This window comes from Ruegeria sp. CE6 (assembly GCF_056537485.1).
This window is the reverse complement of sequence record NZ_JBQFRR010000006.1, coordinates 1-115343: the sequence shown is the minus strand read 5'-3', so window position 1 is coordinate 115343 and position 115343 is coordinate 1. Positions and strand designations below refer to the sequence as shown.

General features: G+C 56.8%; 103 protein-coding genes and 2 tRNA genes. 60 read left to right on the top strand and 45 right to left on the bottom strand.

All coding sequences use genetic code 11. From position 1 onward, the window contains the following. Positions 1-124 precede the first annotated feature (124 nt). The 7 genes from hemJ (at position 125) to ACR0DK_RS19690 (ending at position 7501) form a co-directional block, all read left to right on the top strand. The gene (hemJ, locus tag ACR0DK_RS19720) at positions 125-574 is read left to right on the top strand and encodes a protoporphyrinogen oxidase HemJ (protein ID WP_170408805.1); all 450 of its coding nucleotides are present in this window, start codon (positions 125-127) and stop codon (positions 572-574) included. A 126-nt stretch (positions 575-700) separates the two neighbouring features. Further along, the gene (gene rho / locus ACR0DK_RS19715; protein WP_170399438.1) at positions 701-1972 is read left to right on the top strand and encodes a transcription termination factor Rho; all 1272 of its coding nucleotides are present in this window, start codon (positions 701-703) and stop codon (positions 1970-1972) included. Between the two features lie 31 nt (positions 1973-2003). Further along, entirely contained in the window at positions 2004-3290 is a 1287-nt protein-coding gene (gene mnmE / locus ACR0DK_RS19710; protein WP_223117312.1) for a tRNA uridine-5-carboxymethylaminomethyl(34) synthesis GTPase MnmE, read from the top strand. Positions 3291-3302: 12 nt separating this feature from the next. After that, positions 3303-5171, top strand: a complete 1869-nt coding sequence (gene mnmG / locus ACR0DK_RS19705) for a tRNA uridine-5-carboxymethylaminomethyl(34) synthesis enzyme MnmG (RefSeq protein WP_480737747.1) — start codon at positions 3303-3305, stop codon at positions 5169-5171. Then, positions 5168-5791 (top strand): 16S rRNA (guanine(527)-N(7))-methyltransferase RsmG, encoded by a 624-nt coding sequence (rsmG, locus tag ACR0DK_RS19700; RefSeq protein WP_480737745.1) that lies wholly within the window; start codon positions 5168-5170, stop codon positions 5789-5791. The genes mnmG and rsmG overlap by 4 nt, the downstream gene beginning before the upstream one ends. Continuing rightward, positions 5784-6587 carry an AAA family ATPase gene (locus ACR0DK_RS19695; protein ID WP_170408801.1) on the top strand — a complete coding sequence of 268 codons (804 nt, stop codon included), beginning with the start codon at positions 5784-5786 and terminating at the stop codon, positions 6585-6587. The genes rsmG and ACR0DK_RS19695 overlap by 8 nt, the downstream gene beginning before the upstream one ends. A 20-nt stretch (positions 6588-6607) precedes the next feature. Further along, positions 6608-7501 carry a ParB/RepB/Spo0J family partition protein gene (locus tag ACR0DK_RS19690; protein WP_170613556.1) on the top strand — a complete coding sequence of 298 codons (894 nt, stop codon included), beginning with the start codon at positions 6608-6610 and terminating at the stop codon, positions 7499-7501. Here ACR0DK_RS19690 and ACR0DK_RS19685 read toward each other — a convergent pair. Genes ACR0DK_RS19685 through rph form a run of 4 tightly spaced genes read right to left on the bottom strand, consistent with a single transcriptional unit; the run spans position 7491 to position 10316 of the window. Then, entirely contained in the window at positions 7491-7844 is a 354-nt protein-coding gene (locus ACR0DK_RS19685; RefSeq protein WP_170399420.1) for a YbaN family protein, read from the bottom strand. The two genes, ACR0DK_RS19690 and ACR0DK_RS19685, sit on opposite strands and share 11 nt — an antisense overlap. 3 nt (positions 7845-7847) lie before the next feature. Beyond that, on the bottom strand, positions 7848-9002 hold the full coding sequence (gene hemW / locus ACR0DK_RS19680; protein WP_480737740.1) for a radical SAM family heme chaperone HemW: 1155 nt from the start codon (positions 9000-9002) through the stop codon (positions 7848-7850). Further along, entirely contained in the window at positions 8992-9606 is a 615-nt protein-coding gene (gene rdgB, locus ACR0DK_RS19675; RefSeq protein WP_170515499.1) for an RdgB/HAM1 family non-canonical purine NTP pyrophosphatase, read from the bottom strand. The genes hemW and rdgB overlap by 11 nt, the downstream gene beginning before the upstream one ends. Next, positions 9603-10316 (bottom strand): ribonuclease PH, encoded by a 714-nt coding sequence (rph, locus tag ACR0DK_RS19670; RefSeq protein WP_170399411.1) that lies wholly within the window; start codon positions 10314-10316, stop codon positions 9603-9605. The genes rdgB and rph overlap by 4 nt, the downstream gene beginning before the upstream one ends. A 112-nt stretch (positions 10317-10428) precedes the next feature. Between rph and hrcA the strand changes: the two genes are divergently transcribed. Continuing rightward, the gene (gene hrcA, locus ACR0DK_RS19665) at positions 10429-11493 is read left to right on the top strand and encodes a heat-inducible transcriptional repressor HrcA (protein WP_170399408.1); all 1065 of its coding nucleotides are present in this window, start codon (positions 10429-10431) and stop codon (positions 11491-11493) included. Positions 11494-11503: 10 nt separating this feature from the next. After that, a complete protein-coding gene (locus ACR0DK_RS19660) occupies positions 11504-12067 on the top strand; it encodes a nucleotide exchange factor GrpE (protein WP_170399405.1) in 564 nt (187 codons plus the stop codon). A 31-nt stretch (positions 12068-12098) separates the two neighbouring features. Here ACR0DK_RS19660 and mutS read toward each other — a convergent pair whose 3' ends face one another. Continuing rightward, positions 12099-14711 (bottom strand): DNA mismatch repair protein MutS, encoded by a 2613-nt coding sequence (mutS, locus tag ACR0DK_RS19655; protein WP_480737774.1) that lies wholly within the window; start codon positions 14709-14711, stop codon positions 12099-12101. A gap of 161 nt (positions 14712-14872) precedes the next feature. Here mutS and ACR0DK_RS19650 point away from each other — a divergent pair, with 161 nt between their 5' ends. After that, positions 14873-17128, top strand: coding sequence for an NADP-dependent malic enzyme (locus ACR0DK_RS19650; RefSeq protein ID WP_480437672.1), 2256 nt, complete (start codon positions 14873-14875; stop codon positions 17126-17128). Positions 17129-17131: 3 nt separating this feature from the next. Further along, positions 17132-18004, top strand: a complete 873-nt coding sequence (locus ACR0DK_RS19645; protein WP_170598499.1) for a ribokinase — start codon at positions 17132-17134, stop codon at positions 18002-18004. Here ACR0DK_RS19645 and msrA (ACR0DK_RS19640) read toward each other — a convergent pair. The 3 genes from msrA (ACR0DK_RS19640) to ACR0DK_RS19630 form a co-directional block, all read right to left on the bottom strand. Then, the gene (gene msrA, locus ACR0DK_RS19640; protein ID WP_170399396.1) at positions 18001-18672 is read right to left on the bottom strand and encodes a peptide-methionine (S)-S-oxide reductase MsrA; all 672 of its coding nucleotides are present in this window, start codon (positions 18670-18672) and stop codon (positions 18001-18003) included. The two genes, ACR0DK_RS19645 and msrA (ACR0DK_RS19640), sit on opposite strands and share 4 nt — an antisense overlap. A 91-nt stretch (positions 18673-18763) precedes the next feature. Then, positions 18764-19045: an SCP2 sterol-binding domain-containing protein gene (locus ACR0DK_RS19635; RefSeq protein ID WP_480737772.1), complete on the bottom strand. Its 282-nt coding sequence runs from the start codon at positions 19043-19045 to the stop codon at positions 18764-18766. Between the two features lie 135 nt (positions 19046-19180). Continuing rightward, complete coding sequence (locus tag ACR0DK_RS19630; protein WP_170684764.1) at positions 19181-20407, bottom strand: argininosuccinate synthase; 1227 nt, start codon at positions 20405-20407, stop codon at positions 19181-19183. Positions 20408-20547: 140 nt separating this feature from the next. Here ACR0DK_RS19630 and ACR0DK_RS19625 point away from each other — a divergent pair, with 140 nt between their 5' ends. Together ACR0DK_RS19625 and ilvA are read left to right on the top strand one after the other, a co-directional pair. Further along, positions 20548-21315 carry a hypothetical protein gene (locus ACR0DK_RS19625; RefSeq protein ID WP_170760800.1) on the top strand — a complete coding sequence of 256 codons (768 nt, stop codon included), beginning with the start codon at positions 20548-20550 and terminating at the stop codon, positions 21313-21315. A 58-nt stretch (positions 21316-21373) separates the two neighbouring features. Continuing rightward, positions 21374-22600, top strand: coding sequence for a threonine ammonia-lyase IlvA (ilvA, locus tag ACR0DK_RS19620; RefSeq protein WP_480737735.1), 1227 nt, complete (start codon positions 21374-21376; stop codon positions 22598-22600). Here the strand turns inward: ilvA and ACR0DK_RS19615 are convergent. Then, positions 22597-22947, bottom strand: a complete 351-nt coding sequence (locus ACR0DK_RS19615; protein ID WP_255611989.1) for an Hpt domain-containing protein — start codon at positions 22945-22947, stop codon at positions 22597-22599. The two genes, ilvA and ACR0DK_RS19615, sit on opposite strands and share 4 nt — an antisense overlap. 121 nt (positions 22948-23068) lie before the next feature. Between ACR0DK_RS19615 and ACR0DK_RS19610 the strand changes: the two genes are divergently transcribed. Continuing rightward, positions 23069-24343, top strand: coding sequence for a SpoIIE family protein phosphatase (locus ACR0DK_RS19610; protein WP_170466766.1), 1275 nt, complete (start codon positions 23069-23071; stop codon positions 24341-24343). Here ACR0DK_RS19610 and ACR0DK_RS19605 read toward each other — a convergent pair. Further along, on the bottom strand, positions 24340-24783 hold the full coding sequence (locus ACR0DK_RS19605; RefSeq protein WP_170399359.1) for an NUDIX hydrolase: 444 nt from the start codon (positions 24781-24783) through the stop codon (positions 24340-24342). The genes ACR0DK_RS19610 and ACR0DK_RS19605 overlap by 4 nt on opposite strands. 76 nt (positions 24784-24859) lie before the next feature. Between ACR0DK_RS19605 and hslO the strand changes: the two genes are divergently transcribed. From hslO to ACR0DK_RS19565, 8 genes are all read left to right on the top strand, one after another. Then, positions 24860-25846, top strand: coding sequence for an Hsp33 family molecular chaperone HslO (gene hslO / locus ACR0DK_RS19600; RefSeq protein ID WP_170399357.1), 987 nt, complete (start codon positions 24860-24862; stop codon positions 25844-25846). Further along, entirely contained in the window at positions 25836-26435 is a 600-nt protein-coding gene (locus ACR0DK_RS19595; RefSeq protein ID WP_170399354.1) for a CoA pyrophosphatase, read from the top strand. The genes hslO and ACR0DK_RS19595 overlap by 11 nt, the downstream gene beginning before the upstream one ends. Next, positions 26432-27586, top strand: coding sequence for a CCA tRNA nucleotidyltransferase (locus ACR0DK_RS19590; RefSeq protein ID WP_480737731.1), 1155 nt, complete (start codon positions 26432-26434; stop codon positions 27584-27586). The genes ACR0DK_RS19595 and ACR0DK_RS19590 overlap by 4 nt, the downstream gene beginning before the upstream one ends. A gap of 194 nt (positions 27587-27780) precedes the next feature. Beyond that, positions 27781-29619, top strand: coding sequence for an ABC transporter ATP-binding protein (locus tag ACR0DK_RS19585; RefSeq protein WP_480737727.1), 1839 nt, complete (start codon positions 27781-27783; stop codon positions 29617-29619). Next, positions 29616-31448, top strand: coding sequence for an ABC transporter ATP-binding protein (locus tag ACR0DK_RS19580; protein ID WP_480737725.1), 1833 nt, complete (start codon positions 29616-29618; stop codon positions 31446-31448). The genes ACR0DK_RS19585 and ACR0DK_RS19580 overlap by 4 nt, the downstream gene beginning before the upstream one ends. Positions 31449-31487: 39 nt before the next feature. After that, positions 31488-32711, top strand: coding sequence for a class I SAM-dependent RNA methyltransferase (locus tag ACR0DK_RS19575; protein WP_480737722.1), 1224 nt, complete (start codon positions 31488-31490; stop codon positions 32709-32711). Between the two features lie 22 nt (positions 32712-32733). Then, entirely contained in the window at positions 32734-33519 is a 786-nt protein-coding gene (locus tag ACR0DK_RS19570) for an ion transporter (protein ID WP_170515151.1), read from the top strand. Between the two features lie 62 nt (positions 33520-33581). Next, positions 33582-34100, top strand: a complete 519-nt coding sequence (locus ACR0DK_RS19565; protein WP_170399336.1) for a L,D-transpeptidase family protein — start codon at positions 33582-33584, stop codon at positions 34098-34100. A 7-nt stretch (positions 34101-34107) separates the two neighbouring features. On the opposite strand, the gene ACR0DK_RS19560 is transcribed toward ACR0DK_RS19565, so the two are convergent. The 7 genes from ACR0DK_RS19560 to cysQ all read right to left on the bottom strand — a co-directional run bounded on the left by ACR0DK_RS19560 (position 34108) and on the right by cysQ (position 41998). Continuing rightward, complete coding sequence (locus ACR0DK_RS19560; protein WP_480737719.1) at positions 34108-35541, bottom strand: nodulation protein NodH; 1434 nt, start codon at positions 35539-35541, stop codon at positions 34108-34110. A gap of 6 nt (positions 35542-35547) precedes the next feature. Continuing rightward, the gene (locus ACR0DK_RS19555) at positions 35548-37248 is read right to left on the bottom strand and encodes a DUF5927 domain-containing protein (protein WP_480737717.1); all 1701 of its coding nucleotides are present in this window, start codon (positions 37246-37248) and stop codon (positions 35548-35550) included. Further along, positions 37245-38231 carry a glycosyltransferase family 2 protein gene (locus tag ACR0DK_RS19550; RefSeq protein ID WP_170399507.1) on the bottom strand — a complete coding sequence of 329 codons (987 nt, stop codon included), beginning with the start codon at positions 38229-38231 and terminating at the stop codon, positions 37245-37247. Before ACR0DK_RS19550 ends, ACR0DK_RS19555 begins: the two co-directional genes overlap by 4 nt. A 146-nt stretch (positions 38232-38377) precedes the next feature. Then, positions 38378-39424 carry a glycosyltransferase family 2 protein gene (locus ACR0DK_RS19545; RefSeq protein WP_480737713.1) on the bottom strand — a complete coding sequence of 349 codons (1047 nt, stop codon included), beginning with the start codon at positions 39422-39424 and terminating at the stop codon, positions 38378-38380. Further along, positions 39421-40404: a UDP-glucose 4-epimerase GalE gene (gene galE, locus ACR0DK_RS19540; protein WP_480737711.1), complete on the bottom strand. Its 984-nt coding sequence runs from the start codon at positions 40402-40404 to the stop codon at positions 39421-39423. Before galE ends, ACR0DK_RS19545 begins: the two co-directional genes overlap by 4 nt. Beyond that, positions 40401-41201, bottom strand: coding sequence for a 3-deoxy-manno-octulosonate cytidylyltransferase family protein (locus ACR0DK_RS19535; protein ID WP_223117293.1), 801 nt, complete (start codon positions 41199-41201; stop codon positions 40401-40403). Before ACR0DK_RS19535 ends, galE begins: the two co-directional genes overlap by 4 nt. Beyond that, complete coding sequence (cysQ, locus tag ACR0DK_RS19530; RefSeq protein WP_223117292.1) at positions 41201-41998, bottom strand: 3'(2'),5'-bisphosphate nucleotidase CysQ; 798 nt, start codon at positions 41996-41998, stop codon at positions 41201-41203. The genes ACR0DK_RS19535 and cysQ overlap by 1 nt, the downstream gene beginning before the upstream one ends. Positions 41999-42120: 122 nt before the next feature. Between cysQ and ACR0DK_RS19525 the strand changes: the two genes are divergently transcribed. Beyond that, entirely contained in the window at positions 42121-42948 is an 828-nt protein-coding gene (locus ACR0DK_RS19525) for an ABC transporter permease (protein ID WP_170567266.1), read from the top strand. Positions 42949-43003: 55 nt separating this feature from the next. Here ACR0DK_RS19525 and ACR0DK_RS19520 read toward each other — a convergent pair whose 3' ends face one another. Then, positions 43004-43606, bottom strand: coding sequence for an alpha-ketoglutarate-dependent dioxygenase AlkB family protein (locus tag ACR0DK_RS19520; RefSeq protein ID WP_223117291.1), 603 nt, complete (start codon positions 43604-43606; stop codon positions 43004-43006). 213 nt (positions 43607-43819) lie between these two features. Here ACR0DK_RS19520 and dnaK point away from each other — a divergent pair, with 213 nt between their 5' ends. The 3 genes from dnaK (at position 43820) to radC (ending at position 47868) form a co-directional block, all read left to right on the top strand. Next, positions 43820-45727 carry a molecular chaperone DnaK gene (dnaK, locus tag ACR0DK_RS19515; RefSeq protein ID WP_170399312.1) on the top strand — a complete coding sequence of 636 codons (1908 nt, stop codon included), beginning with the start codon at positions 43820-43822 and terminating at the stop codon, positions 45725-45727. A 74-nt stretch (positions 45728-45801) separates the two neighbouring features. After that, complete coding sequence (gene dnaJ / locus ACR0DK_RS19510) at positions 45802-46953, top strand: molecular chaperone DnaJ (RefSeq protein ID WP_170399308.1); 1152 nt, start codon at positions 45802-45804, stop codon at positions 46951-46953. A 159-nt stretch (positions 46954-47112) separates the two neighbouring features. Next, positions 47113-47868: a RadC family protein gene (gene radC, locus ACR0DK_RS19505; RefSeq protein ID WP_170426295.1), complete on the top strand. Its 756-nt coding sequence runs from the start codon at positions 47113-47115 to the stop codon at positions 47866-47868. A gap of 3 nt (positions 47869-47871) precedes the next feature. Here radC and ACR0DK_RS19500 read toward each other — a convergent pair whose 3' ends face one another. The 3 genes from ACR0DK_RS19500 to secA all read right to left on the bottom strand — a co-directional run bounded on the left by ACR0DK_RS19500 (position 47872) and on the right by secA (position 53189). Next, positions 47872-49428 carry a phosphate ABC transporter substrate-binding/OmpA family protein gene (locus ACR0DK_RS19500; RefSeq protein ID WP_480737705.1) on the bottom strand — a complete coding sequence of 519 codons (1557 nt, stop codon included), beginning with the start codon at positions 49426-49428 and terminating at the stop codon, positions 47872-47874. Positions 49429-49453: 25 nt separating this feature from the next. Beyond that, positions 49454-50371, bottom strand: coding sequence for a hypothetical protein (locus ACR0DK_RS19495; protein ID WP_480503936.1), 918 nt, complete (start codon positions 50369-50371; stop codon positions 49454-49456). Positions 50372-50471: 100 nt separating this feature from the next. Further along, on the bottom strand, positions 50472-53189 hold the full coding sequence (gene secA / locus ACR0DK_RS19490) for a preprotein translocase subunit SecA (protein WP_170636726.1): 2718 nt from the start codon (positions 53187-53189) through the stop codon (positions 50472-50474). A 176-nt stretch (positions 53190-53365) separates the two neighbouring features. On the opposite strand from secA, the gene ACR0DK_RS19485 reads away from it, so the two are divergent. The 3 genes from ACR0DK_RS19485 to mutT are packed head-to-tail and all read left to right on the top strand — an operon-like array spanning position 53366 to position 55840. Continuing rightward, a complete protein-coding gene (locus ACR0DK_RS19485) occupies positions 53366-54214 on the top strand; it encodes a peptidylprolyl isomerase (RefSeq protein ID WP_170399297.1) in 849 nt (282 codons plus the stop codon). 4 nt (positions 54215-54218) lie between these two features. Continuing rightward, positions 54219-55445 carry a bifunctional glutamate N-acetyltransferase/amino-acid acetyltransferase ArgJ gene (gene argJ / locus ACR0DK_RS19480; protein ID WP_480571683.1) on the top strand — a complete coding sequence of 409 codons (1227 nt, stop codon included), beginning with the start codon at positions 54219-54221 and terminating at the stop codon, positions 55443-55445. Next, positions 55442-55840, top strand: a complete 399-nt coding sequence (gene mutT / locus ACR0DK_RS19475; protein WP_170334201.1) for an 8-oxo-dGTP diphosphatase MutT — start codon at positions 55442-55444, stop codon at positions 55838-55840. Before argJ ends, mutT begins: the two co-directional genes overlap by 4 nt. 16 nt (positions 55841-55856) lie before the next feature. Here mutT and ACR0DK_RS19470 read toward each other — a convergent pair whose 3' ends face one another. Next, the gene (locus ACR0DK_RS19470; RefSeq protein WP_480737701.1) at positions 55857-56366 is read right to left on the bottom strand and encodes an LCCL domain-containing protein; all 510 of its coding nucleotides are present in this window, start codon (positions 56364-56366) and stop codon (positions 55857-55859) included. A 189-nt stretch (positions 56367-56555) separates the two neighbouring features. On the opposite strand from ACR0DK_RS19470, the gene ACR0DK_RS19465 reads away from it, so the two are divergent. The 10 genes from ACR0DK_RS19465 (at position 56556) to ACR0DK_RS19420 (ending at position 67450) form a co-directional block, all read left to right on the top strand. Beyond that, positions 56556-58499, top strand: a complete 1944-nt coding sequence (locus tag ACR0DK_RS19465) for an AMP-binding protein (RefSeq protein WP_480737770.1) — start codon at positions 56556-56558, stop codon at positions 58497-58499. A 75-nt stretch (positions 58500-58574) separates the two neighbouring features. Next, entirely contained in the window at positions 58575-59393 is an 819-nt protein-coding gene (locus ACR0DK_RS19460) for an ABC transporter ATP-binding protein (RefSeq protein WP_170426283.1), read from the top strand. 29 nt (positions 59394-59422) lie between these two features. Then, the gene (locus ACR0DK_RS19455; protein ID WP_223117284.1) at positions 59423-60409 is read left to right on the top strand and encodes a branched-chain amino acid ABC transporter permease; all 987 of its coding nucleotides are present in this window, start codon (positions 59423-59425) and stop codon (positions 60407-60409) included. 3 nt (positions 60410-60412) lie between these two features. Further along, positions 60413-60670, top strand: coding sequence for a hypothetical protein (locus ACR0DK_RS19450; protein WP_170408766.1), 258 nt, complete (start codon positions 60413-60415; stop codon positions 60668-60670). Between the two features lie 3 nt (positions 60671-60673). Continuing rightward, positions 60674-61750 carry a branched-chain amino acid ABC transporter permease gene (locus ACR0DK_RS19445; protein ID WP_170399276.1) on the top strand — a complete coding sequence of 359 codons (1077 nt, stop codon included), beginning with the start codon at positions 60674-60676 and terminating at the stop codon, positions 61748-61750. Positions 61751-61823: 73 nt separating this feature from the next. Continuing rightward, positions 61824-63107 carry an ABC transporter substrate-binding protein gene (locus ACR0DK_RS19440; RefSeq protein ID WP_170408764.1) on the top strand — a complete coding sequence of 428 codons (1284 nt, stop codon included), beginning with the start codon at positions 61824-61826 and terminating at the stop codon, positions 63105-63107. 72 nt (positions 63108-63179) lie between these two features. After that, positions 63180-64013, top strand: a complete 834-nt coding sequence (locus ACR0DK_RS19435; protein ID WP_170399269.1) for an ABC transporter ATP-binding protein — start codon at positions 63180-63182, stop codon at positions 64011-64013. Positions 64014-64032: 19 nt separating this feature from the next. Beyond that, positions 64033-65250, top strand: coding sequence for an acyl-CoA synthetase family protein (locus tag ACR0DK_RS19430; protein ID WP_170426281.1), 1218 nt, complete (start codon positions 64033-64035; stop codon positions 65248-65250). A gap of 106 nt (positions 65251-65356) precedes the next feature. Further along, a complete protein-coding gene (locus tag ACR0DK_RS19425; protein ID WP_480737698.1) occupies positions 65357-67021 on the top strand; it encodes an ABC transporter permease in 1665 nt (554 codons plus the stop codon). Positions 67022-67099: 78 nt separating this feature from the next. Next, complete coding sequence (locus ACR0DK_RS19420; protein ID WP_170399260.1) at positions 67100-67450, top strand: DUF2794 domain-containing protein; 351 nt, start codon at positions 67100-67102, stop codon at positions 67448-67450. On the opposite strand, the gene ACR0DK_RS19415 is transcribed toward ACR0DK_RS19420, so the two are convergent. The 4 genes from ACR0DK_RS19415 to ACR0DK_RS19400 all read right to left on the bottom strand — a co-directional run bounded on the left by ACR0DK_RS19415 (position 67447) and on the right by ACR0DK_RS19400 (position 70233). Further along, the gene (locus ACR0DK_RS19415) at positions 67447-68184 is read right to left on the bottom strand and encodes an NlpC/P60 family protein (RefSeq protein ID WP_170627008.1); all 738 of its coding nucleotides are present in this window, start codon (positions 68182-68184) and stop codon (positions 67447-67449) included. The genes ACR0DK_RS19420 and ACR0DK_RS19415 overlap by 4 nt on opposite strands. Beyond that, positions 68181-69563 (bottom strand): leucyl aminopeptidase family protein, encoded by a 1383-nt coding sequence (locus ACR0DK_RS19410; RefSeq protein WP_480737695.1) that lies wholly within the window; start codon positions 69561-69563, stop codon positions 68181-68183. The genes ACR0DK_RS19415 and ACR0DK_RS19410 overlap by 4 nt, the downstream gene beginning before the upstream one ends. A gap of 64 nt (positions 69564-69627) precedes the next feature. After that, complete coding sequence (locus ACR0DK_RS19405; protein WP_170399254.1) at positions 69628-70017, bottom strand: hypothetical protein; 390 nt, start codon at positions 70015-70017, stop codon at positions 69628-69630. Between the two features lie 27 nt (positions 70018-70044). Continuing rightward, complete coding sequence (locus ACR0DK_RS19400) at positions 70045-70233, bottom strand: hypothetical protein (RefSeq protein ID WP_170627010.1); 189 nt, start codon at positions 70231-70233, stop codon at positions 70045-70047. Between ACR0DK_RS19400 and ACR0DK_RS19395 the strand changes: the two genes are divergently transcribed. From ACR0DK_RS19395 to ACR0DK_RS19385, 3 genes are all read left to right on the top strand, one after another. Continuing rightward, positions 70232-70711 carry a phosphoribosyl-AMP cyclohydrolase gene (locus ACR0DK_RS19395; protein WP_170399250.1) on the top strand — a complete coding sequence of 160 codons (480 nt, stop codon included), beginning with the start codon at positions 70232-70234 and terminating at the stop codon, positions 70709-70711. The two genes, ACR0DK_RS19400 and ACR0DK_RS19395, sit on opposite strands and share 2 nt — an antisense overlap. 86 nt (positions 70712-70797) lie before the next feature. Continuing rightward, positions 70798-71334, top strand: coding sequence for an SRPBCC family protein (locus ACR0DK_RS19390; protein ID WP_170408759.1), 537 nt, complete (start codon positions 70798-70800; stop codon positions 71332-71334). 401 nt (positions 71335-71735) lie between these two features. Beyond that, positions 71736-72428: a M48 family metalloprotease gene (locus ACR0DK_RS19385; RefSeq protein ID WP_480737768.1), complete on the top strand. Its 693-nt coding sequence runs from the start codon at positions 71736-71738 to the stop codon at positions 72426-72428. Positions 72429-72571: 143 nt separating this feature from the next. Here ACR0DK_RS19385 and ACR0DK_RS19380 read toward each other — a convergent pair whose 3' ends face one another. From ACR0DK_RS19380 to ACR0DK_RS19370, 3 genes are all read right to left on the bottom strand, one after another. Continuing rightward, positions 72572-73594 carry an aspartate-semialdehyde dehydrogenase gene (locus tag ACR0DK_RS19380; RefSeq protein ID WP_170408757.1) on the bottom strand — a complete coding sequence of 341 codons (1023 nt, stop codon included), beginning with the start codon at positions 73592-73594 and terminating at the stop codon, positions 72572-72574. A 113-nt stretch (positions 73595-73707) separates the two neighbouring features. Beyond that, positions 73708-74742 carry a glycosyltransferase family 4 protein gene (locus ACR0DK_RS19375; protein WP_480707525.1) on the bottom strand — a complete coding sequence of 345 codons (1035 nt, stop codon included), beginning with the start codon at positions 74740-74742 and terminating at the stop codon, positions 73708-73710. A 15-nt stretch (positions 74743-74757) separates the two neighbouring features. After that, positions 74758-75930 (bottom strand): MFS transporter, encoded by a 1173-nt coding sequence (locus tag ACR0DK_RS19370; protein WP_170648975.1) that lies wholly within the window; start codon positions 75928-75930, stop codon positions 74758-74760. Positions 75931-76075: 145 nt separating this feature from the next. Between ACR0DK_RS19370 and ACR0DK_RS19365 the strand changes: the two genes are divergently transcribed. After that, positions 76076-77218 (top strand): DUF3095 domain-containing protein, encoded by a 1143-nt coding sequence (locus tag ACR0DK_RS19365; protein ID WP_480737690.1) that lies wholly within the window; start codon positions 76076-76078, stop codon positions 77216-77218. Here ACR0DK_RS19365 and ACR0DK_RS19360 read toward each other — a convergent pair. Continuing rightward, the gene (locus ACR0DK_RS19360) at positions 77215-78624 is read right to left on the bottom strand and encodes a pyridoxal-dependent decarboxylase (RefSeq protein WP_170636736.1); all 1410 of its coding nucleotides are present in this window, start codon (positions 78622-78624) and stop codon (positions 77215-77217) included. The two genes, ACR0DK_RS19365 and ACR0DK_RS19360, sit on opposite strands and share 4 nt — an antisense overlap. Before the next feature lie 127 nt (positions 78625-78751). Here ACR0DK_RS19360 and hpaR point away from each other — a divergent pair, with 127 nt between their 5' ends. Continuing rightward, positions 78752-79186 carry a homoprotocatechuate degradation operon regulator HpaR gene (gene hpaR, locus ACR0DK_RS19355; protein WP_170515396.1) on the top strand — a complete coding sequence of 145 codons (435 nt, stop codon included), beginning with the start codon at positions 78752-78754 and terminating at the stop codon, positions 79184-79186. A gap of 112 nt (positions 79187-79298) precedes the next feature. Next, positions 79299-80264: a helix-turn-helix transcriptional regulator gene (locus ACR0DK_RS19350; RefSeq protein WP_480737688.1), complete on the top strand. Its 966-nt coding sequence runs from the start codon at positions 79299-79301 to the stop codon at positions 80262-80264. Here the strand turns inward: ACR0DK_RS19350 and ACR0DK_RS19345 are convergent. Both ACR0DK_RS19345 and ACR0DK_RS19340 read right to left on the bottom strand, forming a co-directional pair. Further along, positions 80257-81471 carry a winged helix-turn-helix domain-containing protein gene (locus ACR0DK_RS19345; protein WP_480737686.1) on the bottom strand — a complete coding sequence of 405 codons (1215 nt, stop codon included), beginning with the start codon at positions 81469-81471 and terminating at the stop codon, positions 80257-80259. The two genes, ACR0DK_RS19350 and ACR0DK_RS19345, sit on opposite strands and share 8 nt — an antisense overlap. A gap of 6 nt (positions 81472-81477) precedes the next feature. Continuing rightward, positions 81478-82503, bottom strand: a complete 1026-nt coding sequence (locus ACR0DK_RS19340; RefSeq protein ID WP_223117273.1) for a LacI family DNA-binding transcriptional regulator — start codon at positions 82501-82503, stop codon at positions 81478-81480. Between the two features lie 114 nt (positions 82504-82617). Between ACR0DK_RS19340 and ACR0DK_RS19335 the strand changes: the two genes are divergently transcribed. Further along, positions 82618-82694, top strand: a tRNA-Arg gene (locus ACR0DK_RS19335). 88 nt (positions 82695-82782) lie between these two features. Here the strand turns inward: ACR0DK_RS19335 and hmgA are convergent. Continuing rightward, on the bottom strand, positions 82783-84144 hold the full coding sequence (gene hmgA, locus ACR0DK_RS19330) for a homogentisate 1,2-dioxygenase (protein ID WP_370644329.1): 1362 nt from the start codon (positions 84142-84144) through the stop codon (positions 82783-82785). A 310-nt stretch (positions 84145-84454) separates the two neighbouring features. Continuing rightward, a tRNA-Leu gene (locus ACR0DK_RS19325) sits at positions 84455-84541 on the bottom strand. Between the two features lie 198 nt (positions 84542-84739). Here ACR0DK_RS19325 and ACR0DK_RS19320 point away from each other — a divergent pair. After that, the gene (locus ACR0DK_RS19320; protein ID WP_170737308.1) at positions 84740-85723 is read left to right on the top strand and encodes a complex I NDUFA9 subunit family protein; all 984 of its coding nucleotides are present in this window, start codon (positions 84740-84742) and stop codon (positions 85721-85723) included. On the opposite strand, the gene ACR0DK_RS19315 is transcribed toward ACR0DK_RS19320, so the two are convergent. Continuing rightward, a complete protein-coding gene (locus ACR0DK_RS19315; protein ID WP_480737682.1) occupies positions 85724-86527 on the bottom strand; it encodes an undecaprenyl-diphosphate phosphatase in 804 nt (267 codons plus the stop codon). A 228-nt stretch (positions 86528-86755) separates the two neighbouring features. Between ACR0DK_RS19315 and ACR0DK_RS19310 the strand changes: the two genes are divergently transcribed. The 7 genes from ACR0DK_RS19310 to ACR0DK_RS19280 all read left to right on the top strand — a co-directional run bounded on the left by ACR0DK_RS19310 (position 86756) and on the right by ACR0DK_RS19280 (position 98652). After that, positions 86756-88189 (top strand): NAD(P)-dependent oxidoreductase, encoded by a 1434-nt coding sequence (locus ACR0DK_RS19310; RefSeq protein WP_170466699.1) that lies wholly within the window; start codon positions 86756-86758, stop codon positions 88187-88189. A 109-nt stretch (positions 88190-88298) separates the two neighbouring features. Next, complete coding sequence (gene gltB, locus ACR0DK_RS19305) at positions 88299-92831, top strand: glutamate synthase large subunit (protein WP_480737680.1); 4533 nt, start codon at positions 88299-88301, stop codon at positions 92829-92831. A gap of 167 nt (positions 92832-92998) precedes the next feature. Further along, positions 92999-93967 carry a Hint domain-containing protein gene (locus tag ACR0DK_RS19300; RefSeq protein ID WP_255611981.1) on the top strand — a complete coding sequence of 323 codons (969 nt, stop codon included), beginning with the start codon at positions 92999-93001 and terminating at the stop codon, positions 93965-93967. 38 nt (positions 93968-94005) lie between these two features. Then, a complete protein-coding gene (gene mtgA, locus ACR0DK_RS19295; RefSeq protein ID WP_170598598.1) occupies positions 94006-94746 on the top strand; it encodes a monofunctional biosynthetic peptidoglycan transglycosylase in 741 nt (246 codons plus the stop codon). Positions 94747-94806: 60 nt separating this feature from the next. Continuing rightward, entirely contained in the window at positions 94807-95472 is a 666-nt protein-coding gene (gene fzlA, locus ACR0DK_RS19290; RefSeq protein ID WP_170399162.1) for an FtsZ-binding protein FzlA, read from the top strand. Between the two features lie 76 nt (positions 95473-95548). Further along, positions 95549-96586, top strand: coding sequence for a tRNA epoxyqueuosine(34) reductase QueG (queG, locus tag ACR0DK_RS19285; protein WP_170515246.1), 1038 nt, complete (start codon positions 95549-95551; stop codon positions 96584-96586). Positions 96587-96648: 62 nt separating this feature from the next. Continuing rightward, the gene (locus ACR0DK_RS19280) at positions 96649-98652 is read left to right on the top strand and encodes a hydantoinase/oxoprolinase family protein (RefSeq protein ID WP_480737677.1); all 2004 of its coding nucleotides are present in this window, start codon (positions 96649-96651) and stop codon (positions 98650-98652) included. Positions 98653-98678: 26 nt separating this feature from the next. Here the strand turns inward: ACR0DK_RS19280 and msrA (ACR0DK_RS19275) are convergent, their stop codons facing one another. Both msrA (ACR0DK_RS19275) and msrB read right to left on the bottom strand, forming a co-directional pair. Further along, on the bottom strand, positions 98679-99191 hold the full coding sequence (gene msrA / locus ACR0DK_RS19275; protein WP_480737675.1) for a peptide-methionine (S)-S-oxide reductase MsrA: 513 nt from the start codon (positions 99189-99191) through the stop codon (positions 98679-98681). Continuing rightward, positions 99191-99637 (bottom strand): peptide-methionine (R)-S-oxide reductase MsrB, encoded by a 447-nt coding sequence (msrB, locus tag ACR0DK_RS19270; RefSeq protein WP_170399151.1) that lies wholly within the window; start codon positions 99635-99637, stop codon positions 99191-99193. Before msrB ends, msrA (ACR0DK_RS19275) begins: the two co-directional genes overlap by 1 nt. 143 nt (positions 99638-99780) lie before the next feature. Between msrB and ACR0DK_RS19265 the strand changes: the two genes are divergently transcribed. After that, positions 99781-100302, top strand: a complete 522-nt coding sequence (locus ACR0DK_RS19265) for a glutathione peroxidase (RefSeq protein ID WP_480737672.1) — start codon at positions 99781-99783, stop codon at positions 100300-100302. Here ACR0DK_RS19265 and ACR0DK_RS19260 read toward each other — a convergent pair. From ACR0DK_RS19260 to ACR0DK_RS19230, 7 genes are all read right to left on the bottom strand, one after another. Next, positions 100278-101165, bottom strand: coding sequence for a DMT family transporter (locus tag ACR0DK_RS19260; protein ID WP_170399146.1), 888 nt, complete (start codon positions 101163-101165; stop codon positions 100278-100280). The two genes, ACR0DK_RS19265 and ACR0DK_RS19260, sit on opposite strands and share 25 nt — an antisense overlap. A 181-nt stretch (positions 101166-101346) precedes the next feature. Further along, positions 101347-101604, bottom strand: a complete 258-nt coding sequence (locus tag ACR0DK_RS19255; protein ID WP_480737671.1) for a hypothetical protein — start codon at positions 101602-101604, stop codon at positions 101347-101349. Next, positions 101564-102895, bottom strand: coding sequence for a hypothetical protein (locus ACR0DK_RS19250; RefSeq protein WP_480737669.1), 1332 nt, complete (start codon positions 102893-102895; stop codon positions 101564-101566). Before ACR0DK_RS19250 ends, ACR0DK_RS19255 begins: the two co-directional genes overlap by 41 nt. 174 nt (positions 102896-103069) lie before the next feature. Beyond that, positions 103070-103357 carry an HU family DNA-binding protein gene (locus tag ACR0DK_RS19245; protein WP_010442901.1) on the bottom strand — a complete coding sequence of 96 codons (288 nt, stop codon included), beginning with the start codon at positions 103355-103357 and terminating at the stop codon, positions 103070-103072. Between the two features lie 130 nt (positions 103358-103487). Continuing rightward, the gene (locus tag ACR0DK_RS19240) at positions 103488-104951 is read right to left on the bottom strand and encodes an AMP nucleosidase (protein WP_170399140.1); all 1464 of its coding nucleotides are present in this window, start codon (positions 104949-104951) and stop codon (positions 103488-103490) included. Next, complete coding sequence (ade, locus tag ACR0DK_RS19235) at positions 104948-106750, bottom strand: adenine deaminase (protein WP_480737667.1); 1803 nt, start codon at positions 106748-106750, stop codon at positions 104948-104950. Before ade ends, ACR0DK_RS19240 begins: the two co-directional genes overlap by 4 nt. 157 nt (positions 106751-106907) lie before the next feature. Further along, complete coding sequence (locus ACR0DK_RS19230; protein WP_170734101.1) at positions 106908-107783, bottom strand: LysR substrate-binding domain-containing protein; 876 nt, start codon at positions 107781-107783, stop codon at positions 106908-106910. A 117-nt stretch (positions 107784-107900) separates the two neighbouring features. Between ACR0DK_RS19230 and ACR0DK_RS19225 the strand changes: the two genes are divergently transcribed. Together ACR0DK_RS19225 and ACR0DK_RS19220 are read left to right on the top strand one after the other, a co-directional pair. Next, entirely contained in the window at positions 107901-108656 is a 756-nt protein-coding gene (locus tag ACR0DK_RS19225) for a class II aldolase and adducin N-terminal domain-containing protein (protein ID WP_170426232.1), read from the top strand. Positions 108657-108680: 24 nt separating this feature from the next. Continuing rightward, entirely contained in the window at positions 108681-109667 is a 987-nt protein-coding gene (locus ACR0DK_RS19220) for a sterol desaturase family protein (RefSeq protein ID WP_170426230.1), read from the top strand. Positions 109668-109733: 66 nt separating this feature from the next. Here the strand turns inward: ACR0DK_RS19220 and ACR0DK_RS19215 are convergent, their stop codons facing one another. Beyond that, positions 109734-110366 carry a class I SAM-dependent DNA methyltransferase gene (locus tag ACR0DK_RS19215; RefSeq protein WP_170408735.1) on the bottom strand — a complete coding sequence of 211 codons (633 nt, stop codon included), beginning with the start codon at positions 110364-110366 and terminating at the stop codon, positions 109734-109736. Positions 110367-110454: 88 nt separating this feature from the next. Here ACR0DK_RS19215 and ACR0DK_RS19210 point away from each other — a divergent pair, with 88 nt between their 5' ends. From ACR0DK_RS19210 to katG, 3 genes are all read left to right on the top strand, one after another. Beyond that, positions 110455-111312: an SDR family oxidoreductase gene (locus tag ACR0DK_RS19210; RefSeq protein ID WP_170408734.1), complete on the top strand. Its 858-nt coding sequence runs from the start codon at positions 110455-110457 to the stop codon at positions 111310-111312. 46 nt (positions 111313-111358) lie between these two features. Further along, complete coding sequence (locus tag ACR0DK_RS19205) at positions 111359-112342, top strand: glycosyltransferase (protein ID WP_170567193.1); 984 nt, start codon at positions 111359-111361, stop codon at positions 112340-112342. 423 nt (positions 112343-112765) lie between these two features. Then, the gene (katG, locus tag ACR0DK_RS19200) at positions 112766-114967 is read left to right on the top strand and encodes a catalase/peroxidase HPI (protein ID WP_170613452.1); all 2202 of its coding nucleotides are present in this window, start codon (positions 112766-112768) and stop codon (positions 114965-114967) included. Positions 114968-115343 lie beyond the last annotated feature (376 nt).

The following is a 115343-nucleotide window of genomic DNA, read 5'->3' as shown; positions in this document are numbered from 1 at the left end:
CCACCTGGGGAAAAAGGCAGGACAAAAAAGTAATCCACCGAATTTGACCTCCCTACAAAACCATCATCCTTTTTCTTTCTTATTTTTTTTATTAGGAGGGTTTCAGGTAAGCCCGGAATACCCAATGACCGATATTCTTTTCGCAATATACCCTTGGGTGAAATCGCTGCACATCATGGCCGTGATTTCATGGATGGCTGGTTTATTCTATCTGCCCAGATTGTTCGTGTATCACGTTGAAAAGGCGCAAGCCGTAGAGGGTGCGCAACAGATTTTCTTTGAAATGGAAGAAAAGCTGCTGCGTGTGATCATGCGCCCCGCAATGGTCGTGGCCTGGATTTGCGGGCTGATCATGGTTTTCACGCCTGGTATTGTCGGATGGGACTGGAGCTGGCCCTGGGTCAAAGGCGCAGCAGTGATCGGCATGACATGGTTTCACCATTGGCTTATGGCTCGGCGCAAGGACTTTGCTGAGGGGCGAAATAAGCTGACTGGGCGGCAGTACCGCATGATGAATGAGGTTCCGACCGTTTTAATGGTTGTTATCGTTTTAGCGGTCGTTGTGAAGTTCTGAGGGCTTGTTTGACTCTTCTTAGGTAAGCGCTTATCTAACGCGTAACGCGCCCGTCCGGGCGAGGTATCTTCCGTTCTGAAATTCCACTCTGGTGCCGCGATCCAAGCGGCCGAGGTCCGTATCATCATGACAACTGAATCCCTGAATCTGGCCGATCTGAAGGCCAAAAGCCCCAAAGACCTTCTGGCCATGGCCGAGGAGCTTGAGGTCGAAAACGCCTCAACCATGCGCAAGGGCGAGATGATGTTTCAGATTCTGCGCGAACGTGCAGATGAGGGCTGGACCATCGGTGGCGACGGCGTGCTGGAGGTTCTACAAGACGGGTTCGGGTTTCTGCGCTCGCCCGAGGCGAACTATCTACCCGGACCGGATGACATCTATGTTTCGCCTGACATGATCCGCAAGCATTCGCTGCGCACCGGAGATACGGTTGAAGGTGAGATCAAAGCGCCCGATGAAAACGAGCGTTACTTTGCGCTGACCAACGTCACCAAGATCAACTTTGAAAATCCGGACAAGGCCAAACACAAGATTCTGTTCGACAACCTGACGCCTCTGTATCCGGATGAGCGTCTAAAGATGGAAATCGAAGATCCGACCATCAAGGACAAGTCTGCTCGCGTGATCGATTTGGTTTCGCCGATTGGTAAAGGTCAGCGATCGCTGATCGTGGCGCCTCCGCGGACTGGTAAGACGGTGATCCTGCAGAACATCGCGCATTCCATCGAACAGAACCACCCGGAGTGTTATCTGATCGTCCTGCTGATCGACGAACGCCCGGAAGAGGTGACTGACATGCAACGCTCGGTGAAGGGTGAAGTTGTGTCTTCAACCTTCGATGAGCCCGCGACCCGCCACGTGGCCGTATCCGAGATGGTGATCGAAAAAGCCAAGCGTTTGGTTGAGCATAAACGAGATGTTGTTATTCTTCTCGACTCAATCACAAGACTTGGTAGGGCGTTTAACACGGTGGTGCCATCCTCGGGTAAAGTTCTGACCGGTGGTGTGGATGCAAATGCCCTGCAACGGCCCAAGCGCTTCTTTGGTGCTGCGCGGAACATCGAAGAAGGTGGTTCGCTGACCATCATCGCCACCGCCCTGATCGATACCGGCAGCCGCATGGACGAAGTGATCTTCGAAGAATTCAAAGGCACCGGTAACTCGGAAATCGTTCTGGATCGTAAGATCGCAGACAAACGCGTGTTCCCGGCAATCGACATCCTCAAATCCGGCACCCGGAAAGAGGATCTGCTGGTCGACAAGGGCGATCTGGCCAAGACATTCGTTCTGCGCCGCATCCTCAATCCGATGGGCACAACAGATGCAATCGAGTTCCTGTTGTCGAAATTGAAACAAACCAAGACGAACGGCGAGTTCTTCGATTCAATGAACACCTGACAAGGTTCTGGCACTGACGCGGGGGCTATCAATGGATACGATATTCGCCCTGGCCAGCGCCCAGGGCAAAGCAGGCGTGGCTGTGATCAGGCTTTCTGGTCCGCAGGCATATGCCTCCGCCAATGAGTTGTCTGGCGGTGGCCTGCCAAGGCGTGGAATGAGAGTTCGAACACTCAGCGCGTCGGATGGATCGCGGTTGGATGAGGGCTTGGTTCTGACGTTTCAGGCCCCGTCCAGCTTTACCGGCGAAGACGTGGCCGAGCTTCAGATTCACGGAAGTATGGCGTCAGTCAACGCAGTGCTGACCTCTCTTTCGGATATGGACGATCTTCGGCTGGCCGAACCTGGTGAGTTCACGCGTCGTGCACTGGAAAACGGCAAGATGGATCTGGCGCAGGTCGAAGGTCTTGCTGATCTGATTGATGCAGAAACCGAAGCACAACGGAAACAAGCACAGACGATTTTGGCTGGTGCTTTGGGCACATTGGCAGAAAGTTGGCGGCGTGATCTGATCCGCGCGGCTTCCCTGTTGGAAGCCGTGATTGATTTTGCTGATGAAGAGGTGCCGATCGACGTAACCCCGGAGGTTCGAACGTTAATCTCTGGTGTTATGGAGGAGCTGAGGCAAGAAGCGAAAGGCGTTCGGATCGCAGAACGCATTCGCACCGGCTTTGAGGTCGCCATTGTTGGCCTTCCGAACGCAGGGAAATCGACCTTGCTGAACGCGTTGGCAGGTCGGGAAGCCGCTATTACCTCGGAATATGCCGGGACAACCCGTGATGTGATTGAAGTTCGTATGGACTTGGACGGATTGCCTGTCACGCTGCTAGACACGGCCGGTTTGAGGCAAACCGATGATCACGTTGAAAACCTGGGAATTGAACTGGCGCGCAAACGGGCAGAGGCGGCCGATCTACGAGTATTTCTGTCGGATGAGCCTGATCAGCTAGGTGTACCGATGCAGGCAGATGACATTCATGTTCTGCCAAAATCTGACCTGCGTGAGCCCTTTTCCGGTGGTATATCGGGGAAAACCGGGCACGGGATTGACCAGTTGATAGACAACATATCGCGTGTACTGACTGTTCGAACAGCTAGCCATGGTATTGCAACGCGGGAACGTCACCGTATTGCGATGACTAAAGCATCGGACGCACTTGCGGCTGCGCGAGATGTTCTGGAATCAGGTCCGGACATGTATGATATAGCTGCTGAAGAGTTGAGAACGGCAATTCGGTCGCTTGAATCTTTGGTTGGCAGGATTGATGTCGAAACCCTTTTGGATGAAATCTTCGCAAGTTTCTGTCTGGGAAAATAGGGAGTGTTTCACGTGAAACATTCGAGATTTGATGTTGTAGTCATTGGCGCTGGACATGCCGGTACCGAAGCTGCCCATGCGGCAGCACGGATGGGTGCGAACACGGCGCTGGTTACTTTGTCCGAAAAGGACATTGGTGTCATGTCCTGCAATCCTGCGATCGGAGGGCTAGGGAAAGGTCATCTGGTCCGTGAAATCGATGCAATGGACGGGGTCATGGGTCGTGTGGCGGATCGTGCCGGCATTCAGTTTCGTCTATTGAACCGACGTAAAGGACCAGCTGTTCAAGGCCCAAGGGCGCAAGCGGACCGTGCGCTTTATCGGACCGCGATGAAGGAAGAAACGAAAAAACAAGACAATTTGTCGGTGATCACTGGGGAAGTGGTCGATTTCCTAATGGATGGTGACTACGTAATCGGTGTCAAACTAGCCGACGGTTCCGAGGTCCCAGCTCAGACAGTTGTTCTGACGTCGGGTACATTTCTGCGCGGTGTAATTCACATAGGAGACGTTACAAGGCCAGGTGGACGCATGGGGGATCGTCCATCGGTTAGGTTGGCTGAGCGCCTTGACGCTTTTGAATTACCGACGGCACGGCTGAAAACAGGTACGCCACCGAGGTTGGACGGACGAACCATAAATTGGGATATACTTGAACGACAGGATGGCGATGCAGAGCCAACACTGTTTTCATTCATGTCCCAAGCGGTGACGGCGCCGCAAATCGCCTGTGGAATAACTCATACCAATGCTCAGACGCACGGAATAATCGAGAAAAATCTATCGCGATCAGCAATGTATGGAGGTCATATTGATGGTGTTGGTCCCAGATATTGCCCTTCAATCGAAGACAAAATCGTCCGATTTGCGGAAAAAGAGTCACACCAGATATTTCTGGAACCAGAAGGCGTGCGGGATCATACGGTGTACCCAAACGGGATTTCAACGTCTTTGCCCGAAGATGTACAAGTCGAATATGTCCAATCCATCGTAGGATTGGAAAACGCGGTAATCCTACAACCCGGATACGCGATTGAATACGACTACGTTGACCCGCGCGTTCTATCTGCGTCTTTGTCTGTGCCCGATGTTCCTGGTCTATATCTTGCAGGACAGATCAATGGGACCACAGGATATGAGGAAGCGGCCGCGCAAGGCCTCGTTGCAGGTTTGAATGCAGCTCTGGAAACACAGGGGCGTGCGCCAATACATTTTACACGCTCAGACAGTTATATTGGCGTAATGATTGACGATTTGACAACACGAGGCGTTGCCGAGCCTTATCGGATGTTCACATCCCGTGCAGAGTTTCGCCTATCACTTCGTGCTGACAACGCAGATCAAAGACTGACTCCGATTGGCGAGCAGCTGGGCTGTGTGGGTGAACTCCGCCGCAAGGTTTTTGCTGAGAAATCAGAAAAGCTTGAAAAAGCAAAGAATAAACTGACAGAGACCACATATACGCCAAAGCAAATTCGCGAAGCTGGTATCAGCATAAATCAAGACGGAAACCGGCGTGATGGAATGGCGGTTCTTGCTTTTCCAGAAGTATCGTTTGAAGACATGGTTTTGCTCGAACCCGATCTACAGAATACAGACGATGAAATTCGCCGTCAGGTCGAGCGCGATGCGTTGTATGCAAACTATATTGCGCGCCAACAACGGGATGTCGAAGCAATGAAGCGCGATGAGGCGCATGAAATTCCTCGGGATTTCAATTATTTTGCGCTTGATGGTCTGTCGAATGAAATGAAGCAAAAGCTATCGCAGGCGAAGCCTGCGAATATTGCGCAGGCGAGTCGGGTAGAAGGTGTCACGCCTGCGGCTTTAACTCTCGTCCTGGCGAAGCTCAGGCGCGATGTGAAAGCCAGAAAAGCATGATTTATCAGAACGTCGCTTCTGCGGAGGCTCTGGATGTTTCACGTGAAACATTCGAACGCCTGGTGATCTATGTATCTCTGCTTGAAAAATGGAACCCAAAAATCAATCTGGTTTCAAGAAATAGTCTTGAAGAGATTTGGATTCGCCATATCAAAGACTCCATTCAAGTTTTTCAGAACGCAGATCGGGTAGATCATTGGGTGGATTTAGGCAGCGGAGGCGGCTTTCCTGGCATGGTCTGCGCCATCATGGCAATTGAATCTGCGCCTGAAACGCGTTTCACATTAGTCGAAAGCGACCAACGTAAATCCGCATTTCTTCGAAGTGTGACCAGAGAGAGTGGCGCCAATTGTTCCGTGATCTCTCGTCGAATTGAAGCCATTGATCCCTTGCATGCGGACGTGCTTTCAGCTCGGGCTCTGGCTGATCTGACCACTCTAATGTCATTTTGTGACAGGCATTTAAGTAAAAACGGTACAGCGTTGTTGCCAAAAGGCGCAACCTGGAAAAAAGAGCTGGAAGATGCGCGCAAAGAATGGAAATTCGAGGCTGAACCCATTAAGAGTTCAACAGAACCCCAAGCCGTTATCCTGAAAATCAAAGGAGTTGTACGTGGTTGATCTGTCTCGTCCTGCTGGGCCTCGGATTATCGCGGTTGCTAATCAAAAGGGCGGGGTCGGGAAAACCACTACAGCGATCAATCTGGCAGCCGGATTGGCCGAGGCCGGATGCAAGGTTCTTGTGGTCGATCTCGATCCTCAGGGAAATGCCTCTACGGGTCTAGGGGTCGAAGATCGCGACTGGACGACATATGATCTTCTTCTCGACGATGCACCCTTGGAAGCTGTGGTGCAGGAGACCGAGATCGGTAATCTTTTTGTGGTTCCGGCGACCGTAGATCTCAGCTCGGCAGATATTGAGCTGATCTCGAATGAAAAGCGCAGTTATTTGCTGCATGACGCGCTTCGACAGACTGCAATTGATGCTTTCGATCTGGACTTTGTGCTGATCGATTGTCCGCCGTCCTTGAACCTGCTCACCGTAAACGCAATGGTAGCAGCGCATTCCGTCCTTGTACCATTGCAAAGTGAGTTCTTTGCGCTGGAAGGCCTGTCACAATTGATGTTGACCATTCGCGAGGTTCGTCAGACCGCCAATCCTGACCTCAGAATCGAAGGTGTTGTGTTAACGATGTATGACAACCGCAACAACTTGTCCCGTCAGGTCGAAAAGGATGCGCGTGACAATCTGGGTGAGATGGTATTTAAAACCAAGATACCCAGAAATGTGCGGGTCAGCGAAGCACCATCTTACGCGCTTCCTGTGCTGCAATATGATTCGGGTTCGCTCGGGGCGATGGCGTACCGGTATCTCGCCCGAGAGGTTATGCACAAGAACAACAAGGTAGCCATTTAAGTGGCCGTGAGGAGGGCAACATGAATGCCAGGAAAGGAAAACCCCGAGGATTAGGTCGCGGGCTATCTGCGTTGATGGCTGATGTCGCACCAGAAGCTGACGGTCGGATTGTATCTGAACCCCGCCGTCCGGATCTCACGGTACCGATCGAAAAACTGCAGGCGAACCCAGATCAGCCGCGCCGCCGTTTCGCGCAAGAGCAATTGGATGAGCTTGCGGCCTCGGTCAAGGAAAAGGGTATTATCCAGCCGCTGATTGTCCGCAGCATCGATGGTGGCCAATACGAAATCGTTGCGGGTGAACGGCGCTGGCGTGCTGCGCAGATGGCGCAACTGCATGATATCCCAGTTATTGTTCGCGAATTTGATGACACCGAAGTGCTTGAGGTCGCGATTATCGAGAACATTCAGCGCGCAGATCTGAACGCGGTGGAAGAGGCGGCAGGCTTTAAGCAATTGATGGATCGCTTTGGTCACACGCAAGAAAAGCTGGCCGAAGCGCTTGGTAAAAGCAGAAGCCATATCGCTAATCTGCTGCGTCTTTTGTCACTCCCATTGGATGTACAAACCCTTGTAATAGAAGGAAAATTATCCGCCGGTCATGCAAGGGCATTGATCACGGCAGAAAACCCATCGGAGCTGGCGAAACAGGTGGTTCGTGAGGGCCTTTCGGTGCGTGCGACCGAGGCATTAGTGAAAAAGCAGCAAGGTGGAGCGGATAAGCCGGCTCCGAAATCCAGAAACCTGAATGCTGGGAAGGACGCAGACACCCGAGCGCTTGAAAAGGATTTGTCTGCGATTCTGGCGATGAAGGTGACGATCAACCATAAGGCCGGATCTGAATCCGGGCAGGTTGTGTTGGCTTATGAGAACCTGGATCAGTTGGATGATCTGTGCGCGAAGCTCAGCCGTTAGGTCGGGTCCAGATAAAGAGCATCACAGCGCTGAGCACAATGGCCTGAATGATCAGGACGTGAGAAGGAACCGACAGCAGAACCGATAAGCCAAATACGGCGGCAACCGAAAGGGTGGCCGCTTTTTTTGCACCGGGTCTGATCGCGCCAGAGCTTTGCCAATCGATGATCATAGGACCAAAGGTTCGATGGCTCAGCAACCAGTTATGTAGCCGTGACGATGAGCGGGCAAAAAAGAACGCGGCCAACAGAAGAAATGGCACCGTCGGCAGCAGCGGCAGAGCGACTCCGATCATGGCAAGCGCAACGCATAACAACCCCAATCCGGCCCAGAGAAATTGCATCTGTTACTCCAACAGCTCTCGGATTACCGCGTTGAGCACGGCGCGCCCGTTTGAAGTGGCGCGCAATTGATTGCGATCAAGGGTTAGCATGCCCAGATCGATCAGTGAATCAAGTTTGTCATGCGAAAGTTCTTCACCTGCAAGCTGAGTATATCTGTCTATATCTAGGCCCTCGACCAAACGCAGACACATCATAAGGTATTCTGAGGCTTGTTCACGTTGGCTAAGCTCGAATCGATTGCTTTCGCCGTGCCCATTGGAGGCAGCCGTCAGCCATTTGTTTGGTGAAAGATGAGTTTCCGTCGCGAATTTCCGGCGATCCAGGGTGATCCGACCGTGTGCGCCGGGTCCAATACCGATGTAGTCACCATAGCGCCAATAGATGAGGTTATGCCGTGATTCCGCTCCGGGCCGGGCGTGGTTTGAGATCTCATAGGCAGGCAGCCCATGCGCTTCGCAGATTTCCTGCGTCGCCAGATACATATCCGCAGCGTTGTCATCCTCGGGCAAACCGCGCAGCTTGCCCAGGGCATAGCGATCACCAAAGGCTGTGCCTTCCTCAATGGTCAGTTGGTATAGCGACAGGTGATCAACTGCCATCGATAGGGCTTCGGTCAGCTCAGCACGCCAGGCGTCCAGAGTTTGATGCTGGCGGGCATAGATCAGATCAAAGCTCACACGGTCAAAGCAAGAGCGCGCGATATCGAAGGCAGCGCGAGCCTCGGCAACCGTGTGAATGCGCCCCAGACGACGCAGGTCATCGTTGTTCAAGGCCTGAACACCCATCGAGATGCGGTTCACGCCCGCATCATGATAGGCCGCGAACCGCCCGGCCTCGACCGAGCCTGGATTGGCCTCAAGCGTGATTTCCATATCGTTGGCCGATCGCCAAAGGGCGCGGGCCTTGTCGATGATGGTGGCGACCGTCTCGGGGGCCATCAGTGATGGAGTTCCGCCGCCAAAGAAGATTGTGTTCAAAACCCGATCAGGAGTTTCGATGGCCGAGCGGCTCAGTTCACTGAGATAACACTCAAGCCATTGTTTTTGATTAATATTCTTGGAAACGTGGCTGTTGAAATCGCAATAGGGGCACTTGGCCTCGCAAAAGGGCCAATGCACATAAAGGCCAAAGCCCCCGTTTCGCCAATCATCCGCCAAAGCAGCCTTTCACGAACATCTCCACCGCGCGCCCGCGATGGCTGATCTTGTTCTTTTCCCAGCGATCCATTTCGGCAAAGGTAATGTCGTGCCCCTCAGGGACAAACATCGGGTCATAGCCGAACCCGTCCTTGCCACGGATCGGCCAAGTCAGGTGACCGGGCGCGATGCCCTCGAACACTTCGTCATGCCCGTCGGGCCAGGCCAGAACCAGTGTGCAGCGAAACTGGGCCATACGCGGGTGGGGGGCGTCTTTCGCCTCTAGCTCATTATGGGCGCGAGTCATCGCCATCAGGAAATCGCGGCCACTGCCGGTTTCGGCCCAATCGGCGGTGTAAACACCGGGTGCTCCATCCAATGCATCGATGGTGATCCCGGAATCGTCCGACAAGGCAGGTAGGCCGGTCGCCTTTGCAGCTGCGTGGGCTTTGATCCGGGCGTTACCGACGAAAGTGTCCTCGGTCTCTTCCGGCTCTGGCAGGTTCATTTCGCCCGCGCCGACAACCGTTACGCCAAAGGGCTCAAGCAGATGCGCCATCTCCTCGAGCTTGCCTTTGTTGTGGGTGGCGACCAGCAGTCGATCACCTTCGAACCTGCGAGTCATGCGGTTGCAGCTTTCTGGGCAGCAGCAAGTTCACCCACGCCTTTCTCGGCCAGATCCATCAGTTGATCCATTTGCGCGCGGCTGAAAACGGATCCTTCGGCGCTCATCTGCACTTCGATCAGCTTGCCCGAGCCGGTCATGATGAAATTGCCGTCAACGCCAGCTTCGCTATCTTCGGGATAGTCCAGATCTAGCACGGGCTGACCGGCATAAATTCCGCATGAAACGGCGGCAACAGGGTCTAATAAAGGGTCAGAGATCACATCGCCTGTTTTCATCAGCTTGTTCACGGCCAGACGCAGCGCCACCCAACCGCCAGTGATCGAGGCACAGCGGGTGCCGCCGTCGGCTTGAATGACATCGCAGTCAACAGTGATCTGCCGTTCTCCCAAGGCAACCCGGTCCACACCGGCGCGCAAGGCGCGGCCGATAAGGCGCTGGATTTCCACGGTGCGTCCGCCTTGCTTGCCGCTGGCAGCCTCGCGCCGCATCCGCGTATTGGTCGCACGGGGCAGCATGCCATATTCAGCGGTGACCCAACCCAGGCCCGAGCCTTTGATGAACGGTGGCACGCGATCCTCGATTGTGGCGGTGCATAGCACATGGGTGTCGCCCATCTTGATCAGGCAAGAGCCTTCGGCATGTTTGGTGAACCCCGTTTCAATTGAAACGGCGCGCATTTCGTTTAGATCACGTCCTGAGGGTCGCATGAGAAATCCTTTATCTGCTGGGTTGGGGATACCGTCCTGCGGCGTTACGATGCAAGCCCGATTGACCTTTCATTTGCCTGCGATTTAATGACGATCCAGCAGAGGGCCGCCGATGAGCGAAGCAAGCAAAATTCTGGACGAGATGAATGACCGGTCGCGTGAGGTGTTCCGGTTGATTGTCGAAAGCTATCTGGAAAGCGGTGAACCCGTGGGCAGCCGGACTCTGACGCGCACATTGTCCGAGAAAGTCAGTGCTGCGACCGTACGCAATGTGATGCAGGATCTTGAATTTCTGGGTTTGCTCGACAGTCCGCATGTCAGCGCTGGTCGAATTCCAACACAGCAGGGGCTGCGCATGTTCGTGGACGGATTGCTAGAAATGGGCGATCTGGGTGCGGATGATCGGCAGAAGCTGGACGAAACACTAGGCTCTAACGCAGGCGATGTGGGTGGTATGCTCGATCGCGTCGGCGCGGCGCTATCACACGTGACACAAGGGGCTTCGCTGGTTCTGACGCCAAAGCATGAGGCCGAGATCAAGCATATCGAGTTCGTCTCGCTTGGGCATGACCGGGCCTTGGTGGTTTTGGTGTTTTCGGACGGGCAGGTAGAAAACCGGCTGTTTACACCTCCGCCTGGCCAAACACCCAGTTCGATGCGCGAGGCAGCCAATTTCCTGAATGCGCTGATCGAAGGACGTACGCTTGGCGAAGTGCGCCGTCAGATGCTGTCACAGATCGACGCGCGGAAACAGGAAATCGATGTTCTGGCGCGTGAGATGGTCGAGAGCGGCATTGCCGCTTGGGACGGGGACGGCGGCGACTCGGCCCGGCTGATCGTGCGCGGGCGTGCGAATCTGTTAAATGAGCCGGGTCAGGCAGAAGAGCTTGATCGAATCCGCACCCTGTTTGACGACCTTGAACGCAAACGCGATATCGCCGAATTCCTTGAATTGACCGAAGAAGGCGAAGGTGTGCGCATTTTTATTGGCTCTGAGAACAAACTTTTCTCACTTTCGGGTTCCTCTTTGGTGGTGTCTCCATATATGAACGCTGATCGTAAGATAATCGGTGCGGTTGGGGTCATTGGACCCACACGTCTGAATTACGGGCGAATCGTACCAATCGTGGATTATACGGCGCAACTGGTCGGCAAGCTGATTTCCGACCGGAGCTAGAGGGTAAGAGATGGCAGAGCCCAAGAACGAAGATTTTCTGGACGACATCATGTCCGCCGAGGCGGAAGAGTTTGCCGAAGATTTTGCTGAGATCAGCGATGAGGCGCTTGAGGTCGATCAACTGCGTGCTGAGCGCGATGATTACAAAGACAAGTTCATGCGTGCGCTGGCCGATGCCGAAAATGCGCGCAAGCGTGGCGACAAGGCGCGTCGGGATGCGGAACAGTATGGCGGGTCGAAACTGGCCCGCGACATGCTTCCGGTTTACGACAACATGAAACGCGCGCTTGAGGCCGCAACCGATGAGCAGAAAGAGGTTGCCGCCGGCTTGCTGGAAGGTGTCGAGTTGACCATGCGCGCGCTGAAGGATGTGTTCCAGAAGCATGGGATTGAGGTGATTACGCCTCAGGTCGGGGACAGGTTCGACCCGAATGTGCATGAGGCGATGTTCGAGGCCCCTGTGCCCGGAACCAAGGCCGGCGACATCATTCAGGTGTCGGCAGAAGGCTTCATGCTGCACGACAGGTTGTTGAGACCGGCGCAGGTTGGGGTGTCGTCAACGCCCGCAAGCTGAACAGTTCCTGGGTCAACCGGGTTCGAGGCGGTCAGGATCTGGCCGCCTCTTTCAGTTTGTAGATCAAGTCCAAGGCTTCGCGGGGGCTGAGTTCATCTGGAAGGATGGTTTCCAGCATATCAGCAACGGGCGAGGTTTTTGGCGCCGGGGGAGGCGGCGGCGCAGCTGAAAACAGGGGCAGATCGTCGATCAGTGCTTTCTGCTTACCGCCTTCACGTTCGGTTTTTTCTAATTGATCCAACACGATACGGGCGCGGTCCACGACCGAGGTGGGCAAGCCAGCCAATTGTGCAACCTGGACACCGTAAGACCGATCGGCAGCGCCTTTATGTACCTCATGCAGAAAGATGACTTCACCCTCCCATTCTTTGACTGCAACGGTCGCGTTTTCTACACCGTTCAGACTTCCAGCGAGTGCAGTTAATTCGTGGTAGTGGGTGGCGAACAATGCGCGGCATTGGTTTGCCGCGTGTAGGTGTTCCAGTGTGGCCCAGGCAATGGAAAGGCCGTCGTAGGTCGCGGTGCCTCGGCCGATCTCATCAAGGATTACGAGCGCGCGGTCGTCGGCCTGATTTAGAATAGCTGCGGTTTCGACCATTTCGACCATAAAGGTCGAGCGGCCCCGCGCCAGATCGTCTGACGCTCCGACGCGGCTGAACAATTGACTGACTAATCCGATTTGCGCCCGTTCCGCCGGAACATAGCTGCCCATCTGCGCCAGTAGGGCGATCAGCGCATTCTGGCGCAGGAAGGTTGATTTACCGGCCATGTTGGGACCGGTGAGCAACCAAATTGCAGCGCCTGCATCGGCACTCAGATCGCAGTCGTTGGCGATGAAAGCATCGCCGCTTTGCTGCCTCAGGGCATGCTCGACCACCGGGTGACGGCCTCCTTTGATGTCGAATGCGCGTGACCCGTCGACCTTTGGACGGCACCAGCTTTCGCCGCGAGCCAGATCGGCGAGTGCAGTGGTCAAATCCAACTCAGCCAGTCCGCGCGCGGCCTGATTCAATCGGGCGGCAAGATCCAGAACAGCCCCAGAAAGCCTTTGATAGAGCCGCTTTTCGATCTCTAGCGCGAGATTTCCGGCATTCAGAATCCTTGTTTCTATCTCGGACAGCTCCACCGTGGTGAAGCGCACCTGATTGGCGGTGGTTTGGCGGTGGATATAAGTCTCGCTAAATGGCGGGCTCAACATTTTCTCGGCATGGGTTGCCGTGGTCTCGATGAAGTAGCCAAGCACATTGTTGTGTTTGATCTTCAGTGACGTGATGCCGGTATGCTCGGCGTATTTCTGTTGGAAACCTGCGATGACCGAACGGCCTTCGTCACGCAAGGTACGCGCTTCATCCAATTCGGCATCAAACCCGGGGGCGATAAAGCCGCCATCGCGGGCCAGCAAGGGTGGATCAGCAACCAATGCTTCGTCCAGCAAAGCCAACAGATCGTCAAATCCGACAAGGTTCTGGACGGCAGTGGCCAGCAGAACAGGCAGATCCTGTGAGGCACAGGTTTCGGCGATTGTTGCGGCTTGTTCCAATCCATTGCGGATAGCGGCCAGATCACGCGGGCCGCCCCGGTCCAGCGAAAGCCGGGACAGGGCACGATCCAGATCAGGTGTTTTTCGCAAAGCTTCGCGCAGGTCCGAGGCGATCAGGCTGTCTTCGACTGCGAAAGATACCGCGTCCAGCCGGGCGTGGATCACGTCCAGATTGCGTGATGGGCTTGATAGACGCTGTTCTAGCAGCCGCGCGCCACCCGGCGTAACGGTGCGATCGACCACCGACAGCAACGACCCGGCGCGCCCGCCCGAGAGCGACCGGGTCAGTTCCAGATTGCGCCGCGTGGCAGCGTCGATCTGAACCACGCGATCCTCGGATTCCTTCAGGGGAGTTTGCAGCAGGGGCAGTTTGCCCTTTTGCGTGATCTCCAGATAATCGATCAGCGCGCCCATGGCCGAAACCTCGGCGCGCCCGAAGTTCCCGAATGCATCCAGAGCGCCCACGTGAAACAACCCGCAGATGCGTTTCTCGGCTGCAGCGCTGTCAAAACTGGCGCGTCCGACAGGCGTAAGCGATATGCCAAGGTCCATGACGGTTTCATGCAGCTTTTCCTCGGACCCATCGGCTACGATCAGCTCAGATGGGGCCAGCCGAGCGAGTTCAGGGCTCAACCGGATTGACGTCAGCGGCATCACGTGAAACGCACCGGTTGAGATATCGGCCCAGGCCAGCGCAGCTTCGTCCCGAACCTCGGCATAGGCGGCCAGAAAGTTGTGCCGCCGCGCCTCTAGCAGGGCATCTTCGGTCAGTGTGCCGGGCGTCACCAGACGCACAACACCGCGCTTTACCACCGATTTAGAGCCTCTTTTCTTGGCTTCCGCCGGGCTTTCCATCTGCTCGCAGACCGCGACGCGGAATCCTTTGCGGATCAAGGTCAGCAAGTAGCCCTCGGCAGAATGCACCGGCACGCCGCACATCGGGATATCGTCGCCATTGTGTTTGCCGCGCTTGGTCAGCGCGATATCCAACGCCTCAGCCGCGTTCACCGCATCCCCGAAGAACATCTCGTAGAAGTCACCCATGCGATAAAACAGCAGGGCATCTGCATGAGCCTCTTTGATCTCAAGGTACTGCGCCATCATCGGCGTGACTGTGGACAAATTCGGCCCCCTTCTGGCGTGTTCCGGGCGCGACCTTACAAATCCCGCATCTTCAGTAAAAGGTGAAAACTCATTCTCGTTGAGGCGCGGCCCCGCCTGCGTTATGAGGCAAAAGCCCCAAAGTCATGGAAACGACCTGTAAGATGCCCAAAGCGAAGATCACCAAAGAAGAGGCGCTGGCCTTTCACCTCGACCCGACCCCCGGCAAGTGGGAGGTGCAGGCCACCGTACCCATGACCACGCAGCGCGATCTTTCGCTAGCTTACAGCCCTGGCGTTGCGGTTCCCTGTGAAGCCATCGCTGAAGCACCAGAGACGGCGTATGACTATACAAACAAAGGCAATCTGGTTGCCGTGATCTCGAACGGTACCGCCGTTCTGGGCCTTGGAAATCTGGGTGCGCTGGGCTCAAAACCGGTGATGGAAGGCAAATCGGTCCTGTTCAAGCGGTTCGCTGATGTGAACTCGATCGATATCGAGCTGGATACCGAAGACCCGGACGAGTTCTGTCGCGCTGTGCGCCTGATGGGCCCGACCTTTGGCGGAATTAACCTTGAGGACATCAAAGCGCCCGAGTGTTTCATCATCGAACAACGCCTGAAGGAAGAGATGGATATCCCGGTCTTCCACGATGACCAGCATGGCACAGCAGTGATTTGTGCGGCGGGCCTGCTTAACGCATTGCACATCTCGGGCAAAAAGATCGAAGATGTAAAAATCGTCCTGAACGGGGCAGGCGCTGCAGGAATTGCCTGTATCGAACTGCTCAAGGCCATGGGTGCACGGCATGAGAATTGCATCGTCTGCGACACCAAAGGCGTGATTTATCAGGGCCGGACCGAGGGCATGAACCAGTGGAAGTCGGCCCATGCCATCACGACTGATCTTCGCACTTTGGAAGAGGCCATGAAGGATGCGGATGTATTTCTGGGCGTGTCGGTCAAAGGGGCGGTGACACAAGACATGGTCGCCAGCATGGCTGACAATCCGGTGATTTTCGCCATGGCGAACCCTGACCCGGAAATCACCCCGGAGGAGGCGCACGAGGTGCGCGTTGATGCGATCGTCGCGACGGGCCGTAGCGATTATCCGAATCAGGTGAATAACGTTCTGGGTTTTCCTTACCTGTTCCGCGGTGCGCTGGATATTCATGCCCGTGCGATCAATGACGAGATGAAAATCGCCTGCGCCCATGCTCTGGCGCGATTGGCGCGTGAAGATGTTCCGGATGAGGTCGCAATGGCGTATGGCAAGTCGCTGACTTTTGGGCGCGATTACATCATTCCAACGCCTTTTGATCCGCGCCTGATCCACCGTATCCCGCCTGCGGTTGCCAAGGCTGGTATGGATACCGGCGCGGCGCGACGTCCGATCATCGATATGGACGCTTATGAGCTGAGCCTGAAATCCCGCATGGACCCGACGGCCAGTATCCTGCGCGGCTTGAACGCGCGGGCGCGTCAGGCGCAAAGCCGGATGATCTTTGCCGAGGGTGACGATCCGCGCGTATTGCGCGCGGCCGTTATGTACCAACGCTCGGGCTTTGGTAAGGCTCTGGTTGTGGGCCGGTCAGACGACGTAAAGGAAAAGCTCGAAGCCGCTGGTCTTGGGGACGCGGTGCGTGAAATTGATGTGGTGAACGCCGCCAATACCGCGCATCTCGAGGCCTATAAGGATTTTCTGTATCAGCGCCTGCAGCGTAAGGGCTTTGATCACAAAGATATTCACCGCCTCGCTGCACGGGATCGGCATGTGTTTTCGTCTCTGATGCTGGCGCATGGTCATGCGGATGGTCTGGTGACCGGGGCCACACGCAAGTCGGCGCACGTGCTGGACCGTATCAACCATGTGTTTGACGCCGATGCCGCCCATGGCGCGGCTGGGGTTACCGCGTTGCTGCACAAAGGACGGATTGTCTTGATTGGTGATACGCTGGTGCATGAATGGCCGGACGAGAACGATCTGGCCAATATCGCTGAACGCGCCGCAGCCGTGGCGCGCCACATGGGGCTAGAGCCCCGGGCGGCCTTTGTCAGTTTCTCGACCTTCGGTTACCCGGTGTCTGAACGTGCTGAGAAGATGCACCGTGCCCCGGCAGTGCTGGACGAGCGCGGCGTCGATTTCGAGTACGAGGGCGAGATGACGGTTGATGTCGCCCTGAATGTTGATCAGCAGGAAGCCTATCCGTTCCAACGACTGACCGGACCAGCCAATATCCTGATTGTTCCTGCACGACACTCGGCCTCGATTTCGACCAAACTGATGCAGGAAATGGGCGGCGCCACCGTGATCGGCCCGATCCTGTCCGGCGTCGACAAGCCAATCCAGATCTGTTCGACGGTCTCGACCGCAAATGACATTCTGAACATGGCCATCCTGGCCTCCTGCGATATCGGGTAAATCATGACAATCTGGAACCTTGGCTCAATCAACGCGGATATGGTCTATGCCCTGCCGCATTTGCCCGAAGCGGGTGAGACTCTGGCGGCCAGCGGGCTACAGAGGTTTCTGGGTGGCAAGGGCGCCAACATGTCTGTGGCGTCTGCACGAGCCGGATCGCGGGTATCCCATATCGGCGCGGTGGGCTCGGATGGCCTTTGGGCACGGGACCGGCTGACCGAATATGGCGTGGACACGCGGCATATTGCCGAGGTGGATGTGCCGACCGGTCACGCCATCATCGCAGTAGATGCGCAGGGTGAAAACCTGATCGTTCTGTATCAAGGCGCTAACCATGCCATCTCGAACGACCAACTTGGGCAGGCGTTGTCCTCGGCTGTTTCAGGTGATCTGCTGGTGATGCAGAACGAAACCAATGCGCAGATTGAGGCCGCTAAACTAGGTTGTGAAATGGGGCTGACCGTCTGTTACGCCGCCGCCCCATTTCAGGCAGACGCAGTTCAAGCGGTTCTACCGTATTTGGATTTTCTGATCCTCAACGAAGTCGAGGCCGAGCAATTGCAGGATGCAACGGGTCTCGCCCCTTCAGACCTGCCGGTCGAACATGTGATCGTCACCTTTGGCTCAAAAGGTGCGCGCTATTATCAGCAAGATCATCAACCCCAAGCGTTTCAGGCCCATAAGGTCAACGCTGTGGATACCACCGGGGCAGGTGACACATTCACCGGCTATGTGTTGGCTGGAATGGACCGGGGTATGCCGATGGCGCAGGCGATTGCCCAAGCAAACCGCGCCGCGGCCCTGATGGTCACGCGGCACGGCACTGCAGATGTCATTCCTGATCTGAAAGAGGTGCGCGAAGCGCAGTTTGACTAGGACCCTGCAAAGGGCGCTTCGTTGCCCCACAATTGTTTGACCCGCGCATCGCGACCGCAGGCTTCGCGGTAGGCCTTATAGGCGTTCTTTTGGCGCTTGGGGCCAAAGCGGGTCAGTACCAGCTTGCTACCCTTGTAATAATCCTGGTGATACGCCTCGGCTGGATAAAACGTTCCGGCTTGCAGGATCGGCGTGACCACAGTCTGCCCCAGCGCGTTTTGTGCGCTGGTCTTGGCTTGCTGTGCCTGCGCCTTTTCCCCTTTGTTAGAGACGAAAATTGCTGTGCGATAGCTGTCGCCGCGATCGCAGAACTGGCCACCCGCATCCGTGGGATCGACTGAGCGGAAGAACATGTTCAGCAAGGTTGCACGGGAAACGCGGGCGGGATCGAAGGTGATCTGGACCGCCTCGTAATGCCCTGTTCCGCCTTTCGAGACCTGATCATAGGTGGGACTATCTGTCTTGCCACCGGTATAGCCCGAGACCGCGCCGATCACGCCGGGCACGGACTCGAAATCGGATTCCACGCACCAGAAACAGCCACCGGCGACTGTTAGCGTTTCAGTGCCAGCGGCCGGAGCAGGTAAGGCGCGCAGCATTGCTGCCAACAAGATCAGCACGAACAGAAGTGAAGGTTTCAGGCAATCAAGGTAAGTGATCCGGGTCATGGCAGGTCTCCTTCCGAAACCAAGCTGCCCGCAGATTTTTGTGCTTGCAATGCGCTGACATGATTTGTCACGCGCTGGTGAGACGAGTTTATCAGCCCAGCAGCTGCCCCAGCTTCATCGCAACACCCATGTTGCCCGAGATTTTCAGCTTGCCCAGCGCAACCCCGGTCATTGGGTTCAGCTTACCGGTCAGCAACTTAGAGAGGTTCTCGCGCGAGATGCGGATGGTGCACTCTGTGTCCCGATCCTGGGTTGAGGCAGTATTCTCCGCCAGAACGATCACGCCCTCGTCGCCACAATCGAACTTAAGCGATCCGTCAAAGTTTTTGCCGTTCAAACCCTTTTGAATTCCGTCGGCGATGTCTTGCAGCATTATTCGTCCTTCCCTGATTGACGTATGCGTAAAGACAATCGCCTGATCCGGGCAAGCCCGACCCGACGGAAACCCGGCAAAGAAAAACCCCGGTGCCTGATCAGACACCGGGGCCAGATCTAAAATTCTGAACGCTTACTTGCTCAGCCGTTTGTCACGCGCGGCCAGAAGCTTCAGGCGCAGTGCGTTCAACTGGATGAAGCCTGCCGCATCTTTCTGGTCATATGCACCAGCGTCTTCCTCAAAGGTCACGTGCGCCTCGGAGTACAGCGAATGATCCGACCAGCGGCCAACGGTTGAGGCCAGACCTTTGTACAGTTTCACACGAACTGTCCCGGTGACATGTTCCTGAGATTTGTCGATGGCCGCCTGCAGCATCTCACGCTCGGGGCTGTACCAGAAGCCGTTATAAATCAGCTCGGCATATTGCGGCATCAGCTGGTCTTTCAGGTGCATCGCGCCACGGTCCATTGTGATGGATTCGATGCCACGATGCGCTTCCAGCAGGATGGTGCCGCCCGGGGTTTCATAGATACCGCGCGATTTCATGCCCACAAAACGGCCCTCGACCAGATCGAGACGGCCAATGCCGTGCTTGCCACCATATTCGTTTAGCTTGGTCAGGATGGTTGCGGGGCTCATCGCCTCGCCATTGATGCTGACCGCGTCGCCTTTTTCAAAGCCGATCTCGATGAACTCGGGCTCATTCGGCGCGTCTTCGGGGTGGACGGTGCGCTGATAGACATAGTCGGGCGCCATATCGGCGGGATCTTCCAGAACCTTACCCTCGGACGAGGTGTGCAGCAGGTTGGCATCGACCGAGAACGGAGCCTCACCGCGCTTGTCCTTGGCAATCGGAATTTGGTTTGCTTCGGCAAACTCCAGCAGCTTGGTGCGGCTGGTCAAATCCCACTCACGCCACGGAGCAATGACCTTGATGTCGGGGTTCAGCGCGTACGCGGCCAGTTCGAACCGCACCTGATCGTTGCCCTTGCCGGTCGCACCATGGGCGACTGCATCCGCGCCGGTCGCTTCGGCAATCTCAACCAGACGTTTCGAGATCAGCGGGCGCGCAATCGACGTACCCAGCAGATACAGGCCTTCGTACTGCGCATTGGCGCGGAACATCGGGAAGACGAAGTCGCGTACAAATTCTTCTCGGATGTCTTCGATATAGATGTTCTCGGGCTTGATCCCCAGCAGTTCAGCCTTCTTGCGGGCTGGCTCAAGCTCTTCGCCCTGACCCAGATCGGCGGTGAAGGTCACGACCTCACAGCCATACTCGGTCTGCAGCCATTTCAGAATGATCGAGGTATCAAGGCCACCGGAATAGGCCAGAACAACTTTCTTGGGCGCGGACATCTGACTTCCCTTTATGCGTAGAACGACTGGCCCCTAACGGGTTTTGGACGCGGGGGCAAGCTGTGTGGATTGACGCAGGCCGGGAATTGAGGTGAAACGGGCGGATAGAGAACAAGGATTGGTTGAGAGGGCAGATTAAAATGTTGGGATGGCAGATATTTGTGCATTCGGTGCGGATGGTGTTTGGAAACCTAAAGCAGGTTCTGCAGATAACAGTTGGCCCTGCGCTGATTGCGACGATCGTCATCGTTGGCCTATTTATGGCCCTCGGTATCCCGCTCGAAGTATTTGATGAGAATGCAGTTGAGCTGCCACCGGGTGTTTCCGCGGGCTCAGTTTTTGTTTTCGTGTTCGTTTTGCTCGCGGTGATATTCATCACGATGTTCTGGATCGCGGTGTCGTGGCATCGCTTCATCCTGCTGGAAGAATATCCCACTGGAATTCTTCCAATATTCCGGTTTGACAGGATCCTCGCCTATTTCGGACGTATTCTTTTGCTGGGGATTTTGATGATGGTCGCGTATATACCCATGCTTTTGGTCTTTGCTGTATTGGGCGAGGGTCTCGCAGGGCTTTCGGTCATCCTGATGATTGTCTACTCGATTTTTCTGGTCATATGCTTCTACCGCCTGTCAATTATCCTTCCAGCGGCGGCGATAGGAAGCCCGATCTCTCTCAGCGATGCTTGGAACAATACGACGGGGGTCGGCGGTGCAATCCTGTTGCTGTTGCTTGTCGCCTTCCTGTTTCAGGTATTGGTGCAACTGGTATTCATGGCGCTGGCATTCATTCCGATTTTAGGAGTTTTGTTGAGTGTGTTTTTCGGCACGCTTGTCCTTCCGATGATCAACGTCAGCATATTCACCACAATGTACGGCGTCTTCATCGAGAAACGCGAACTCTCCTGACCCGCGTACACATATGTATTCCTTGCCCTTTCAGCGATGATGGGGCAGGGACTCCAGCATGACTGATTTCACAACCCGCGCCCGCGCCGCTGAACAGGCGATGCGTTCCGTCTTTCCGGCAACTCCGTTGCAGCGGAATGCTCATCTGTCCGACCGTTACGGCGCGGATATCTGGCTCAAGCGCGAAGACCTCAGTCCGGTGCGGTCGTATAAAATCCGCGGTGCGTTCAATGCGATGCGCAAGCAGCAGGGGCAGGAGCTATTCGTCTGCGCCAGCGCAGGCAACCACGCCCAAGGCGTGGCCTATATGTGTAAGCATCTGGGGGTGAAGGGTGTGATCTTCATGCCAGTGACTACGCCGCAGCAGAAGATTCAGAAAACCCGCATTTTTGGTGGCGATAATATCGAGATTCATCTGACCGGTGACTATTTCGACGACACGCTGGCTGCGGCGCAAAGCTGGTGCGCAGAACAGGGCGGGTATTTCCTGTCTCCGTTCGATGATGCGGATGTGATTGAGGGGCAGGCCTCTTTGGCGGTTGAGATCGAAGAGCAATTGGGCCAAGTGCCCAATCATGTAATTCTGCCGGTTGGCGGCGGCGGTATGTCTTCGGGGGTGGCGACCTGGTTCGGGGACCGGGCGCATTGCCTGTTCGTGGAACCGGCCGGCGGGGCGTGTTTGCGCGCGGCGCTGGCAGCGGGGCACCCGGTGGCGCTGGATCATGTGGATACATTTGTCGATGGCGCAGCAGTAGGCCGGATTGGTGAGAAACCGTTTGAATTGCTGAAATCGCGGCATCTGTCGGATGTGCTGACTTTGTCCGAAGACCGCATCTGTACCACCATGATCGAGATGCTGAATGTCGAGGGCATCGTTCTGGAACCTGCCGGTGCGTTGGCGGTTGAGGCTGTGGGTGACGTGCAAAGCTTTGTGCGTGGCAAGACGGTGGTCTGTGTCACCTCGGGCGGGAACTTCGATTTCGAGCGTTTACCAGAGGTCAAAGAACGTGCGCAGCGCTATTCCGGGGTGAAGAAATATTTCATCCTGCGCCTACCGCAGCGCCCCGGTGCCCTGAAAGAATTCCTCGGCATCCTCGGCCCTGAGGATGATATCGCACGGTTCGAATACATGAAGAAATCGGCGCGCAACTTTGGCTCGGTCCTGATCGGAATCGAAACCCGAAAGCCCGAGAATTTCATGCGCCTGTTTGCGCATCTGGATGAAGCCGGGTTTACTTATACGGATATCACCGAAGACGAGACGCTGGCACAGTTTGTGATCTAGCGCAGGTTTTCGGCCAGACCGGCCTGAAACAGTTTTTTCGACTCGTCGTAGGCCGCGATAATCGCCAGCAAATCAACGGCGGCGCTTTCACCTGCGGCTGCGCGTCGCTCACCGTCCTGGCACAGTTTCGAGAAACTATCAAAGCCAAGACTCAGCGCGCTGCCCTTCAGGAAATGAAGGTTCTGTTCGATCTCGGAGCGGGTAGTGTCATCGCGTAGCTTAGTGATAACTTCCTGAACCTCGTCCAAAAAGATTTCGACAACCTCGGTGAACTCGTCTGCGCCGACTTCATCACGTAATTGTCTGACTCTGGACCACTGAATCATGCCATCCTCTTGCGGTTGCATATTGTTAGACCGTCACGGGTAAAGATGGGGTTAAATCGCGGCCATTTGGTTTTTCATAGGATGTTAAGCTGAGAGGCATAGCGTTGCGACAACTGGAGAGTTGAGCAAGTACAGGGACTTCATGGTGCCGGATGCCAGTCAAGTAGAGGCCCGGGTCGAGCTGGATTTTGGCGCGATCCGCAAGGTTCTTGTTGTGGACGACAGCCGTCTGCAGCGGCGCATTCTGGTGGCCTCGCTAAAAAAGTGGGGATTCGAGGTTCTTGAAGCCGACAGTGGTGAAGCCGCGATAGAGCTTTGCACCTCGGACCCACCTGATCTTGTTCTAAGCGACTGGGTCATGCCAGGTATGGGCGGGCTTGAGTTCTGTCGCGCCTTCCGAGAGCTGGACAGTGAGCAATACAGCTATTTCATTCTTCTGACCTCAAAAAGCGAAAAGCAGGAGGTCGCGCGCGGTCTGGATGCTGGGGCAGACGATTTTCTGATCAAGCCGCTTGAGGCTGATGAGCTGCGTGCTCGCATATCGGCCGGGGCGCGTATTCTTGACATGCAACGCGAATTGTCCCGAAAAAACCAGTTGATCGAAACAGCGCTGAACGAACTGAAGCTTGCCCATGATGCGATCGATAAAGATCTGATGCAGGCCCGAAAGATTCAGGACTCGCTGGTGCCCGAATTGAAGGGAACCTTTGGCAACTCACAGGTCAGCCTGCTTCTGAAACCTTGCGGTCATATCGGCGGTGATCTGGTGGGGATGTTCTCGCCCGGTGTCAATCGGCTGGGGTTTTACAGCATCGATGTCTCCGGCCACGGGATCACCTCTGCGATGATGACGGCACGGCTGGGCGGGTATCTGTCCAGCACGCATTTCGATCAGAACATTGCGATGGAGCGTCGTTTCAATAAATTCTACGCCCTTCTGCCACCCGAAGAGGTCGCGTCGTTGCTCAACTCGCGTCTGATCGCCGATGCCGGGATCGAAGAATATTTCACCATGGTCTATGCCATCATCGATCTGCGCAACGGACATCTGAAAATGGTGCAGGCCGGACACCCGCATCCGCTGTTGCTGCGCCGTGATGGTAATACCGAATTTCTGGGAGAAGGCGGGTTGCCCATTGGTCTGCTGCCTGAGGCGCAGTTTCAGCAGACGGAAACCTATATGCAACCGGGCGACAAGCTGCTCTTGCATTCGGACGGGTTCACCGAATGCCAGCTCGCCGACGGCAGTCTGCTGGATGATGACGGGTTGAAGGCGATGGCTGTTGAATGCGCCGCCGATCACGGTGGACCGGAATTCCTGGATGACATGTTCTGGCGTCTTACACAGGTGATGTCACCGGACAGCGGAATTGCGGATGATGTCTCTGCAGTGTTTTTTGAATATAACGGACCTTAAAGCCCATGCAGGTGGCGCTGGGCGAAATGGGCGTCGCCCTCGTTGCCCAACAGATGAACGGCATCTGCGGTCTCCATCCAAATGGCCTCGTGAAGGTCTTCGGTCGGAGGGCCTAGGCGTCTGACCGGGTGGGCGCGGTAAATCAGGCAGACCTTCTCGGCCCACAGATCGTATTCCGGCATGTAGGTATATCGACGAAATGCACCCACTCTCCGGGGCGCGGCGATCAGCCAGCCGGTTTCTTCGTAAACCTCACGGTGAAGCGCTGTAATGGGTGATTCCCCCGGATCGATGCCGCCGCCCGGCAGCTGCAGATCGGGTCCGGGTTCCAGCTGACAGGTCAGCAGCAATCGGTTGCCTTGTGGCAATAGGGCATAAACGCCGACCCGCCGGGTGTATTTTCGCTCTGCCTCGGGGCTTTCACCGAACCGTCTGATCATGTAAGGCCCCTTTCAACCCAAACTGTTCAACCTATATGGTGGCGGTATGCCAACCTGTGGCGCTTAAGGAAACCCCATGTCTATTGGAACCAAAATCGCGTGGGACGATACCGTCCTGCCCTTTCAACTCGATATACCCGACATGCGAGGCCGCGTGGCCCGGCTGGACGGCGTGTTGGGCGGCATCTTGAAACAGCACGACTACCCCGAGGTGGTCGAGGCGCTGGTGGCCGAGATGGCCCTGCTGACTGCATTGATAGGGCAAACGGTATCGCTGCGCTGGAAGCTGTCTCTGCAGGTGCAATCCAAGGGCGCGGTGCGGATGATCGCAACCGATTATTATGCGCCACAGGTCGAGGGCGAACCCGCGCAGATCCGCGCCTATGCGAGCTTTGACCGCGACCGGCTGACCGATGCAGCCCCTTTCGATCAGGTGGGTGACGGGTACTTCGCCATCATGATCGACCAAGGTGAAGGTACACAGCCTTATCAGGGCATCACCCCACTGGCTGGGGGATCACTGAGCGCGTGTGCTGAAGCCTATTTCGCGCAGTCCGAACAGCTGCCGACCCGGTTTTCGTTGAGCTTCGGCAAATCGACCGAACCCGGTGTCGGTGAACACTGGCGCGCTGGCGGGATCATGCTGCAGCACATGCCCAAAGCCTCGCCCTTTGCCGCTTCCGGGGAGGGCAGCGGAGAGATCCTGTCTGCCTCGGATCTGGTGGATGGTGAAGAGGGCGAGAACTGGGATCGCGTCAACATCCTGCTCGATACCGTGGATGATCTGGAGATGATCGGGCCATCCGTTGCGCCAACCGACCTTCTGGTGCGTCTGTTTCACGAGGAACAGCCTCGCGTCTATGATGCACAGCAGGTAAAATTCGGTTGCACTTGTTCCGAAGATCGCGTGCGCCAAAGCCTGTCGATCTATTCGGCGCAGGATATTGCGACAATGACCACGGACGAAGGCACCGTCACAGCAGACTGCCAATTCTGCGGTGCGCACTATGTGCTGGACCCTGCGACCGTCGGGTTCGAGGCCGAAGGCCCGGATGGCGCGTGATCTGATCACAGACCTGACCGAGGCGCTGAGCCGTGATGGGTCCGGGTCCAGTGACTTTGATCTGAACCCGGAAACGGTGCTGCCGGCGGGGCGCAAACTGCGCCCTGCGGGCGTGTTAGTGCCTGTTTCTGTGACCGGAGACGCACCGCGATTGATCCTGACCAAACGCTCTTCGGCGTTGAAACACCATCCGGGCCAGATCGCCTTTCCGGGTGGAAAACAGGATGAGGGCGACATCGACGTTACTGCGACAGCTTTGCGCGAAGCACAGGAAGAAATTGGTCTTCCGCCAGAACTACCCAGTATTCTGGGTCATCTGCCGACTCATGAAACCGTGACGTCCTTTTCGGTCACGCCGGTTGTTGCGATCCTTGAAGCCAGTTTTGAACCAGTCGCCGAACCGGGCGAGGTGGATGAGATCTTCTTCGTTCCGCTTGCGCATGTCCTGAACCCAGAGAATTATGTCGTCGAGTCGCGCCGTTGGCGTGGCCAAAGACGGTATTACTATGCTGTGCCCTATGGCCCCTATTATATCTGGGGTGCGACGGCACGGATGCTGCGGGGATTGGCAGCGCGGATGAGTGAATGAAGCGGATCACAGAAGATTGGTTAACCGACCAAGCCACGCAGGATGTATGCACCGCCCTGACCAACGGCGGGGCGCAGGCACTATTCGTTGGTGGTTGTGTGCGCAATGCTCTGCTGAAGGCGCCGGTTTCTGACATTGATATCGCCACAGACGCTAGGCCTGAACACGTCGTGGAACTGGCGCAGAAAGCTGGGCTGAAGCCGATACCAACAGGTATAGACCATGGCACCGTGACGATTGTCAGCAAAGGCATCCCGCACGAGGTCACGACGTTTCGCCGTGACGTCGAAACGGATGGTCGGCGTGCTGTCGTCGCCTTTTCCGACAAGGTCGAAGAAGACGCTGCGCGCCGTGATTTCACCATGAACGCGCTTTACGCCCAACCTGACGGCACAATCCTTGACCCGCTGAACGGTTTGCCGGATCTACAGGCGCGTCGCGTACGGTTCATCGGGGAGGCCAGTGATCGCATCCAAGAAGACTACCTAAGGTCGCTCAGATATTTCAGGTTTCATGCTTGGTACGGGGATGCGGACGGTGGCTTTGACCCCGCTGCACTGGATGCAATAGCTGCAAATTTGGACGGGTTAGAGACGCTTTCGCGCGAACGGGTCGGGGCAGAGATTCTTAAACTGCTCGCTGCGCCTGACCCCGCGCCGTCGGTTGCCGCCATGCGCGTCACTGGCGTTTTGGCGCAGCTTTTGCCCGGGGCTGATGACCGGGCGCTGGCGATCCTGATTCAGCTGGAACAAGACGCCCATGCAGCGCCCGAAGCGATTCGTCGTTTGGCCGCGATTGCATCGCCCGAAGTGGCCAAAACCCTGCGTCTTAGCCGCGCGCAACTGCAGCGTCTGGCTCGGATGCGCGACGAAGCGATGGCGACGACCAGTGTCGCAGAATTGGGTTATCGCTATGGGTCGGAAGGCGGATTGCACGAGACACTTTTGCGTCATGCATTTCTTGAACAGCCTTGGTCCGAAGACCTGAACCGAGCTTTGCAAAAAGGGTCCGCGGCCAGTTTCCCGATCAAGGCGACGGATTTGATCCCCGCCTTCTCGGGCCCCGCGCTGGGCGCAAAACTGGCCGAGCTTGAGGCGCGTTGGATCGCGTCGAATTTCGCGCTTAGCCGCGAAGAATTGCTGGCCGACTGATTTGAAGTCTCAAAAAGGGATGACAAACCCGATTTGATTTGGCAGGGTGCGCCTGACTCATATGGAGGGAGGAATGCGAATGTATTACGGGATCTGGTTCGGCTAAAGCCCGGAACACTTTGACCCGTAGGGGTGGTGTTCTGGCGCCATCTTTCTTCGCATGACCTATTTTCTGCTCAATCGGAGCACTCTCCATGTTTCGCTACTTCGAAAATCTCATTGACCCTTTTGTTGCCTATGAACAGGTAGACAAGCCACCGACGCGGCTTTGGCCTTTCATGCTGGGCTACTCGCAGCCTTTCAAACGCGTTTTCGTATTGGCCGCGCTGATGTCCGTGGTCGTTGCTGCGGTCGAGGTCGGGCTGATCTTTTATATGGGTCGCGTTGTGGACCTGTTGGGCAGTTCTCCTGCTGAATTCTGGCAGGCGCACGGGACTGAATTGATCGTGGTTGCGGCCTTGATCCTGTTTGTTCGTCCCATCCTTCAGCTTGTTGACGTCTTGCTACTCAACAACACAATCCTGCCGAACTTTGGCACTCTGATCCGTTGGCGGGCGCATAAACATGTTCTGCGTCAATCGGTTGGCTGGTTCGAGAATGACTTTGCCGGGCGCATCGCAAACCGGGTTGTTCAGACCCCGCCCGCCGCGGGTGAGGTGGTCTTTCAAGTCTTTGACGCGATCTCGTTCTCGATCGCCTACATGATCGGTGCGGCCATTCTGCTGATGGCGGCTGATCCGCGCCTGTTGTTGCCTTTGCTGATCTGGCTGGTGTTTTACGGCGCGCTTGTGCGATGGACCGTAAAACGGGTTGGCCCCGCGTCGCAGGCAGCGTCGGATGCACGCTCGACCGTGACGGGCCGGGTGGTGGACAGCTATACCAACATCCACTCGATCAAGATGTTTGCCCATGACACTCAGGAACAGGACTATGCGCGCGAGGCGATTGCGGAAACCCGCCGCACTTTCCAGATCGAGATGCGGATTTTCACCATCATGGATGCAGCACTAGTTGCGCTGAACGGTGTGCTGATCGTGGGAGTCGTTGGTTGGGCGATCTTGCTTTGGACGCAAGGTAGCGCAACGGTGGGAGTGGTGGCCGCCGCCACGGCGTTGACGTTGCGGCTGAATGCCATGACCGGGTGGATCATGTGGGCGCTGACCAGCTTCTTTCGCGAGTTGGGTATCGTTGCCGAGGGTATGCAGACCATCGCGCAGCCCATCGATCTGTTGGACGAACCTAATGCGAAACCCTTGCGGCTGGGTAATGGCCAGATCGAAATATGCGATCTGTCTCATCACTATGGACGGGAAACCGGTGGTTTGGATCACGTCAACTTGACCATCCGGCCAGGCGAAAAGATCGGCCTGATCGGTCGCTCAGGAGCCGGAAAATCGACCCTAGTAAAGCTGCTTTTGCGGTTTTACGACGTCGAGAAGGGCGCGATCCTGATCGATGGCCAGGATATCTCGAAGGTCACGCAGGACAGTTTGCGCAGCCATATTGGTATGGTTCAGCAGGACAGTGCTCTGTTGCACCGCTCGGTTCGGGCCAACATCCTCTATGGTCGGCCTGATGCGACCGAAGAACAGATGATTGCCGTTGCGAAACAGGCCGAAGCGCATGAGTTCATCCTCGATCTGCAAGACCCGGAGGGCCGCACTGGCTATGATGCGCATGTGGGTGAGCGGGGCGTGAAGCTGTCTGGCGGTCAGCGGCAGCGTGTGACGCTGGCGCGGGTGATCCTGAAAGACGCGCCGATTTTGCTATTGGACGAGGCGACATCTGCCCTAGATTCCGAAGTCGAGGCCTCTATACAGGAAACACTCTACGGCATGATGCAAGGCAAGACCGTGATTGCCATCGCGCACCGGCTCAGCACGATTGCTCAGATGGATCGCATCCTGGTGATGGATGGCGGCCGGATCGTTGAACAAGGCGGTCATTCCGATCTGTTGGCGCAAGGAGGGCTTTACGCTCAGTTCTGGGCGCGGCAATCTGGAGGCTTCCTGAACCCGGAGGCCGCTGAATGAGGATTGCCGACCTCATCCAACCGTTCAAAGACACAGAAACGCCCCCGCCGCAAACGCTGGGGGCGTTCATCCGTTGGAGCTTGTCCGGCGCCTGGCCGATGCTGTTCGTCGCAGCCGCCTTCTCGGCGATCGCGGGTGCGATGGAGGCTGGCACCGCCTGGGTCCTGGGCCGCGTCATTGATCTGACCACCAACAGCAGCCCCGAGGCGTTTCTGACCGGCGGCAATCTCGCGATCATTTTGGGTGCTGTCGCATTCTTCATGCTTATACGCCCCGCACTGTTCGGACTGTCATCGGTGGCAAACAACTACATCGTCATGCCCAACATCACGCCGTTGGTTTTGGCAAAACTGAACCGCTGGACGCTGGGCCAGTCGGTGACCTATTTCGATGACGATTTCGCCGGACGTATCGCCCAAAAACAGATGCAGACATCGAACGCCATGACGCAAGTGGTGTCCGAAACAATCAGCGCTATTGTCTTCGCTATTGCCTCACTTGCAGGCTCATTGCTTTTATTAGGGTCTATTCACCCGCTTGTGATGCTGCCATTTGTTGCCTGGCTTGTTGTCTATTTCCTGCTGGTGCGCTGGTATCTTCCACGCATCCGCGTACGCTCTGCCGCGCGGGCGGGGGCGCGGGCAATGGTGTCGGGGCAGGTGGTCGATACGATCACCAACATCAAGACCGTCAAGCTGTTTGCCCATTCCGAGTTCGAAGATCATACCGCCCGAAATTCCATGGTCGACCTGCGTGAACGGTCGCTGGAATTCGGCAAGCTATCGGCCAGTTTCCGGTTCATCCTAATGACTCTGGCGGGGGTGCTGCCGGTCCTGTTGATCGGCGCGACACTGTGGTTGTGGCAGGTGGGTACCGCGACGGCCGGGGACATCGTGGCGGCCGGGGCCGTGGCGATCCGCATCTCGCAAATGACCGGCTGGGTCAGTTTCACACTGATGGGTCTTTACGCAAATGTCGGTGAGATTGAAAACGGAATGCACACACTGACCAAGCGCGTTCGGGTCGAGGATGCTCCGAACGCATCGACACTTGTGGTCTCAGAGGGCGAGATTGCCTTTGACAGCGTCAGCTTTGCCTATGGCCGCGATATCGGTGGTGTTGCTAATCTTAATTTCACTGCCGCACCGGGTGAAAAGCTGGGCATAGTCGGGGCCTCAGGTGCGGGGAAATCCACTTTGGTTTCACTTTTGCTAAGGCTCTATGACGGGGAACATGGCGTTATTGCCATCGACGGGCAGAATGTCTCTCACGTGACTCAGGACAGCCTGCGGCAACAGATTGGGATGGTCACGCAGGAAACCGCGATGTTCAATCGTTCGGCGCGCGAGAACATCCTCTATGGTCGTCCTGACGCGACTGAAGATGAGCTGATAGAGGCCGCGACCAAAGCCGAGGCGCATGAATTCATACTCGGTCTCGAAGATGCGCAAGGACGCAAGGGCTATGACGCGCATCTGGGCGAACGCGGCGTGAAGCTGAGCGGCGGGCAACGACAGCGGATCGCTCTGGCTCGCGCTATCCTGAAAGACGCACCGATATTGGTTCTGGACGAGGCGACGTCGGCATTGGATTCCGAGGTCGAGGCAGCGATTCAGACGGCACTGCACCGGGTGATGCAGGGCAAGACCGTGCTGGCTATTGCCCACCGCCTGTCCACGCTTAGCGAGATGGATCGGATTATTGTTCTGGACCACGGTCACATCGTTGAAAGCGGGACGCACGAAGCTCTGCTGGAGCGTGGCGGGTTGTACGCCCGGTTCTGGCATCGCCAATCGGGCGGCTTCATTCAGGCCGAGGCTGCAGAATAAAGGGTTTTGTTGCGCTCAAACCCCAGTTATCAGGCCTCCATGACGCAGCAATACACAATAAACCGCCTTGGACATCAGGGCGACGGAATCGCCGATGGTCCGATCTATGCGCCACGCACTCTGCCGGGTGAAGTGGTCAGCGGTACGTTGCTGGGTCAGTTTCTGAACGATATTCGCCTCGAAACACCCTCGGATCAGCGGGTCAAGGCACCCTGCCGTCATTACAAGGCCTGCGGCGGCTGCCAGTTGCAACATGCGACCGATAATTTTGTCGCCGAGTGGAAAGTTGAGGTGGTGCGCAACGCGTTGGCCGCGCAGGGGCTCGATGCCCCGATGCGGCCCATTCACACTTCGCCTGAACGATCCCGCCGTCGGGCCACCATCGCCGTGCGGCGCACCAAGAAGGGTACGCTGGCCGGGTTTCATGGTCGCGCTTCTGACACGATTACCGAAATCCCGGATTGCCATTTGCTGCACCCAACCTTGATTGCTGCCATCCCGGTGGCCGAAGCCTTGGCGTTGTTGGGTGGCAGTCGGAAAGGTGTGTTGGCCGTAACGCTGACCCTGTCCGAAGGCGGTTTGGATGTTGCGGTCAAGGGCGGCAAACCGCTGGATGGACCGTTGGAGCTGGCGCTCGCGCAAGCGACCGAGCATCACGGTCTTGCCCGGCTTAGTTGGGATGATGAGGTTATCGCCATGCGTGAGCCTCCGATCCAACGCTTTGGAACCGCTGGCGTCACTCCACCGCCCGGAGCGTTTTTACAAGCCACAAAAGACGGAGAACAGGCTCTATTACAGGCTGTTTCCGACGCTACGTCGGGGACAAAGCGGATTGTCGATCTGTTCGCCGGATGCGGGACATTCTCGCTGCCGCTGGCACAGACTGCTGAAGTTCATGCAGTCGAAGGTGAGGCCGAGATGACGAAGACCTTGGATCAGGGCTGGCGCAAGGCGCAAGGCTTGAAACAGGTCACAGTCGAGGCCCGAGACCTGTTCCGCCGCCCGCTCATGCCCGATGAACTCAAGAAATTCGACGCCGTTGTGCTTGACCCGCCGCGCGCTGGGGCCGAGGCGCAGGTAGCCGAGCTGGCGCAGGCCATGCGCCCGGTGGTTGCTTATGTCTCGTGCAACCCGATCACCTTTGCCCGTGACGCAAAAACGCTGGTTAACGCCGGATATGCCCTTGAATGGGTACAGGTGGTTGACCAATTTCGATGGTCGTCACACACCGAACTTGCCGCTCGGTTCATTTTGAACAAATAACCCTGAGATAAGGACCGCCCGCATGGTGATCGCCCAACGACTGCTGCCCATCATCGAAGCACCGGCTTTCGGGAAATTCATCACCGGTGTGATCCTGTTCAACGCGGTACTACTGGGGATGGAGACATCGCCCACGCTGATGGACGCAGCGGGTCCACTGATCGTGACGTTGGACAAGCTGTGCCTTACCATATTCGTCATCGAAATCGTCATGAAACTGATCGCCACAGGGCGCCGGTTCTTCACCAGCGGCTGGAATGTGTTTGATTTCGTGATCGTGGGAGTCGCCCTGGTTCCCAGTGCAGGGGCGCTTTCAGTTCTGCGGGCACTGCGTATCCTCCGGGTCCTGCGCGTCATCTCGGTCGCGCCGCGCCTGCGCCGAGTGGTCGAAGGCTTCATCTCAGCCCTGCCGGGCATGGCCAGCGTGTTCCTGTTGATGGCGATCCTGTTTTACATCGGCGCTGTGATCTCAACCAAACTTTTCTCGGGCACGTTCCCCGATTGGTTCGGTGATCTGGGTCTGTCGGCCTATACGCTGTTCCAGATCATGACGCTGGAAAGCTGGTCCATGGGCATTGTCCGCCCTGTGATGGAGGTGTATCCCTACGCCTGGCTTTTCTTTGTTCCCTTCATCATGGTGACCACCTTTGCGGTGGTGAACTTGCTGGTCGGTCTCATCGTGAACTCGATGCAGGATGCCCACCATGCCGAGGATGAGGTCAAGACCGACGCCTATCGTGATGAGGTTCTTGAAAGGCTGGAATCGATCGAACGCCGCCTGACGGAACAGTCGAACAGCAAAAAGTGATTTAAGTTTCGCGAAAATCTGGCATAATAATTGACAAAAAAGAGCATCAGGCAGTGAAAATAATGGATCGTCGAGCATTCGGAATGGGCGCAATGGCAACGCTGAGCCTTTCAGCGTGTGCCTCAGCCAAACCCAGATTTCTTTCTTATCGCGGGCCCGAGGTGACCTCGATGGTCATCAACAAAGGTGCACGCAAGCTGTATTTGCTCCATAACGAGCAGATTTTGCGGGAGTATGATATCGATCTAGGATTTGCGCCCACCGGCACGAAAAACAAAAAAGGCGATGGCCGTACGCCCGAGGGTACCTATCTGATCGACCGTCGCAATCCGCGCAGCAGGTATCATCTATCGTTGGGTATATCGTATCCCAATTCGGAAGACTTGGCTAAAGCCAAGGCCGCAGGTGTTGATCCGGGCGGCGACATCTTCATTCACGGACAACCCAATCTGCGATCCGAGTTCAAGCGGGCGAAGAAGACCCCGGATTGGACGGCAGGTTGTATTGCGGTCAAGAATGATGAGATCGAAGAGATCTACGCCATGGTGAATGAAGGAACCGTGATTACCCTGCGCCCCTAAGCAAGGTTCAAAGCGGTTTCCAGTCACCAAATCCAAATACAGTATAGTCGCGCTGGTACGCTTCCTTCGCCAGCGCTTCAAGCTGTGCGTCGTAAATCTGATCAAGTGCAAACGGCGCGTCCGGCTTGGCCTTGTTTGGGGTTGGTGGGGCTGTATGCCCAATTTTGTAGGCAAGGTCGGGCAAGGCGGTTTCCATCTCATCCTCGCGCAGGATCAGGTCGGGCATGGTGAAACCGGCCATGCCTTCCAGCGTCTGCGCCTGTCCGCACCATTCCCCATCCACACGGATCGGGGTTTGACCCGCCAGAATACTGCGCAGCATGCCCAGAAAGGCCGCGAACGCCTCGGAATGCTGATCGCGGGTATAATTGCTGAGATCACCCTTGGCAGGCAGCGGGACCTTGTACCGTCGGCTCAGCATATTGCGAATGCTGACATATGCGCCGGGGCCTGTGTGCAGAATACGGTCGCAGAACACAGCGTGCGCGCGCGCCAGCGGATGGCGCAGCACCGTGAATTTGAGGTGACCGGGATGATCCTGCATCCATTGACGGGTCTGTTTTTGATTGCGGCCGGTGATCAGGTCGGCTTGTGACACCCCGTCCAGATCGGCAATCCACTGCACCACTTCAGCCTCGGGGCCGCCGCGCACCGGAAGGTACATCAGCGAAGTTTGCGCAGCACCCACATAGCGCGAAACAGCCGGCCCGCGGTGCGGCTCGTAACTTGGGATATGGTGTAGCTTGAAGCGGTCACGTTGCGACAGGGCCAGCTCCATATCATCCGGATTGGTCACTTTCGACAGGGCAGGCGCCGGGTTTTGACGTTTGAGATGCTGGTTCAGCTCCTTAAGACGTGCGCTGACGCCAAGCCACGCGGCAAGGCCGTTCAGAACGTCCAAATCTGTTAGATCGTCATAGTCGATATAGAACGGTGTTTGCCCGGTGGTCTGCAGATGTTTGAGCACTGTTTGTTGAAATGCTTGCCGCTGGTCGAGCTGTTCGGCGAATTCTTCGGCATCGAAGGTGATCTGAGCTTCCCGCCGTTGCTTGATGTTCACTAACCGCCACTGCTTTGTTTCCAAGGCGATTTTCCACGATATGTAGCTATCCAGAGGGTTGCGCATCAGAATGATTTTGGCGCAGCGCGGATCATCCAGCGCCGGTGGCAGCGCCCGCGCATCGTGGTCGCTGAAAAAGCGAAAGCCGTTCATCTCGCCCGGCGCGTTTCGGATGGCGTCGATCAGCGCCATCGGGTCGCGTTCACGATCTTCCAGGGTAAAGCCCAGAACGCTGTCCAGTTTTGGCAGGCCGACGAAATAGGGGTTAAACGCTTCTCCGTGACACGTGACGCCATCCAGCGTGTTCAGCTGTAATTCAAGCAGGTTCGAACCGGTGCGCATATCGGCCAGAACGATGAAATAATCGAAGCGGCGGGTCATTTTAGGTTACTGCACCAAATAGGGCTTCTTGAACGATTTGGACTGTGCGCCAAACACGTCATTCACAGGGAAATCCCCCATCAGATAGGGATGCATCCCTTGGTTCTTGAGGTTTTGCAGGAACTTTCCGAACCCGGTCAGATCCACCATCGTCGGTGCCTCAGTCAGATGGGTGGGTTTGGGCGCGCCCATGTCTTCCAGAACGGTCTGCAGTTGTTCCATGGGGGATTCCAGAAACTCTGCCATCGTCCATATTCGAATGCGCGTCTTTGCGCGGGCGGCATCCAGCAGCTTGAGCTGTTTGCTTTCGATCTGTTGTAGGCGGGCAGCTTCGCACCGGATATCGGCAAAATTCAGGTTCGAACGGAACAATGGAACCGCCCAGGCCCCCGAGATGACCGCAATATGTGCATTCTGGTCTTGCGTCAGGAATTCATTGATTTTCTGAATATCCGTTGGCCCGAATTGAAAGCACTGACGCTCGCCTCGTGTGTTCCAGATGAGGTTCGACAGAAAGGCCGAGGGGTTATAATCGCGTAGCGTTGCGCAATCGCTGAGCGCACCGTTGATGATCGTCTCATCTTCGGCAAATTGCGCCCGTTCGGGACCGAACAGATGCCCATGCACCCGCCCGCCGATGGCGTTTGTCAGCCAAGGTTCGAAATCCTCGAACAACTCGGTAAAGCCTTGAAACACCGAATAGGGAAAGGCTGTCAGGCTGCGTTCCGTAGCCGCGCGAGGGAAGCGGCTTTGCATATAAAGACCATCCCGTCCGCGAACGCGCCGCTCGACCGCTTTGGAAAACACCCGGTCGATCTTTCCGGGGTTGGGCTCGGCCGGGGTCAGTGCGCCTTCGTGGTCGGTCAGGAAGGTCTGATACAACCGGTTCGCGCTGTGCCAGACTTTGCGCGCCACGAAACAGTCGGACCGGCGCAGCAATTGTAGGTGATCGTCGTAGAACATGTGCGGCCGACCTTGATAGTCGAACTTCGACAGGGTCAGCGATCGGCTTTCGATATGGGTGGAATAGAGCCGTGCCAGTGTCTGGAAATAGCTTTCATCGGGAATCCAGACCTGGCGGAAATAACGATCATATTCGGCACGTTTTGGATCCTGAAGAATGGCCGACAAGGTTTGACGGGTCAGACACCACCATTGGCTGCCCATATGTGGCACCAAACCATCGGGAATTGCGCGGCGCAATCCGAGCGCGCGTTGCAACCGCACGTAATTGTCGAACAGTTTTCGTTGCCTGCGCCACGAGAAGGGGAACCGCAGGGTGAAACGTTCCAGATCCAGACCGCCAATCGTCCAGCTGACGTCGCGCGTGGTTGCGCTTTCGATGAAATCGACACGGGGCCGGTCGGCCAGATAGTCGATCAGATCAGCGACCGGACGCAGCGGCAGACACGCGCCTGAAGACAGATATACATGCCGGACATCTGGAAACCTCGCCAACATCAGCGATGCGGCGGATTGTGATGCTGCGACAATACCCCAGCCGCCCCATTCGCAGACATGGCGTTTTGAAAACAGGATCAGCGGTTCATCCGAACAAGCGGCGACAAAATCGGAATAAGCCGGATCGCCGACTTTCTGATCTACATGAATGACCACAGGACAGCCCGAGGCGGCCCAATGGCGTGCCACCTGCTCAACCCGATCCAGCGCGGTGTGCACCAGCATTACGATGCCCAAGCTGCTCATGCCCAGTTCCCCTTGGACATCAGGCCGAGGATCTCAATCTGTCGCCAGTTGATGTATTTCTCGGACCATTTGTTCCAGAAAACCGGATTATCCTCTAACTGTTTGGCATAAGCCTTGTACTCGCCCGATGCAGCATAGTGCTGTCCGCGCAGCAACTCTTCTTTAGCTTTTTCCCCAAGCGTATTGATCAGCTTTGCATGCAGCAGCGCTCCGCTGGTTTTTTCACCGCCCTGCTCTTCATAGACCTGATTGAGCCCGCGCGGCAGCAATGCGTGGGTTGAGCTGACATAGGCGTAGCGCCGGTGCCATTTCACAAGAGGTATCTTGTTCAGGGCCGGGGCCTTCAGGGGATTGTCCTGAAAGAAAACTCGTGCGCGTGCACCGCCTTGAATCCACAGATTCCCATAGGTCGGGTTGCGGGTAATCATGAAGTTGCCTGAGTCGAACCAAGGCGCGACTTCAAAGGGGTTCTGGCCCTCATGATAGGGCGCATCCATGATTCCGGTTTCGGGATACATGTCGATCAGCATGGTGCCGAAACTGCGCACACCAGTATCGTCCAGCCAGTCGGTCAGGGCGCGGATCGGGCGGGTATCGCAAAAAGGATAGATAAAGAATTCATCCGGATCGACCGTCAGAACCCAGTGCTTATGCGCATAGCGGCGCAGCAGGTAGTTGGACCAATCCAGACCAAAGGTCGCATTCTTGTAACCTACATCCGTCCACCACAGCGAAACGTCCGGCTGGCTGCTCAGGTATTCGTGGGTGCCGTCATCGCTGTTGTTGTCCACGCACAGGAAGTGATTGATGCCAAGCTTTCGATAGTAGTCTAAGAAATAGGGAAGGCGGATCTTTTCGTTCCGCATCACGCTCATCAACAAGATGTCGTTTTCTTTGATCTTGTTGGTGTTATCTTGCACCGCTTTCAGATCCCGACGCCGACGTAGGCAACGCAGCAGGCGGCGCTTGCGCCGCAATCTCATGCGATAGGAATCCAAAAGGCTCACGCGGCTGCCCAACCTTTTTTGATACGCGCGTCTGCCCGGGGCCGCCTGAGGCCTGAGTGGTGCCGGACATTAACGTTTTATGACATCTCTGCACCTTGTGAGGCAACGGGTTTAAATCCGGTTTACTTCCCCCCTGTGGCAGGAAATCCGCCCGCGTTCATGAGCCCAAGGTCTTGTAACTGTTGCCAATCACTTAGTTTGACCGAGTCAGAAGTCCAAAGATCAGGCCCGCTGATGATCCCGTCATAATAGGCGCCGAACCGATCGGGGTCGTGAAAATGTTGCCGCCTCTGTTTTTCGATCCGCGATTTGTCGACAACCTCAGGCAGGAATTTCGTGTGTAACAACACGCCCGAGGCGGTCTGCCCACCCGGACCGTCATATTCAAAATTCAAGAACCGGGGCAGCGCGGAATGGCACGAATTCACATAGGCCATATGTCGTGACCACCGGGTTAGAGGGATCTTGTTTAGGGTCGGTGATTTTTGGGGCTGATCTGCAAAAAACGCCCGCTCGCGTACGCCTCCCTGAACCCAAAGGTTGCCCATCGGCCTTTGGCGCTGGGCACGATAGGGGCCGGGGTCAAACCAGTTCAGGCAATCGGTTGGATCGGAATGCGGATCATAACTCTGCTTGCCCAGCCGACCTTTGGGATAGAGGTCCAGCATCATCGCCCCAAACGTGGTTTGACCGCGCGCGTCCAGCCATGCAGTTAAATCGCGCATCGTATGGGTGTTTTGATGGGCGTAGATCAGCAACTCATCGGCGTCGACCATCAACGTCCAGTGGTCGTGCCCAAATTTCCACTGCAGCCAAGTCAGCCAATCCAATCCGAACCGAGACGCGCGATAGCTTGCCGTAGTCCGCCACAGCGACACATCCGGCTGTTTAAGCAAATACGGGACCGAGCCGTCATCGCTGCCATTATCCACCATCAGAAAATGATCAACGCCCAGCGTGCGATAATGGTGAAAGAACCACGGCAGACGGCCGATCTCATTCCGCAGCGTGGTAAAGGCCAGAATGGCGCCGGGTGTGATCTTTTGCGTGTTGTCAGTCAACGACTTCAGTTGATGGCGGCTGCGAAAGGATCGCCACAACAGCCGCTTGCGTTTCAGGCGCAGCCTGTAGCGCTGCACCCAGGTCAGCGGCTGATCCTCAAGGTTCACTTGGTATAGCCGCCATTCTGATGCCAACGCCAGGCATCCGTGATCATCGTCTCTAACGTTGATCTTTTTGGTGTCCAGCCCAGCTCTTCCTTGGCTCGGACCGAGCCTGAAACTAGACGCGTGCAATCCCCGGCTCGGCGCGGGCCGATGCTGTAGGGTACCGCACGGTTGGTGACGGCTTTGGAATGCTCGATGACTTCCATCACCGAAAACCCCGACCCGGTGCCCAGATTGAACACGCGGCTTTCTTTGCCCTGTTCTAGCCACTTCAGCCCCAGTACATGTGCATCGACCAGATCACAGACGTGTACATAATCGCGGATGCAGGTGCCGTCGGGTGTGTCGTAATCGGTGCCGAATACAGTCAAGCCACCCCGCTTGCCATCGATGGCGTCCAGCATCAGCGGCACCAGATGGGTTTCTGGTTGGTGAAACTCTCCAACTTCGGCATCCGGGTCGGCCCCGGCCACGTTGAAATAGCGGAAGATCACGTGCTTCAGGCCATATGCGGCTTGGAAATCACGTAAGATGTCCTCGATCGCTCGTTTCGAGGCACCATAGGCATTCAATGGCTGCTGTTGCGTGCTCTCGTCCAGCACAACGTTGTCATGTTCGCCATAGGTGGCGCAGGTCGACGAGAACACAAAGTTCAAACATCCCGCATCCACAGCCGCTTGTATCAGTGTCAGCGAACCGGCGACATTGTTCGACCAATACGTTCCGGGCTCAGCCATCGCTTCGCCGACCTGACTGAGGGCGGCGAAATGTATCACGGCGGCGGGTTGGTATTTGGCGAACACTTCGTCCAGCCGGGCGCGGTCCAGCAGGCCGCCCTGCTCGAAAGGGCCGAATTTCACCGCGTCCTGCCATCCGATGACAAGATTGTCATAGGTTACGGGCGTATACCCTGCCCTTGTCAGTGCCTTGCAGGCATGAGAGCCGACATAACCTGCGCCACCTGTAACCAGAATATTTGTCATTCAAGCCCCATAGCGGCCATCATTTCTTCGATCTTGGCCACGTCCTGCGGGTTATTCAGTTCCCAGAACTGACGACCTTTGGCTTCGACTTCGACACAAAGAACCTTGCGGCCGTTTTCCATGAAGCGCAGCTGTTCCAACCCTTCCAGTGTCTCCAGCGGACCGCTAGTCCAGCCCGGATAAGCAGTCAGAGCGTCAGGCCGATAGGCATAAACTCCGACGTGGTGGAATACCGGTGTCGGGTCACTGCTGGCATAGGTCTCGGCTGTGAAAGGGATCACTTCTTTCGAGAAGTAAAGCGCGCTGTGGTCATTGCCGAACACCGCTGTAGTGCCCCCGACCCGGCCTTGCTTGCGATCGTTCAGTAATCCGTTCAGTGCGTCCCCGTCACAGCGCAGCACGGGGGTGGCCACACCCGCATCTGGCGCGTTGCGCAGACCCGAGATCAGGTCTTCAACAAACCAATGCGGGGTCAAAGGCGCATCCCCTTGCAGGTTGACGACGATGTCATAACCGCCACCCAGAGCCGAGTGCGCCTCGGCGCAGCGTTCGGTACCGTTGCGGCAGGTTTCTGAAGTCATCACCACCTCGGCACCGAACCCCTCTGAGGCTTCGCGGATACGGTCATCGTCGGTTGCTACAACCACGCGATCTACGCCTGACACGGAAATCGCAGCGCGCCAGGATCGTTCGATCAGAGTCATGCTGGTTCCGTTTGCCCCGGTCAGCGGAACCAGAGGTTTGCCTGGATAGCGGGTCGAAGCGTAGCGCGCGGGAATGGCTATCAATACTGACATCAGGCTTCCTTCAGCTCAACGCCTGGAGCATAGGCGATGAAAAATGGATTGGCATATCCGTCTTTGCCATAGGTCAGCGGCGAATGGTCTTCAAAGCGCACCACATGTCCGCCCGCACCGGCCAGAACCGCGTGGCCCGCAGCGGTGTCCCACTCCATGGTGCGGCCAACACGGGGGTAGAGGTCGGCCTCTCCCGTCGCCACCAGACAGAACTTCAGCGACGACCCGGCACTTTTGCTGTCGCGCACCTGATATTTGTTGATGTAGTCCTCGGTCGCCTGATCCCGATGCGACTTGGATGCAACGATCATCAGCGCCGAATTGTTTGGTTTAGAGACTGACATTGGCGTCAACGCGCCCGGCTGATCTTTGTCCAGATCCCCGATTTCTTCAACCGATTGCCCGTCAGCTTGCGTATAGAACATCCGGCCCCGTGCAGGGGCGTAGACCACGCCACGCGTCGGTACGCCGTTTTCGACCAAAGCGATATTTACGGTAAAATCGCCGCGCCGATTTATGAATTCCTTGGTGCCGTCCAGTGGATCAACAATCAGAAAGGTCTCGCCCTTTTCGGAATGCGAAGCTGCCTGTTCCTCGGTCACCAGCAGGATATCTGGAAAAGCCTCGCGCAATCCGGCCGAGATCAAAGCATCCGCCGCCTCGTCCGCCTCGGTTACCGGGCTTGAGTCTGACTTGACCTTGACGTCGAAATCATCCGCTTCGTAGATCTGCATGATCTTGTCGCCTGCCTGCAAGGCCAGCCGCCGGATGACGGGAATAAGCGCGTCATAAGTCACAAAAAAGCTCCGTTCCTGTGGTTTGTTGATCAGGGCATCTCACGGACTTATGATGCGATGGATACGGAACAGCAAGAATTTCGTGCCAATTTGCGGCTGACATAGCAGGAAAGAGTATTCGAGTGTTTCACTTCAAGAGAAATCAGTCATTGCTGGGCGGGGCTTTCACCACCGCCGAGCTGATATTCCATGCAGTAGTTCGCAATATCCGGTCGCAGCACTCCAACGCGGTGATGGCAATCCTGATCAACATTGTTCAGGTCGTCCTTCTGGTGACGGCGTTTTATATACTTATGACGCTAATTGGTCGAATGACTGGCATGGCCAAAATCCGGGGCGAGATGGTTTTGTTCCTGCTCTCCGGAGTTTTTTTGTTCCTGACGCATATCAAGTCTGTCACTGCAATCGCCGGGGCTGGATCCGGCAATAATCCGATGACTCTGCACTCGCCAATGACAATGATGGTGATGTTGTCAGCATCTGCCTTCGGTATACTTTATACGCAGCTTATCTCGATCCTGGTCATCCTGTTCGTCTACAGCGTAGCCGTCTCGCCTCTTGTGATCCAAGAGCCCGGCGGTGCATTTGGGATGCTTTTGCTGGCCTGGTTCACGGGATGCTCTGTCGGTTTAGTGTTGTTGGCGCTGAAACCCTGGTTTCCCAATACTGTAAGCATCCTAAAAAATGTGTACCGTCGATTGAACATGATATTTTCGGGCAAGATGTTCGTTGGCAACGCGCTAGGTGGGTTCATGCTGACCTTGTTTGCCTGGAACCCACTGTTTCACATCATCGATCAATGTCGTGGTTTTGTGTTCCGAAATTATTTTCCCCGGAACACCAGTTGGGAGTACGCGCTTTGGGTCGGAATAGTTTTAACAATGATCGGCCTGCTGGGTGAGTTCTATACCCGCAGGCAGGTCTCGAAAAGCTGGGATGCGCGACGCTGATCTTTGCTGTGCGTGCTGTATTCTGAAAACCTGTTCCCGGATATTGGATCGCACTTCACGTTGCGACCCTCAATGTCAGGTTGATGCGTCCGCCTTTTGGCAAAAGTTTGGATGACCCGAACCGGATGCGATCCACCCCGTGATAGGTCAAGCGTGCCGGGCCGCCCATGATCACCAAATCGCCCGAGCTCAGCCAGATCGACTCGGTCTTGCCGCCCCGCGTGGTGTTACCGATACGGAACAGCGCGTCATCGCCCAATGAAATCGACAGCACGGGCCACGAAAAATCGGCCTCATCCTTGTCCTGATGCAGGCCCATCTTGGTGCCTTCACCGTAATAGTTGATCAGACAGCAATCGGGCTGGCGATCCGCGCCGGTCAGGTCCTGCCAGATGGTCAAAATCTCATCTGGAATCGCGGGCCATGTCATGCCCTTTGGGTGCGTGTCCTGATACCGATAGCCCGCCCGGTCAGTGACCCATCCCAGCGCCCCGGCCGAGGTCATGCGCACTGACATTTCCTTGCCCGAAGGTGTCACGGGCCGATAAAGCGGTGCCACTTTCAGAATCGGCCTAAGCAGGTCAACTAGATGCGACTGCGCCGCCGCATCCAAATAGCCTTTCCGAATATCAAATCCGCGCAATAACAGCCGCGCCATTCCAGAATCCCCAAACCTTGCCAAAACCTTGCCAAAAAAGGCCACAGATTCCCGAAAACCTGCGTTTCTGAACGCTTGCAGGCCCCTGTTCTCGCCCTTATATACGCCTCGACGCGCGATGGTGTAGTGCTGTCGCGCACATCAATCGGGGGCAGGATGCCGCAACGGGTCCAACCCTCGGGACATCGCCTTGAATGGAAAGGGATTGAAAATATGGGAAAAGTAATCGGGATTGACCTCGGTACCACCAACTCGTGTGTGGCCATCATGGACGGCTCTCAGCCGAAGGTCATCGAAAACGCAGAAGGGGCGCGGACCACGCCCTCGATCGTCGCCTTCACCGAAGATGAGCGACTGGTCGGTCAGCCTGCAAAACGTCAGGCGGTCACCAACCCCGACAACACCATCTTTGGCGTCAAGCGTCTGATCGGTCGTCGTGTGGATGATGCAGAAGTCGAAAAAGATAAGAAAATGGTGCCGTACGCCATCGTCGATGGCGGCAATGGCGACGCGTGGGTTGAAGCCCGCGGTGAGAAATACTCCCCAAGCCAGATCTCGGCCTTCACTCTGGGTAAGATGAAGGAAACCGCCGAGAGCTATCTGGGTGAGGAAGTCACGCAAGCGGTTATCACCGTTCCGGCATACTTCAACGACGCACAGCGTCAGGCTACCAAAGACGCTGGTAAAATCGCCGGTCTGGAAGTGCTGCGGATCATCAACGAGCCGACAGCTGCTGCGCTGGCCTATGGTCTGGACAAGGAAGAAACCCAAACCATCGCGGTTTATGACCTTGGTGGTGGTACCTTCGACGTGACCATTTTGGAAATCGACGACGGCCTGTTCGAGGTGAAGTCGACCAACGGTGACACCTTCCTGGGTGGTGAAGACTTTGACATGCGCATCGTCAACTACTTGGCGGATGAGTTCAAAAAGGAACACGGTGTCGATCTGTCTGCCGACAAGATGGCCCTGCAGCGTCTGAAAGAAGCCGCTGAAAAAGCCAAGATCGAACTGTCCTCGACCTCGCAGACCGAAATCAACCAGCCGTTCATCTCGATGGGTTCGAACGGTCAGCCGCTGCACATGGTCATGAAACTGACCCGTGCCAAGCTGGAATCGCTGGTTGGCGACCTGATCAAGAAGTCGATGAAGCCTTGCCAGGCTGCCCTGAAAGACGCGGGCCTGTCGGCTGGCGACGTGGATGAGGTTGTTCTGGTCGGTGGTATGACTCGCATGCCGAAAGTGATCGAAGAGGTCACCAAGTTCTTCGGTAAGGAGCCGCACAAGGGTGTGAACCCGGACGAAGTTGTTGCTATGGGTGCCGCCATTCAGGCCGGTGTTCTGCAGGGCGACGTCAAAGACGTGGTTCTGCTGGACGTGACCCCGCTGTCGCTGGGCATCGAAACGTTGGGTGGCGTGTTCACCCGCCTGATCGACCGCAACACCACGATTCCGACCAAGAAGTCTCAGGTCTTCTCGACCGCCGAGGACAACCAGAACGCCGTGACCATCCGCTGTTTCCAGGGTGAGCGCGAAATGGCTGCGGACAACAAGATCCTGGGTCAGTTCAATCTGGAAGAGATCCCGCCCGCACCGCGCGGCATGCCTCAGATCGAGGTGACTTTTGACATCGACGCCAACGGCATTGTCTCGGTTTCGGCCAAGGACAAAGGCACTGGCAAAGAGCAGAAGATCACCATTCAGGCCTCGGGCGGTCTGTCGGACGAAGATATCGACAAGATGGTCAAGGATGCCGAGGAAAACGCCGAGGCAGACAAGGCCCGCAAAGAGCTGGTCGAAGCCAAGAACCAGGCCGAAAGCCTTGTCCACGCGACCGAGAAATCGATCGAGGAACATGGCGACAAGGTCGACCCGTCGACCGTCGAAGCGATCGAGCTGGCCGTTGCTGCGCTCAAGGATGAGCTGGAAACGGACAATGCCGACAAGATCAAGTCGGGCATCCAGAACGTGACCGAAGCGGCCATGAAACTGGGTGAGGCGATCTATAAGGCACAGGCGGAAGAGGGCGAAGATGAGCCCGCAGCCGCAGATGCCGCGCCGGGTGACGATGACATTGTCGACGCCGAGTTCGAAGATCTGGACGACGACAAGCGTAACTAACGGGTAACCGGGCCAATTTGGGCCGGTCCGGTTGCCGGGCCGGCCCGATTACGTTGAGGCAGAAGGAAATACTGATGTCCAAACGCGACTATTACGAAGTGCTCGGCGTGTCCAAGGGCGCTTCTGCGGATGAGATCAAAAAAGGCTTTCGCTCGAAAGCCAAACAGCTGCATCCCGATCGCAACAAGGACAACCCCGATGCCGAAGCGCAGTTCAAAGAGGCCAACGAGGCTTACGATGTTCTGCGCGATGCTGACAAGAAAGCCGCTTATGACCGCTTTGGTCACGCCGCGTTTGAAAACGGCATGGGCGGTGGCGGCGGCCGTCCCGGTGGCGGCTTCGGTCAGGGCGATTTCTCCAGCGCGTTCTCTGACGTGTTCGACGACCTGTTCGGCGACTTCATGGGTGGCCAGCGTGGGGCAGGCGGGGGCCGTCGCGCCGCACGCGGTTCAGACCTGCGCTATAACCTGCGGGTCACGTTGGAAGAGGCTTATGCAGGCCTGCAGAAAACCATAAACGTTCCTACGGCTGTGGCCTGTTCCTCTTGCGAGGGAACTGGTGCCGAAGGTGGTGTTGAACCTACCGCATGTCCGACTTGTTCCGGCATGGGCAAGGTTCGCGCGCAACAGGGCTTTTTCACGGTTGAGCGCACCTGCCCGACCTGCTCTGGTTTGGGTCAGATCATTAAGAACCCTTGTAAGTCGTGCCAAGGTGCGGGGCGCGTTGAAAAAGATCGCGCATTGTCCGTGAACATCCCTGCCGGTGTCGAGACCGGCACCCGGATTCGTCTGGCTGGTGAGGGTGAGGCCGGAATGCGTGGTGGTCCTCCCGGTGACCTCTATATTTTTGTCGAAGTTTCCGAGCACAAGCTGTTCGAACGTGACAGCGTGAACCTCTATTGCCGTGTGCCAGTCAGCATGGCCAAGGCAGCACTTGGCGGTTCGATCGAGGTGCCGACCATCGACGGTGGTCGCGGTCGTGTACAGATTCCTGCCGGCAGCCAGTCGGGTCGCCAGATGCGCCTGCGTAGCAAAGGCATGCCCGCCCTGCGTGGCGGAGGCATCGGGGATATGTTCATCGAACTTGCCGTGGAAACTCCGGTCAATCTGACCAGTCGTCAGAAAGAACTTCTGCGTGAGTTTGACGATTTGGGTGAAGATAACCACCCGGAATCTAAAAGCTTTTTCTCTTCTGTAAAGTCCTTCTGGGATGGCATGAAGGGTTAAACGGTTAAGCAGGGGGGCTCTGCCCCCCATCGCCCTTTGGGCGACCCCCCCGAGATATTTATGGCCAGATGAAGCAGGGGATCCGTGTGTTGCCGATCCGGCGGGCAGGGATAAGGCGCGTTAACTTTTCGGAAACCGATTCTGCGTCAGAGTGGTGTTATGACCCAAGACGCCTTTGCCGAAGCCCCCATGCTGTTCGATACGGATGAAGCACCGGCGCAGCCGCTGCCCGTTGGTCGGTTACCCTCCTACATCAAAGACCATCGCAAGCGGCTGCGCGAAAGGTTCATGTCTGGCGGATCAGCAGCGATGCCGGATTATGAACTGCTGGAACTTGCTCTGTTCCGATCCATCCCGCGTCAGGATGTGAAACCGCTGGCGCGCGCGCTGATGGAAGCGTTTGGTGATTTCAATCGTGTGTTGACGGCACCCGAGGAACGGCTGCGTCAGATCAAAGGGGTTGGGGACACGGTGATTACCGATCTGAAAATCCTTGAGGCCTGTGCCCATCGCATGGCGCGTGCCCGGGTGATGCAACGGCATGTGATCTCGGGATGGGATGCGCTTCTGGACTATTGTCACACCACGATGGCGCACCGCGAGATCGAGCAGTTTCGTGTGTTTTATCTAGATCGCAAGAATGTGCTGATTGCGGATGAAGAGCAGGCCAAAGGCACGGTGGATCATGTGCCGGTCTATCCGCGAGAGGTCGCGAAGCGGGCGTTGGAACTCAATGCCTCGGCTCTGATCCTGGTCCACAATCATCCATCCGGTGATCCGACGCCGTCGCAGTCGGATATCGATATGACCAACCGGATTCAGGATGCGTGTTCCGCCCTTGGGCTGACTTTGCATGATCACCTGATCATCGGGAAATCGGCTGAACTGAGTTTCCGCTCGCAAGGCTATTTGTAAGGGTTATCGGATCCAAACTTCGACCCGACGATTCACCTTACGGCCCCATTCGGTGTCGTCGCAGGCCATCGGCATGGCCTCGCCAAAGCCCTCGACACTGATTTCGATGCTGTCGGGGAGGCTGGTTTCGACCGATGCCAGCACTGCGTTTCGGACGGTTTTGGCTCGCTGCAGGGCAATACGTGAATTGGCGACCGCCGCGCCCTCGCCGTCACTAAACCCAACAAAGATCAATTGACGCGCCTCCAACGTTCCGCTTTCCAAAGCTTGCGCAAGGTTCAAGATGTTTGACCGGGACTGAGCATCGGGTCGCGACGACCCCGGTTCGAACCGAAAGGACAAAGATAGCCGCGAAAGTGGACGGAGGGTTTCGATCATGCGCTGCAACTCTTCCAACCCGACCTCAGCTCCACCGGTGCTGATCGCATTGGCCAGCCGATCGCCTTGCAGCCCAACCTGGATTGTTTCAAGGGATTGATCGACAAATCCGGCTTGCCGGATGACCATCTGTGCGGCGCTGCTTTGGGTATAGGCCAAAAACTGTCGCGCGACTTTGGGCAATCGTCTTTGTGGCAAATAGAAAAACATGGGTGAGGTCAGCGGATAATCTTCGGTCTTGACCGATTGCCGTGTTGCCGACAGGGCATGTCCGCACCCACCGGTCAGAGGCAGGGCGCGCACAGTCCCGGCCTCGGCAAGACTGGCGACGCCGAGCGCGAACGGGTCGTTCGAGACCGTGCGCACCAGATTGCTATTTCGATCGTGGCGCGTGACCTGAGCGGTCATATGTGCGTTGGCAGGTGCTAACAGCAAATCCTCGACCGCCTGATCCAGCCCGGAACCGACCTGTGGCAGATGCAGAGAGATCGGCGCATCAGGCCCACCGAGATCGCCCCAATTTGCGACCTCGGCGGTGAAAACCTTCACCAGATCAGCAAGCGATATCTGGCGCACGGGATTGTCGGCCGACACGATTGGCACGATTGCATCCAGAGCCAAGACGCGCGACCGGCGGGTTTGCGTCAGATCTCCGAGCCCAGCGGCTTTGGTCAACTCCAGTTCGTCTGATCGAATTTCCCGCTGCGCCAACACGACATCTGCGGTGTTCTCAACCAGATCGATAAAGCCGTCAGCCGTATCCGTTGCACGAAATATGAACCTCGCCAAAGGCGCCTGCCGATCAGGGTGATTCAGAGCGTAGACCCGCAGGTCTCCGGTGCCCTCGGGCTGTGACAGGGTTAACCCTTCCTCGATGGTAAAGCCCTGTGCAAGCGCGGGCAGCAGTGTCTCGGCGATCACTGATGAGCCAGAGAAACGAACTTCGGCCACAAAATCCGTCAGGTTGGGGCAAGCTGGGCCGTCGCAGGTGACCCCCGATCCATCGACCGTCAGCTCTCCGAATTGCGTATCGACACGGTAGAATTCACCGTCGTAACCAAGAAGGGTGCCGACCACTTCTACCTTGCCGTCATGCGAGGTCAAAGTGATGTCCTGCGCGAATACGCTTTGTGCCAAGGATAAGGCAAAAAGCGCGGCGAACGCCGCACGAAGAATGTTCATTGGAAACCGTAGATCTGCCTGCTGCTTATTTGGCAGCGATTGTCAGGTCTGAGAACAGATTATTCAACACCAGAAAATCGCCAGCTGCCTCACAACCGGGCATATCCAGCGACAGGTCGCGTGAGCGTAGCCGTTCCGCGCGCCATTCCAATGATTGCACGCTTAGGGGCTTGCCGCAATTTGCTTCGGTGACCTCAGTTTCAACCGACAGAGTGATACTTCCGGCCTCGGTTGCGGTCTCAATGGGGTATGAATAAACCTCGATGTTGCGCGCGACGTCCGAACCGCCCTGACCCAGATGGATCACCGAGCCCGCGCCGCCGGTCTGGGACCCGGACCAAACGTGGCCTTCTTCCCCGTAACCTGCGCCGAATTCCAGCGCATGAAGCTGCAGATCGGTTTCGCCCTGCCACTGCAAGGCAACCCGGTTGAAGCTGTTGATCTCGGGCACATGCGTCGTCGCAACGGTGCCTTTCTCATCCGGCAGCGAGATCAGGAAAATAGCGTACTCCGACAGCGCCGGGATGGTCAGGTTCAAGCCGCCAAGCGCATCGGTCTCGGTGCTGAAAACCAGCCCGTTGTGATGAACCTCAATGATCTCATTGGCGTGGCAGGGGGCCTTGACCCGCAGCCGTACGTTGGCGCCGGGCACAGCCATGGCGCGCGCGCTCATATCGCAATTCGAAGGCAAACGGCTGGTTTCTTGCGCCGGGCGCGTGGATTGAGATAGATCCTTGGGACGCGCTTCTGTCGGGGAAGAAGAGGTCAGGACAACGCTTTCCAGTCCGGTCAGGTCCGAGTCCTGTTCCGAGATCGAAGCGACGCGTTCACCGCTCGGCTCAGCATTGGGTTGCTGCGCCGATCCGCTTTGCATCAAATATCCAATGGCCAGCGCGCAGGCAACGGTTCCGCCCGTGGTCACGTAGTTCTTAATGACAAACAAGACACCCTCCCCAGTTGAAGGAGCGAGTCGCAATTTGCTTCCCAATCAAGGCCAATATGTGGCCGTGAGGCGGACTCATTGTGGTGGAAAGCAGGTGACGTTAAGTCAACCTGCCGTGGCAATGTTTGAATTTTTTCCCCGAGCCACAGGGGCAAGGATCATTGCGTGACGGGTTACCCCAAGTCGAAGGATCATCCTCGACAAAACCCGGACGACTGTCACCAGACGCTTCGGCTTCGGCGATCGCCTCAGCATTCCCGGCAGCTTGATCCACAGCATTCTGCGCCTGTGCCTGTTGCGCCGCCATCTGCGCGAGCATTTCCTTCTGTTCTTCTTCGCTCAGCGGGCGCACGCGCGACAATTGCTGAGTGACGGTTTCGCGCAAGGAATCAAGCATCCCTTCGAACAGCTGGAAGCTTTCGTTCTTGTACTCGTTCAGCGGATCGCGCTGTGCATAGCCACGGAAACCCACGACCGAGCGCAGATGCTCCAGCGTCAAAAGATGTTCGCGCCATTTGCCATCGATAGTCTGCAGCAGAACCTGCTTTTCGATGTTGCGCATGTTTTCCGGGCCAAAGGCCACGGCCTTCTGCGCCATCATTTCATCGGCGGCCTTGATCAGACGTTCGCGGATTTGCTCGTCATCCACGCCTTCCTCGGCTGCCCAGTCCTGAACCGGCGCATCGATGGTTAGCTTGTCTTTGACCGCTTCGTGCAGACCTTCTGTATCCCATTGATCTGCATATGATTTTGGCGGCATGAATTCGTCGATCATATCGTCGATCACCTGCTCACGCATATCGGACACGACATCCGACAGATCATCCGCTGACATGATTTCACGCCGCTGGCTGAACACGACTTTCCGCTGATCGTTCATCACGTCGTCGAATTTCAGAACGTTTTTGCGCATGTCAAAGTTGCGACCTTCGACTTTGGATTGCGCCCGTTCCAGCGATTTGTTCACCCAGGGGTGAATGATTGCCTCGCCCTCTTTCATGCCCAGCGTGGTCAGGACCTTGTCCAGACGTTCCGAACCGAAGATGCGCATCAGGTCATCTTCCAGGCTCAGGTAGAACACGGTGCGGCCCGGGTCACCTTGGCGTCCCGAACGCCCGCGCAGCTGGTTGTCGATCCGGCGGCTTTCATGACGTTCGGACGCCATTACGTAAAGACCACCGGCCTGCAGCACCTTTTCCTTTTCTTCCGCGTGCTTGGCTTCTTCTGCCGCACGCAACTCGGCCGGGTCAGCCTCGGGGTTTTCCGCCAGCGCCTGCAGCACCTTCATCTCAACGTTACCGCCCAGCTGGATGTCAGTACCGCGACCCGCCATGTTGGTGGCGATGGTCACCGCACCCAGACGGCCGGCATCTGCCACGATCTGGGCTTCCTGTTCGTGCTGACGGGCGTTCAGAACATTGTGCTCGATACCCTCCTTAGTCAGCATCTGGCTGATTACTTCGGACTTTTCGATCGACGTGGTGCCGACAAGAACCGGCTGACCTTTTTCACCGGCCTTTTTGACCTGTTCAATAATGGCACCGTATTTTTCGGCTGTCGTGCGATAGACCTGGTCGTCTTTGTCCTCACGCGCGATTGGTTTGTTGGTCGGAACCTCGACCACACCCAGACCATAGATTTCCTGAAATTCTTCCGCCTCGGTCAGCGCAGTACCGGTCATGCCGGACAGCTTGTCATAGAGGCGGAAATAGTTCTGGAATGTCACACTGGCCAGAGTCACATTCTCGGGCTGAATCTGTACGCCTTCCTTGGCTTCGATGGCTTGGTGCAGACCTTCCGACAAGCGGCGGCCCGGCATCATCCGACCGGTGAATTCGTCGATTAGCACCACATTGCCATCCCGAACGATATAGTCCTTGTCGCGTTGGAACAGTTTGTGCGCGCGCAGGCCCTGATTGACATGATGCACTACAGTGGTGCTTTCGGGGTCGTACAGCGAATGCCCCTCGGGCAGCAGACCCGCTGAAAGCAGTTGCTGCTCCAAAAACTCGTTGCCTTCATCGGTAAACGTCACGCTGCGGCTTTTTTCATCGAGCGAGTAATGATCGTCCTGCAGCGTCGGGATCACGGTATCGATGGCAGTATAAAGGTCCGATCGGTCTTGTGCCGGCCCCGAGATGATCAGCGGCGTCCGCGCCTCATCAATCAGGATCGAGTCGACTTCGTCGACGATCGCGAAATTGTGGTGCTTCTGATAGACCTGTTCCAGATCGGCCTTCATGTTGTCGCGCAGATAGTCGAAGCCCAACTCATTATTTGTGGCATAGGTGATGTCACACTTGTACGCCGCCATCTTCTCGGCATCCGGTTGGCCCGACCAGATCACACCGGTCGTCATGCCAACGGACGCAAACACCTTGCCCATCCATTCCGAGTCGCGCTTGGCCAGGTATTCGTTCACCGTGACCACATGCACGCCCTTGCCGGTCAGTGCATTCAGATAGGCGGGGAAGGTGGCGACCAGGGTTTTGCCTTCACCCGTTTTCATTTCCGAGATATTGCCCTGGTGCAGGAACAAACCACCCATCAACTGCACATCAAAGGCCCGAAGACCCAGGGCGCGCTTGGCCCCTTCGCGGACATTGGCAAATGCTTCCGGCAGCAAGTCATCCAGTTTTTCACCGTCCAGCGCTCGTTTGCGCAGCTCAGCGGTTTTCTCGATCAGGCCATCGTCGGTCAGGATCTCGAACTCCGGCTCCAGCGCATTGATCTTTTCGACCAGCGGGCGGGCCGCCTTGATCTTGCGGTCGTTCGGTGTTCCGAACACCTTTTTGGCGAGCGTTCCGAGTCCCAGCATGTTCACTCCAGCGGATCTGTTTTTTTCTTGGTTGCGACAGGCTTGCCCACCTTGCGCGCAGCCCCTAGATACGGGGGGTGAAAGGCGGCCCTGTCCAAGGCTTCAAAGCGATGTAAGGGGCAGGTTCCACAGTGTCAACGCTGCGCCCTGTCGCGGCAAAGAAATAGGATAATTCCATGCCCAAAGGCCTCACTTTTCTGCCATCGCTTGCGCTTGCTGCCGTGATGGCGTTGCCGCTGGCCGCCCAGGACGCACCGGATGCCAACACCGTGGTTGCCCGCGTGAACGGCGACGAGATCACATTGGGTCACGTCATCGCCACCGCCTCGGCGCTGCCGGCGCAGTATCAGCAGCTTGAAGATGAGGTGCTATATGATTTCATCCTCGAGCAACTGGTCCAGCAGCACCTGCTGAGCCTTGAACAGGAAGAGCTGAATACACTAAACGCCCTTCGACTGGAAAACGAAACCCGGTCCCTGCGCGCCGTACAAACCGTCGAAGCGCTGACAGCCGCCAGTGTCACTGATGAGGCCATACAGGCCGCCTATGACACGCAATTCGCCGAGTTTCAGGGCGAAGACGAGTTCAATGCCAGCCACATTCTGGTCGAATCCGAGGACGAAGCCAAAGCTGTCAAAGCCCAACTGGAAGAAGGTGCAGATTTCGCTGAGCTAGCGAAAGAAAAATCCACAGGACCCTCTGGCCCCAATGGCGGTGCGCTGGGCTGGTTCGGCAAAGGCCAGATGGTGCCCGAGTTTGAAGGTGCCGTGCTTGGCCTTGAAAAGGGTCAGGTCTCGGATCCGGTGCAAACCCAGTTCGGTTGGCACGTGGTCACGCTGAACGACAAGCGCAAGACCGAGGCCCCCGAATTGGCGGTCGTGCGCGATGAATTGGCTCAGACCATTCGACAAGAAGCAATTCAGGCCAAGATTGACGAGTTGACGCAGCAAGCGCAGATCGAGCGTCCCGCGCTCGAGGGCGCTGGCCCCGAGGTCATGCGCCAGCTGGAGCTGCTGCAGGAGTAACCCCGTGGCCACGATAACCAAGGTTTCACCGCTGGCCCCGGCGGCCTTCCCCGAATTGCCCGCGATCGACGGTGTGCGCTTCGCCACTGTCGAGGCTGGTGTCCGATATCAAGGCCGCACCGATGTGATGCTGGCCGTTCTTGATCCGGGCACCTCGGTGGCCGGAGTGTTCACCCGCTCGGCCACCCGTGCGGCCCCCGTTCTGGATTGTCAGGACAAGATCGGCGGGCCCGGCGACGGGCCTGCAGCGATCCTTGTGAATTCGGGCAACGCCAATGCGTTTACCGGCCATTACGGGCAGACCTCAGTGGCCGAGGTGACGCAAGCCGTCTCCAAAGCTACCGGAGTCGCGGTAGATCGGGTTTTTACCTCGTCGACCGGTGTCATCGGCGAGCCGCTGCCCCATGACCGCATCGTTGCACAGCTTGAGGCGTTGAAGGCGGGCCTCAGCCGTCACGCGATTGAGGACGCGGCGCGCGCGATCATGACCACCGACACCTTCCCGAAGGGGTCGTCGGCGCAGGTCGATATTGGCGGCCAAACAGTCTCTATTGCGGGGATTGCGAAGGGTTCCGGCATGATCGCGCCCGATATGGCGACGATGCTGGTCTATATCTTCACCGATGCTCAGATCGAGCAATCAGCGCTGCAGGCGATGCTGAGCGCGCAGACTGACCGGACCTTCAACTGCATCACCGTGGATAGCGATACCTCGACATCCGACAGCCTCTTGCTTTGCGCCACCGGGGCATCGGGCGTCGATGCCACCGGCAATGCCGCCTTCGCGCAAGCACTGGAAACAGTGATGTTGGACCTTGCGCAGCAAGTGGTCCGCGACGGCGAAGGGGCCACGAAATTCGTAGAAATTCGTGTGACCGGCGCCGCCACGGATGCTGATGCCAAAACCCACGGGCTGGCTATCGCCAACTCCCCGCTGGTCAAAACCGCCATCGCGGGCGAGGACCCGAATTGGGGCCGTATCGTCATGGCCATCGGCAAATCCGGTGCTGCTGCAGACCGCGACCTTTTGAGCATATCGTTCGGAGACATCCTTGTGGCTGAAAAAGGCTGGGTCAGCCCCGACTACCGCGAGGAAGACGCTGCGGCCTATATGAAAGGTCAGGATTTGGTGATCGCAGTCGATCTGGGACTGGGTCAGGGCGCTTCCACCGTCTGGACCTGCGATCTGACCCACGGCTATATCGAGATCAACGCGGATTATCGCTCGTGAAGACAGTATTGGTGTCTGCTGTCGCTCTGATCGACATCGAGGGCCGCGTCCTGCTGGCCCAACGTCCCGAGGGCAAATCCATGGCCGGTCTGTGGGAATTCCCTGGCGGCAAAATCGAACCCGGCGAAACCCCCGAGGCCGCCCTGATCCGCGAATTGCACGAGGAACTGGGCATCGACACCTGGGCCTCGTGCCTCGCGCCGCTGACCTTTGCTAGCCACAGCTATGACGATTTCCACCTGCTGATGCCGCTGTTTGCCTGCCGCAAATGGGAGGGGATACCGCAATCGAAAGAAGGACAGGCGCTGAAATGGGTGCGGGCGAATGATCTGAGGAACTACCCGATGCCTGCGGCAGATGTGCCGTTGATCCCGATTTTGCGGGATTGGCTATAAGCCCTTAAAAAAGACTCTAATCTGACTCAACTGGCAAAACGACAAAGCTTGGCAAATCACTGTGGTGCATGTCATTGCTGAACATATCGTTACGAAGGCAACCGACGTATTCTGCTTGAGGTTCCCTTTGTTCGATCCGGACTGGCCCGCCCTCACGCGTAGCAATTCCCGCATGCACCGCGGCCATACAAATGTTGCTCCACCAAGCGTACACTTTGCATCCCTGTACATTGAACGGCCGTATCCGTTGCGCCTCTTTTGTGCACATGCACTCAATGGGTAAGTCAAGTTCACCAATATGGCCGGGGCAATCCTGTAACTCATCGGCTGAAATCGGTCGACTCCCGCTACCAGCGATCACAAAAATCGCGATGGCCACAAATATGATCTGCTGAGCTCTATGCATTATCAATTCTATCACGAACTCACGCATTGCCCAAAGAAACGCGGAGGTTGTATTCGCTTTTGGCAGCGCTGGTTTATCCAGTTCAACGATTTTTACATCTTGTACAACTCGGAACTTCACTCCTCCGCCCCTGTTACAATTCGTAAGAATTGAGAAAACATCAGGCAAAACTTGACGCTGATCGTTACGACGTCCCTTATCGGGGCATTGGCGTTCGGGCACCATCCCGAACCCGCCATTTTCGGCCCGGGGAGGGGTCGGATGGGGAGGAGAAAAAGATTGGCTCAGACGCAGTCGGGCGCTGAAGGGATGGACTCTCTTCCGGCGCTATTACACCGCAATGTGACCCAGTTCGGGGATGCCCCGGCCTATCGGGAAAAGGAATTCGGGATCTGGCAATGCTGGACCTGGGCGGAAGCCGCCAAAGAAATCCGTGCCATCGCGCTTGGGTTTCTAGAACTTGGCGTTGAAAAGGGTGACCATATTGCTGTGATTGGTCGGAACCGTCCCGCCCATTACTGGTCGATGGTTGCCGCACAGATGGTAGGCGCGGTGCCGGTGCCTCTGTATCAGGATTCGGTCGCCGAAGAGATGGCCTATGTGCTGGAACATTGCGGTGCGAAATATGTCGTCTGCGGTGATCAGGAGCAGGTCGACAAAGTCATCGAGATTCAGGAAAATCTCCATCAGGTCAAACACATACTTTATACCGACAAGCGCGGGATGCGGAAGTATGACCACTCGCAGATGAACGCGCTTGAGGACATCATGGCCGAGGGCAGTGCGGGGCACGCGCGGTTTGATGCGGAACTGGACAAGCGCATTGCGGCGATCACCTATGACGATACCTGCGTGATGCTCTATACCTCGGGCACCACGGGCAAGCCCAAAGGCGTGGTGCTGTCGAACCGGAATGTTATTGAAAGCGCCAAGAATTCCGCAGAGTTCGATCATCTGACCCGAAATGAGGATATCCTGTCCTACCTGCCAATGGCGTGGGTTGGGGATTTCATATTCTCCATCGGTCAGGCCTATTGGTGCGGTTTCTGTGTGAATTGCCCGGAAAGCGCAGACACGATGATGACCGACCTGCGCGAGATCGGGCCGACCTATTTCTTTGCCCCGCCGCGGGTGTTCGAGACCCAGCTGACCAACGTGATGATCCGGATGGAGGATGCGGGCAAGCTGAAGCAGCGCATGTTCCATTATTTCATGGCCCATGCCAAGAAGGTGGGTGGCCTGTTGCTGGACGGCAAGCCGGTGGGCTTTGGCGACAAGCTGAAATACACGCTGGGCAATTTGCTGGTCTATGGCCCGCTGAAAGATACGCTTGGCTATGGCCGGTTCCGTGTGGGCTATACGGCGGGTGAAGCGATCGGGCCGGAAATTTTTGATTTCTACCGCTCTTTGGGCATTAACCTGAAGCAGCTTTACGGTCAGACCGAAGCGACCGTGTTCATCACCGTGCAGCCGGATGGCGAGGTACGGGCGGATACGGTTGGTGTTCCGGCCCCAGATGTCGAGCTGAAGATCGATGATAAGGGCGAGATTCATTACCGCTCACCTGGCGTGTTCGTCGAGTATTACAACAACCCGGATTCGACGGCTTCGACCAAGGATGCCGAAGGTTGGGTGGCGACGGGGGATGCCGGGTTCATCGAGGAGAACTCCGGCCATCTACGGATCATTGACCGTGCCAAAGACGTGGGCAAGATGGCTGATGGTTCGATGTTCGCGCCGAAATATGTCGAGAACAAGCTGAAGTTTTATCCCGATATTCTTGAAGCCGTGCTGTTCGGGAATGGCAAGGATCGATGCGTGGCTTTCATCAATATCGATTTGACAGCGGTTGGAAACTGGGCGGAACGCAACAACGTTGCTTATGCATCTTACCAAGAACTGGCGGGACATCCGCGTGTGTTAGAGACGATTAAGACGCATGTGGAAGAGGTAAACAAGTCGGTTGCCGCCGATGAAATGCTATCGGGTTGTCAGGTGCATCGCTTCGTGGTGTTGCACAAGGAACTGGATGCCGATGATGGCGAGATGACCCGGACCCGCAAGGTGCGGCGTGGGTTTGTCGAGGACAAATTCAGCGACATTATAGCGGCGTTGTACGACGGGTCGTCGAGCGTTTCGACCACGACTGAAGTGACCTATGAAGATGGTCGTAAGGGATCGATTTCTGCGACGTTGGAAATTGTCGATGCGCCAGTGGTTCCGGTCGCGCAGCACAAGGTGGCGGCGGAATGAGTGGGCTGACGCGCGCCGCTCGACCTGCGGTCATCGCCCCGCCCGCCGTCCCGTTTTTGTGTCAGGGAGGTTCTGATGCTGGATAACTCCGAAGGATATGTCACCGAAGACGGCCGCAAGATCGGCGGTGTGGTGATGGAGATGAAGAACATCACCCTGCGCTTTGGCGGCGTGGTGGCCATCAAGGATATCTCGTTCGACATCCGTGAGGGTGAGATCCGGGCAATCATCGGGCCAAACGGGGCGGGTAAGTCCTCGATGCTGAATGTGATCTCGGGCTTTTATGTTCCGCAAGAGGGTGAGGTTTGGTTTCACGGTGCCAAACGCCCTCCGATGCGGCCCTTTGAAGTGGCCCAGCAAGGTATCGCGCGGACGTTTCAAAACATCGCTCTGTTCGAAGGCATGAGCGTGTTGGATAATGTGATGACCGGGCGTTTGGGTTTTATGAAGACCAATATTCTTCAGCAAGCGCTGTGGAAGGGCAAGGCCGAGGCAGAAGAGACCGAGAACCGCGAGGCGGTCGAGAAGATCATTGATTTCCTTGAGATTCAGCACATCCGCAAAACGCCGGTGTCCCGCCTGCCTTACGGGTTGAAGAAACGCGTCGAACTGGCGCGCGCGCTGGCGGCGGAACCGAAACTGCTGCTGCTGGATGAGCCGATGGCCGGGATGAACGTCGAAGAGAAAGAGGACATGAGCCGCTTTATCCTCGACGTGAATGACGAGTTTGGCACCACGATTGCGCTGATCGAGCACGATATGGGCGTGGTAATGGATCTGAGCGACCGTGTGGTTGTGATGGATTACGGCAAAAAGATTGGTGACGGCACCCCGGATGAGGTGCGCAACAACCAAGAAGTCATTGATGCCTATTTGGGGGTCAGCCATGACTGAGGTCCGGGCAAAATTGGGGAGGGGCTGGCATGCCTGAACAATTAATCTTCGCGATGGAGGTCATCCTCAACGGTCTGATGGCTGGGGTGCTGTATGCGCTGGTCGCGCTGGGCTTTGTGTTGATCTACAAGGCGTCGGGGATTTTCAATTATGCCCAAGGGGTTATGGCCCTGTTTGCGGCGATGACGCTGGTCGGAATCATGAACGGGCAGGTGCCTTTTGCGCATCTGATCAACGCGACTTTCGGCACGCATGTCTATAATTTTGGTTGGAATGTGCCCGCTTTGCTGGCGATTGTCCTGACCATGGCCGTGATGGTGTTGCTGGCCTGGTGTGTGCAACGGTTCGTCATGCGCCATCTGGTCGGGCAAGAACCGATCATCCTGTTCATGGCGACCATCGGTCTGGCCTATTTCCTTGAGGGCGTCGCCGACCTGATGTGGGGGTCCGAGATCAAGACGCTGGATGTGGGTTTGCCGCAGGGTATCAACCTGTGGATTGACGAGACGACCTTTAATATCTTCGACTACGGTTTCTTCATCGACAATCTGGACATCGTGGCCACGATCATCGCAGCACTTCTGGTGGCGGCTCTGGTCGCGTTCAGCCAGTACACCAAGCAGGGTCGGGCGATGCGTGCGGTGGCGGATGACCATCAGGCGGCGCTATCGGTCGGGATTTCGCTGAACTTCATCTGGATCATGGTCTGGTCGGTCGCCGGGTTTGTGGCGCTGGTCGCGGGCATCATGTGGGGCACCAAATCGGGCGTTCAGTTCTCGCTGTCGCTGATCGCGCTGAAGGCGCTGCCGGTGCTGATGCTAGGCGGGTTCACCTCGATCCCCGGAGCCATCGTCGGTGGCCTGATCATCGGTGTGGGTGAGAAACTGTTCGAGTTCGCCATCGGCCCAATGGTTGGCGGTGCGACTGAGAACTGGTTTGCCTATGTATTGGCGCTGATATTCCTCGTGTTCCGACCTCAAGGCCTGTTCGGCGAGAAGATCATCGAGAGGGTGTAGGGCGTGACCAAGCTGATTGCCATCATCAACGTGATCGCATGGGCGGGGTTTTGGGCTTTCGGCTACATCGCCCTGACATCGAGCGATCTGACCGAGGGCCAACTTGTGATCGCTGTAATTCTGGCCTTTGCCGGGCTGGTCATGGGCATCCTGGCTTACATGAAACTGGTGCGCGCTTCCGAGGCCACCGGATATGCCAAAGGGTCCAATCAACTGGACGCCGCTGCCCGCAATCGGGCGCAGGAAGAATGGGGAAAGTAAGACATGTTCTATCGTGAGGCTGGGGATTTCAAAACCTCATACATCGCCGACAGCCAGACTTTCCCGATCAAGTTTGACCGGTATCGGTATTATGTCGTGCTGGCGGTGGCGTTCGGGATCATTCCGTTCATCATCAACGACTATTGGGCCAACGCGCTGCTGCTGCCATTCCTGATCTATGCGATTGCGGCGATCGGGCTGAACATTCTGGTGGGCTATTGTGGACAGGTTTCGCTGGGCACCGGCGGGTTCATGGCGGTGGGGGCTTATGCCTGCTACAAACTGATGACAGCGTTTCCAGATGTCAGCATGTTCATTCATGTGCTGCTGGCAGGCGGGATCACGGCCATCGTGGGCGTGTTGTTCGGCTTGCCCTCCTTGCGGATCAAGGGGTTCTATCTGGCGGTGGCGACGCTGGCGGCGCAGTTCTTTCTGGTGTGGCTGTTCAACCGGGTGCCGTGGTTCTACAACTATTCGGCTTCGGGTCAGATCAATGCACCGGAACGCGACGTATTTGGGATCATCATCACCGGCCCGAATGCTCCGGCATGGGCGACTTATCTGTTCTGCCTGATCTTCCTGACCGTCTGCGCGATCATCGCGCGTAACCTGACCCGCGGCACCACTGGTCGTACCTGGATGGCAATCCGCGACATGGACATCGCTGCCGAGATCATCGGGGTGAACCCGCTCAAGGCCAAGCTGACAGCTTTTGCCGTCAGCTCGTTCTTTGTGGGCATCGCCGGGGCGCTGTTCTTTGCAGTCTATCTGGGCGCGGTCGAGGTTGGAGAAGTGTTCGGCATTCAAAAATCGTTCCTGGTGCTGTTCATGGTGATTATCGGCGGATTAGGGTCTATTTTTGGGTCCTTTGCCGGTGCCGCCTTCCTCGTGCTGCTGCCAGTCGTTTTGAAACTGCTTGGCGTCGATCTGCTGGGCTGGCCCACAGATATCGTGGCGCACCTGAACCTCGTAATCGTCGGTGCTCTGATCATCATGTTCCTGATCCTCGAACCGCACGGTCTGGCGCAGCTGTGGCGTGTGGCGAAAGAGAAACTCAGGCTCTGGCCGTTCCCGCACTAAGGACCGGCCCAACGAAAAGACGGGTGTGAAACCCGAAACCCAACATCGGATCAACCAAGGGAGGAGACACCCGATGAAAAAGAAACTGGCAACCCTGGCGCTGGGCGCCGTGATGGCCGCAGGTCCGGTCATGGCCGACCTCGTATTCCCGTCGCTCAGTTACCGGACCGGGCCTTATGCGGCCGGCGGTATCCCATTTGCGGACGGATATGCCGACTACTTCACACTGCTGAACGAACGCGATGGCGGTATCGGCGGTGTTGCGGCCAACGTGATCGAATGCGAGACCGGATATAACACGGAAAAAGGCGTGGAATGTTATGAATCGACCAAGGGCGAAGGTGCTCTGGTCTATCAGCCCCTGTCCACCGGCATCACCTATCAGTTGATCCCTAAAGTGACCGCAGACGGCATTCCGCTGCACACAATGGGTTATGGCCGCACCTCGGCGGCGAACGGTAAGGTGTTCAGCAACGTGTTCAACTATCCTGCCAACTACTGGAACGGGGCGTCGGGCGCGATCAACTATCTGCTGGACGAAAACGGTGGCGACTTGAGCGGTAAGAAGATCGCGCTGGTCTATCACAACTCGGCCTATGGCAAGGAACCGATCCGTACGCTGGAAACACTGGCTGAAAAACATGGCTATGACCTGACCCTGCTGCCGGTCGACCACCCCGGTCAGGAGCAGAAGTCGCAGTGGCTGCAAATCCGCCGGGAAAAGCCCGACTATGTGATCATGTGGGGCTGGGGCGTGATGAACCAGGTCGCAGTGCAAGAAGCCGCCAATATCCGCTTCCCGATGGAGAACTTCATCGGCGTCTGGTGGTCCGGGGCCGAGTTTGATGTTGAGCCTGCGGGTGATAAGGCCACCGGCTACAAAGCGCTGACCTTCACCGGTCTGGGCGACGACTATCCTGTCTATGACGACCTGAAGAAATATGTCGTCGATGCGGGCAAAGCTGCAGGCGCCGGTGATCAACTGGGTACGGTGCAGTACAACCGCGGCCTCTATGCTGCGATGCTGGCCGCAGAAGCAGTGAAGACCGCGCAAGAGATGCACGGCACTGCCGAAATCGATGCATCGATGATGCGCGATGGCATGGAGGCGCTGGAGATCACCAACGCCAAGATGGAAGCGCTGGGTATGGCCGGTTTCGGACCTGAATTCGCGGTCTCATGCGAAAACCACGGCGGCCCAGGCCTTGTCGGCGTTGTTCAGTGGGATGCAGCGGCGGGTACCTGGAACTCGATTCAGGGCTTCGAACCGACTGACGCTGAGGTCATCAACGCACTGATCGACGAAGACTCGGGCGCATATGCTGCTGAGAACAATATTTCTCAGCGCTGCGAATAAGGTGCTCTGAACCAAACGGGGCGGCGGATCGCTGCCGCCCCGAACCCCACTCTCGCACAAGGACACGCGCTGATGTTGGATGCGGCACAAACCACTGACGTGCAGGCGGAAACCCTGCTTGAGGTCAACAATATCGAGGTGATCTACAACCATGTGATCCTTGTTCTGAAAGGCGTCAGCCTGACTGTGCCCAAGGGCGGCATCACAGCCCTACTGGGTGGCAATGGTGCGGGCAAGACAACCACATTGAAGGCCGTGTCGAACTTGCTGCATTCGGAACGGGGCGAGGTCACCAAAGGCTCGATTAAATATCGCGGCGAGGGCGTGCATGAAAGCGACCCGGCTGCCTTGGTGGAGAAGGGCGTCATTCAAGTCATGGAAGGCCGCCACTGTTTCGAACACCTCACAGTCGAAGAAAACCTGCTGACCGGTGCCTATACCCGTAAGGACGGGTCTGCCGCGATCCAGCAGGACCTGGAACTGGTTTACAATTACTTCCCACGCTTGAAGGAACGCCGTCGTAGTCAGGCCGGTTATACTTCGGGTGGTGAGCAGCAGATGGTTGCGATGGGCAGGGCTCTGATGTCACGGCCCGAGACCATCCTTCTTGATGAACCCTCAATGGGTCTAGCCCCGCAACTTGTCGAAGAGATTTTTGGCATCGTAAGGGACCTGAACGAGAAGGAAGGCGTGTCCTTCCTGCTGGCTGAGCAGAACACAAATGTGGCTCTAAGGTTTGCTCATTACGGTTATATTCTGGAATCTGGCCGCGTGGTGATGGACGGCCCCGCCGCTGAATTGCGCGAAAACCCGGACGTAAAGGAATTTTATCTCGGCATGTCTGACGAAGGCCGAAAGAGCTTTCGAGACGTGCGCTCATACCGCCGCCGCAAGAGATGGCTGTAAGCGGGTGGAGGATATTTCAATGACCTATTTTGATAAGCTTGAAACCCGATCCGCTGACGAGCGCACCGCTGATCACGCGCGCGCCTTGCCAGAACAGATTGCCCGCGCTCAAAAAGCGCCCGGATATGCCGGCATCCTGTCCAACGTGGACGCCGGCACAGTGACAGACATGCAGGCGCTGGCACAACTGCCGGTTCTGCGAAAATCCGATCTGACAAAGGCGCAGGGCACCCGGCCTCCGTTTGGAGGGTTCACCGTCAAACCGGCGCGGAATTTCCAGCATGTCTTTCAATCTCCGGGGCCAATCTATGAACCCGGCAGCACTGATCACGACTGGTGGCGCATGGGCCGGTTCCTGAATGCTGCAGGGGTTGGTCCGGGCGATATCGTTCAGAACTGTTTTGGCTATCACCTCACCCCCGCGGGCATGATCTTTGAAAGCGGCGCGCAGGCCGTTGGCGCGTCGGTCCTGCCTGCAGGTACAGGTCAGACCGAGTTGCAGGTGACCGCTGCGCGCGATGTGGGTTGCACCGCATATGCAGGTACGCCCGACTATCTGAAAGTCATACTTGATAAAGCCGAAGCCATGGGCGTCGCGCTGAAATTTTCCAAGGCCGTTGTGGGTGGCGGGGCGCTGTTTCCAAGCCTACGACAGGATTACGCCGATCGGGGCATCGTCTGCCTGCAATGCTACGCGACCGCTGATCTGGGCAACATAGCTTATGAAAGCCCTGCGATGGAGGGTATGATCATCGACGAACACGTGATCGTTGAGATCGTCACCCCCGGCACAGGAACCCCGGTTGCACCTGGTGAAGTAGGTGAGGTGGTTGTGACCACGCTGAACCCCGATTACCCGTTGATCCGTTTTGCCACCGGTGATCTGTCGGCGATCATGCCTGGAGAGTCTCCGTGCGGGCGCACAAATATGCGTATCAAAGGCTGGATGGGTCGCGCCGATCAGACCACCAAGATCAAGGGCATGTTCGTCCGCCCCGAACAGGTGGCTGCGCTGGTCGACAAGCATGATGAAATCGTCAAGGCGCGTGTCATTGCGGCGCGACAGGGCGAGATGGATACCATGACCGTTCAGATCGAAAGCCCCTGCGAGAACGATGGTGCCTATGCAAAATCGGTGGTCGAAGTCCTGAAACTGAAAGGCGCGATTGAAGTTGTGGCGCCGGGCTCTTTGCCCAAAGATGGCTTGGTGATCGAGGATCAGCGCGTTTATGAATAGGGATCTGCGGCAAACATTGCCGCAGTTTTTGTTAGTCGGCCCACTGGTGTTTCTTAGAGTTTTAGTCGATTAAAGGCAGACCCTGTGGGATTCTCAGTCAGACGCCATGGCCGAAGTCGAATATTCAGAACACGGAACGCATAATCGCGGCGCCCTAGGTACACGCTTTGTGGGCGGCATTGCCTATGTCGTGGCGGCCGCTTGTCTGTTGCCAATGGTGGCGGTTGTTCTGGCGGCGGTGACCGGTGGCACCGACACAATTTCCCATTTGTTAGAGACTGTTTTGCCTGGCTATGTGCTGACCACGGTGATCCTGGTGGTGCTGGTCGCAGCAGGGACGTTTTCGATTGGTGTCGGCGCTGCCTGGCTGGTCACGATGACCCGCTTTCCCGGAGTGCGGTGGCTGGAAATCGCTCTGGTCCTGCCGCTGGCCTTTCCGGCTTATGTGCTGGCCTATGCCTATACCTTCATTCTGGATCACCCCGGAATCGTTCAGACCACGCTGCGGGATGTGACCGGCTGGGGCCCGCGCGACTATTGGTTCCCCGAGATTCGCTCGACCGAGGGAGCGGCGGTGATGTTGATCCTGGTGTTGTATCCCTATGTCTATTTGCTGGCGCGCGCGGCATTTCTGCAGCAAAGCGCCACGGCCTTTCTGGCGGCCCGGGCGCTGGGCAATGGCCCCTGGCATGCCTTTTGGCGCGTATCCCTGCCGATGGCACGACCGGCGATTGCGGGGGGCGTCTTGCTGGCGGTTATGGAAACCATCGCCGATTTCGGCACAGTCGCCTATTTCGGAGTGCAGACTTTTGCCACTGGCATCTACACAAGCTGGTTTTCCATGGCTGATCGCGCTGCTGCGGCGCAACTCGCCCTTTGTCTGTTGGGTTTTGCGCTTGTCATGGCCGTGGCCGAGCGGACACAGCGCGGCAAAGCCAAATACTATCAGGCAGGCAAGCGCCACGCAGGTCTGCCAGCGGCGCAACTCAAGGGATGGCAATCACTTGCGGCATTTCTGCTATGCGCAATTCCCGTCCTGTTCGGATTCCTTCTGCCTGTGGTTATCCTGGTGCAGATGGGTTTGGAATCCGAGCAGTACCTGCTGTCGCGCCGATATATCGGGTTCATACAGAACTCGCTGACACTGGCGGGGACTGCGGCGGTTATCACCGTCAGCGCGGCGATTTCGATAGGATTCTTCCAACGCCTGCGCCCCGGACGCGGGGCCGCAATGGCGGCTTATGTGGCGCGGTTGGGCTATGCGGTGCCGGGTGGCGTGATTGCCGTGGGGCTGATCGTCCCCTTTGCGGGATTCGACAACGCACTGGATGCGTGGATGCGCCAAACCTTTGGTATCTCGACCGGACTGTTGGTCACGGGATCTATCTGGTTGTTGATCGCGGCCTATATGGTGCGCTTTTTGGCCGCCGCGCTCAGCGCGTATGAGGGTGGGCAGAGTACCGTTCACGCCAATATGGATGCCGCGGCGCGGTCACTGGGTCAAACCCCGTTAGGAACGCTGCGCCGGGTGCATCTGCCGATCCTTACGCCTTCGCTGCTAACGGCACTGTTGATTGTCTTTGTGGATGTGATGAAAGAGCTGCCCGCGACCCTGATCATGCGGCCTTTTAACTTCGACACTCTAGCAGTGCAGGCCTATCGTCTGGCCTCGGATGAGAGGCTTGAAGGTGCAGCGGTTCCGTCGCTGGTTATTCTGGCTGTCGGGTTGCTGCCGGTGATCCTAATTTGCCGTCAGGTTGGGCGCAGATAGCGGGCGGGCGATCCAAAAATACAACACCTTGATGCCAGTGGGCTTGATTCGACGGCGATTTCCGGCAAGGCTTGTCATATGAACATGCAGCCTCCCAGCCGGTTCGGGTCCGGCTCTGCCCAGATGCCGGTCGCGTTTGACCGGCGCGAGATGTCTCAAATCCTGTCTGTTTATGGCCGAATGGTCGCTGCCGGTGAATGGCGCGACTACGGAATCTCGAACCTGCGGGATATGGCGGTATTTTCGATTTTTCGGCGCACGGCGGAACATCCCATCTACAGGGTCGAGAAGCACCCGCGCCTGCGGCTACGTCAGGGCATGTATTCCGTGGTCGGCATGGATGGGCGTATTTTGAAGCGCGGGCACGATCTGCGCGCGGTTCTGAGGGTTCTGGAACGCAAGCTTATCCGTGCGGTTGACCTGGATTAGAGCCTTTTATGCGCTGTAACCGGCCCGTCGCCCTGGGCGGCGATCCGGGCAATCGCCTGATCCATCGGTTCGAGCGCAACGGCCATGTGATAGGCGTTGGCGTGAAGTAGAAGGTTTTCGGCGGCAACCCAGGCAACATGGCCTTTCCAGAACAGCAAGTCTCCGCGCCGTGCGGGATCGCCCTCGGGCACCGATCCACCAACTTCGCGTTCCTGATCGCCGCTGTCTCCGGGACAAGGAACGCCGCAGGCGAGCAGTGCGAGCTGCACGAGGCCCGAGCAATCCAGCCCGAATCGACTGTTACCACCCCAAAGATAAGGGGTGCCGAGAAAAAGTTCGGCCGCGGTAACGGGATCGGTCAGCAGGGAATAGGCGGGCACGGCATGCACCCCCGGAATGAACCCGATTGGCGTTTCCAGAAACCCGCTCTCCTCAGACAGAGCCCTGATTTTGCTTCCAAAGCTCAGCGAGGTCAGATCGCGGCTTTTAATATCGGGCTTCTCATAGGCATGGGTCGAAGCGGCGACGATCCAGTGAGTCTGTGGCTCAATTGGTCCCAGATGGTCCGTCGCCACCCATCCGGTATAGCCGTCCTTGCTGGCTGAGATCTCGCTCCAGCCGTTTTGGTCGTCCAAAACAGTGACCGTGTCGCCGAACAATAATTGCCGGTCGCGCGGACCGTCAGGGTGGCGCAGCAGGTCTATGACCGGTTGAATGATGCGCGCCTGAGTCATAGGCCAAGGATCTCTGGCAAAGCACCCAGAAGGGCACGCGGGCCTTGGCCCAAACCACCCTTGCTGCGACCGGGTTCCTTACTGCGTTGCCACGAATAGATGTCAAAATGCATATAGCGACTTTCGGCAGCGAACCGGCGCAGGAACAGTGCCGCGGTGATAGAGCCTGCAAATCCACCAGAAGGCGCATTGTCGAGGTTAGCGATGCCGGGTTCGATCATCGCTTCATAGGGGTCATGAAAAGGCATACGCCAGACCGGATCAGCGGCAGCCCGGCCAGCATGCGCCAGCACGTCCGCGGCTTTGTCGTCATCGGTATAAAACGGGGCCAGATCAGCGCCCAATGCAACCCGGGCCGCGCCAGTCAAAGTGGCCATCGAGATGAGCAGGTTTGGTGCCCCTTCATGCGCCAGAGCAAGGGCATCGGCCAGCACCAACCGACCCTCGGCATCAGTGTTGTTTATCTCAACCGTTAGCCCATTGCGCGCCGTCAGGATGTCGCCGGGGCGGAAAGCATTGCCCGCTACTGCGTTTTCGACCGCCGGGATCAGGACCCGTAATTGCACCTTCAGATCCAGCGCCATGATCATACGGGCCAGACCCAGCAAATTGGCCGCTCCGCCCATATCTTTTTTCATCAACCCCATCGAAGCACCGGGTTTCAGATTCAGGCCGCCGGTATCGAAACAGACCCCTTTCCCAACTAATGTTAGTTTTGGCCCGTGGTCACCCCAGTTCATCTCGATCAGACGCGGGGCCTGTTCGGCAGCACGCCCGACCGCGTGGATCATCGGAAAATTCTGTTCCAGCAACGCATCGCCTGTGATGACCGAGATGTCTGCGCCGTGTTCCCGTGCCAGTGCCTCAACCGCGTGTTGTAATTGCACCGGGCCCATGTCCGAAGCGGGTGTGTTGACCAGATCCCGTGTCAATGCCTCGGCATTGGCCATGATTTCGATCCGCCGGGCATCTACGCCCTCGGGCGCGATCAGCGTGGCGTTAGCCGGGCTTTGCGCTGCATAGCGATCAAAGGCATATCCCGTCATCAGCCAGCCCAGGCATTCAGCCTCAAGCACATCTGCGGGAACGCCCGAGGCGATATGATATGTGCCCTTGGGCAGCGATTCTGCGGCAGCGGCTAGCGGAAATCGCTTGCGTACCCGTTTTGCCGCGCTGCCATATCCCGCCATGGCAAACTGCGGATTACCATCTGTGCCGGGCACCAGAAGTGTTTGACCCAGAGCTCCGGAAAACCCATCGGCCGCAACCCAAGCTCGGATATGATCCGGCTGATCGGTCAGCCAGCTTTCAAAATCTGATTGCTCTAACACATGTAGTGGCAACGATGGGTCGGAGGCAGGGGCGAAGGACAGGGTCATGCGTGTCTCGGCTGGTTGGATTTTCGCCCAGACTATCTGTCTGCGGCGCACTCGCAACCCCCTCTCAGACAGATAGATCTTGCTGGTCCCAGACGGCAGTCAGCGATCGCTCACCCACCCGGATTAGGCGGCTCAGAGTCGCCCCTGTCGCCACCGCATCGCCAGCGTCGACAGTACAAGCTACATCGCCTGCCACACGTGCCAGTGCTGTCATGCCGATTTGCTCGGATATGGCCACGAGAGATTTTGCGCATTTGCGCAGCCCGGCCCAATCGCGTTGCCGCCAAAACCGTTCACAATTCGACAGCCGCAACGCCAGTTCTTCAACCGTGCGGCACAGCACGTCCATCGCGTTGGTGTCGCCAAGCTGATTGTACAGGCTGCTCAGGCGGTCCGGGTCCAGACGCACGGGTTCCTTCTGTTCCAGTGTGATAATCTTGTCCACCACATTCACCCCAATTGAAATGCCCCCACGGCACAGTCAGAGATTGGCGGCAAAATACTTTGCAAAACCTTGCACCGGTTCAAAAGAATGGGTCGAATTTTCTGAGAATTCAGGCTTCCACGCGGTTCTGTGGGCAAAACCGGGCGAGAGTCCGGTCACACCTCTTGCGTTGACGCTCACTTGCTGCCAGTACCATAGAAACCGGACAGAGAAGGACAGGATCATGCCGATTACCACTGACGAGCTGGCCGCTGCCCGTACCGCCTGGGGCGATGGGTTGATTGCGATCTCCAAAGCTTTTGAAGACGGTGGGATCGATGCGGCCCGTTCCGTTGCCGAGGGTGTTCTAGATGCGGCATACGGCTATAATCTGGGTCCGGTCCTGTTCAAACCAACTATGGCATCCGGAGATCAAACCTTTCGCCCGACTCGCCACGGTGCACTGGCCTATTTTGTCGGTCACGATGCCGAATTTCCGCTTGATGGCGGTTTCGGAATCAAGGGTTGGCGCGAAATGGCAAGTGAGACATCGGCCAGCTTCGTCGAAGGCGATGTCGCCATGTGGATGGGCAAGGTCATTCTGACGGATAGCCAAGGTAACATAACGCAAGTCGACAAAAGCTTCGGCTACAAAAAAGACGCTGACGGAGTGCTTCGCATCGTGCTGCACCATTCGTCGCTGCCTTACCAGCCACCGGCCTGATCCTGCGGGCCATACGATCGGGCCTCTGAAATTACGTCGATTTTTTGATATGTTTCCGATGATGTTGTCAGAATCGGATCGAGCTCATGAAATTGATTAAACGTATTCTCGTCACCCTACTGGTGATCATTCTGGCGCTTGTCGGAGTATCATATCTTTTGCCTGGTCAGGCCGAGGTGTCCCGCAGCATCACAATCGACGCACCAGCCTCGGCGATCTTTCCCTATGTGAATTCGATGCAGGAGACCGAGAAATGGTCCCCCTGGCTGTCCCGAGACCCCGAAACCAAGCTGAGCTATAGTGGCCCGGAAGCGGGTGTCGGAAACACGCTGAACTGGGCCTCGGACAACCCGCAGGTGGGAACCGGTTCGCAGGAAATCACCGAGAGCACCCCGGATCAGTCCGTGCAAACCGCACTGGATTTTGGCCCGATGGGGACAGCCACCGCCTCGTTCCAGTTGCGGCCAGAAGGATCAGGCACACAGGTTACCTGGGGATTCGTATCCGACCTTGGTATGAACCCCATGTCCCGCTGGATGGGCCTAATGATGGACAATTGGGTCGGCGGAGATTACGAGCGCGGGTTGGAGAATTTGAAGACGCTGGTTGAGGGACAGGGGTGAAGGATCAGGCAGGAGGCATCTCTCTGATGACTGCTTTGAGGCCATACCAGAAACGATTGTTGAACTGTACGTGCGCTCATAGCAGTCCCTTTGCCGCGCAGGAGGCTGGGATCAAGCCATCGTGCAGCGCAAATAACCTCCGCTGACGCGGTGTTCAACTCGGTTCAAGCCCATACAGAACGGGGCGTGGATCGTTTGGTCCTTCGCTTCAATGCCATTTGTAGTGCCTACCATATTGACGACAGCTTAATCGGGGCGACCACCGACAACCCGTCTGTTATTGAATATCAAATCGTGAAGACCGTAGGTTCGAATGTGCAAGTTGGTTTCTCGAAAGCCACAGATTCGATTTTGATGCTCTGAACATTTGGAAAGGTGTGTTTATGAGGCGAACGGTATTGATGTTAGCTGTTGTGGCATTAGCGGGATGCGCTTCAACCACCACTCCTCCATCAGCACCTATTCCAAACCCCGGTCGCGCGAGCGCGCCCGTCAGTTCACAACAGGCACAAATAAGGTTCCGTCAGGTCGCCTCACGAATAGAACCTGTGGCAGAACGCGAATGCCGCCGCCGCACTACGAATGTGAATTGTGATTTTTTGATCCGCATTGATCCAGACAAAAAAGCACCCTCAAACGCGTATCAGAGTTTAAGTAAGTCGGGGCGCCCCGTTATCACAATGACTCAAGCGCTGATACGGAATGTAAACAACACTGACGAACTTGCATTTGTTATGGCGCATGAGGCCGCTCACCACATTCAAGGGCATTTGGCGCGACAGGCCCAAAATGCGGCGGCTGGTGCGGTGCTTTTGGCCGGTCTAGCAACAATTGCGGGGTCAGGGCCGAATGACATTGCCGCAGCACAAGACATTGGAGCCTTTGTTGGCGGCCGCAGCTATTCAAAGAACTTTGAATTGGAAGCTGATCGACTAGGCACGGTAATAACCTACAAAGCGGGTTATGATCCACTCAAAGGTGCGCTGTACTTCGCACGAGTTCCTGATCCTGGTGATCGCTTTCTGGGGACGCATCCCCCAAACTCTCAAAGATACTATGCGGTAAAAGCGACAATGTCCCAGATCGGTGGCTAACCAACTGGTGCTGGATAGGCAATGGCAACGCATGCACAGGGCGGTTTTGTCCCGCAATTTTGCCATCTCTGCCCGTCCACAAAATAATAAACCCCACTGGCGGTGCAGCGGGGTTTAATAGAGTCATAACCAACTGGCGAAGGTTACCCCTTCTTCAGAACTTCACGGCCCAGCAATTCTGCAATTTGAACAGCGTTCAATGCCGCGCCTTTGCGCAGGTTGTCCGAAACGCACCACAGGTTGATGCCATTCTCAACCGTCGAATCCTGACGGATGCGGCTGATGAACGTGGCGAAATCGCCCGCGCATTCGATGGGCGAGACGTAGCCGCCGGCTTCACGCTTGTCGATTACCATGATGCCCGGTGCTTCGCGCAGGATGTCGCGGGCTTCGTCTTCGTCGAGGAACTCTTCGAACTCGATATTCACGGCCTCGGAGTGGCCAACGAATACCGGAACGCGAACGCAGGTTGCGGTGACCTTGATCGACGGATCGACGATCTTTTTGGTCTCGACAACCATCTTCCACTCTTCCTTGGTCGAGCCGTCTTCCATGAAGACGTCGATTTGAGGGATGACGTTGAAGGCGATCTGTTTCTGGAACTTCTTCGGCTCAACCTCGGTCGTCGGGTTGTAGATGGCCTTGGTCTGATCCCAAAGCTCGTCCATGCCTTCCTTGCCGGCTCCCGACACCGATTGATAGGTCGAGACGACCACGCGCTTAATGCGTGCACGGTCATGCAGCGGCTTCAGCGCGACGACCATCTGCGCGGTCGAGCAGTTGGGGTTGGCGATGATGTTTTTGTTTTTATAGTCGTGGATCGCCTCGGGGTTACATTCCGGCACGATCAGCGGAATGTCCGGGTCATAGCGATAGAGCGAGCTGTTATCGATCACCACGCAGCCAGCCGCTGCCGCCTTAGGGGCGTAAACCTTTGTGGCCTCGGAACCCACAGCAAATAGCGCCATGTCCCAACCAGTGAAATCGAATGTGTCCAGATCTTTGGTAGTGAGCGTCTTGTCGCCAAATGTCACCTCAGTACCCAGCGAACGACGGCTTGCCAGAGCAGCAAGTTCATCGACGGGGAACTGGCGTTCTGCCAGGATGTTCAGCATTTCGCGGCCCACGTTGCCCGTGGCGCCGACGACTACGACGCGATAGCCCATTTCATGTCTCCAAAGTTAAGGACGCGCGTTCATAGCCGCGTTGTGGCAAAGAAAAAAGAGGGGTTTCGGCTTATTTCACCCCGTCACACCGATTTGACACAGTTCAGTACCGTTCAGGGTTGTTTCAGCAAGGATCGATAAACTTCGACAATCGCCTGCGCTTCGCCTTCGATTCGAAAATTCTGCTCGACATGGGCGCGCGCGGCTAGTCCCGCAGCGGCCAGCGCAGCGCGGTCCTGCACCATATCCTCCAGCGCGTCGGCCAGTGCAGGGGCATTGTCTTTCTCGACCAGTCTTCCGGTCTCACCATCCTTGATTTGCGCACTGAACGCTCCGACCCCGTGACTGGCTATGGCGGGCACGCCCGAGGCCATCGCTTCAAGCGGTGTAAGGCCGAACCCTTCGTGCCGTGCGGGCGCAACGAACAGATCGAGCGCGCGATAGGTCTCGACAATCTCATCCCAAGGGCGCTCACCCAGAAAATGAACGCGGTCGCCCAGCCCGGCGTCCTGCAGCTTTTGCTCCTGCTCAGCCTGAAACGCCTCAAATTCGTTGGTGGTACGCCCGGTAAAGATCACATGCGCATCGGGGTGATTAGGCAGCATCTTCAGGGCGGCATCGACCAGCAAGTCGACCCCTTTCTGAGGGCGGATACGGCCAAAACACCCGATCAGCAGCCCGTCTGGCAGGCCAAGTTTTTGGCGCAGGGCGCTTTTGTCCTCGGCTGGGTGAAACAGCTCGGTGTTGACGCCATGCATGATGACAGTAGCGGGATGCTCCAGAAAGGAAGCGGCCTGAGGCGTCGTCGCGATCAACGCGTCCATTTTCGAAATCAGCCGCTTGGTGAACCCGGAATGATCACGTTGCGCGGCTGAGGTGAATAGCAGTTTGTAGTTGCGTCGAAGCACCGAACGCAAGACCAGACCCATCAACATCTCGGTATTCCGGCGTGCATGCCAGACCCGTTTGCGATTGGGCAGAAACAGTAGTTTCCAGAGTCTGATATGGGGCAAATCTGCCGGCAGGCCGGGACCGGTGGCACGGATGCCGATCATTTTCTGCTGGATTGGCAGCAGACGGATCACCGTCGTTGTCACGCCCGACAGGGAATGCTTCAGATTGGGTGCAATCACCTCAATGTCCTGCACGGGCGGTCTCCGGTTTCAGTCCACGCTGTCCCGACTGAATAGATAGATCACGCAGCCAATGGCAAGGGTGACCGCGAAAAAGCCGAAGATCGCCGTATAAGGTGCTGAGGGGCTGATCCCGGCGCTGGCCGCATGGATGCGCCCGGTGGCAAATTGCGCCAGACCAACGCCGCCAACGCCAAAAAGGTTCAGCAGGGTAACGCCCCGCCCGACCAGATGCGGCGGCACGAAGGCCCGGCCATGGGCCATGATCACCGGAAAACTGGCGCCCAGAAAGCCGATCACTGCCAACAGCAGCACCGAGACCCAAACGCCGCTGTCAATCCACAGGCACAGCAGGCCCAGTGCTGCGACTCCCAAGGTATTACCGCCCAGGATCACCCATTTCCGGGTGCCCAGGATACGGTCCAGCGGCCCATAGGCGAAGGTTCCTGCGATCATCGCGGCCCCCATGATCAACGTTGCCGTCCCGATCTGAGCGGTGCTGAGCCCGAACACGTCATTCAAATACGGCCCGGCCCAAAGCCCTCGGATCGCACCCGATGGCGCATAAGACACAAGCATGAGCGGCAGAATGGTCCACAGCGCAGGTTCTTTCAGCAGGTCTAGAAGTGATCCTTTTTGCTCGGTTTTTACCTTTTCAGGGTCATGCACCGTCAGCCAGATCCCCGCAGCCACCGCAGCAGAGATAATCGCCAGACCGGCCAGCGTCGCGCGCCAGCCCATCAGCTCGACCGCCAGCGCCGTGGGGTATGAGGCGACCAGATTGCCGACAGATCCCACGCCCAGCATCACGGCGGCGAGCGTGGCGAATTTGGCAGGTGGAAACTCTCGTGCAAAGATATAGTAGGATGCCATCAGAACCGGCGAGCATCCTACCCCGATCAACGCCATGGCGAGCGCCACATGGAACGGGGTCGTTGCGACCGCGAACAAGCCAGCCCCGCCAGCCCCGCCGATCAGCAGCAGCACCGCAGAACTGCGCCGAGGACCGACGCGGTCCAGTGCCCAGCCCACCGGGATCTGCATCGCCGCAAAGATTAGAAACCAAAGACCTGAAGCAAAGGCGAGGTCTTCGGGTGTTGCGCCGATATCGCGTCCCAGATCGGTGCTCAAAACTGCCAGAAAAGCGCGGAAAAACTGGCTGAGTACATAGGCCAGACACAAGATCACCAAACCTGCCTGCATTTCTTGACCTATTGTCTAGCTGCCTCGCCCCGATGCTTGGCACGCCGCGTTGATCGGCACAAGTGCCATGATTGAATCGATTGGGGCGGACATTCTTCACAATTGAGCTATCATCACGGAAGATTTTGGATTTCCCGAGTGTGTTATGACCCCCTCAGACTCTGTATTTTATGACTCCGTCCCCATTTCGGACAATTTCCTCAGCCTCAGTGACCCCGCGCAGTTCACACCTTTGCCAGAGACATGGGTTCTGGGCGTCGCCGATATCGTAGATTCGACCGGTGAAATCGCGCGGGGCCGGTACAAGACCGTCAACATGGTGGGGGCGGCCGTGATTTCAGGCATGATCAATGCGCTGGGTGGGCGCATATTTCCGTATGTCTTCGGTGGTGATGGTGCTGGATTCGCCGTATCGGGTGAGGATGCCGAGATCGCGCGGGATACGCTGGCAACATTGCAAAGTTGGGCCGAAACGGAATTCGCCATCACTCTGCGCGCGGCGCTGGTTTCGGTGGCCGACATCCGCGCCGCTGGACGTGATCTGCGTGTTGCTCGCTTTGCGCCTTCCACCGGCGTTGACTATGCGATGTTTACCGGCGGGGGACTGGCCTGGGCCGAGGCTCAGATGAAATCCGGGCAGCTTGTTGTGCAACCAGCCGGACCTGACGCGCAGCCCGATCTGACCGGCCTATCTTGTCGTTGGTCCAACAGTCCAGCGAGGGTTGGTCAGATCGTTTCACTGGTTATTCAGCCTACATCAGAGTCTAATGAGGCTGAATTCGCCGCCCTGACTCAATCCATCCTGTCCGTCGCCGAAGGGCTAGAACGCGCTGGTCACCCGGTTCCGGCCAAAGGACCTCCGATGAGTTTCCCTCCGCCCGGCGTCGATATCGATGCCCATGTCTCACGCGCGGGTCGGAATCTTCTGATGCAGAAAACACGCTTGATGATCGGGAATATGTTGATCGGCTTGTTGTTCAAAACCGGGATGCGCCTGGGTCAATTCGAACCCAAGCATTACAAAGAGATGGTCAGTCGCAACGCTGATTTCCGAAAGTTTGATGACGGTCTGAAAATGACGCTGGATTGTGACTCGAGCACGTTGGAACAGCTCACTCAGATGCTGGACGACGCGCAAACAAAAGGCAAAATCAGATATGGCATGCACGCCCAGCAAGAGGCGATGATGACCTGCTTTGTTCCCTCGGCCATGCGCGACGACCATGTGCACTTTGTTGACGGGGCCTCGGGGGGATACGCGCAGGCTGCAGCGTCAATGAGGGCCTAAAGCCCTCGAGCGATTTCTGTGATCACGTCATAGGCCATCATCACGTCCTGTTCTTTGGTTTCAAACTGACCGGCCTGAAAGCGGATGACCAGATCGCCATCCACGCGGGTCTGTGTCAGGTAGATCCGCCCATCATCATTGATTGCATTCACCAGCCGCAGGTTCAGATCATCCAGATCGTCGGCCCCATCCGGCTCGTATCTGAAGGTCCAAAGAGACCACATTGGAGGCGTCACGATCCGAAAATCCGGTTCTGCTGCTAGACGATCATGCAGCGCGCGCGACCAATTGACGTGATTCCGCAGCCGTTCGCGCAGCCCCTCCAGCCCATAGGTGCGGATGACGAACCACAGTTTCAGCGCGCGGAACCGACGTCCCAATGGCACCGACCATTCCGAGTAATTGATGATCCCGTCCTTGCCGTGGGTTTTCAGATATTCCGGGCTGATCGCAAGCGTGCGGACCAGATCATCGGGGTTTTTCAGGAAGTGCGCACAGCAATCGAATTGCACGCCCAGCCACTTATGGGGATTGAATACAATGCTGTCGGCCTGATCGATCCCCGGCCAGTAGTGACGATATTCGGGGCAGATCATCGCCGACCCCGCCCAGGCTGCATCGACATGGCTATAAAGGCCGTATTTCTGTGCGATCGCAAGGCAGCGATCCACTGGATCAGTTGCCCCGGTTCCGGTCCCTCCAACACAAAGGATCACGCCCGCCGGGTGGAAACCAGACTCTAAATCTGATTGAATCGCTGCTTCAAGCGCCTCGGGGTTCATTCCACGCCAATCACCTTGCACGGGGATGCGCACCAGATTGTCCTGTCCAATCCCCGCAACCCAGATTGCGCGGTCGATTGAGGTATGAACCTCGGAAGAGCAATAAATGCGCAGTGGCTTTTGACCGAACAGCCCCAGCGTGTTGCCCTGCCAGTTCATCGCCTTCTCGCGCATGGTCAGCACTGCCGCCAATGTCGCAGATGACGCCGAATCCTGAATGACCCCGGCAAAACCTTTGGGCAGGTCCAGCGCTTCGCGCAGCCAGTCCATCATTCGTGTTTCCATCTCGGTTGCGGCGGGCGAGGTCTGCCACAGCATACATTGCGGCGCGATGGCGCTGGCCAGGAACTCGGCCAGAACAGACGGGGCCGAGGCGTTCGAATTGAAGTAGGCGAAGAACCGAGGGTGTTGCCAATGGGTAATGCCGGGCATCACGATTTGTTCGAAATCATGAAAGATGTCCTCGATCGGCTCGCCCTGCTCAGGGGGATGCGCGGGCAGAGCGTTCAGGATATCGCCCGGCTCGGTCCGGGCGCGCACGGGCTTGTCGCCCACCGTCAGGTGATAGTCTTGCGTCCACTCGGCAACCTTCTTGCCCCAATCGGAGAATTCATTCCATTTCATCTTATCCGCCTCGGTAGCCTTTTTGTCAGTATCATATGCTAAACAAGTTAAGTAAAGTCCAGTAAACGAAACTCAACCACAACCAACGTTCTATTGCGAAATATTTGGAATTGCGCGAAAATTCCATATGTCAAAGAACTTACCACAGACGTCCCGATCATTGCCGATAGCGTTGTTGCGCGCTCGGGAAAAGGTGATGGGGCCTATTCGTGGTGTGCTAACGGATGCTGGCGTCACCGAGCAACAATGGCGCGTTCTGCGCGTTTTGCAGGAAGAAGGACCTCAGGAGCCTACTCAGATCGCCGAGCGCGCCTGCCTCTTGTTGCCCAGCCTGACGCGCATTCTGAAAAAGCTCGAAGACAGCAAGCTGATCATGAGGCGGCCGGATACCAAAGACCGCCGCCGACAGATTGTCGAAATCAGCGAGAACGGGTTGCAAATTATCGACGCAAATCTGGCGGAAATGTTGGAGCTGGCGGAACACACCCGCTCTTTGCTCGGGGCAGAGCAGCACGAGAAGTTGCTGGACCTTCTGGTAGAGCTTCACCAGCTGGAAGGCTGAGCGCAATGCTCAGAACAGGCTCTAACCATGTTGTTTGCCGTCGTTCAGACCTCGTTTAAGGCCCCAAACGATAAGCATTGTGGGCGGAGAAGGTAATATTCGTTGCCCGTTGATGGTTCGCGTCGTAGCCTCATCCTTACCTTTAACAAACGGTTCAATGCAGATGGATGGGCCCAAACCGCCAGAACCGGCACCGCCTGCACATATTGCAAAGCAGGATTTAAGCGAGCGAGTGGGCGCGCGTGTACGCCGGGCGCGTCAAATGCGAGGCATCCCGCGCCGGATCCTGTCTGAGAACTCGGGCGTTTCCCCACGTTATTTGGCGCAGCTTGAGGCGGGTGAGGGCAACATCTCGATCGGCGTGTTGCACCGTGTCGCACAGGCACTGGATTACAAAGCCGAATGGTTGATTGCTGAAGATGATCCGTGGGATTCGGATGCTTTGCAGATAGTTGAGCTTTTCCGACAAGCCAGCGACGACGTCAAAGAAGGCGTCAGGCGTGCATTGCAACCTCACCCAGATGAGGATGCACGTGCGCATCGGGTTTGTCTGATTGGGTTACGCGGAGCGGGTAAGTCAACTCTTGGTGCTATGCTGGCTGCCGCACAAAGACTGCCGTTTGTTGAACTCACAGCCATGATTGAAGAGATGGCCGGCATGCCCATGTCTGAAGTGATGGCGTTCTACGGGCAAGACGGGTATCGCAATCTGGAAGCGCAGGCGCTGGATCGGGTGATTGCAGAGCATGATCGGGTCGTACTGGCAGTCGCGGGCGGGATCGTATCAGAGCCTTCGACCTATGCTACCCTGCTTGGCCGGTTTCACACCATCTGGCTGCGCGCGTCACCGACCGAGCATATGGATCGCGTGCGCGCCCAAGGCGACGAACGCCCGATGGCCGGAAATCCCAAGGCGATGGAACAGCTCAAGAACATATTGGCCAGTCGCGAGGCTTTGTATGGACGGGCAAATGCGCAGCTGGATACATCGGGCAGGGCGCCCCATGTTTCGCTGAACGAGCTGCGCCTACTGATTGAGGAACAAGGTTTCCTGATCAAAAAATTGGGTTCTATTTAGGATCTTTCAGCCAATCCTTTTCAAATTCCATCCCGTCCAGTTCCGCAAATCGCCGTACCCGGTCCAGTTCGGCCTGCAGGCGGCGGGTTCTTGCGTCAGACCAACGCACCGACCGTTCTGGCCATACGGATCGGACTTGCAACAGTCCACGGTCTCGCTGGGCCTTAATGTCGATGCGTCCGATCAACCGGTGCCCCTCAAGCAACGGAAAGACATAATAGCCGTAGGTACGCTTGGGTTCGGGGACGAACACCTCGATCCGATAGTGGAATCCGAACAACCGCTCGGCCCGGTTCCGGTCACGCAACATAGGGTCAAAAGGGCTGAGAACTCTGATCCGGCCGGGCGCATCGGGCATCGCCGCTGCGTGTTCGCATAGCCCGGGGCGGGCGAACACTTTTCGTTCCCGCCCGTCTGCGCATTCGACGCAGATCTCTTCGATTCCACCCTGTATTAGAGCCTGTCGGCACCAGGATTTTGCCTCGGCAGCGCTTACCGTATCCCAGAACGCGGCAAGCTCTCCCGATGTGGCGAACCCCAGCCGGTCGAGTGCGGCGTTACACAACCAATCCACAGTTTCATTTGCGTCGCAGTGCAAATTGCCGGGGCAAAGTTGAGTTTCTATAACCCGCTCTGTCAGGTCATAGCGTTTCTGAAACCCATCGCGTCCAACCACGGTCAGCGCGCCGGATCGCCAGAGATATTCCAGCGCGGTCTTGGATGGATGCCAGTCCCACCAACCGCCAGATCCCTTTTTCTCGTCTTTTCCGACATCGGACGAGCCAACCGGACCATGGTCGCGGATATGCTGCAGGACGGTTTCGAACTTTTGCTCAAACCCGTCACGCCGCCAGTTCTTCCAGCGGGCTTTCAGCATCTCTGCATCCCGCAGGAACCGCAGATGCCAATGGCGATAGAATTCCATCGGGATCACCGCGGCGTCATGTGTCCAATGCTCAAACAGCGCGCGGTCGCGTTCATAGAGGTGTTTGAGGTGGCGCGCACGATAGCTTGGCTTGCGCGCATAAAGGATCATGTCATGCGCGCGGGCGACGGTGTTGATACTGTCGAGCTGGACAAATCCCAAACGATGGATCAGCTGCAACAGGTCTTCGCCTTTGGAGCCACCAGCGGGCTGCTCCAGAAGCGCATGCCGATCCATGAACAGCGCCCGCGCCGCGCGGTTGTCCAGACGTTGCAGCGCCATCTGGCGTTATCGCCGTTTCAGCGTGTCGCCATAGCTGATCTTGGGGGTCAGGGTAACGCGGGTTTCAACCTCGGATTCCGGATCGGCCAACTTCGCCGCAATGATCTCGGCCGCGGTGCGCCCAATCTCGGTCCGGCAGGCATCCATCGTGGCCAGCTTGCGCGGCAGCCCCTGCAGCAGCTCTACATTGTTGAATCCGGCTAAACCGATCTGACCGGGCACGTCGATCCCTTGATCCAGCAAATACAGCAGCCCGCCGGCACCGATCATATCGTTGGAATAATACAGAAAATCCAAATCAGGCGATCGTTCCAGCATCGCTTGTGTCATCTCGCGCCCCTTGGCCAGCGCCGACCCGCCCGAGTAGAATTCGCGATCTTCGATCTCGATCCCGTGCTTGCCCAATACTTCGGTGAAGCCTTCGAACCGTTTACGGGCACGGTGGTCCAACGGCATCTTGGTGCCCATAAACCCGATATGCTCATAGCCCGCCTTCAGGATTGCCTGCGCCATTTCGCGCCCGGCGCGGCGGTGAGAGATTCCCACCATCGCATCCACCGGTTTGCCATCAGTATCCATGATCTCGACCACCGGTATGCCAGCTGAATCCAGCATAGCGCGCGCGGCTTCGGTATGCTCCAGTCCGGCAATGATCACGCCTGAGGGCCGCCACGAGAGCATCTCGTACAGCACTTTTTCTTCTTTTTCTGGCAGATAGTCCGTGACGCCAACCACCGGCTGCAGTTCAGTATCTTCCAGCACCTGATTGATACCGGTTAAAACTTCGGGGAAGACCATATTTGACAATGACGGGATGATCACAGCGACCAGATTCACCCGGCTTGACGCCAATGCTCCCGCGATCTTGTTGGGCACATATCCCAGTTCTTTTGCGGCGGCCAAAACACGGGTACGGGTGGCATCCGACACATCCCCGCGATTACGTAGCACCCGGCTAACGGTCATTTCGGATACTCCGGACGCTTCCGAGACATCACGAAGGGTAAGCGGGCGTTTTGTTTCTGTTGTCACCGAGATACCTGCATTGTTTGTTTGGCCGATGGTAGCGTGAACAGGGCGAATTGTTCAACTGTTGTGCAAAGCCCATGACAATCTGAAAAAACCCCGCTAGAGAAAACGACGCGCGGCCCCGTGGCTCAACTGGATAGAGCAGCCCCCTCCTAAGGGGCAGGTTGCAGGTTCGAATCCTGCCGGGGTCGCCAAGCTTTTCTGAACGTACCCGATTAAATGCGTTACAGATCAAGCGTTCTAATTCTCTGCCTTTTGGGAGACGAAGGAATTATACCCTCGTCACTTCTTGCCGGGTGTGCCGTCGAATTTCTTTTCGATGTCGCTCCAACAGTCGATGTAATCGTCCTGCAGTGGTGCCTCATTGGCGGCGAACGCTGTGAGATGCTGCGGAAAGCGGGTTTCGAACATGAAGGACATGGTGTTCTCCAGTTTGTCTGGCCCCAGGTTTGAATTCGATGCTTTTTCAAAGGCTTCGCGATCCGGTCCATGGGGCAGCATCATGTTGTGCAGGCTCATACCGCCGGGAATAAAGCCCTGCGGTTTCGCATCATATTGGCCGTAAATATTGCCCATCAGTTCGGACATGATGTTCTTGTGGTACCAGGGCGGACGGAAGGTATCTTCCATGACCATCCAGCGCTCGCGGAACAGAACAAAGTCGATATTGGCGGTGCCGGGCTGGCCTGAAGGTGCGGTCAGAACGGTGAAGATCGACGGATCCGGATGATCGAACAGGATGGCTCCGACCGGGCAATATGTACGCAGGTCGTATTTGACGGGTGCATAGTTGCCATGCCACGCCACCACGTCCAGCGGGCTGTGACCGATCTTGGTCTGGTGAAACTGGCCGCACCATTTGACGGTCACGGTTGAGGGCACTTCGCGGTCCTCAAACGCCGCGACCGGTGCTTTGAAATCACGCGGGTTGGCCATGCAGTTGGCGCCGATCGGGCCGCGGCCAGGCAGTTCGAATTTCTGGCCGTAGTTTTCGCACACGAACCCGCGCGCAGGGCCTTCCACAACTTCGACCCGGTAGACAAGGCCGCGTGGAATGATAGCGATTTCCTTGGGTTCAAGGTCGATGATCCCCAATTCGGTGTAGAATCGCAGAACGCCCTCTTGCGGCACCACCAGCAGCTCGGAGTCAGCCGAGAAGAAGTAATCATCCTGCATTGAAGTATTCACCATATAGATATGGCTGGCCATCCCGACCTGAGTGTTCACATCCCCGGCAGTGGTCATGGTGTGCATGCCCGTGACCCAGGTTGTCTGTTCACCGGTATGGGGCACCGGATCCCAGCGGTACTGTCCCAAGCTGACAACGTCAGGATCTACATTGGGCGCTGATTTCCAATAGGGAACATCGATTTTTTCATAGCGATGTGAATGCTTTACCGACGGGCGGATACGATAGCACCAGGTACGCTCGTTCTGGTGCGAAGGTGCCGTGAACGCAGTGCCTGAAAGCTGCTCACCATAGAGGCCGTAATTGCATTTCTGCGGGCTGTTCATACCCTGGGGCAGAGCATCAGGAAGCGCTTCGGTTTCGTAATCGTTGCCAAAGCCCGGCATGTACCCTTCGTGCGGCCCTTTCAAGGATGGGGCAACTGTCATGCGTTCATTCTTGGTCAGCTCATTCATTTTGCACGTTCCTTCCGGACAGATACGATCGAATTTAATCGGTGTGGTAATAGTTGACTTTGTAACTAACAAGCGTGACGGGAAGGTATCTTCAAAAAAGATGAGTTTGATTTGCAGGAAATTGCCATAGCCTTGCACCATGTCCTTCTTAGACTGGCAAAAGGTAGTGCAACAGAGATTGTTAATTCCGGTAGCTACGGGTCGATTCTCGGGGTCAAACAAAGAAATTGACTCAGACAGGCCAAACCAGTCTGATTCTACATCGGTCAAGTGACCGGAAGTGCCAGGGGTTCAAATTTTATGGAAATTTTGGTGCCCAGGAGAGGACTCGAACCTCCACGTCCATACGGACACTAGCACCTGAAGCTAGCGCGTCTACCAATTCCGCCACCTGGGCAGGTGTCGTGGAGGGGCGTTTAAGCTGACTGGCAGGGGGCGTCAACCAGATTCGGGGGTGTTTTTGAAAGTTTTTTGATGCGTGCCCCAACTTCTGGTTCACGCGACGGATTTTCAGAGAAGCGCGGCGTTATTGCGCCTTGTTCGACGGGCTCGTGGGCGCTAGATCAATTCAGACCAAGACAGCAGGAGCGCCATCATGTCGAAACTCGTCACGATTTACGGTGGATCGGGCTTTGTTGGCCGATATATCGCGCGGCGTATGGCTGCCGAAGGCTGGCGTGTCCGCGTCGCTGTGCGGCGGCCCAATGAAGCGATGTTCGTCAGACCCTATGGCGCGGTTGGTCAGGTCGAGCCTATCTTGTGCAATATCCGTGATGACGCCTCGGTCGCTGCAGCGATGCATGGTGTTGACGCCGTTGTGAATTGCGTCGGCGTATTGAATGAGCTGGGCAAGAATGCGTTCGACGCAGTGCAGGCCGAAGGTGCCGAACGGATCGCCCGGCTGGCGGCCGCTCAGGGTATTGACCGCATGGTCCATATCTCGGCCATTGGTGCGGATCCCGAATCCGACAGCGAATATGCGCGCACCAAAGCGCAGGGCGAGGCGGGCGTTTTGCAACACATGCCGGGTGCCGTCATTCTGCGCCCATCAGTCATTTTCGGCACCGAAGACCAGTTTTTCAACCGCTTCGCAGGGATGACACGGATGAGCCCGTTCCTGCCGCTTGTTGGGGCGGAAACGAAATTTCAACCTGTCTATGTCGATGATGTTGCGCAAGCGGCAGTTCAAGGCGTTCTGGGCAAAGCGTCTGCCGCTGTTTATGAACTGGGCGGGCCAGAGGTAAAGAGTTTCCGCGCCTTGATGCAGCAGATGCTCGACGTAATTCATCGCCGCCGGATCATCATCGGGATGCCTTTCTGGGCGGCGAAAATCATGGCGGGTGTGTTGGATATCGCGAAGTTCGTCAGTTTTCAGTTGTTTCCGAACAATATCCTGACCCGTGACCAACTTAAGAATCTGCGGCGCGATAATGTGGTGGCGGATGACGCCAAAGGTTTTTCGGACCTCGGGATCGAGCCCGCGACGTTGGAGTCGGTTCTGCCAGAATATCTGTGGAAATTCCGCCCCGCGGGTCAGTATGACGATATTCAGAACTCGGCCAAGAACCTGCGCATCTGATCAGCTATAGGCAATCACCAGCAGGATTGCTCCGAGGATGACCCGGTAGATCACATAGGGTGTGAAACTGACGCTGCGCAGAAGCCGCATCATCAGGTTAAGCGCGAGCAGAGCCGAAACAAAGGCGAAGGCTGCGGCAATCGCTCCGTCCTTGGCCAGCTGTGTATCTGCCTCACGGACGACATCGATCGAAAGCAGGACGCCCGAAGCGATGATCGTTGGTATCGACATCAGCATGGCAATCCGCGCACCATCTTCGCGTGTATAGCCAAGCTGACGAGCGCCTGTGATCGTAATCCCCGAGCGTGAAGTCCCCGGGATTAAGGCCAACATCTGCCACAGCCCCATGATCATTGCGTCCTTTAAGCCCCAGTCCGAACTACGTTTGGTTTGTACCCCCTTTTGATCCATCCAATACAGCACTAACCCGAAGCCAAGCATCGCCCATCCGATGACGGCGACTGAACGTAGAGTCTGCTCAAGCCCCGTCAGGTACACGATCCCGCCCACAATGACTGTCGGAATCGTGGCGATGACCAAGCCCAGTGCCAACCGCGCCTGAGGCGTCTCAATTCGTCCTCGGATAATTTGGGGTATCCCGGCTAGGGCTTGTTTCACATCTGACCAGAAATAAAGAATAACCGCGCCAAGTGTTCCTACATGGACGGCGACATCGATTGCCAGGCCTTGATCATCCGCGCCAGTCAGGCGGGGCAGCAGGATCAGGTGCCCGGATGAAGATACAGGCAAGAATTCGGTGACGCCCTGAATGATCGCCACAAGAATCAAGTGAAAAAGGCTCATCTGCTCTGCCGGTACCGTGCTCGTTTTGTTGAGAACAATGGGTATAAGCGGGCAACGGGAAAGTGAAGTGCTCAGATAGGTCCGAATCGGAACTAAAAACACGACAAATTTCTCTGAAAAAACATCGAGCGATGCAGTTTTCTCAATATAGGTCAGTACAGTTGACTTTTCATCCAGAATGACTTCACTTAAAGAACCCTGACCAAGCCAATTCATGGAGTCTGACCCGTGGCCAAGCAACCGATGCTGAAATTTGTGCAGATCGATCGTGTCATGCCTGAAAAGCGTGCCGCCAGTGACCGCAAAGAGGACTTCGATGAAATCTATGCCGAGTACGCCGCGGAGAAGGCGGCCGAACAGGCCAGCCGATGCAGCCAGTGCGGAGTGCCCTATTGCCAGTCCCATTGTCCGCTGCACAACAATATCCCTGATTGGCTGAACCTGACGGCAACCGGGCGGTTGGAAGAGGCGTATCAAACAAGCCAGGCTACCAACACTTTCCCTGAAATCTGCGGCCGCATCTGCCCACAGGACCGTCTGTGCGAAGGCAATTGCGTGATCGAGCAATCAGGCCACGGTACGGTCACCATCGGCTCGATCGAGAAATACATTACCGATACAGCCTGGGATAAAGGCTGGGTCAAACCCGTTCAGCCTCGTGCCGAGCGCGACGAAAGCGTGGGTATCATTGGCGGTGGACCCGGTGGATTGGCAGCGGCGGATATGCTGCGCCGGGCGGGTATTCAGGTCACGGTCTATGATCGTTATGACCGTGCGGGGGGGCTGCTGATGTACGGCATTCCCGGTTTCAAGCTGGAAAAGGATATCGTCCAACGCCGAAATGACCTGCTGGCAGATGGTGGTGTTGCATTTGAGCTGAACTGCGATGTGGACGCCGCGAAATTCGCGGAAATCCACGCGAAACATGATGCGGTGATTATTGCAACGGGCGTCTACAAATCCCGTGATCTGTCCATGCCCGGCAGCGGTCTGGGTGGGATTGAAAAGGCGATCGATTTTCTGACAGCCTCGAATCGCAAAAGTTTTGGCGATGCGGTTGATGACTTCGACAATGGCCGCCTGAACGCGGAAGGTAAGAAAGTGGTCGTCATCGGCGGGGGTGATACCGCGATGGATTGCGTGCGCACGTCGATTCGTCAGGGTGCGACGTCGGTCAAATGCCTCTATCGCCGCGACCGCGCCAATATGCCGGGCTCGCAGCGCGAGACCCAGAATGCCGAGGAAGAAGGCGTGATCTTCGAATGGCTTAGCGCACCCAAAGGCTTTACCGGCGATGAGCAAGTGAACGGTGTCATGGTGCAGAAGATGCGTCTGGGCCAGCCCGATGCCTCGGGCCGTCAGGCTCCCGAAGTGATTGAGGGCGCAGACTATGTCGAAGAGGCCGATCTGGTGATCAAGGCGCTTGGATTCGAACCCGAAGACCTGCCCACCTTATTCGGCCAACCCGATCTGCCTGTGACCCGCTGGGGTACAATCAAAGCAGCGTTCCAGACCGGTGCGACCGAGATGGAGGGCGTTTATGCCATCGGCGACATCGTGCGCGGTGCTTCGCTGGTGGTCTGGGCGATCCGTGACGGGCGCGATTGCGCAGATGCCATAATTGAGCGTTTTAACGCCAAATCCGCCATCGCAGCCGAGTGAAACAAAACGCAAAAGCAATTCGAAAAATCCCAGCGGGTATGCGTTCGAAAGCGAACGCCGACAGATGAACCAAAGCCTGTGTGCCCCCTTGGGAAAAAGGAGACAGCCAATGACCAAATATGAAGCCGATTGGGTGCGGGCCGAGGAAGCCAAGCGCAAATGGATGGCAGAAAACGGTCTCTATTCAGAGGAAGAAGAGCATTCCTCGTGCGGTGTGGGCCTTGTTGTGTCCGTCGATGGTAAGCCGTCACGCAAGGTGGTGGATGCCGGGATCGATGCGCTAAAGGCAATCTGGCATCGCGGCGCGGTGGATGCGGACGGTAAAACCGGGGATGGCGCAGGTATCCATGTTCAGATCCCGGTCCCATTCTTCTATGATCAGATTCGGCGCACGGGTCATGAACCAAACTTGGATGAACTGGTTGCTGTCGGTCAGGTTTTCCTGCCCCGCACGGATTTTGGCGCGCAGGAACAGTGCAGGACCATAGTCGAAACCGAAGTTCTGCGCATGGGTTACTATATTTATGGCTGGCGACATGTGCCGGTTGATGTGACCTGTCTGGGCGAAAAGGCCAACGCGACCCGGCCCGAGATCGAGCAAATTTTGATCTCGAACTCCAAAGGCGTGGATGAAGAGACATTCGAGCGTGAGCTCTATGTCATTCGTCGCCGTATTGAAAAAGCGGCGCTGGCCGCAGGAATCTCGGGGCTGTATCTGGCGTCGCTCTCTTGCCGGTCGATCATCTACAAAGGCATGATGCTGGCCGAGCAGGTCGCTGTTTTCTACCCCGACCTGATGGATGAGCGGTTCGAGTCTGCTTTTGCCATTTACCACCAGCGCTATTCGACCAACACGTTCCCGCAATGGTGGCTGGCTCAGCCCTTCCGTATGTTGGCCCACAACGGTGAGATCAACACGCTGAAAGGCAACATCAACTGGATGAAAAGCCACGAGATCCGCATGACCTCGGACAGCTTTGGCGTCTATGCCGAGGATATCAAACCGATCATAGCGGGCGGATCGTCGGATTCCGCCGCATTAGACTCGGTATTCGAGGTCTTGGTGCGTGCGGGGCGCTCGGCGCCGATGGCGAAAACCATGCTGGTTCCGGAAAGCTGGTCCAAGCAAGCTATCGAGCTGCCGCAAAGCTGGCGCGACATGTATTCCTACTGCAATTCAGTGATGGAACCTTGGGATGGCCCTGCTGCGCTGGCAATGACGGATGGCCGCTGGGTATGTGCCGGTTTGGATCGGAATGGTCTGCGCCCGATGCGCTATGTGGTAACCGGCGATGGTCTGGTCATCGCGGGGTCCGAGGCGGGTATGGTGCCGATTGATGAGGCCACCGTGACCGAAAAAGGCGCGCTGGGACCGGGCCAGATGCTGGCTGTCGATATGAAAAAGGGCAAGCTGTTCCGCGACAAGCAGATCAAGGACAAACTGGCCCGAGCACTGCCGTTTGGCGACTGGGTCGGCAAGATCAACGATCTGGACGAGTCACTTGCGGGCGTGACGGAACACCCGAAATTCACCGGAGAAGAACTGCGCAAGCGTCAGATCGCGGCCGGGTATTCTGTAGAAGACCTAGAACAGATTCTTGCCCCGATGGCAGAGGACGGCAAAGAGGCGCTGGCTTCGATGGGGGATGATACGCCCTCGGCTGTTCTGTCCAAGCAATACCGCCCGCTTAGCCACTTTTTCCGGCAGAACTTCAGCCAGGTGACGAACCCTCCGATCGACAGTTTGCGTGAATACCGTGTGATGTCGCTGAAGACGCGGTTCGGCAACCTTAAGAACGTGCTGGACGAAGACAGCAGCCAGACCGAGATCATCGTTCTGGAAAGCCCCTTTGTCGGCAATGCACAATGGGACACCCTGGTCAATCAACTGGGTTCACCCCTTGCGGAGATCGATTGTAGCTTTGAACCCGGCCGAGGCGCTCTGAGCGCCGCCTTGGCACGTGTTAGAGCCGAAGCAGAAGAAGCCGTGCGCTCGGGCGCGGGTCACTTGGTTCTGTCTGACATGAATTCAGGGCAAGGTCGTGTGGCGATGCCGATGATCCTGGCCACCAGTGCTGTGCATTCGCATTTGACCCGTCAGGGTTTGCGGACCTTTTGTTCGCTGAACGTGCGGTCTGCTGAATGTGTTGATCCTCATTACTTTGCGGTTCTGATCGGCTGTGGCGCGACTGTTGTGAACGCCTATCTGGCCGAAGATTCACTGGCTGATCGCATTGACCGTGGTCTGCTGGACGGCACCCTGACCGAAAACGTTGCGCGCTATCGCGAAGCCATCGACCAGGGTCTGCTGAAGATCATGGCCAAGATGGGTATTTCGGTGATCTCGTCCTATCGCGGTGGTCTGAATTTCGAAGCCGTGGGTCTCAGCCGCGCGATGGTGGCCGAGTATTTCCCGGGTATGACCAGTCGTATCTCCGGCATCGGTGTCACCGGCATTCAGACCAAAGTCGAAGAAATTCATGCCAAGGCGTGGGACAGCGGTCTGGATGTTCTGCCCATCGGAGGTTTCTACAAAGCGCGTAAATCGGGTGAGACCCACGCGTGGGAAGCAACCTCAATGCACATGATGCAAATGGCCTGTAACCGCGCCTCATATGAGCTGTGGAAACAGTATTCGGCCAAGATGCAGTCCAATCCTCCGATTCACTTGCGCGATCTGATGGATTTCAAGCCGCTGGGCAAGCCGGTGCCGATCGAAGAGGTCGAATCGATCACTTCAATCCGCAAACGCTTTGTCACTCCAGGCATGTCGCTGGGCGCGCTCAGCCCCGAGGCGCACAAGACACTGAACGTGGCGATGAACCGGATTGGCGCGAAGTCGGATTCCGGCGAAGGTGGTGAAGATCCGGCGCATTTTGTGCCTGAACCCAACGGTGACAACCCGTCGGCCAAGATCAAACAGGTGGCCTCGGGCCGGTTCGGCGTGACCGCCGAATACCTGAACCAGTGCGAAGAGCTTGAGATTAAGGTCGCCCAAGGCGCGAAACCGGGTGAGGGCGGTCAGCTGCCGGGTATGAAAGTCACAGACCTGATCGCGCGTCTGCGGCATTCTACCAAGGGCGTGACCTTGATATCACCGCCGCCGCACCACGACATCTACTCGATCGAGGATTTGGCGCAGTTGATCTACGACCTGAAACAGATCAACCCGCGCTGTAAGGTGACGGTAAAGCTGGTGGCGTCTTCGGGCGTTGGAACGATTGCCGCCGGTGTGGCCAAGGCGAAAGCGGATATTATCCTGATTTCGGGTCACAATGGCGGAACGGGCGCGTCGCCCGCAACCAGTATCAAATACGCTGGACTGCCGTGGGAGATGGGCCTGACTGAGGCGCATCAGGTTCTGGCGATGAACAACCTGCGCGACCGTGTGACTCTGCGGACGGATGGTGGCCTGCGCACCGGTCGCGACATCGTCATGGCCGCGATGATGGGCGCTGAGGAATACGGCATCGGTACCGCCGCCCTGATCGCAATGGGCTGTATTATGGTGCGTCAGTGCCAGTCGAACACCTGTCCGGTGGGCGTGTGTACGCAGGACGAATCGTTGCGTGCCAAGTTTACTGGTAACGCGGACAAGGTGGTGAACCTGATCACCTTCTACGCACAGGAAGTGCGAGAACTGCTGGCTAGCCTCGGCGCACGTTCGATTGACGAAATCATCGGTCGTGCTGATCTGCTAGCACAGGTCAGCCGCGGATCGGCGCATCTGGATGATCTGGACCTCAACCCGCTGTTGATCACCGTCGATGGCGCACATGATATCGTCTACAACCGCGACAAGGATCGTAATGCAGTGCCGGATACGCTGGATGCCGAGATTGTGCGCGATGCAGCACGGTTCCTGAAAGACGGTGAGAAGATGCAACTATCTTACGCGGTGCAGAACACGCATCGGACCGTGGGTACACGTGTCTCAAGCCACATCGTCCAGAATTTCGGCATGCGGAACACGTTCCAGGACGATCACTTGCATGTGAAACTGCAGGGTTCGGCCGGCCAGTCGCTGGGGGCTTTTGCCGCTCCAGGTCTCAAGCTGGAGGTCTCGGGTGATGCCAACGACTATGTCGGCAAGGGGCTTTCGGGCGGCATGATTGTTGTGCGACCCCCGCAGGTGAGCCCGCTCAAGGCGGAATATAACACCATCATTGGCAACACCGTCCTATACGGTGCCACCGATGGCCACCTATTTGCAGCAGGCCGCGCAGGTGAGCGGTTCGCGGTGCGAAATTCAGGTGCCAGAGTGGTGATCGAAGGCTGCGGCTCGAACGGATGTGAATACATGACCGGCGGTGTTGCGGTTATTCTCGGCGATATCGGTGCTAACTTTGGTGCGGGGATGACGGGTGGTATGGCTTATCTGTACGACCCCGAAGGCAAGGCCGAAGCGCTGATGAACATGGAGACGCTTGTCACCTGTCCGGTGACAGTGGACCATTGGGAAGATCAGCTGAAAGCAATGATCGAGCGCCATGTCGCGGAAACCAATAGCCGCAAAGCCATTGATATCTTACAGCATTGGGATGTGGAAAAGACCAACTTCCTGCAGGTTTGCCCGAAAGAGATGTTGAACAAGCTCAGTCATCCTCTGACCACCGAGGTGGCGGCGGTTCCTGCAGAATAGGTCTTGAGAGATCTAAATCTTTGGCCCGGCGTGTCGTTCCCAACACGCCGGGTATTCTTTTGTCTGGCCATATTGTTTCCAATTCTTGTGTAATGCCGTGCATAACGCCTAGCTTTAGTCATAGTTTATTCGGGAAATGCAGGCATGCTGCTATCCCAATGATGTGAGTGAAGTGGAATATCGGTGTGCCCACGACGTATACAGACCAGTTTTTTGTGCTCGACCCGGCCAATCCGGGTGCGAACGGAACCGTTGTTGGATCCACGCTGAACGTCGAGTTCTTTGATATCATCGATCAGAATGACGATGATCTGGTCAACCGGCTGAATGGAGACTCGGTCGACGGATCTGACATCACTGCGTCTTACTTCGATGATATGGTGACGATCGAGTTGCCGGGTGGTGCGCAGGTTACATATACCGGCGTTACCTTCTACCTTGCTGACGGGCGCGAGGTTTTTACCCCAACAGACGGATCGGTTCTGCAGCAAGGCACGTTTGTTTCTTCGTCAGTCACCGATTTTAGCGATGATGGGGCTTCGTTTGGTTCGGTCGATATCGCCAACGGTGATCTCGGTCCGCCCTGCTTTACGCCCGGCACATTGATTAATACCCCCGATGGGCCCCGGCCGGTCGAGGACCTGAAACTTGGAGATCTGGTTACGACCGCGGATAGCGGCGCTAAACCTGTGCTCTGGATTGGTCGGACCAAGGTAGCAGCCGAGGGTAAACTGGCCCCAATTCGGTTCGAGACAGGGATGTTCGGGCTCACGCGCCCTCTGCTTGTTTCGCCGCAGCACAGGATGCTGATCGATGATTGGCGTGCACCCTACCTGTTTGGCCATGAAGAAGTTCTGATCGCTGCCCATTGTCTTGTGAACGGAACAACAGTCACGCGTGTCGAAGGGGGCGAGGTGGATTATATCCACATTCTGTTCCGGCGACATGAGATCGTGTTCGCCAATGGCGCCAAAAGTGAAAGCTACTACCCGGGACATGCACTGACCCAGGCCGAGCGTCGGACGCAAGCAGAAGTATTGGCCTTGTTCCCGGAGTTGGCGGCGCGCGGAGCAGCCTCAGTCAGAACTGCACGCCCGGTTGTGCGACCGCGCGACGGACAGATGTTGTCGAAATAATCCGTTTCAAATACGCCCTTCGCGGCGTATAGCAAGGCATGGCAAAAAAAGCAGTCCGCAAACCGCGCGGTAAGAAAAAGAAGGCGTCCAGATCAAACAAAACAACAGGCCCCATCGCTCGGATACGGCGCTGGGCCCTTCGTGTTGTTCTGGCGATGGTCGTGGCTTTTGTGTCTTTGGTTCTGATCTATTCAGTCGTGAACCCGCCGGTCACGCATACGATCTGGTCCGAGTGGCGTCGGCTTGGGAAGGTTGATCGCGAGTGGGTGCCGATCGAAGAGATTGCCCCGATCATGGCGCGGTCGGTCGTAGCAGCCGAGGATGCCAACTTCTGCCTGCATTGGGGCTTTGATGTCGAAGCGATCCGCGATGCGCTGGAAGATGGCGGCAGCCGGGGTGCATCGACCATCACGCAGCAGGTGGTCAAGAATGTATTTCTCTGGCAGGGGCGCAGCTGGGTCCGCAAGGCGCTTGAAACCTCGATGACACCGGTTGTTGAAATCGTCTGGAGCAAGCAGCGCATTCTCGAAGTGTATCTGAACGTCGCGGAAACCGGACAAGGGATCTTTGGCGTCGAGGCCGCGGCGCAGAAGTATTATGGGGTGAGTGCGGCAAAAATGTCTCCGACACAAGCGGCGCGTGTGGCGGCGATTCTGCCATCCCCGCGCAACCGGTCGGTGACGGATCCATCGGTGCGGACCCGCAGGCGTGCCGCGTCAATTCTGGATGGAGCGGCCACCATCCGCGCAGATGGACGCGCCGCGTGTTTCGAGGATTGAAACCCAGACCCCTCAGCGGCTAAAGCTTGAAGGGTACTCTACTGGTTCGAATGGAAGTTCATGGCGCGTCTGTTTCACGTTCCCCTCTCGCCCTATTGCCGCAAGGTTCGCCTGTCTCTGGCCGAAAAGAAGATCGAGGTTGAGCTGGTCGAAGAACGATACTGGGAACAGGACCCGGATTTTTTGCGCCGCAACCCGGCGGGTAAGGTTCCTGTGCTGCGACTGGATGGTCAGATCATGGCCGAAAGCGCCGCGATCTGCGAATATATCGAAGAGACCCGACCCGAGCCACCCTTGATGCCTAAAAAAGCCGAAGCACGTTATGAGGTGCGGCGTTTGGTAGGCTGGTTTGATGACAAGTTTCACCACGAGGTGACCTCAAAGCTACTGTATGAGCGGGTGAACAAGAAAGTAACGGGGCAAGGCTATCCGGACAGCAAGAACGTCAAGGAAGGCGCGCGCGCGATCAAGTATCATCTGGATTATATGGCCTGGCTGCTGGATCACCGTCGCTGGCTGGCCGGAGATCAGATGACATTGGCCGATTTCGCCGCGGCGGCGCATCTGTCGGCGCTGGATTACATTTCGGACGTAGATTGGAACCGAAGCTCTGCGGTGAAGGACTGGTACGCCAAGATCAAATCCCGCCCGGCGTTCCGCTCGATTCTGGCGGATCAGGTTCCGGGATTCCGGCCACCGCCACATTACGCGGATCTGGATTTCTGATAGATTGAGGGGTAGGGGGCTGTCCGCCCCCTCTTGGCCATTGGGCCAATTCACCCCCGAAGGTATTTTTGGCCAGATGAAGAGCGGATCGGAGTTGAAACAGCGGTTGGTGGAGCAAGCCTTGTCTGAGGGGTTTGTCGCCTGTCGGGTTTGTCGTCCTTGGGATGTGCCCCTTGTTCCCGAACGGTTGGATGCCTTTCTACAAGCCGGATATCATGGCCAGATGGGCTGGATGGCTGAGCGGGCTCATTGGCGCGGTGATCCGTCTGTGCTGTGGCCTGACGCGCGGTCGGTGATCATGCTTGCGGAGAGCTATACGCCCGAGCATGACCCGACTGCGGTGCTGGCGCATTCCAACTTGGGCGCCATTTCGGTTTATGCGCAGAACAAGGATTATCACGATCTGGTTAAGAAGCGCCTCAAACGATTGGCGCGCTGGCTGATTGCCGAGGGTGGGGGTGAAGTGAAGGTGTTTGTCGATACTGCTCCGGTGCCAGAGAAGGCGCTGGGGCAGGCCGCTGGGCTAGGCTGGCAGGGCAAGCATACCAATCTTGTCAGTCAGGATTGGGGAAATTGGGCCTTTTTAGGGTCTGTTTTCACAACTTTGGATTTGCCTGTGGATGGCGCTGAGGTCGACCATTGTGGCTCATGCCGCGCGTGTTTGACGGCCTGTCCGACCGACGCGTTTCCGGCACCGTATCAGTTGGATGCGCGGCGCTGTATTTCGTATCTGACCATCGAGCATAAGGGGCCGGTGGAGGAAGAGCTGCGCGCGCTGTTGGGCAACCGAATCTACGGCTGCGATGATTGTCTTGCGGCCTGCCCGTGGAACAAGTTTGCGGTCGCGGCCAGTGACCTTCGCTATGCGGCGCGGGAGGAGCTAAAGGCGCCTCCGTTGGCGGAACTGGCGCAGCTGGATGATACAGCATTCCGCGCGATGTTCTCGGGCTCGCCGATAAAGCGGATCGGCCGGAATCGGTTCGTGCGGAACGTGCTTTATGCGATTGGGAACTCAGCGGTGCCGGCGTTACTGCCGGTTGCTCAGGCGCTGACCGATGATCCGGATCCGACCGTGGCTGATGCAGCGCGCTGGGCGGCATCCCGGTTGTCGTAAACAGGCTGGACGCGCCGCAGGAAAACGTTACACCCGGTTCTGGCGAACAGATGGAGGACCCGATGGCGTTGGCTTTGGGGGTGGATACGGGCGGAACCTATACGGATGCGGTGCTGATCCGGGATGAGCGCGAGGTGATCGCGTCGGCCAAATCGCTGACCACACGAGCGGATCTAGCGATTGGTGTGGGGCGCGCGGTTTCTGCTGTGCTAGAGACGGCTGATGTGTCTCCGGATCAGATTGGGATGGCATCGTTGTCGACAACGCTGGCCACCAATGCGTTGGTCGAAGGCCAGGGCGGGCGCGTGGCGTTGATCTATGTCGGGTTTCGGGAAAGCGACCTTGAGAAACACGGTCTAAGAGAGGCGTTGAAGGGCGATCCGGCTTTGGTTCTGGCCGGGGGGCACAACCATGCCGGGGGTCAGGTCGCCGAATTGGATGTTGCAGGGCTTGAGGCCTTTTTAGACTCACATTCAGGCATTTCCGGTTATGCGGTTGCGGCACAGTTCGCGACCAGGAATCCGGCGCATGAACTGGAAGTGGCGCGCGTGATTTCCGAGCGTACGGGAGTGCCGGTCACGTGCTCTCATCACCTGTCGGCCAAGCTGAATGGGCCAAAGCGTGCGGTGACCGCCGTGCTGAATGCACGATTGATCGGGATGATCGACCGCTTGATCGGGCGCGCGCAGGATCAGTTGCGCGCGCAGGGCATCACCGCCCCAATGATGGTTGTGCGCGGGGATGGCGCTTTGATGAGCGCCGAGCAGGCGCGGGAGCGTCCGATTGAAACGATCCTAAGTGGCCCTGCGGCCTCTATCGTTGGCGCGCGCTGGTTGACCGAAGCTGAGAACGCGCTGGTGTCCGATATCGGCGGGACTACGACCGACGTCGCGCTGATCCGGGATGGCAAACCCGCCATCGACCCTGCAGGCGCGCAGGTTGGCGGTTTCCGGACCATGGTCGAAGCGGTTGCGATGCGGACTCATGGTTTGGGCGGTGACAGTCAGGTGCATGTGGTGACCGAAGGCTTGGGCGGCGGTGTCTTCCTTGGGCCGCGTCGGGTGCTGCCGGTGTCGCTGATCGCAGCTGAGGCCCCGGATGTGGTACATGCGGCATTGGATGAGCAATTGCGGGCGACGACCGTAGGTGAACATGACACGAGGTTTGCCCGTCGTGTGTCGGGTATCCCCGCCGATGGGGTCGGGCCGCGTGAATCAGTGTTACTGGACCGGTTGGAGGATCGTGTTGTGCCGCTCAGCAGTCTGTTGCAAACCCGGATGGAGCATGGGGCACTGGGTCGTTTGGTGGATCGCGGGATCGTACAGGTCTCGGGTGTCACCCCTTCGGATGCCAGCCATGCTCTGGGGCGGCTTGCGGATTGGGACTGCTCGGCAGCGCTCAAGGCGCTGGAACTGATGGCGCGTAAGCGGGTTGGATCAGGGGACAAGCTGGCAGTATCGCCTGAAGCGCTGGCTCAGCTCATTGTCGATCAGTTGACGGAACAAACCTCATTGACCTTATTAGAGACTGCTTTTGCCGAGGAAAGCCATGGGTTTGACCAGCCTGCAAGAGATCTGGCCCGGCATGTTCTGACGCAGCGCGGGCTGGCGAAACACCGTGGGTTGTTGGCATTGGATGCCGCGCTGAATGTGGATGTGGTGGGCCTTGGGGCTTCGGCCCCCAGCTATTACCCGGCAGTCGGAGAGCGGTTGCATTGCAAGATGGTCCTGCCAGAGCATGCCGGTGTTGCAAATGCCATCGGTGCGGTTGTCGGGCGGCTGACCCTTCGGCGTGCCGGTTCAGTTACGTCCCCGGCCGAAGGCCGCTATCGGGTACATCTGGAAGAGGGGCCGCAGGATTTTTCGGACTCGAATTCCGCTCTGCAGCTGCTTGAAGACGTGCTGCGCAACGAGGCTGAGGGCGCGGTGCGCCAAGCAGGTGCCGAGGATATACGCGTGACAGTCGACCGCGATATCCGCACCGCCAAGATTGAAGCGCAAGAGGTATTCGTCGAAGCGTTGATCACGGTCGAGGCCAGTGGACGACCTCGGGTGGCGGTCGGATAGCCCCGCAAGGGGCTATACCGCGCATATCATTCTGCCGCACTGGAGCGTTTTGGCAGCACCCAGTCCGGGCGCGGGAAATGGCAGGTGTATCCGTTGGGGATGCGCTCTAGGTAATTTTGATGCTCGGACTCGGCTTCCCAGAAATCGCCGACGGGTTCGACTTCGGTCACCACATTGCCGGGCCAAATGCCACTGGCGTTGACATCGGCAATTGTATCTTCGGCCACCTGTTTCTGGGCATCGTCCACATAGTAGATCGCCGAGCGATAACTCATTCCGCGGTCATTGCCTTGACGATTCAGGGTGGTCGGGTCGTGGATCTGGAAAAAGAACTCTAGCAGATCGCGATAGGTGATCTGGGTCGGGTCGAACCAGATTTCGATCCCTTCAGCATGGGTGCCGTGGTTGCGATAAGTTGCGTTTGGCACATCGCCGCCGGTGTACCCGACGCGGGTGCGCGAGACGCCGGGCAGTTTGCGGATCAGGTCCTGCATGCCCCAAAAGCAGCCTCCGGCCAGAACGGCGCGTTCATCGGTCATCAGATATCCTCCACATGGATCAGAAATTCGCCATACCCTTCGGCCTCCATCTCGTCGCGATGAATGAACCGCAGCGAGGCGGAATTGATGCAATAGCGTAGCCCGCCATGTTCGCGGGGGCCATCGGGAAACACGTGGCCCAGGTGGCTGTCGCCGTGTTTCGAGCGGACCTCGGTCCGGATCATGCCATGAGTGGTGTCGCGAAACTCTTCGACATGTTCATGTATGATTGGCTTGGTGAAACTGGGCCAGCCGCAGCCGGATTCGTATTTGTGGGTCGAGGCGAACAACGGCTCGCCCGAGACGATATCCACGTAGATGCCCGGTTCCTTGTTGTTCAACAGCTTGCCAGTGCCCGGGCGTTCGGTGCCGCTGCGCTGGGTGACGTGAAATTCTTCAGGTGAGAGGGCCGCAATGACCTCGGGGTCTTTGGTATAACGGGACATGGATCCTCCGGTGTTTGAATGATGATGTCCTATTTGGGCATAGATGCGCAGGAATCAAAACCATATTACAGCGCGCTCGCGGGTCTGTGCAGTTGATCCAAACGAATGCACAGCGCGTATGACTTATAACAGGAGGTGAAGTGATGTTCCGTATGGCTCTGTTGACTGCTTTGATCTTGTTGGGCAAAGCCCTTCAGGCGGCACCACTGACGGGCGAATTTTCATCAATCGATGGCGGGACATTATCACTGGAAGACTGGCGCGGACAGCCCGTGCTTGTGGTCAACACGGCGTCGCTTTGCGGCTTTACCGGACAATACGCAGCGTTGCAGGAGCTGCACGAAACATATGAAGAACGCGGGCTGGTGGTACTGGCGGTCCCGTCGAATTCGTTCAAACAAGAGCTGGCGTCGTCGAAAGAGGTCAAGAATTTTTGCGAACTAAATTATGACCTTACGCTTCCGATGACGGATATCACTCCAGTGAAAGGTTCGGATGCCCATCCGTTTTACCAAGCTGTTGCTGCGCAGACTGGCTTTGTCCCGAAATGGAACTTTAACAAAGTGCTTATTGGCCCCGAGGGTGAGGTCGTTGCCACCTATGGGTCAAGCGCCAAGCCAAATGCGCCTAAATTGATAGATCAGGTCGAGGCGTTGCTGCGCTGACCGGGTTCGCGCGACAGCTGTACAGCAAGAATTCCCAGCGTTGTGATCAGAACCCCCACCGCATCCAATGGGCCCAGCTTCTCACCTAGTAAAATGGCGGCGATGGTCACGCCGAATACAGGGTTGAGGAAATGGAACGTTGCTGCACGGATCGGGCCGATGCGATCCAGTAGCAGGAACCAGATGAAAGTTGCCAGAAGGCCCGGGAATAACGTGGTGTAGGTGAAAGCCAGCATAAAAGGCAGTGTGGCGTGGATATGAATAGACTCGAACACCGGGGCGGCGAGAAACAGCACCGCCGATCCGATAAGCATCTGCAGCCCAACCACCATCATGAAGTTACCGCCCGAAGTCGCCCCCCGAACAGCCAAGGTGGCAAAGGTCAGCGCCAGCGCCCCGATTCCGCAGAGCAGAACCCCGAACAGATCGACACCAGCGTTAATCCGGCTACCCATGATTAGCGCGACACCGACAAAACCTGCCAGCAAGCCGACGATGCCCAGCGGGCGTATCCGCTCACCCAATAGCAGCCAGCCGGCTAGGGCTACCAGCAGGGGCATAGTCGAGGCGATGATCGCCGCGACCGAAGCCTCGACTGTCTGCATCGCATAGAAGTTTAGACCCAAATAAAGGGCATTTTGGCAGATTCCGAACAGAATAGTGGCGCGCCATTGGTTGCGAGTCAGGCGCCAGCTTTGCCCCATGGCGCGTGCGATCGCCACGCCAATTAGTCCCGAAATCAGAAATCGCAGCGCCAACGAGAACAAAGGCGAGGCATCGGCAACGATGATCCGCGCCGAACTGAAGGCCGAAGACCAGATGAGGGCGAAAACAAGCCCCATGGCGATGGCGCGCAAGTCCATTACGGCCTCCTGATGAAATTCGGGCGACTGTTCCTGATTTTAACATGAGCTGCAAGGACCCATTGCGTCGAATAGCGGGGTCGCCCGCTAGTTGGCATCAATGAGCTTGCGCGCAATGAGAATGGGTAGAGCTTTTGTAGAAAAGCACTGCTCATCATTATGATTCAGCTTGTCGCTTGATTCAGGCGAAAAAGCTAAGATCGTCCATCGAGAACCAACCCGCGTTCTCAACGTGCTCGTTGGTGATTTCACCTCCCGATGCGACGAACTCGACGTGATCAATATCGCGCCAGTCAAATTCGTGGGTGACGTGATCGAATGTCAGATCGACCTCTGCGGAGTGCACCAGCTCATCGCGATTATAGGCATTGATTGTGACTTGGTTTGCCCAGTTCGATTCAGGAATATACGTGGTGTCCGATCTGGAAGCATTGGCCAAGGAAACGCTGTTGAAGTTGAATTCTTCGCCATCGCTTTTGGAGAAGCCAACCGTTGCCCCCCCAGGAATTGAATGCCTCCAGGTCGGGGTCGGGGTTTGAGCCACCGTATTCGTATGGGGTTAGAATGCCATCAGTGTTGCTCTGCCCTTTGCTAACACTTGCAATAAATACACCATTCAGCACCTGATCATTGTCTTTGATGCGGGTTCCGTCATTGAAATCCAGCACGAACTCTTCAAGCGGGTCAGGCGGGGTCAGTTCCGGGAAGTATTGGAACAAGGATTCAGGGATGTCCTCGACCTTTTCATACAAAGAAATCTCTTTCCCGGCTGCGTCTGGATAGCTGGTGACTTTCAATGCCCAAGAAGCACTGTCGTCCCCGTCCAGTTGCAGCACGTCAGAACGTTTTCCATCCGCATAAAGTGCAACGGTTACGTCCCCATTATCTTTCTCCAGCCGACGTTCCGAGATTTGTCCGTCCTGATAGGCGGTCGTGATCGAATCCCAGGATTTCGCATCCAGCTCATCAGTCTGGCTGATGCTGACGCGCTGGCCATTTGACCAGATCTCATGTTTCACGACTCCATTGTCATATGTCGTTGTCTTTTCAGATTTCTTTCCACTGCGATCAAATGAGGTGCTGATGGTTTCCCACGACTTTGTGTCGCTTCCGTCTGTCTGCGTTACGTTGCTACGCTGTCCGTCTGTCCACGTTTCCTGTTTGACAATTCCATTGTCATAGGTGGTCGTCCGTCCGGTTGTCTCTCCGTTGACATCGAAGAACGTGTCGATCCGATCCCAGGATTTGGTTTGTAGAAAGTCCTGAACAGTACTGAAATGACCGGGCGCGAAGGCTTCAACCGTCCGGGCACCATTATCGTTTGTTATCGTGCGGCCTATGATATTGCCCGACGCATCATAGCGTAGAACGATCTGGTTCCAGGATTTTGCACCGTCTCCGAAAAACCCATCTTGGATGAGAATCTCATTCGGAACACCATTTTGAAAGGTCTCGGTCACGCGGATACTGTCTGGGTAAACCGTTCCGCGTTCGGTCATTATTCCATTGGCGTCATAGTCAATGAACCGATTATCAAAGCCCAGTGCCTCATCTGTTCCGACATAAAATTCCTGACGCAAAACGCCGTCTTCGTAAGTCCCGAAGACCTCGTATCCGGCATCAAAAGTCGTCCGCGTTGCAACGACAACATCGTCTTCAATCGTGTATTGGATGCTTGCCCAGTCGAATTGATTTTCTGTATCGAATTCAGTGGTTTGATATCGTGCCATAAATCGAGATTCCTCAATAATACTTCCCATTAAGCGAGTGGATGAGGAATATGACACAACTATGGCGATAGCGGCAAAAACTCGATATTAATCAGATGCTTACATAACTTATTCAGACAAAAAAAGGGCCGCCCGGTGGCGACCCCTTCGATCTTGCGATCTGTCTTCGGCGAATTAGCCGTTGACGCTGTCTTTCAGAGCTTTCGCGATGGTCATTTTGACCACTTTGTCGGCTTCTTTCTTGAACTGCTCGCCGGTGGCGGGGTTGCGCACCATGCGCTCGGGGCGCTCGCGGCAGTAGATTTTGCCAACGCCGGGCAGGGTGACGGCACCACCTGCCGAAACTTCGCGAGTGATCAGGCCGGTCATGGCCTCCAGCGCGGCATTTGCAGATTTCTTGTCAGTTCCCATTTCCTCAGCGAGAGCAGCCACCAGCTGAGTCTTTGTCATAGGCTTTGCCATTTCTTGGTCTCCTTAACGTGCCCGATCTATAGGGCCTCACCGCGTAACTGTAACGGGATATTGTGGCTGAACACAACGAATAGTAGCACTAAAAACCCCAAAAATAGGGGAAATTCGTTGCTTTTTTGCTTCAGAGAAAGGCCGTTTCGTCAAACGAACGCAATTTCCGGCTGTGTAACCGTTCCAGCGGCATGCCGCGCAAGTGCTCCATCGCCCGGATTCCGATCGCCAAATGACGACTGACCTGAGTGGTATAGAACGCCGAAGCCATGCCGGGAAGCTTTAATTCACCATGCAAGGGCTTATCCGAGACGCACAGCAAGGTGCCGTAAGGAACCCGGAACCGATAACCGTTGGCTGCGATTGTTGCACTTTCCATATCCAGCGCAATCGCACGGGACTGGCTGAGCCGTTGCACCGGGCCGGACTGATCGCGAAGCTCCCAATTGCGGTTATCGACTGAGGCGACTGTACCAGTTCGCATGATACGTTTCAGCTCGTAGCCTTCCAACTCGGTTACCTCGGCCACAGCCTGTTCCAGCGCGACCTGGACTTCGGCCAGCGGTGGGATCGGCACCCAGACGGGCAGATCGTCGTCCAGCACTTTGTCCTCGCGCAGGTAGGCATGTGCCAGTACGAAATCCCCAAGCGCCTGCGTGTTGCGCAGACCGGCGCAGTGGCCGACCATCAACCAGGCGTGCGGGCGCAGAACCGCAATGTGGTCGGTGGCCGTTTTGGCATTCGATGGCCCGACGCCGATATTGACCAGCGTAATCCCAGACCCATCCGCGCGTTTCAGGTGGTAGGTTGGCATTTGCGGCAGTTTAAGGGGCTGTTCCAGTACGGCTTCGGCGTCCGTGATCTCAACATTCCCGGTCGAGACAAAGCTGGTATAGCCGCTGTCGGGATCGGCCAGTTGAGCCCGTGCGTAGCTCTCAAATTCCGAGACATAGAACTGATAGTTGGTGAACAGCACGTGGTTTTGGAAATGACCGGGGTCAGTCGCGGTGTAATGCGAAAGCCTTGCCAACGAATAGTCCACCCGCTGGGCCGTGAACAGCGCAAGGGGCCCGGCTTCGTTTTCCAGCTCGTGCACGCCATTCACGATATCGTCGTTTGTTGTATTCAGGTCCGGTACATCAAACGCATCGCGCAGAGTGAAACCAGCTGCACCCTGATGCGGGACAACCAGATCCGGGTTATTGGCGACAGCGAAATGGACCGGGATCGGCGTTTCCGAGGCTCCGATTGTGACCGGCTGATCGTGGTTCTTGATCAATAGTGCGATTTGCTGGGTAAGGTATGACCGGAACAGATCGGGGCGCGTCACTGTCGTGGCATGAGTACCTGGTTCGGACACGTGACCGAAGCTCAGCCGACTGTCGACCTGCGCGTAAGACGAGGTCCTGATCCGGATTTCGGGGTAGAACGCCCGAAACCTCTCGGTAGGAGCGCCGTTCTTAAGTGCATTTGCAAACCTATCGCACAGGAATTTTGTCGCCTGTTCATAGAGCTCTTCTAAACGTGCGACAGCTGCAAGCGGATCGCTAAATTTCTCGGGGTTGGGAACGTCAGGTGTTCGGATAGTAGTCATGCAAGGGGTTCCAGAAGGTCGATCTTTTCGAATGTACGTACATCCACCAGCCCAAGGTCCGAGATCCGCAGTTCAGGAATCACAACCAGGGCCAGCAGAGAATGCTGCATATATGCGTTGTTAAGCTGACAGCCGCAGGTCTTCATCGCCTCGACCATTTGTTCCGCTTTGGCGGCAACCTCAGTCGCTGGGTTGTCGGACATCAAGCCTGCGATGGGCAGTTCCACCAAGGCCAGTTCCTCGCCATCGCGAAAGATTGTGATGCCTCCGCCCACTTCGGCCAGCCGGTTCGCGGCCAGTGCCATCTGTTCACGGTCGGTGCCGACAACAATCATATGGTGGCTGTCATGCGCAACGGTCGAGGCCATGGCCATTTTGCCTTGATACCCAAAGCCCGAGACAAAGGCGTTGGTCACACCCCCCGTGGCGCGATGCCGTTCGACCAATGCGATTTGGCACACATCGCCTTCGCCTTCAACAAGCCCTTCGATAATCGGCAGCTCGGATTTCAACGCTTGCGTTGGGGCCTGATTTTCAACCACCCCGATCACGTTGGCCATGACACGGTTCGCTCCGGCAGGGGCTGCGATTTCAAAGTCTGTCGAGGTCAACGCATGCCCTAGGTGTACGGTATTTCGCGCCTTAGCGGGCCAGTTCAGATGCGGGCATTCGACCGTTACCGTCCCGTTTTCAGCCACAATCTGACCGCGCGCGACCACGGTTTCGATCGGAAGCTCTACCAGATCAGAACTCAGGATAATGTCAGCGCGCCGCCCGGGTGTAATCGAGCCGATCTCGCGTTCCAACCCAAAATGGGTCGCCGTGTTGATCGTCGCCATTTGCAGCGCAATCAGAGGATCGCAACCACAGGCAATCGCATGTCGCACTACGCGGTTCATGTGTCCGTCATTTACCAGCGTTCCCGAATGGCAGTCGTCGGTGCACAAGATGAAGTTGCGCGGGTCCAGCCCTTTTTCAGTCACCGCAGTAATCTGGCTTTCGACATCATACCAAGCCGACCCCAACCGCATCATTGACCGCATTCCCTGACGGACACGTGCGATGGCGTCGGCCTCGCAGGTGCCTTCATGATCATCCGCAGGGCCACCAGCGACGTAAGCGGCAAATTCAGGCCCTAAATCTGGCGAAGCATAGTGCCCGCCAACTGTTTTACCGGCGCGTTGTGTGGCCGCGATCTCTGCCAACATCTTCGGATCGCCATGAATGACTCCGGGAAAGTTCATCATCTCGCCCAGTCCGATGATACCGGGCCAAGACATCGCCTCAACCACATCCTCGGCGGTGATCTCATACCCTGTGGTCTCAAGCCCCGGTGCTGAGGGTGCACAGGACGGCATCTGGGTGAAGATGTTCACCGGCTGCATCAGCGCTTCGTCATGCATCAGGCGCACGCCTTCCAACCCCATCACATTGGCGATCTCATGCGGGTCGGTGAACATCGAAGTCGTCCCATGCGGAGTGACTGCGCGGGCAAATTCTGCCGGGGTCAACATACCAGATTCGATATGCATATGTGCGTCGCATAACCCCGGCACCAAATAGCGACCGTGCGCCTCGATGATCTGAGTCTCAGGACCGATACAATGCGCGGCGTCCGGCCCCACAAAAGCAACGCGCCCCGCAGCGATCGCCACGTCATGGTCAGGCAGGGTTTCGCGGCTATGCACATTGACCCAGACGCCGCCACGGATCACCAAATCGGCAGCCTCGCGGCCAGCAGCAACAGCAATGAGACGAGGGGTGGTATCGGGCCAACTTGGGAAGGGAGTGTATTCCATGGCCCAACTTTCCCGAATGCGGCGCAAGGTGCAACCCCCACTATTAAGGTATCATGGAATCATCACAAAACCTGCCATCCGCAGCGCGCCAGCGCTGCCACGCCCAACCAGAGGAGATGCCCAAAGGGCATCAAAGATGGGCGGGAGCGACCCGCGATTAGTTGTGGCGATCGGCTTCAATCTCCGCGCGCAGCCAGTCGACAAACGCCAACGCGCCCGGCGTTTCCTCGGCTTGGGGCGATAGCAATAGATAATAGGCCTCGGGCATAGTAGCGCGATGGTTGAACGGCGCGATCAGGCGGCCTTCTTCAATCAACCGTTTTGCGATCATGTCGTGGGCTAAACACAAGCCTCCTCCGGCCATCGCAACCGACAGGCTGACCAGATAGGTCGTCGAATAGGTTACCTTAGGTTTCCCCCAAGTTAGGCCCTGATCTGTGATCCAGCTCTCCCAATTCGACAACAAATTTGAACAGTCGAACAGGGGCTGTTCCTGCAGAGTTTCCAGCGTCACCGGGAAGTCGGGGGCACAGACAGGATAGTAGTGATCTGTCCGTAGCAATTCCGTTCGCACCGTATCGGCTGGGCGCAGCGAATAGCGGATTTCCACCGCCGCGCCTTCGGCCATTTCGCGAGGCTCCCACAGTTCGGTGAAGATATTCAGATGTACATCCGGATGCAGTTCCCGAAACCGGGGTAGGCGCGGAGCCAGCCAGTTGACGGCAAAAGTGATATTGCTCTGGACCTGAACCGCGTTTTGTTGTGCGCCCGTGACGGCTTGTGTCCCCCTTACCAGAGTTCGAAAGGCTTCACGCACGACCGGCAGATAGGTGATACCAGCTTCGGTCAGCTCCAATGCACGCGGACGACGTAGGAATAATGGCTGACCCAGATAGCCCTCTAGTGATTTGATTTGCTGGCTGACTGCGCTTTGCGTCATGTTCAAATCCCGCGCCGCCCCCGTGAATGACAAATGACGGGCCGCCGCTTCAAATGTGCGTAGCCAGCCGAGCGGTGGAAGTGATTTCTGCATGCTCATAACTCTGCCAGTAGTTTTACTAATGAACTAGGCATGTTTTTTTCGTTGGTCAAACGTTTGCGGTGAAGGCACGATTTCCCAGAAGTCAATTGACAAGCGAAGGAGCCCGGCATGAGCGTTACAAACCTGCGTCCCAACATCGATCATTGGTCCGAACGCGTGGACATGGCCGCCGCATTCCGCTGGACCGAACGGTTGAACATGCATGAAGGGGTGGCGAACCATTTCAGCCTTGCGGTGAACGAAGACGGCACGCAGTTCCTGATGAATGCCAATCAGATGCATTTCGCGCGTATCAAGGCGTCAAATCTGCTGCTGCTTGATGCCAATGACAAAGATGTCATGGACCAGCCCGGCGCACCGGATCCGACGGCTTGGGGGCTCCACGGATCGATCCACCGCCATTGCCCGCATGCGCGCTGCGTGATGCACGTGCATTCGATTTTTGCGACGGTTCTTGCCTCGCTGGCAGACAGCAGCTTGCCGCCGATCGATCAGAACACCGCAACTTTCTTCAATCGCTACGTAATCGATGAAGAATTCGGAGGTCTGGCTTTTGAAAGCGAAGGTGAGCGCTGTGCCGCGATGCTGTCGGACCCGAAAAAGAAAGTCATGATCATGGGCAACCACGGGGTTTTGGTGATCGGCGACAGTCCGGCAGATGCCTTTAACAGACTCTATTATTTTGAACGCGCCGCAGAAACGTACATTCGTGCTCTTCAAACCGGGCAACCTTTGCGCGTTCTGTCCGATGAGATTGCTGAGAAAACCGCGCAAGAGCTTGATGAATATCCCGGTCAGGCCGAAGCACATTTACGCGAAATCAAATCTGTTCTGGATGCCGAAGGCTCGGATTACGCAACCTGAAGCGCACTGTTAGGAGTTTCAGCCATGACCGATATACATGATGCAGAAGCCGCCCGATGGAATTACCGCCCCGAAGGGCCCGTCGGTTTGAACCCTTTGTTCAACTGGCCGCCGCGTCCTGCGGCTATCCTGAACTGGTACAAAGGGGCTTGGCTTCCCCTTACGTCGCTGACGCTTTGCATGGTGATGGCTTTTGCCGCCTATTTCGTGTTTTTACCTCCATTAGAGACCATGCAGAGTTTCGCGCCCGGCTGGATGTTCCGTATCTGGCTGCTGAACATGGTGCCTCAGATCATGATAGCAGGAGGTCTGCATTGGTGGCTTTACATGCGCAAAGGGCAGGGCATGTACAAGAAATTCGACCGGCGTGATCTGACACGTGACAATGGGTCGTTTACCTTTCGAAATCAGGTTTTGGATAACATCTGGTGGACGCTGGGAAGTGCGATGACTGTGGCGACGGTCTATCAGTGGCTGATCTACTGGGCGATGGCGAATGGCTATGCGCCAGTGATAACCTGGGCCGCGGCCCCCGTTTGGTTCGTGATCTGGATGCTTTTCATCCCGATGTGGTCAGGGCTTCATTTCTACTGGGTGCACCGATTGGAACATCACCCGAAACTCTACAAGCACGTTCATGCTGTGCACCATCGTAACGTCAATATCGGACCATGGTCGGGAATATCGAACCACTGGTATGAAAACCTTCTCTATTTCACCACCTACTTCATCCATCTGATTGTACCCTCGCATCCGCTGCATCTGCTGTTTCACGCCTACTTCCAGCAGATCAGCCCGGTACTGTCTCACTCGGGTTTCGAAAAGCTGAAGGCTGGTGAAACGGATGCCGCGCGGGCAGGGGACTTCTTCCACCAGCTTCATCACCGGTATTTCGAGTGTAACTACGGCACATCCGAGATTCCGTTCGACAAGTGGTTCGGCACTTATCACGATGGTTCAGCCGAGGCGACAACGCGGACACGGGCTTTCAAGAAGCAGATGTATACTTAGATCACGAGGGCGTTCTGCCCCGCCGAGTTCTGCATAGGTCCGTATATGACCTACGCAGAGCTTTGGTTAGGTTTTCTCAAACAACGCGATCAAAGCGACGTCATCTTTGTTAGGGCCGGCAGCAAGATCGCCATAAATCCGGACCTGCGTTAACGATAAGTCTCTGATCTGATCCGCTTCGAGGCGGCGGAAGGTATCGGCGAACCCGAGCGCCTCAAAGTGTTTTGCGTTGATCGACAGGGCGAACTGCGCACCGTGGCGTGCGACGCGCAAGAGCGCTGGCAAAACTTCTGGCCCAAGATGGCCATGGGTGAACGTTCCGGACGAGACGACACCGGCATAGCTGCCGCGCGGAACCGGCAGGCCCTGATTGAGATCGGCTTCGATCGCGTCGCGATAGATATCCTTGCGCATCGCCTCGTCCAGCATTTCGGCGCTGATATCGGTGGCGTCGATCGGACCCACGCCCAACCCGGCCAGAATAGCTCCGCATAACCCCGTGCCCGCGCCTACATCCAATACCGGGCCTTGTCCGCCTGCACCCACAAAAGCGCGCGCCGTGTGGATGTGGAGTTGATAGTCCTCAAGCGCTGCGAAACTGTCGTCATATTCCCCTGCCCATTCCGCATAAAGGCGCTTGTTCTCCTCGGGCGATTTCAGGGAGTAGGCTGCGTGCAAGTCAGGTGTCTTTTTGGTCATTTCTCAATGAATGCGCATCAGAGGATTCGAATCAAGTGCGTCCATCCGGCGCTTGCATCCACGTGCCGGGCAGATCATCAAAGGGACCATGACACAGACACTATTCTCCTTCGGCCACGGCTATTCTGCCCGAGCGATATCGAGGCAACTGGATCCAACCACATGGCGGGTCATCGGAACCACGCGTGATTCCCAGCAACTTGAGACAATCCGCGACTCGGGCGCCGAGCCTTGGGTCTGGCCGGGGGATCGGCCTGATCTGGATGGGGTGACGCATCTGCTTGTCTCTACAGCACCCACAGCCGATGGTGATCCGGTGCTGGCGGAATTGAAGGATGAGATCGCCGCGCGGATCGGACAGTTCAAATGGGTCGGCTACCTGTCGACCACAGCCGTTTACGGGGATCACCAGGGAGGCTGGGTGGATGAGACGACGCCCGCCACACCGACGGCTGAACGTGGCCGTTGGCGCGTGCGTGCCGAGGAGCAATGGGGCGGCATTCCGGGCCTGCCCTTGCATATCTTCCGACTGGCAGGGATTTACGGGCCGGGTCGCGGGCCGTTTTCAAAGCTGAAACGCGGAGGTTTGCGGCGGATCATCAAGCCGGGCCAGGTGTTTTCGCGCATTCATGTTGACGACATCGCACAGGTTTTGATCGCGTCGATGGCCAAACCCAATCCGGGTGCGATCTACAATGTCTGTGATGATGAACCGGTGCCACCGCAGGATGTGATCGGTTATGCCGCCGAGTTGCAAGGTCTGCCGATGCCACCTGCTGTTCCGTTTGATGAGGCTGATCTGACTCCGATGGCGCGCAGTTTCTATAATGAGAACAAGCGCGTTCGGAATGATCGGATCAAGGATGAACTGGGCGTCTCATTGCTCTATCCGAACTACCGTGTAGGGTTGGAAGCACTGATGCAGCATCAGAAGGATGCCACTTGATCACCGCGCCTTGCCAAGAAACCGGCACGGATTGTATGGGATTTCGATGAAAGACCGCTCTGTCCCGCTGAACATTACCGTTTCGACCCTGACCCGGCAGCGGCCCGAGATGCTGGCCGCTTTGATTCGAAGCTGGGGAGAGATGAAGCTGCCGCCCGACTGCTCGGTGCGATGTTTGGTGGTGGAAAACGACAGCGCAGCGCTCAGCGAAGGTACCGTGCAGGCAGTAGGGGAGAAGCTGCCTAATGGAGCAAGTCTGAACTATGTCCTTGAGACCGAACTCGGCATCCCGTTCGGACGCAACCGAGCCGCACGCGAAGCGTTGGAGAATGGCTCGGATCTGCTCTGTTTTGTCGATGATGACGAAGTGGTGGCGGTCGATTGGCTTGAACGGTTGGTCGCCGGATATCGCAACAGCTCTGCCGTGCTAATGGGCGCTCCGCTTCGTGCGGCGGGGCCATCGGGGCAGGAGACCGCGATTCAGCGGCTGATGTTGCGCAATATCAGCAATCGTTACCTCGACAAGGAAAACGCGGCTGCAAAGAAAGCCACGTTGAACGGTACCGGTGGCGTGACCATCGTGACAAATAACTGGCTGGGCGAGACACGTCTGTTCAGCGAAACCGGCCTTTGGTTCGATGAAACCATGCGGATGACCGGCGGGACGGATGCAAAGTTTTATGCCGAGACCGTTGCTGCAGGCTTACCGGTCGGCTGGGTGCCCGACGCTTTTGTGTACGAGACCATTCCTCCCGAAAGGTTGTCATTCTGGTATCAGACCGCCCGGGGAAGGGACCAGTCCAACACCCATATGCGCCGTAAGCTTGATCAGAAGCCAACAAAGGCGATCTTGGGGTTTTTGAGCACCCCCTTTCGCTTGTTGGCGCTGTTAGGGGCAATCCTTCTGTTTCCGTTCCAACCAGATCGGCGATTGATCCAGATCGCCCGAACGGTTGGGTGGCTTGTCGGGGTATTGGGAATTCCCTTCGGCTATAAATCGGCCCTTTATAAGAAGGTCAGTGGCCACTGAATCTGGGCCGGTCAATCCGTTTTGCGCTAACTCAGTTCAGTCGTTTCATGCGCGGCCATCATCGGAAGCTTATTTGCGTCCACTCTCTCTCGTGCCCGACTTGCGAGGTACGGTGAAGCTTGGTGGTGCAGTCGCAATCACGCGCTTCAGGGTCAGGCTGCGCGTAGATGTTCAAGTGATAGCTCTGGATTATCAATATCATCAAAAAACAAAACTTATATGAATGGCTTGGATTTGCTAAATCTACATCCAAACAGAAAGAACGAGTCGTTAATGCTATCTCCTACAATGAAGGCAGGGCCGATCTGCGCGATCCCGCGTAACGCCCATGCCAAGGACGAGCGCAAAAACACTCAAGACCCCTGTTTCTCGTTTCAAAGTTAACCGCGCGACGCACACATCTAGCCAGGACTGGAGATCGATATGGACGGAAGTGATACCCCCAACATGGGCAAATGCCCGGTAATGCATGGCGCCGAGGCCCGGTCCAACCGGGATTGGTGGCCGAACCAACTGAACCTGTCGATTCTGCATCAGCATAGCCCTGCATCGAACCCGATGGGCGAGACATTCGACTATGCCGAAGAGTTCAAGAAGCTCGACCTGAAGGCACTGAAGGAAGACCTGTATGCGCTGATGACAGATTCGCAAGATTGGTGGCCCGCAGATTATGGTCACTATGGCGGTTTGTTCATTCGTATGGCCTGGCACGCAGCGGGCACCTACCGCACGGCAGATGGCCGCGGCGGCGCATCGACCGGCAATCAGCGGTTCGCGCCTCTGAACAGCTGGCCGGACAATGGCAACCTGGACAAAGCGCGCCGTCTGCTTTGGCCGATCAAGCAGAAGTACGGCAACCAGATCTCGTGGGCTGACCTTTACATATTGGCGGGCAACTGCGCGATCGAATCCATGGGCGGCACAACCTTTGGATTCTCCGGTGGTCGTGAAGACATCTGGGCACCTGAGGAAGACATTTATTGGGGTGCCGAGACCGAATGGCTGGCCCCAACCGAGAACCCGCACAGCCGCTATTCGGGCGAACGTGATCTGGAAAACCCGTTGGCCGCTGTGCAAATGGGTCTGATCTATGTGAATCCCGAAGGTCCAGATGGTCAGCCAGATGCCTTGGCTTCAGGTCGCGATATTCGCGACACCTTTGGCCGAATGGCGATGAATGACGAAGAAACCGTTGCTTTGGTTGCGGGTGGCCACACCTTTGGTAAGGCCCACGGCGCCGGTGATCCCGGTCTTGTCGGTCCCGAACCCGAGGCCGCCCCGATGGAGGCGATGGGCTTTGGCTGGATCAACGACTTTGGCAGCGGCAAGGGTGATGATACCACCACCAGCGGCATCGAGGGTGCCTGGACCGCAAACCCGACCAAGTGGGACAACGGCTACTTCGACCTGCTGTTTGGCTACGACTGGAACCTGACCAAGAGCCCAGCGGGCGCGTGGATCTGGGAACCTGTTGGGGTCAAGGAAGAGGACATGGCCCCGGCAGCGGGTGATCCATCGAAAAAGGTCAAGACTATGATGACCACCGCCGACATGGCGATGCGCATGGACCCGATCTATGGCCCGATCTCGAAGCGCTTCCACGAAAACCCGGACGAATTTGCCGATGCCTTTGCCCGCGCGTGGTTCAAACTGACCCACCGCGACATGGGTCCGCGTGCGCGTTATCTGGGAGCCGAGGCACCTAGCGAAGAGCTTATTTGGCAAGACAACGTCCCGGCCGTCGATCACGCGCTTATTGACGACGCTGATGTAGCCGATCTGAAAGCCAAGATACTCGCGACGGGATTGTCTGTCTCAGATCTGGTGTCGACCGCATGGGCTTCGGCCTCGACCTTCCGGGGATCGGATATGCGCGGCGGTGCCAACGGTGCGCGCGTTCGTCTGGCCCCGCAGAAGGATTGGGAGGTCAACGAACCGCTGAAACTATCCAAGGCGCTGAATGCGCTGGAAGGCGTTCAGAAAGCGTTCAATGACGCACAGTCTGGTGGCAAGAAGGTCTCATTGGCCGATCTCATTGTCTTGGGTGGTGGTGCTGCCATCGAAAAGGCAGCCAAGGCCGCAGGTCATGACGTTGATGTTCCCTTTAGCCCCGGCCGCACCGATGCTTCGCAAGAGCAGACGGATGTCGAGTCTTTCGCGGTGATGGAACCGATAGCGGACGGTTTCCGCAACTACCTGCACAAGGAATACTCGGTTCCGGCCGAGGCCCTGCTAGTGGACAAAGCGCAACTGTTGACGCTGTCGGCACCGGAGATGACTGCGCTTGTAGGTGGGATGCGTGTGCTGGGCACAAACTTTGACGGAACTTCTCATGGTGTGCTGACCGAACGGGTCGGCACGCTCAGCACCGATTTCTTCGTGAACCTGCTGGATATGGGCACCGAATGGAAACCATCCGGTGACGGCGTCTATGAAGGCCGCGACCGCGCAAGTGGTGACGTGAAGTGGACAGGTACCCGCGTGGATTTGGTCTTTGGGTCGAACTCGCAGCTGCGGGCACTGGCTGAGGTCTATGGTCAGGACGACGCAGGTGGCAAATTTGTCTGCGATTTCGTCTCGGCCTGGAACAAGGTGATGAACGCGGATCGTTTTGATCTGAAGTAACCCTATAACCATCGCAGTAAATTGCGCCGCCCGAGGAGAGTCGGGCGGCGTTTTCATGCGCCTGACTCAGGGCGCGTACCAAGCATTGGGTACGATTCCGCCGAGAGACCGTTCTTTCTCTTTCTATAAACCTCCTTTTTGTGAGTTCTCGGGAGGATTTGTTAAGCTAACCTGTTGTTTTTATTAAGGTGAAGAAGAAGGTGGTCGGAAATGTGAAGTTTTTTCAAATTGGGGGTTGCAGGTCCCAGACCTAATCCGTAAATACCCCTTCACCGGCGCTGCTGAGGTGCTGGGACGCGGTGGAAGCTGCGGAGACGCTCGGGAGAGACTGGGGGCATCTGAGGTTTTTGATTGGGCGGTGGCGCTGAGAGATTGG

Bases quoted from the DNA above. Each gene is read 5' to 3' on its own strand.
- hemJ (WP_170408805.1), top strand. From the start codon at position 125: ATGACCGATATTCTTTTCGCAATATACCCTTGGGTGAAATCGCTGCAC.
- rho (WP_170399438.1), top strand. From the start codon at position 701: ATGACAACTGAATCCCTGAATCTGGCCGATCTGAAGGCCAAAAGCCCC.
- mnmE (WP_223117312.1), top strand. From the start codon at position 2,004: ATGGATACGATATTCGCCCTGGCCAGCGCCCAGGGCAAAGCAGGCGTG.
- rsmG (WP_480737745.1), top strand. From the start codon at position 5,168: ATGATTTATCAGAACGTCGCTTCTGCGGAGGCTCTGGATGTTTCACGT.
- ACR0DK_RS19690 (WP_170613556.1), top strand. From the start codon at position 6,608: ATGAATGCCAGGAAAGGAAAACCCCGAGGATTAGGTCGCGGGCTATCT.
- ACR0DK_RS19685 (WP_170399420.1), bottom strand. From the start codon at position 7,844: ATGCAATTTCTCTGGGCCGGATTGGGGTTGTTATGCGTTGCGCTTGCC.
- rdgB (WP_170515499.1), bottom strand. From the start codon at position 9,606: ATGACTCGCAGGTTCGAAGGTGATCGACTGCTGGTCGCCACCCACAAC.
- rph (WP_170399411.1), bottom strand. From the start codon at position 10,316: ATGCGACCCTCAGGACGTGATCTAAACGAAATGCGCGCCGTTTCAATT.
- hrcA (WP_170399408.1), top strand. From the start codon at position 10,429: ATGAGCGAAGCAAGCAAAATTCTGGACGAGATGAATGACCGGTCGCGT.
- ACR0DK_RS19660 (WP_170399405.1), top strand. From the start codon at position 11,504: ATGGCAGAGCCCAAGAACGAAGATTTTCTGGACGACATCATGTCCGCC.
- mutS (WP_480737774.1), bottom strand. From the start codon at position 14,711: ATGATGGCGCAGTACCTTGAGATCAAAGAGGCTCATGCAGATGCCCTG.
- ACR0DK_RS19650 (WP_480437672.1), top strand. From the start codon at position 14,873: ATGCCCAAAGCGAAGATCACCAAAGAAGAGGCGCTGGCCTTTCACCTC.
- ACR0DK_RS19645 (WP_170598499.1), top strand. From the start codon at position 17,132: ATGACAATCTGGAACCTTGGCTCAATCAACGCGGATATGGTCTATGCC.
- msrA (WP_170399396.1), bottom strand. From the start codon at position 18,672: ATGACCCGGATCACTTACCTTGATTGCCTGAAACCTTCACTTCTGTTC.
- ACR0DK_RS19635 (WP_480737772.1), bottom strand. From the start codon at position 19,045: ATGCTGCAAGACATCGCCGACGGAATTCAAAAGGGTTTGAACGGCAAA.
- ACR0DK_RS19630 (WP_170684764.1), bottom strand. From the start codon at position 20,407: ATGTCCGCGCCCAAGAAAGTTGTTCTGGCCTATTCCGGTGGCCTTGAT.
- ACR0DK_RS19625 (WP_170760800.1), top strand. From the start codon at position 20,548: ATGTTGGGATGGCAGATATTTGTGCATTCGGTGCGGATGGTGTTTGGA.
- ilvA (WP_480737735.1), top strand. From the start codon at position 21,374: ATGACTGATTTCACAACCCGCGCCCGCGCCGCTGAACAGGCGATGCGT.
- ACR0DK_RS19615 (WP_255611989.1), bottom strand. From the start codon at position 22,947: ATGCAACCGCAAGAGGATGGCATGATTCAGTGGTCCAGAGTCAGACAA.
- ACR0DK_RS19610 (WP_170466766.1), top strand. From the start codon at position 23,069: ATGGTGCCGGATGCCAGTCAAGTAGAGGCCCGGGTCGAGCTGGATTTT.
- ACR0DK_RS19605 (WP_170399359.1), bottom strand. From the start codon at position 24,783: ATGATCAGACGGTTCGGTGAAAGCCCCGAGGCAGAGCGAAAATACACC.
- hslO (WP_170399357.1), top strand. From the start codon at position 24,860: ATGTCTATTGGAACCAAAATCGCGTGGGACGATACCGTCCTGCCCTTT.
- ACR0DK_RS19595 (WP_170399354.1), top strand. From the start codon at position 25,836: ATGGCGCGTGATCTGATCACAGACCTGACCGAGGCGCTGAGCCGTGAT.
- ACR0DK_RS19590 (WP_480737731.1), top strand. From the start codon at position 26,432: ATGAAGCGGATCACAGAAGATTGGTTAACCGACCAAGCCACGCAGGAT.
- ACR0DK_RS19585 (WP_480737727.1), top strand. From the start codon at position 27,781: ATGTTTCGCTACTTCGAAAATCTCATTGACCCTTTTGTTGCCTATGAA.
- ACR0DK_RS19580 (WP_480737725.1), top strand. From the start codon at position 29,616: ATGAGGATTGCCGACCTCATCCAACCGTTCAAAGACACAGAAACGCCC.
- ACR0DK_RS19575 (WP_480737722.1), top strand. From the start codon at position 31,488: ATGACGCAGCAATACACAATAAACCGCCTTGGACATCAGGGCGACGGA.
- ACR0DK_RS19570 (WP_170515151.1), top strand. From the start codon at position 32,734: ATGGTGATCGCCCAACGACTGCTGCCCATCATCGAAGCACCGGCTTTC.
- ACR0DK_RS19565 (WP_170399336.1), top strand. From the start codon at position 33,582: ATGGATCGTCGAGCATTCGGAATGGGCGCAATGGCAACGCTGAGCCTT.
- ACR0DK_RS19560 (WP_480737719.1), bottom strand. From the start codon at position 35,541: ATGACCCGCCGCTTCGATTATTTCATCGTTCTGGCCGATATGCGCACC.
- ACR0DK_RS19555 (WP_480737717.1), bottom strand. From the start codon at position 37,248: ATGAGCAGCTTGGGCATCGTAATGCTGGTGCACACCGCGCTGGATCGG.
- ACR0DK_RS19550 (WP_170399507.1), bottom strand. From the start codon at position 38,231: ATGAGATTGCGGCGCAAGCGCCGCCTGCTGCGTTGCCTACGTCGGCGT.
- galE (WP_480737711.1), bottom strand. From the start codon at position 40,404: ATGACAAATATTCTGGTTACAGGTGGCGCAGGTTATGTCGGCTCTCAT.
- ACR0DK_RS19535 (WP_223117293.1), bottom strand. From the start codon at position 41,201: ATGTCAGTATTGATAGCCATTCCCGCGCGCTACGCTTCGACCCGCTAT.
- ACR0DK_RS19520 (WP_223117291.1), bottom strand. From the start codon at position 43,606: ATGGCGCGGCTGTTATTGCGCGGATTTGATATTCGGAAAGGCTATTTG.
- dnaK (WP_170399312.1), top strand. From the start codon at position 43,820: ATGGGAAAAGTAATCGGGATTGACCTCGGTACCACCAACTCGTGTGTG.
- dnaJ (WP_170399308.1), top strand. From the start codon at position 45,802: ATGTCCAAACGCGACTATTACGAAGTGCTCGGCGTGTCCAAGGGCGCT.
- radC (WP_170426295.1), top strand. From the start codon at position 47,113: ATGACCCAAGACGCCTTTGCCGAAGCCCCCATGCTGTTCGATACGGAT.
- ACR0DK_RS19500 (WP_480737705.1), bottom strand. From the start codon at position 49,428: ATGAACATTCTTCGTGCGGCGTTCGCCGCGCTTTTTGCCTTATCCTTG.
- secA (WP_170636726.1), bottom strand. From the start codon at position 53,189: ATGCTGGGACTCGGAACGCTCGCCAAAAAGGTGTTCGGAACACCGAAC.
- ACR0DK_RS19485 (WP_170399297.1), top strand. From the start codon at position 53,366: ATGCCCAAAGGCCTCACTTTTCTGCCATCGCTTGCGCTTGCTGCCGTG.
- ACR0DK_RS19465 (WP_480737770.1), top strand. From the start codon at position 56,556: ATGGACTCTCTTCCGGCGCTATTACACCGCAATGTGACCCAGTTCGGG.
- ACR0DK_RS19460 (WP_170426283.1), top strand. From the start codon at position 58,575: ATGCTGGATAACTCCGAAGGATATGTCACCGAAGACGGCCGCAAGATC.
- ACR0DK_RS19455 (WP_223117284.1), top strand. From the start codon at position 59,423: ATGCCTGAACAATTAATCTTCGCGATGGAGGTCATCCTCAACGGTCTG.
- ACR0DK_RS19445 (WP_170399276.1), top strand. From the start codon at position 60,674: ATGTTCTATCGTGAGGCTGGGGATTTCAAAACCTCATACATCGCCGAC.
- ACR0DK_RS19440 (WP_170408764.1), top strand. From the start codon at position 61,824: ATGAAAAAGAAACTGGCAACCCTGGCGCTGGGCGCCGTGATGGCCGCA.
- ACR0DK_RS19435 (WP_170399269.1), top strand. From the start codon at position 63,180: ATGTTGGATGCGGCACAAACCACTGACGTGCAGGCGGAAACCCTGCTT.
- ACR0DK_RS19430 (WP_170426281.1), top strand. From the start codon at position 64,033: ATGACCTATTTTGATAAGCTTGAAACCCGATCCGCTGACGAGCGCACC.
- ACR0DK_RS19425 (WP_480737698.1), top strand. From the start codon at position 65,357: ATGGCCGAAGTCGAATATTCAGAACACGGAACGCATAATCGCGGCGCC.
- ACR0DK_RS19420 (WP_170399260.1), top strand. From the start codon at position 67,100: ATGAACATGCAGCCTCCCAGCCGGTTCGGGTCCGGCTCTGCCCAGATG.
- ACR0DK_RS19415 (WP_170627008.1), bottom strand. From the start codon at position 68,184: ATGACTCAGGCGCGCATCATTCAACCGGTCATAGACCTGCTGCGCCAC.
- ACR0DK_RS19410 (WP_480737695.1), bottom strand. From the start codon at position 69,563: ATGACCCTGTCCTTCGCCCCTGCCTCCGACCCATCGTTGCCACTACAT.
- ACR0DK_RS19395 (WP_170399250.1), top strand. From the start codon at position 70,232: ATGCCGATTACCACTGACGAGCTGGCCGCTGCCCGTACCGCCTGGGGC.
- ACR0DK_RS19400 (WP_170627010.1), bottom strand. From the start codon at position 70,233: ATGATCCTGTCCTTCTCTGTCCGGTTTCTATGGTACTGGCAGCAAGTG.
- ACR0DK_RS19390 (WP_170408759.1), top strand. From the start codon at position 70,798: ATGAAATTGATTAAACGTATTCTCGTCACCCTACTGGTGATCATTCTG.
- ACR0DK_RS19385 (WP_480737768.1), top strand. From the start codon at position 71,736: ATGTTAGCTGTTGTGGCATTAGCGGGATGCGCTTCAACCACCACTCCT.
- ACR0DK_RS19380 (WP_170408757.1), bottom strand. From the start codon at position 73,594: ATGGGCTATCGCGTCGTAGTCGTCGGCGCCACGGGCAACGTGGGCCGC.
- ACR0DK_RS19370 (WP_170648975.1), bottom strand. From the start codon at position 75,930: ATGCAGGCAGGTTTGGTGATCTTGTGTCTGGCCTATGTACTCAGCCAG.
- ACR0DK_RS19365 (WP_480737690.1), top strand. From the start codon at position 76,076: ATGACCCCCTCAGACTCTGTATTTTATGACTCCGTCCCCATTTCGGAC.
- ACR0DK_RS19360 (WP_170636736.1), bottom strand. From the start codon at position 78,624: ATGAAATGGAATGAATTCTCCGATTGGGGCAAGAAGGTTGCCGAGTGG.
- hpaR (WP_170515396.1), top strand. From the start codon at position 78,752: ATGTCAAAGAACTTACCACAGACGTCCCGATCATTGCCGATAGCGTTG.
- ACR0DK_RS19350 (WP_480737688.1), top strand. From the start codon at position 79,299: ATGGTTCGCGTCGTAGCCTCATCCTTACCTTTAACAAACGGTTCAATG.
- ACR0DK_RS19345 (WP_480737686.1), bottom strand. From the start codon at position 81,471: ATGGCGCTGCAACGTCTGGACAACCGCGCGGCGCGGGCGCTGTTCATG.
- hmgA (WP_370644329.1), bottom strand. From the start codon at position 84,144: ATGAATGAGCTGACCAAGAATGAACGCATGACAGTTGCCCCATCCTTG.
- ACR0DK_RS19320 (WP_170737308.1), top strand. From the start codon at position 84,740: ATGTCGAAACTCGTCACGATTTACGGTGGATCGGGCTTTGTTGGCCGA.
- ACR0DK_RS19315 (WP_480737682.1), bottom strand. From the start codon at position 86,527: ATGAGCCTTTTTCACTTGATTCTTGTGGCGATCATTCAGGGCGTCACC.
- gltB (WP_480737680.1), top strand. From the start codon at position 88,299: ATGACCAAATATGAAGCCGATTGGGTGCGGGCCGAGGAAGCCAAGCGC.
- mtgA (WP_170598598.1), top strand. From the start codon at position 94,006: ATGGCAAAAAAAGCAGTCCGCAAACCGCGCGGTAAGAAAAAGAAGGCG.
- fzlA (WP_170399162.1), top strand. From the start codon at position 94,807: ATGGCGCGTCTGTTTCACGTTCCCCTCTCGCCCTATTGCCGCAAGGTT.
- queG (WP_170515246.1), top strand. From the start codon at position 95,549: ATGAAGAGCGGATCGGAGTTGAAACAGCGGTTGGTGGAGCAAGCCTTG.
- ACR0DK_RS19280 (WP_480737677.1), top strand. From the start codon at position 96,649: ATGGCGTTGGCTTTGGGGGTGGATACGGGCGGAACCTATACGGATGCG.
- msrA (WP_480737675.1), bottom strand. From the start codon at position 99,191: ATGACCGATGAACGCGCCGTTCTGGCCGGAGGCTGCTTTTGGGGCATG.
- msrB (WP_170399151.1), bottom strand. From the start codon at position 99,637: ATGTCCCGTTATACCAAAGACCCCGAGGTCATTGCGGCCCTCTCACCT.
- ACR0DK_RS19265 (WP_480737672.1), top strand. From the start codon at position 99,781: ATGTTCCGTATGGCTCTGTTGACTGCTTTGATCTTGTTGGGCAAAGCC.
- ACR0DK_RS19260 (WP_170399146.1), bottom strand. From the start codon at position 101,165: ATGGACTTGCGCGCCATCGCCATGGGGCTTGTTTTCGCCCTCATCTGG.
- ACR0DK_RS19250 (WP_480737669.1), bottom strand. From the start codon at position 102,895: ATGGCACGATATCAAACCACTGAATTCGATACAGAAAATCAATTCGAC.
- ACR0DK_RS19245 (WP_010442901.1), bottom strand. From the start codon at position 103,357: ATGGCAAAGCCTATGACAAAGACTCAGCTGGTGGCTGCTCTCGCTGAG.
- ACR0DK_RS19240 (WP_170399140.1), bottom strand. From the start codon at position 104,951: ATGACTACTATCCGAACACCTGACGTTCCCAACCCCGAGAAATTTAGC.
- ade (WP_480737667.1), bottom strand. From the start codon at position 106,750: ATGGAATACACTCCCTTCCCAAGTTGGCCCGATACCACCCCTCGTCTC.
- ACR0DK_RS19230 (WP_170734101.1), bottom strand. From the start codon at position 107,783: ATGCAGAAATCACTTCCACCGCTCGGCTGGCTACGCACATTTGAAGCG.
- ACR0DK_RS19225 (WP_170426232.1), top strand. From the start codon at position 107,901: ATGAGCGTTACAAACCTGCGTCCCAACATCGATCATTGGTCCGAACGC.
- ACR0DK_RS19220 (WP_170426230.1), top strand. From the start codon at position 108,681: ATGACCGATATACATGATGCAGAAGCCGCCCGATGGAATTACCGCCCC.
- ACR0DK_RS19215 (WP_170408735.1), bottom strand. From the start codon at position 110,366: ATGACCAAAAAGACACCTGACTTGCACGCAGCCTACTCCCTGAAATCG.
- ACR0DK_RS19210 (WP_170408734.1), top strand. From the start codon at position 110,455: ATGACACAGACACTATTCTCCTTCGGCCACGGCTATTCTGCCCGAGCG.
- ACR0DK_RS19205 (WP_170567193.1), top strand. From the start codon at position 111,359: ATGAAAGACCGCTCTGTCCCGCTGAACATTACCGTTTCGACCCTGACC.
- katG (WP_170613452.1), top strand. From the start codon at position 112,766: ATGGACGGAAGTGATACCCCCAACATGGGCAAATGCCCGGTAATGCAT.